This window comes from Escherichia sp. B1147 (assembly GCF_001660175.1).
Lineage (GTDB): Bacteria > Pseudomonadota > Gammaproteobacteria > Enterobacterales > Enterobacteriaceae > Escherichia > Escherichia whittamii.
The window spans coordinates 1-93,925 of the sequence record NZ_LFHY01000026.1 but is presented as its reverse complement, the minus strand read 5'-3'; the positions used below and the strand labels follow the sequence as shown (position 1 = coordinate 93,925).

At 51.9% G+C, this 93,925-nt stretch carries 88 protein-coding genes, 6 tRNA genes, 1 rRNA gene and 2 pseudogenes; 32 read left to right on the top strand and 65 right to left on the bottom strand.

Translation table 11 applies throughout. The features are described 5' to 3' along the window. The coding region (locus A9180_RS24670) for a hypothetical protein (RefSeq protein ID WP_222928546.1) at positions 1-195 on the top strand (195 nt) is incomplete at its 5' end. A 57-nt stretch (positions 196-252) separates the two neighbouring features. Here the strand turns inward: A9180_RS24670 and hemG are convergent. The 4 genes from hemG to pepQ are packed head-to-tail and all read right to left on the bottom strand — an operon-like array spanning position 253 to position 4,245. Further along, on the bottom strand, positions 253-798 hold the full coding sequence (gene hemG, locus A9180_RS21965; RefSeq protein WP_064530601.1) for a menaquinone-dependent protoporphyrinogen IX dehydrogenase: 546 nt from the start codon (positions 796-798) through the stop codon (positions 253-255). An 11-nt stretch (positions 799-809) separates the two neighbouring features. Further along, positions 810-2,261 (bottom strand): Trk system potassium transporter TrkH, encoded by a 1,452-nt coding sequence (gene trkH, locus A9180_RS21960; protein WP_000545681.1) that lies wholly within the window; start codon positions 2,259-2,261, stop codon positions 810-812. 38 nt (positions 2,262-2,299) lie between these two features. Then, on the bottom strand, positions 2,300-2,914 hold the full coding sequence (locus A9180_RS21955; protein WP_064530599.1) for an IMPACT family protein: 615 nt from the start codon (positions 2,912-2,914) through the stop codon (positions 2,300-2,302). Continuing rightward, entirely contained in the window at positions 2,914-4,245 is a 1,332-nt protein-coding gene (gene pepQ / locus A9180_RS21950; RefSeq protein WP_060612603.1) for a Xaa-Pro dipeptidase, read from the bottom strand. Before pepQ ends, A9180_RS21955 begins: the two co-directional genes overlap by 1 nt. Positions 4,246-4,434: 189 nt before the next feature. Between pepQ and fadB the strand changes: the two genes are divergently transcribed. After that, positions 4,435-6,624 carry a fatty acid oxidation complex subunit alpha FadB gene (gene fadB, locus A9180_RS21945; RefSeq protein ID WP_064530598.1) on the top strand — a complete coding sequence of 730 codons (2,190 nt, stop codon included), beginning with the start codon at positions 4,435-4,437 and terminating at the stop codon, positions 6,622-6,624. A 9-nt stretch (positions 6,625-6,633) separates the two neighbouring features. After that, the gene (gene fadA, locus A9180_RS21940) at positions 6,634-7,797 is read left to right on the top strand and encodes an acetyl-CoA C-acyltransferase FadA (protein ID WP_064530596.1); all 1,164 of its coding nucleotides are present in this window, start codon (positions 6,634-6,636) and stop codon (positions 7,795-7,797) included. A 171-nt stretch (positions 7,798-7,968) separates the two neighbouring features. On the opposite strand, the gene fre is transcribed toward fadA, so the two are convergent. Next, complete coding sequence (gene fre, locus A9180_RS21935) at positions 7,969-8,670, bottom strand: NAD(P)H-flavin reductase (RefSeq protein WP_064530594.1); 702 nt, start codon at positions 8,668-8,670, stop codon at positions 7,969-7,971. Between the two features lie 45 nt (positions 8,671-8,715). After that, the gene (gene ubiD / locus A9180_RS21930; RefSeq protein WP_064530592.1) at positions 8,716-10,209 is read right to left on the bottom strand and encodes a 4-hydroxy-3-polyprenylbenzoate decarboxylase; all 1,494 of its coding nucleotides are present in this window, start codon (positions 10,207-10,209) and stop codon (positions 8,716-8,718) included. A 166-nt stretch (positions 10,210-10,375) separates the two neighbouring features. On the opposite strand from ubiD, the gene rfaH reads away from it, so the two are divergent. Beyond that, entirely contained in the window at positions 10,376-10,864 is a 489-nt protein-coding gene (gene rfaH / locus A9180_RS21925) for a transcription/translation regulatory transformer protein RfaH (RefSeq protein ID WP_064530590.1), read from the top strand. Here rfaH and tatD read toward each other — a convergent pair. The 8 genes from tatD to rmuC all read right to left on the bottom strand — a co-directional run bounded on the left by tatD (position 10,861) and on the right by rmuC (position 17,867). After that, positions 10,861-11,643 carry a 3'-5' ssDNA/RNA exonuclease TatD gene (gene tatD / locus A9180_RS21920; RefSeq protein ID WP_064530588.1) on the bottom strand — a complete coding sequence of 261 codons (783 nt, stop codon included), beginning with the start codon at positions 11,641-11,643 and terminating at the stop codon, positions 10,861-10,863. The two genes, rfaH and tatD, sit on opposite strands and share 4 nt — an antisense overlap. Positions 11,644-11,684: 41 nt before the next feature. Continuing rightward, on the bottom strand, positions 11,685-12,461 hold the full coding sequence (gene tatC, locus A9180_RS21915; RefSeq protein ID WP_000109937.1) for a Sec-independent protein translocase subunit TatC: 777 nt from the start codon (positions 12,459-12,461) through the stop codon (positions 11,685-11,687). A 2-nt stretch (positions 12,462-12,463) separates the two neighbouring features. Then, positions 12,464-12,979: a Sec-independent protein translocase protein TatB gene (tatB, locus tag A9180_RS21910; protein ID WP_064530586.1), complete on the bottom strand. Its 516-nt coding sequence runs from the start codon at positions 12,977-12,979 to the stop codon at positions 12,464-12,466. Between the two features lie 3 nt (positions 12,980-12,982). Then, complete coding sequence (tatA, locus tag A9180_RS21905; protein WP_001295260.1) at positions 12,983-13,252, bottom strand: Sec-independent protein translocase subunit TatA; 270 nt, start codon at positions 13,250-13,252, stop codon at positions 12,983-12,985. Positions 13,253-13,330: 78 nt separating this feature from the next. Further along, positions 13,331-14,971: a ubiquinone biosynthesis regulatory protein kinase UbiB gene (ubiB, locus tag A9180_RS21900; protein WP_064530584.1), complete on the bottom strand. Its 1,641-nt coding sequence runs from the start codon at positions 14,969-14,971 to the stop codon at positions 13,331-13,333. After that, positions 14,971-15,576, bottom strand: coding sequence for a ubiquinone biosynthesis protein UbiJ (gene ubiJ / locus A9180_RS21895; RefSeq protein WP_064530582.1), 606 nt, complete (start codon positions 15,574-15,576; stop codon positions 14,971-14,973). Before ubiJ ends, ubiB begins: the two co-directional genes overlap by 1 nt. Before the next feature lie 13 nt (positions 15,577-15,589). Beyond that, positions 15,590-16,345 (bottom strand): bifunctional demethylmenaquinone methyltransferase/2-methoxy-6-polyprenyl-1,4-benzoquinol methylase UbiE, encoded by a 756-nt coding sequence (gene ubiE / locus A9180_RS21890; RefSeq protein WP_000227958.1) that lies wholly within the window; start codon positions 16,343-16,345, stop codon positions 15,590-15,592. Positions 16,346-16,439: 94 nt separating this feature from the next. After that, positions 16,440-17,867 (bottom strand): DNA recombination protein RmuC, encoded by a 1,428-nt coding sequence (gene rmuC / locus A9180_RS21885; protein WP_064530579.1) that lies wholly within the window; start codon positions 17,865-17,867, stop codon positions 16,440-16,442. A gap of 215 nt (positions 17,868-18,082) precedes the next feature. Here rmuC and A9180_RS21880 point away from each other — a divergent pair, with 215 nt between their 5' ends. Genes A9180_RS21880 through A9180_RS21855 form a run of 6 tightly spaced genes read left to right on the top strand, consistent with a single transcriptional unit; the run spans position 18,083 to position 23,522 of the window. Next, positions 18,083-18,850 (top strand): IclR family transcriptional regulator, encoded by a 768-nt coding sequence (locus tag A9180_RS21880; protein ID WP_064530577.1) that lies wholly within the window; start codon positions 18,083-18,085, stop codon positions 18,848-18,850. 23 nt (positions 18,851-18,873) lie between these two features. Then, entirely contained in the window at positions 18,874-19,878 is a 1,005-nt protein-coding gene (locus A9180_RS21875; RefSeq protein ID WP_064530575.1) for a 2-dehydro-3-deoxygalactonokinase, read from the top strand. Further along, a complete protein-coding gene (locus A9180_RS21870; protein ID WP_064530574.1) occupies positions 19,868-20,497 on the top strand; it encodes a 2-dehydro-3-deoxy-6-phosphogalactonate aldolase in 630 nt (209 codons plus the stop codon). The genes A9180_RS21875 and A9180_RS21870 overlap by 11 nt, the downstream gene beginning before the upstream one ends. A 24-nt stretch (positions 20,498-20,521) precedes the next feature. After that, a complete protein-coding gene (locus tag A9180_RS21865) occupies positions 20,522-21,496 on the top strand; it encodes a Bug family tripartite tricarboxylate transporter substrate binding protein (protein ID WP_064530572.1) in 975 nt (324 codons plus the stop codon). Positions 21,497-21,512: 16 nt separating this feature from the next. Continuing rightward, positions 21,513-22,019: a tripartite tricarboxylate transporter TctB family protein gene (locus A9180_RS21860; protein ID WP_064530570.1), complete on the top strand. Its 507-nt coding sequence runs from the start codon at positions 21,513-21,515 to the stop codon at positions 22,017-22,019. Positions 22,020-22,031: 12 nt separating this feature from the next. Next, entirely contained in the window at positions 22,032-23,522 is a 1,491-nt protein-coding gene (locus tag A9180_RS21855; RefSeq protein ID WP_064530568.1) for a tripartite tricarboxylate transporter permease, read from the top strand. Positions 23,523-23,704: 182 nt separating this feature from the next. Here A9180_RS21855 and udp read toward each other — a convergent pair whose 3' ends face one another. Then, a complete protein-coding gene (gene udp / locus A9180_RS21850) occupies positions 23,705-24,469 on the bottom strand; it encodes a uridine phosphorylase (protein WP_000045178.1) in 765 nt (254 codons plus the stop codon). A 261-nt stretch (positions 24,470-24,730) separates the two neighbouring features. On the opposite strand from udp, the gene A9180_RS21845 reads away from it, so the two are divergent. Beyond that, positions 24,731-25,546 carry a dienelactone hydrolase family protein gene (locus A9180_RS21845; RefSeq protein WP_064530606.1) on the top strand — a complete coding sequence of 272 codons (816 nt, stop codon included), beginning with the start codon at positions 24,731-24,733 and terminating at the stop codon, positions 25,544-25,546. A gap of 39 nt (positions 25,547-25,585) precedes the next feature. Here A9180_RS21845 and metE read toward each other — a convergent pair whose 3' ends face one another. After that, complete coding sequence (gene metE / locus A9180_RS21840; RefSeq protein ID WP_064530565.1) at positions 25,586-27,847, bottom strand: 5-methyltetrahydropteroyltriglutamate--homocysteine S-methyltransferase; 2,262 nt, start codon at positions 27,845-27,847, stop codon at positions 25,586-25,588. A gap of 117 nt (positions 27,848-27,964) precedes the next feature. Between metE and metR the strand changes: the two genes are divergently transcribed. Further along, the gene (metR, locus tag A9180_RS21835; RefSeq protein WP_000573618.1) at positions 27,965-28,918 is read left to right on the top strand and encodes an HTH-type transcriptional regulator MetR; all 954 of its coding nucleotides are present in this window, start codon (positions 27,965-27,967) and stop codon (positions 28,916-28,918) included. Here the strand turns inward: metR and bioP are convergent. From bioP to pldB, 3 genes are all read right to left on the bottom strand, one after another. After that, complete coding sequence (gene bioP / locus A9180_RS21830) at positions 28,806-29,705, bottom strand: biotin transporter (RefSeq protein ID WP_064530563.1); 900 nt, start codon at positions 29,703-29,705, stop codon at positions 28,806-28,808. The genes metR and bioP overlap by 113 nt on opposite strands. A 75-nt stretch (positions 29,706-29,780) precedes the next feature. Next, positions 29,781-30,581, bottom strand: coding sequence for a sugar/pyridoxal phosphate phosphatase YigL (gene yigL, locus A9180_RS21825; protein WP_064530561.1), 801 nt, complete (start codon positions 30,579-30,581; stop codon positions 29,781-29,783). 7 nt (positions 30,582-30,588) lie between these two features. Beyond that, positions 30,589-31,611 carry a lysophospholipase L2 gene (pldB, locus tag A9180_RS21820; RefSeq protein WP_064530560.1) on the bottom strand — a complete coding sequence of 341 codons (1,023 nt, stop codon included), beginning with the start codon at positions 31,609-31,611 and terminating at the stop codon, positions 30,589-30,591. Between the two features lie 110 nt (positions 31,612-31,721). On the opposite strand from pldB, the gene rhtB reads away from it, so the two are divergent. Then, a complete protein-coding gene (gene rhtB / locus A9180_RS21815; RefSeq protein WP_064530559.1) occupies positions 31,722-32,342 on the top strand; it encodes a homoserine/homoserine lactone efflux protein in 621 nt (206 codons plus the stop codon). 61 nt (positions 32,343-32,403) lie between these two features. On the opposite strand, the gene rhtC is transcribed toward rhtB, so the two are convergent. The 3 genes from rhtC to pldA all read right to left on the bottom strand — a co-directional run bounded on the left by rhtC (position 32,404) and on the right by pldA (position 35,918). After that, positions 32,404-33,024 (bottom strand): threonine export protein RhtC, encoded by a 621-nt coding sequence (rhtC, locus tag A9180_RS21810; protein ID WP_064530558.1) that lies wholly within the window; start codon positions 33,022-33,024, stop codon positions 32,404-32,406. A gap of 63 nt (positions 33,025-33,087) precedes the next feature. Next, complete coding sequence (gene recQ, locus A9180_RS21805; protein WP_064530604.1) at positions 33,088-34,917, bottom strand: ATP-dependent DNA helicase RecQ; 1,830 nt, start codon at positions 34,915-34,917, stop codon at positions 33,088-33,090. A gap of 131 nt (positions 34,918-35,048) precedes the next feature. Further along, positions 35,049-35,918 carry a phospholipase A gene (gene pldA, locus A9180_RS21800; protein WP_064530557.1) on the bottom strand — a complete coding sequence of 290 codons (870 nt, stop codon included), beginning with the start codon at positions 35,916-35,918 and terminating at the stop codon, positions 35,049-35,051. A gap of 165 nt (positions 35,919-36,083) precedes the next feature. Here pldA and yigI point away from each other — a divergent pair, with 165 nt between their 5' ends. Continuing rightward, positions 36,084-36,551 carry an acyl-CoA thioesterase YigI gene (gene yigI, locus A9180_RS21795; RefSeq protein ID WP_001277141.1) on the top strand — a complete coding sequence of 156 codons (468 nt, stop codon included), beginning with the start codon at positions 36,084-36,086 and terminating at the stop codon, positions 36,549-36,551. Positions 36,552-36,767: 216 nt separating this feature from the next. Then, positions 36,768-37,655, top strand: a complete 888-nt coding sequence (gene rarD / locus A9180_RS21790; RefSeq protein WP_064530556.1) for an EamA family transporter RarD — start codon at positions 36,768-36,770, stop codon at positions 37,653-37,655. 46 nt (positions 37,656-37,701) lie between these two features. On the opposite strand, the gene A9180_RS21785 is transcribed toward rarD, so the two are convergent. Together A9180_RS21785 and A9180_RS21780 are read right to left on the bottom strand one after the other, a co-directional pair. Beyond that, positions 37,702-38,001 (bottom strand): hypothetical protein, encoded by a 300-nt coding sequence (locus A9180_RS21785; protein WP_000427365.1) that lies wholly within the window; start codon positions 37,999-38,001, stop codon positions 37,702-37,704. A 624-nt stretch (positions 38,002-38,625) separates the two neighbouring features. Then, positions 38,626-38,775, bottom strand: a pseudogene (locus A9180_RS21780) (CorA family divalent cation transporter); the annotation flags it as partial. A gap of 182 nt (positions 38,776-38,957) precedes the next feature. Between A9180_RS21780 and A9180_RS21775 the strand changes: the two are divergent. Beyond that, positions 38,958-39,806: a YPO3983 family protein gene (locus A9180_RS21775; RefSeq protein ID WP_064530554.1), complete on the top strand. Its 849-nt coding sequence runs from the start codon at positions 38,958-38,960 to the stop codon at positions 39,804-39,806. Next, complete coding sequence (locus tag A9180_RS21770) at positions 39,803-40,300, top strand: DUF943 family protein (protein ID WP_064530553.1); 498 nt, start codon at positions 39,803-39,805, stop codon at positions 40,298-40,300. Before A9180_RS21775 ends, A9180_RS21770 begins: the two co-directional genes overlap by 4 nt. Positions 40,301-40,335: 35 nt before the next feature. On the opposite strand, the gene corA is transcribed toward A9180_RS21770, so the two are convergent. Further along, a complete protein-coding gene (gene corA / locus A9180_RS21765; RefSeq protein WP_000947146.1) occupies positions 40,336-41,286 on the bottom strand; it encodes a magnesium/cobalt transporter CorA in 951 nt (316 codons plus the stop codon). 151 nt (positions 41,287-41,437) lie between these two features. Further along, the gene (gene ysgD, locus A9180_RS24665) at positions 41,438-41,494 is read right to left on the bottom strand and encodes a YsgD/CorL family protein (protein ID WP_212723238.1); all 57 of its coding nucleotides are present in this window, start codon (positions 41,492-41,494) and stop codon (positions 41,438-41,440) included. A gap of 161 nt (positions 41,495-41,655) precedes the next feature. On the opposite strand from ysgD, the gene A9180_RS21755 reads away from it, so the two are divergent. Then, a complete protein-coding gene (locus tag A9180_RS21755) occupies positions 41,656-42,420 on the top strand; it encodes a phosphodiester glycosidase family protein (RefSeq protein ID WP_064530551.1) in 765 nt (254 codons plus the stop codon). Between the two features lie 142 nt (positions 42,421-42,562). On the opposite strand, the gene uvrD is transcribed toward A9180_RS21755, so the two are convergent. From uvrD to lptM, 6 genes are all read right to left on the bottom strand, one after another. Then, positions 42,563-44,725: a DNA helicase II gene (gene uvrD / locus A9180_RS21750; RefSeq protein WP_000383446.1), complete on the bottom strand. Its 2,163-nt coding sequence runs from the start codon at positions 44,723-44,725 to the stop codon at positions 42,563-42,565. A gap of 83 nt (positions 44,726-44,808) precedes the next feature. Continuing rightward, positions 44,809-45,525, bottom strand: a complete 717-nt coding sequence (yigB, locus tag A9180_RS21745; RefSeq protein ID WP_064530550.1) for a 5-amino-6-(5-phospho-D-ribitylamino)uracil phosphatase YigB — start codon at positions 45,523-45,525, stop codon at positions 44,809-44,811. Then, complete coding sequence (xerC, locus tag A9180_RS21740; protein ID WP_064530549.1) at positions 45,525-46,421, bottom strand: tyrosine recombinase XerC; 897 nt, start codon at positions 46,419-46,421, stop codon at positions 45,525-45,527. Before xerC ends, yigB begins: the two co-directional genes overlap by 1 nt. Further along, positions 46,418-47,125 (bottom strand): DUF484 domain-containing protein, encoded by a 708-nt coding sequence (locus A9180_RS21735; RefSeq protein ID WP_064530548.1) that lies wholly within the window; start codon positions 47,123-47,125, stop codon positions 46,418-46,420. The genes xerC and A9180_RS21735 overlap by 4 nt, the downstream gene beginning before the upstream one ends. Continuing rightward, positions 47,122-47,946: a diaminopimelate epimerase gene (dapF, locus tag A9180_RS21730; RefSeq protein WP_064530547.1), complete on the bottom strand. Its 825-nt coding sequence runs from the start codon at positions 47,944-47,946 to the stop codon at positions 47,122-47,124. The genes A9180_RS21735 and dapF overlap by 4 nt, the downstream gene beginning before the upstream one ends. Before the next feature lie 36 nt (positions 47,947-47,982). Beyond that, the gene (gene lptM / locus A9180_RS21725) at positions 47,983-48,186 is read right to left on the bottom strand and encodes an LPS translocon maturation chaperone LptM (protein ID WP_021581201.1); all 204 of its coding nucleotides are present in this window, start codon (positions 48,184-48,186) and stop codon (positions 47,983-47,985) included. Positions 48,187-48,344: 158 nt separating this feature from the next. On the opposite strand from lptM, the pseudogene A9180_RS24860 reads away from it, so the two are divergent. After that, positions 48,345-48,523, top strand: a pseudogene (locus A9180_RS24860) (DKNYY family protein); the annotation flags it as partial. Between the two features lie 125 nt (positions 48,524-48,648). Then, positions 48,649-48,969, top strand: a complete 321-nt coding sequence (gene cyaY / locus A9180_RS21720; protein ID WP_064530546.1) for an iron donor protein CyaY — start codon at positions 48,649-48,651, stop codon at positions 48,967-48,969. A 39-nt stretch (positions 48,970-49,008) separates the two neighbouring features. Here cyaY and cyaA read toward each other — a convergent pair whose 3' ends face one another. Further along, on the bottom strand, positions 49,009-51,555 hold the full coding sequence (cyaA, locus tag A9180_RS21715; protein WP_064530545.1) for a class I adenylate cyclase: 2,547 nt from the start codon (positions 51,553-51,555) through the stop codon (positions 49,009-49,011). A gap of 373 nt (positions 51,556-51,928) precedes the next feature. On the opposite strand from cyaA, the gene hemC reads away from it, so the two are divergent. The 6 genes from hemC to aslA all read left to right on the top strand — a co-directional run bounded on the left by hemC (position 51,929) and on the right by aslA (position 58,966). Continuing rightward, complete coding sequence (hemC, locus tag A9180_RS21710; RefSeq protein WP_064530544.1) at positions 51,929-52,870, top strand: hydroxymethylbilane synthase; 942 nt, start codon at positions 51,929-51,931, stop codon at positions 52,868-52,870. Next, positions 52,867-53,607 (top strand): uroporphyrinogen-III synthase, encoded by a 741-nt coding sequence (hemD, locus tag A9180_RS21705; protein ID WP_064530543.1) that lies wholly within the window; start codon positions 52,867-52,869, stop codon positions 53,605-53,607. Before hemC ends, hemD begins: the two co-directional genes overlap by 4 nt. 21 nt (positions 53,608-53,628) lie before the next feature. Next, a complete protein-coding gene (gene hemX / locus A9180_RS21700; protein ID WP_064530542.1) occupies positions 53,629-54,840 on the top strand; it encodes a uroporphyrinogen-III C-methyltransferase in 1,212 nt (403 codons plus the stop codon). A 2-nt stretch (positions 54,841-54,842) separates the two neighbouring features. Further along, positions 54,843-56,039: a protoheme IX biogenesis protein HemY gene (gene hemY / locus A9180_RS21695; protein ID WP_064530541.1), complete on the top strand. Its 1,197-nt coding sequence runs from the start codon at positions 54,843-54,845 to the stop codon at positions 56,037-56,039. 48 nt (positions 56,040-56,087) lie between these two features. Next, positions 56,088-56,678, top strand: coding sequence for a hypothetical protein (locus tag A9180_RS21690; protein WP_064530540.1), 591 nt, complete (start codon positions 56,088-56,090; stop codon positions 56,676-56,678). Between the two features lie 632 nt (positions 56,679-57,310). Continuing rightward, the gene (gene aslA / locus A9180_RS21685; protein WP_064530539.1) at positions 57,311-58,966 is read left to right on the top strand and encodes an arylsulfatase AslA; all 1,656 of its coding nucleotides are present in this window, start codon (positions 57,311-57,313) and stop codon (positions 58,964-58,966) included. A gap of 166 nt (positions 58,967-59,132) precedes the next feature. Here the strand turns inward: aslA and A9180_RS21680 are convergent, their stop codons facing one another. The 19 genes from A9180_RS21680 to trxA form a co-directional block, all read right to left on the bottom strand. Beyond that, positions 59,133-60,368, bottom strand: a complete 1,236-nt coding sequence (locus tag A9180_RS21680) for an anaerobic sulfatase maturase (protein WP_064530538.1) — start codon at positions 60,366-60,368, stop codon at positions 59,133-59,135. 146 nt (positions 60,369-60,514) lie between these two features. Next, positions 60,515-60,591, bottom strand: a tRNA-Pro gene (locus A9180_RS21675). 42 nt (positions 60,592-60,633) lie between these two features. Then, positions 60,634-60,720, bottom strand: a tRNA-Leu gene (locus A9180_RS21670). A gap of 20 nt (positions 60,721-60,740) precedes the next feature. Next, positions 60,741-60,816 (bottom strand) — tRNA-His (locus tag A9180_RS21665). A 58-nt stretch (positions 60,817-60,874) separates the two neighbouring features. Continuing rightward, positions 60,875-60,951: transfer RNA gene (locus A9180_RS21660), tRNA-Arg, on the bottom strand. Positions 60,952-61,053: 102 nt separating this feature from the next. Beyond that, positions 61,054-62,439, bottom strand: a complete 1,386-nt coding sequence (gene thrP / locus A9180_RS21655) for a bifunctional threonine/serine APC transporter ThrP (protein WP_064530537.1) — start codon at positions 62,437-62,439, stop codon at positions 61,054-61,056. 191 nt (positions 62,440-62,630) lie between these two features. Then, positions 62,631-63,371 (bottom strand): lipopolysaccharide N-acetylmannosaminouronosyltransferase, encoded by a 741-nt coding sequence (gene wecG / locus A9180_RS21650; protein WP_064530536.1) that lies wholly within the window; start codon positions 63,369-63,371, stop codon positions 62,631-62,633. Between the two features lie 2 nt (positions 63,372-63,373). Continuing rightward, positions 63,374-64,726 (bottom strand): ECA oligosaccharide polymerase, encoded by a 1,353-nt coding sequence (gene wzyE / locus A9180_RS21645; RefSeq protein WP_064530535.1) that lies wholly within the window; start codon positions 64,724-64,726, stop codon positions 63,374-63,376. Then, complete coding sequence (rffT, locus tag A9180_RS21640) at positions 64,723-65,802, bottom strand: TDP-N-acetylfucosamine:lipid II N-acetylfucosaminyltransferase (RefSeq protein WP_064530534.1); 1,080 nt, start codon at positions 65,800-65,802, stop codon at positions 64,723-64,725. The genes wzyE and rffT overlap by 4 nt, the downstream gene beginning before the upstream one ends. After that, positions 65,799-67,049, bottom strand: coding sequence for a lipid III flippase WzxE (gene wzxE / locus A9180_RS21635; protein WP_064530533.1), 1,251 nt, complete (start codon positions 67,047-67,049; stop codon positions 65,799-65,801). The genes rffT and wzxE overlap by 4 nt, the downstream gene beginning before the upstream one ends. Before the next feature lies 1 nt (position 67,050). Continuing rightward, positions 67,051-68,181: a dTDP-4-amino-4,6-dideoxygalactose transaminase gene (rffA, locus tag A9180_RS21630; protein WP_064530532.1), complete on the bottom strand. Its 1,131-nt coding sequence runs from the start codon at positions 68,179-68,181 to the stop codon at positions 67,051-67,053. A 4-nt stretch (positions 68,182-68,185) separates the two neighbouring features. Further along, positions 68,186-68,860, bottom strand: coding sequence for a dTDP-4-amino-4,6-dideoxy-D-galactose acyltransferase (gene rffC / locus A9180_RS21625; RefSeq protein ID WP_064530531.1), 675 nt, complete (start codon positions 68,858-68,860; stop codon positions 68,186-68,188). A gap of 34 nt (positions 68,861-68,894) precedes the next feature. After that, entirely contained in the window at positions 68,895-70,157 is a 1,263-nt protein-coding gene (wecC, locus tag A9180_RS21620; protein ID WP_064530530.1) for a UDP-N-acetyl-D-mannosamine dehydrogenase, read from the bottom strand. Further along, entirely contained in the window at positions 70,154-71,284 is a 1,131-nt protein-coding gene (wecB, locus tag A9180_RS21615) for a non-hydrolyzing UDP-N-acetylglucosamine 2-epimerase (protein ID WP_064530529.1), read from the bottom strand. Before wecB ends, wecC begins: the two co-directional genes overlap by 4 nt. A gap of 55 nt (positions 71,285-71,339) precedes the next feature. Continuing rightward, positions 71,340-72,386 carry an ECA polysaccharide chain length modulation protein gene (gene wzzE, locus A9180_RS21610; protein ID WP_064530528.1) on the bottom strand — a complete coding sequence of 349 codons (1,047 nt, stop codon included), beginning with the start codon at positions 72,384-72,386 and terminating at the stop codon, positions 71,340-71,342. Positions 72,387-72,398: 12 nt separating this feature from the next. Next, the gene (gene wecA, locus A9180_RS21605) at positions 72,399-73,502 is read right to left on the bottom strand and encodes a UDP-N-acetylglucosamine--undecaprenyl-phosphate N-acetylglucosaminephosphotransferase (protein ID WP_064530527.1); all 1,104 of its coding nucleotides are present in this window, start codon (positions 73,500-73,502) and stop codon (positions 72,399-72,401) included. Positions 73,503-73,740: 238 nt separating this feature from the next. Beyond that, positions 73,741-75,000 (bottom strand): transcription termination factor Rho, encoded by a 1,260-nt coding sequence (rho, locus tag A9180_RS21600; protein WP_001054527.1) that lies wholly within the window; start codon positions 74,998-75,000, stop codon positions 73,741-73,743. 87 nt (positions 75,001-75,087) lie between these two features. Next, a complete protein-coding gene (gene rhoL / locus A9180_RS21595) occupies positions 75,088-75,186 on the bottom strand; it encodes a rho operon leader peptide RhoL (RefSeq protein ID WP_032145636.1) in 99 nt (32 codons plus the stop codon). A gap of 139 nt (positions 75,187-75,325) precedes the next feature. Next, a complete protein-coding gene (trxA, locus tag A9180_RS21590; RefSeq protein ID WP_064530526.1) occupies positions 75,326-75,655 on the bottom strand; it encodes a thioredoxin TrxA in 330 nt (109 codons plus the stop codon). Positions 75,656-75,785: 130 nt separating this feature from the next. Here trxA and rhlB point away from each other — a divergent pair, with 130 nt between their 5' ends. Continuing rightward, entirely contained in the window at positions 75,786-77,051 is a 1,266-nt protein-coding gene (gene rhlB, locus A9180_RS21585; RefSeq protein ID WP_064530525.1) for an ATP-dependent RNA helicase RhlB, read from the top strand. Between the two features lie 135 nt (positions 77,052-77,186). Continuing rightward, entirely contained in the window at positions 77,187-78,671 is a 1,485-nt protein-coding gene (gppA, locus tag A9180_RS21580) for a guanosine-5'-triphosphate,3'-diphosphate diphosphatase (protein ID WP_064530524.1), read from the top strand. Between the two features lie 44 nt (positions 78,672-78,715). Here gppA and rep read toward each other — a convergent pair whose 3' ends face one another. Continuing rightward, positions 78,716-80,737, bottom strand: a complete 2,022-nt coding sequence (gene rep / locus A9180_RS21575; RefSeq protein ID WP_064530523.1) for a DNA helicase Rep — start codon at positions 80,735-80,737, stop codon at positions 78,716-78,718. 86 nt (positions 80,738-80,823) lie between these two features. Between rep and ppiC the strand changes: the two genes are divergently transcribed. Further along, complete coding sequence (gene ppiC, locus A9180_RS21570; protein WP_001140258.1) at positions 80,824-81,105, top strand: peptidylprolyl isomerase PpiC; 282 nt, start codon at positions 80,824-80,826, stop codon at positions 81,103-81,105. 45 nt (positions 81,106-81,150) lie between these two features. Here ppiC and ilvC read toward each other — a convergent pair whose 3' ends face one another. Further along, entirely contained in the window at positions 81,151-82,626 is a 1,476-nt protein-coding gene (gene ilvC, locus A9180_RS21565; RefSeq protein ID WP_064530522.1) for a ketol-acid reductoisomerase, read from the bottom strand. A gap of 149 nt (positions 82,627-82,775) precedes the next feature. On the opposite strand from ilvC, the gene ilvY reads away from it, so the two are divergent. Then, positions 82,776-83,666: an HTH-type transcriptional activator IlvY gene (gene ilvY / locus A9180_RS21560; RefSeq protein ID WP_064530521.1), complete on the top strand. Its 891-nt coding sequence runs from the start codon at positions 82,776-82,778 to the stop codon at positions 83,664-83,666. Here the strand turns inward: ilvY and ilvA are convergent. The 7 genes from ilvA to ilvL all read right to left on the bottom strand — a co-directional run bounded on the left by ilvA (position 83,663) and on the right by ilvL (position 90,218). Further along, positions 83,663-85,207: a threonine ammonia-lyase, biosynthetic gene (gene ilvA / locus A9180_RS21555; protein ID WP_074399683.1), complete on the bottom strand. Its 1,545-nt coding sequence runs from the start codon at positions 85,205-85,207 to the stop codon at positions 83,663-83,665. The genes ilvY and ilvA overlap by 4 nt on opposite strands. Positions 85,208-85,209: 2 nt before the next feature. Next, a complete protein-coding gene (ilvD, locus tag A9180_RS21550) occupies positions 85,210-87,060 on the bottom strand; it encodes a dihydroxy-acid dehydratase (protein ID WP_064530519.1) in 1,851 nt (616 codons plus the stop codon). A 64-nt stretch (positions 87,061-87,124) separates the two neighbouring features. Then, positions 87,125-88,054 carry a branched-chain-amino-acid transaminase gene (gene ilvE / locus A9180_RS21545; RefSeq protein WP_000208520.1) on the bottom strand — a complete coding sequence of 310 codons (930 nt, stop codon included), beginning with the start codon at positions 88,052-88,054 and terminating at the stop codon, positions 87,125-87,127. 19 nt (positions 88,055-88,073) lie between these two features. Then, complete coding sequence (ilvM, locus tag A9180_RS21540) at positions 88,074-88,337, bottom strand: acetolactate synthase 2 small subunit (protein WP_000983257.1); 264 nt, start codon at positions 88,335-88,337, stop codon at positions 88,074-88,076. Next, positions 88,334-89,980: an acetolactate synthase 2 catalytic subunit gene (gene ilvG, locus A9180_RS21535; protein ID WP_064530518.1), complete on the bottom strand. Its 1,647-nt coding sequence runs from the start codon at positions 89,978-89,980 to the stop codon at positions 88,334-88,336. Before ilvG ends, ilvM begins: the two co-directional genes overlap by 4 nt. A 2-nt stretch (positions 89,981-89,982) precedes the next feature. Then, positions 89,983-90,033, bottom strand: coding sequence for a peptide IlvX (gene ilvX, locus A9180_RS24475; RefSeq protein ID WP_001387183.1), 51 nt, complete (start codon positions 90,031-90,033; stop codon positions 89,983-89,985). Positions 90,034-90,119: 86 nt separating this feature from the next. Continuing rightward, the gene (ilvL, locus tag A9180_RS21530) at positions 90,120-90,218 is read right to left on the bottom strand and encodes an ilv operon leader peptide (RefSeq protein ID WP_001311244.1); all 99 of its coding nucleotides are present in this window, start codon (positions 90,216-90,218) and stop codon (positions 90,120-90,122) included. Between the two features lie 349 nt (positions 90,219-90,567). Here ilvL and A9180_RS21525 point away from each other — a divergent pair, with 349 nt between their 5' ends. Then, positions 90,568-92,088: a YifB family Mg chelatase-like AAA ATPase gene (locus tag A9180_RS21525; RefSeq protein WP_064530517.1), complete on the top strand. Its 1,521-nt coding sequence runs from the start codon at positions 90,568-90,570 to the stop codon at positions 92,086-92,088. Between the two features lie 24 nt (positions 92,089-92,112). Here A9180_RS21525 and maoP read toward each other — a convergent pair whose 3' ends face one another. After that, positions 92,113-92,451 carry a macrodomain Ori organization protein MaoP gene (gene maoP / locus A9180_RS21520; protein ID WP_000841001.1) on the bottom strand — a complete coding sequence of 113 codons (339 nt, stop codon included), beginning with the start codon at positions 92,449-92,451 and terminating at the stop codon, positions 92,113-92,115. 118 nt (positions 92,452-92,569) lie between these two features. Here maoP and hdfR point away from each other — a divergent pair, with 118 nt between their 5' ends. Then, positions 92,570-93,409 carry an HTH-type transcriptional regulator HdfR gene (hdfR, locus tag A9180_RS21515; RefSeq protein WP_064530516.1) on the top strand — a complete coding sequence of 280 codons (840 nt, stop codon included), beginning with the start codon at positions 92,570-92,572 and terminating at the stop codon, positions 93,407-93,409. Positions 93,410-93,503: 94 nt separating this feature from the next. Here hdfR and A9180_RS21510 read toward each other — a convergent pair. The 3 genes from A9180_RS21510 to rrf form a co-directional block, all read right to left on the bottom strand. Next, a tRNA-Trp gene (locus A9180_RS21510) sits at positions 93,504-93,579 on the bottom strand. Between the two features lie 8 nt (positions 93,580-93,587). Continuing rightward, a tRNA-Asp gene (locus A9180_RS21505) sits at positions 93,588-93,664 on the bottom strand. 54 nt (positions 93,665-93,718) lie between these two features. Beyond that, positions 93,719-93,834, bottom strand: a 5S ribosomal RNA gene (rrf, locus tag A9180_RS21500). Positions 93,835-93,925: the final 91 nt, after the last annotated feature.

Genomic DNA, 93,925 nt, shown 5'->3' with positions numbered 1-93,925 from the left:
GATAAATTGTTAAAGAGCAGTGCCGCTTCGCTTTTTCTCAGCGGCGCGGGGTGTGCATATTACGCTTTCCCGCTACAGAGTCAAGCATTTTTTTTGCTTTTCTCTGCCGGAATTCTCAGAAAAATCCCGCTGACCCGGCGGCTTGTTTGCCGTTGTTCCGTGTCAGTGGTGGCGCATTATAGGGAGTTATTCTGAGCTGACAAGAGGAAATTTAAAATAATTTTCCGAATGCGCGTTTTTTATTCTTTATGCTTATTTAGGCGTCGCTTTGTTGGTTAAATGAGCGATTTCTCGGGCAAAATTCGCAACCTGCTCCCAATCGGTATAAACAACCTCTTTGCGCGTATCTGTTTCTCCGCCTGACATCTTCATAATCAGCTTGATCATAAAGCGGTCGTACCAACGATAGCGTGGATAACGCAGCGCCCCGGCAATAACGGCACAGCGATCGGGACGCCATTGTGAGTTCATCAGAAACTTCCGCGCGTAGCTGTTAGTCTGCACAGTCCGCTTCTCCGGCTTGCGTGCCACCAGGTTGACGGAGTAAAAGGCACTCGGCATTGAGTTCAGCCGGGTGGCATGCTTTTTGACAAATGCCTGGAACGCAGAATGATAGTGACCGTAGCGAATAGAAGCGCCAATCACCACGCGGTCGTAGTTTTCCCATTGTGGTTCTTCGGTGCGATGCACATTGGCGACATCTGCCTGGATCCCCAGTTCTTTCAGTTCCGAAGCCAGGTACGAGGCAATCTCGCGTGTTTGTCCGTCCCTTGTTGAGAAAAGAATTAATGTTTTCACGTATTACTCCATCATTCACGCCAGAAAGTCGGGGTAAAGAGCACCAGCAAAGTAAAGACTTCCAGACGACCAAATAGCATATTGGCAATCAGGATCCATTTAGCCACCGGGTTCATGCTGGTAAAGTTATCCGCAACCACGCCAAGCCCTGGCCCCAGGTTATTCAATGTCGCAACAACCGACGCAAAGGCAGAAAAGTCATCCACGCCAGTGGCGATAATCGCCAGCATACTGACAATAAACACCAATGCATAGGCGGAGAAAAATCCCCAAACGGCTTCGAGGATACGTTCCGGCAGTGCGCGATTCCCCAGCTTAATGCTATACACGGCGTTCGGGTGCACCAGTCGTTTTAGTTCACGATTCCCCTGCTTGAATAGCAGCAGAATGCGGATCACTTTCAGGCCACCGCCCGTTGACCCGGCGCAACCGCCGATAAAAGCAGAACATAACAGCAGCACCGGCAAGAAGAGCGGCCAGCGGGCAATGCTATCGGTGGTAAACCCGGCGGTTGTCGCCATCGACACCACCTGAAAAAACGCCTGGTTAATTGTCATTAGCGCCGAACTGTAGACATTATGAAACCACAGCACGAGGGTACAAATAACCACCAGCGTAAACTGTACGCCGATAAACATGCGAAATTCCGGATCGCGCCAGTAGACCTTCAGACTACGCCCACTTAGCAGCGAAAAGTGCAGACCGTAGTTACAGCCGGAGATCAGCAGGAAGATAGCAATGATGGTGTTAATGGTCGGGCTATCGAAATATCCGACGCTGGCATCATGCGTCGAGAAGCCGCCAATGGCGATAGTCGCAAAGCTATGACCGATGGCATCAAAGGCATTCATTCCGGCAAACCACAGCGCCAGCGCACAGGCGACGGTCAGCAAGACATAAATTAGCCACAAGGTTTTCGCCGTTTCCGCAATACGCGGGCGCATTTTGTTATCTTTCAGCGGGCCGGGCATTTCTGCGCGATAGAGCTGCATCCCACCTACGCCGAGGATAGGCAGTATCGCGACCGCCAGCACGATGATCCCCATCCCACCAAACCATTGCAGCATCTGGCGATAAAAGAGGATGGCGTGAGGGAGTGAATCCAGCCCCACCAGCGTAGTTGCCCCCGTGGTAGTCAGGCCGGAGAAAGATTCAAAAAACGCATCGGTAATCGTGAGATTTGGGCTTTCCGAGAAAATAAAAGGGAGCGCACCGACGCTACCCAGCACGGTCCAGAACAGCACCACAATCAGAAACCCTTCACGGGATTTCAGTTCGCCCTTCTCTTTACGATTAGGCCACCACAGCATAGAGCCAATGGCGAGGGCGACAAAAAAGGTCTGGGTAAAAGCGCGGCCCGCCCCATCCCGGTAGATGAGTGCTACCAGCCCAGGGATAATCATGGTCCCTGAAAATAAGATGACCAGTAGTCCAACGATTCGGGTAATGGCGCGAAAATGCATCTCTGCCGCTTCCTTAGTTCTGCAAAACGAAGTGGGGATTATTCTTCAATCGCTAACAATTGCAATGAACCACGGCTAAAATCCGCCAGCTTTGCGGAAAATTCAGCCACTTTCGCCGCAGGAAGCGCCACCCGCAGCAGAACGAATGCCTGATAATCACTGTTGATAATTTTGCCGTCACACTGCCCCAGCAACGCTTCAATGCCGGTTAACTGACTATATTCACATTGCAAAGTATATTCGGTTAATGGCGTCTTGCGTTGGGTCGTAAGCTGGCGTAGCGCCTGATTCACGCCGCCGCCATACGCTTTCACTAACCCACCGGTGCCAAGCAATATACCGCCGTAGTAGCGCACCACCACGGCGGTAATTTCCCCAACGCCGCTGCCCATCAGCTGGGCCAGCATCGGTTTGCCCGCCGTTCCCGCCGGCTCTCCGTCGTCTGAGAAACCCAGTTGCTGTGAATCGTCAGGCGCACCCGCCACCCACGCCACGCAATGGTGGCGAGCATCGGGATGCTCTGTCCGCACCGATTCAACAAACGCTTTCGCCGCCTCAACGCCATCGGTATGTGCCAATAGCGTAATGAAGCGGCTTTTTTTGATCTCTTCAACAACCGTGACCGGTGCCGCGGGTATTAACCAGCTTTCCATCACGCCAGTTTCAGATCCCGGGTCATGTTTTCCACGTTGTTTTCGTGGATCACCACGTTGTCTTCGATACGAATGCCGCCGAACGGTTTCAGTGCTTCAATTTTCTGCCAGTTGAAGTGTTTACTGAACTGCCCTTCACGCCACGGCGCCAGCAGTGATTCGATGAAGTAGATACCCGGTTCGATGGTTAACACCATGCCCGGCTGGAGAATACGAGTGCAACGCAGGTACGGATATTTTGCCGGTGCCGCAAGATGCGTACCGCTATCATCCTGCATAAAACCAGCTACGTCATGCACCTGCAGGCCCAGCGGATGGCCGATACCGTGCGGCATAAACGGTCCAGTCAGATCGTTTTCGACCATCGCCTCTTCACTCATATCGGTGATGATTTGATGTTTACGCAGCAGTTTGGCGATGCGCTGATGGAACTGGATGTGGTAATCCACATAGCTGACGCCTGCTTTCATGGTGGCGATCAGCGCCAGTTGTTCATCATTAACGTCTTTCATCAGCTGTGCGTAGTCGTTATCGCTTTTTGCCGACCAGGTACGGGTCAGGTCAGCCGCATAGCCGTTATATTCTGCCCCGGCATCCAGCAGGAAGCTGCGCATCTCTTCCGGCGCCTGATGATCCAGTTTGGTGTAATGCAGCACCGCAGCGTGTTCGTTAAGCGCCACAATGTTGCTGTAAGGTACGTCGGTATCACGATGGCCGGTCGCGGTCAGATAGGCAATATTGATATCGAACTCGCTCATGCCAGAACGGAACGCTTCTTCTGCCGCGCGATGACCGTTGACTGCCATTTTCTGCGCTTCACGCATACAGGCCAGCTCGTACTCAGTTTTAAAGGAGCGGTAGTAATGCAGGTAGTCGATAACCCCTTTCGGGTTGATGTTGCTGGCCTCAATGCCCAGTTGCAGCGCACGTTCCGGTACCGGGCCGATATAACCGATATTGCCGCGCGCAGCGGGCAGCAGGCTACCAATGCCATCGGCTTTCGGCAGCGCGATCACTTCCACATCCTCAGTCCAGAAAGAGGTCGGCAAAGGTTCGACGTTGTGCCAGTAATCAACCGGCAGATAAAACCACAGTTTCGGCTTGTTCACGCCATCCACCAGCAACCAGCAGTTTGGCACCTGGGTTACCGGCACCCACGCTTTGAATTGCGGGTTCACTTTAAACGGATAAGGATGATCGTCGAGAAAAACATTGAACAACTCGCCGGAGTGAATAAGTAATGCATCCAGCTTGAAGCGCGCCAGTGCATCGCGAGTCCGTTCTTGTAAGGTAGCTATATGATTTTTATAGAGCGAGGCCAGTGATTCCATTTTTTACCCTTCTGTTTTTTTGACCTTAAGTCTCCGCATCTTAGCACATCGTTAATACAGAGCGTGATTTCTGCCGAGCGTGATCAGAACGGCATTTCTTTAATCTTTTGTTTGCATATTTTTAACACAAAATACACACTCCATCTCATCTGGTACGACCAGATCACCTTGCGGATTCAGGAGACTGACATGCTTTACAAAGGCGACACCCTGTACCTTGACTGGCTGGAAGATGGCATTGCCGAACTGGTATTTGATGCCCCAGGTTCAGTTAATAAACTCGACACTGCGACCGTCGCCAGCCTCGGCGAGGCCATCGGCGTGCTGGAACAGCAATCAGATTTAAAAGGGCTGCTGCTGCGTTCGAATAAAGCAGCCTTTATCGTCGGTGCCGATATCACCGAATTTTTGTCCCTGTTCCTCGTTCCTGAAGAACAGTTAAGCCAGTGGCTGCATTTTGCCAATAGCGTGTTTAATCGCCTGGAAGATCTGCCGGTGCCGACCATTGCCGCCGTCAACGGCTATGCGCTGGGCGGTGGCTGTGAATGCGTGCTGGCGACCGATTATCGTCTGGCAACGCCAGATCTGCGTATCGGTCTGCCGGAAACCAAACTGGGCATCATGCCGGGCTTTGGCGGTTCTGTACGTATGCCACGTATGCTCGGCGCAGACAGCGCGCTGGAAATCATTGCCGCTGGTAAAGACGTCGGCGCGGATCAGGCGCTGAAAATCGGTCTGGTGGATGGCGTAGTCAAAGCAGAAAAACTGATTGAAGGCGCGATAGCGATTTTACGCCAGGCCATTAACGGCGACCTCGACTGGAAAGCGAAACGTCAGCCGAAGCTGGAACCGCTGAAACTGAGCAAGATTGAAGCCACCATGAGCTTCACCATCGCTAAAGGGATGGTCGCACAAACGGCAGGAAAACATTATCCGGCGCCCATCACCGCAGTAAAAACCATTGAAGCTGCTGCCCGTTTTGGTCGTGAAGAAGCCTTAAACCTGGAAAACAAAAGCTTTGTCCCGCTGGCGCATACCAACGAAGCCCGCGCACTGGTCGGCATTTTCCTTAACGATCAATATGTAAAAGGCAAAGCGAAGAAACTCACCAAAGACGTTGAAACACCGAAGCAGGCCGCCGTTCTGGGCGCAGGCATTATGGGTGGCGGTATCGCTTACCAGTCCGCGTGGAAAGGCGTACCGGTTGTCATGAAAGATATCAACGACAAGTCGTTAACCCTCGGTATGACAGAGGCCGCGAAACTGCTAAACAAGCAGCTTGAGCGCGGCAAGATCGATGGTCTGAAACTGGCTGGCGTGATCTCCACGATCCAGCCAACGCTCGACTATGCCGGGTTTGACCGCGTGGATGTTGTGGTAGAAGCGGTTGTTGAAAACCCGAAAGTGAAAAAAGCCGTGCTGGCAGAAACCGAGCAGAAAGTACGTCCGGATACCGTGCTGGCCTCTAACACTTCAACCATTCCTATCAGCGAACTGGCCAATGCGCTGGAACGCCCGGAAAACTTCTGCGGGATGCACTTCTTTAACCCGGTTCACCGGATGCCGTTAGTAGAAATTATTCGCGGCGAGAAAAGCTCTGACGAAACCATCGCGAAAGTCGTCGCCTGGGCGAGCAAGATGGGTAAAACGCCAATTGTGGTTAACGACTGCCCGGGCTTCTTCGTTAACCGCGTGCTGTTCCCCTACTTCGCGGGATTCAGCCAGTTGCTTCGCGACGGCGCGGACTTCCGCAAGATCGACAAAGTGATGGAAAAACAGTTTGGCTGGCCGATGGGTCCGGCATATCTGCTGGATGTCGTGGGGATTGATACCGCGCATCACGCTCAGGCGGTAATGGCAGCAGGCTTCCCGCAGCGGATGCAGAAAGATTATCGCGATGCCATCGACGCACTGTTTGATGCCAACCGTTTTGGTCAGAAGAACGGCCTCGGTTTCTGGCGTTATAAAGAAGACAGCAAAGGCAAGCCGAAGAAAGAAGAAGATACCGCCGTTGACGACCTGCTGGCAGAAGTCAGCCAGCCGAAGCGTGATTTCAGCGAGGAAGAGATTATCGCCCGCATGATGATCCCGATGGTCAACGAAGTGGTGCGCTGTCTGGAAGAAGGCATTATCGCCACTCCGGCAGAAGCGGATATGGCGCTGGTCTACGGCCTGGGCTTCCCTCCGTTCCACGGCGGCGCGTTCCGCTGGCTGGACACCCTCGGTAGCGCAAAATACCTCGATATGGCACAGCAATATCAGCACCTCGGCCCGCTATATGAAGTGCCGGAAGGTCTGCGTAATAAAGCGCGTCATAACGAACCGTACTATTCCCCGGTTGAGCCAGCCCGTCCGGTTGGCGACCTGAAAACGGCTTAAGGAGTCACAATGGAACAGATTGTCATTGTCGATGCAATTCGCACCCCGATGGGCCGTTCGAAGGGCGGTGCTTTTCGTAACGTGCGTGCGGAAGATCTCTCCGCTCATTTAATGCGTAGCCTGCTGGCACGTAACCCGGCGCTGGAAGCAGCCGCCCTCGACGATATTTACTGGGGCTGTGTGCAGCAGACGCTGGAGCAAGGTTTTAACATCGCCCGTAACGCGGCGCTGTTGGCTGAAGTGCCGCACTCTGTCCCGGCGGTTACCGTCAATCGCTTGTGTGGTTCATCCATGCAGGCACTGCATGACGCAGCACGAATGATCATGACCGGCGATGCGCAGGCATGTCTGGTCGGCGGCGTGGAACATATGGGCCATGTACCGATGAGCCACGGTGTCGATTTTCACCCCGGACTTAGCCGCAATGTCGCCAAAGCGGCGGGCATGATGGGCTTAACGGCAGAAATGCTGGCGCGTATGCACGGTATCAGCCGTGAAATGCAGGATGCCTTTGCCGCACGGTCACACGCTCGCGCCTGGGCCGCCACGCAGTCGGGGGCATTTAAAAATGAAATCATCCCGACCGGTGGTCACGATGCCGACGGCGTCCTGAAGCAGTTTAATTACGACGAAGTGATTCGCCCGGAAACCACCGTGGAAGCCCTCGCCACGCTGCGTCCGGCGTTTGATCCAGTCAGCGGTACGGTGACTGCGGGTACGTCTTCTGCTCTCTCCGATGGCGCAGCTGCCATGCTGGTGATGAGCGAAAGCCGCGCCCGTGAATTAGGTCTTCAGCCGCGCGCCCGCGTGCGCTCGATGGCGGTCGTCGGTTGTGATCCGTCGATTATGGGTTATGGCCCGGTTCCGGCCTCGAAGCTGGCGCTGAAAAAAGCGGGGCTTTCTGCCAGCGATATCGGCGTATTCGAGATGAACGAAGCCTTTGCCGCGCAGATCCTGCCGTGTATTAAAGATCTCAGGTTAATGGAGCAGATTGACGAGAAGATCAATCTCAACGGTGGCGCGATCGCACTGGGCCATCCGCTGGGCTGTTCCGGCGCGCGTATCAGCACCACGCTGCTGAATCTGATGGAGCGCAAAGACGTCCAGTTCGGTCTGGCGACGATGTGTATCGGTCTGGGTCAGGGTATTGCAACGGTGTTTGAGCGGGTTTAAACACATGCCGGATGCGGCGTAAACGCCTTATCCGGCCCTATTTGTAGGCACGATAAGACGCGACAGCGTCGCATCGGGCATTGTTTGCCGGATGCGACATAGATGTAAATGCCACTGTATAAAGTTTTAGTTGCCGTTTTTCCCGCCTGTCAGGGGCGGGTTTTTTATGGCTTAGATAAACGCAAACGCATCGCCAAACAGGCGATCTTCCCGCGCATTACGCTCACGGCAAAACAGGTCACGGGCGATTTTCGCCATCTCAAAGCGGCCAGCAATATAGATATCATGCTCCGCCAGCGTACCGTGATCCTGCAATACCGCTGTTAATACCGTGCCAGTACGACCACGCCAGCCCGCTTCCGGTTGTTCGACCACCGGCACCACTTGCAGGCCAGGATGCTTCAGAGAAAGCGCCTCAAGCTCGGAGAGATCATAAAGATGCTGCTCTTCACGCCCGCCCCAGTAAATGGTGATATCGCGATTGGGATTACGCGCCAGCGCCGTCAGCAAAATCGAGCGCGCATAAGAGAAGCCTGTACCGCCAGCAATCAGTATCATCGGACGTTCTTCATCATCGCGCAGCCACGCTTCACCGTGAGGAATATCCACCACGATTTGATGATCTTTAAGGATGCGATCCATAACGGCTTTGGCGTAGAGATTGATTTCCGAAGCGCCAATGTGCAGCTCAATGAAACCTTGTTCATTCGGCGTCGAAGCCATTGAGAACGGGCGTTTGTCACGCTCGTCCATCACTACCATCAAATATTGACCAGCACGAAAAGAAAAGGCCGCGTCTGGCACGATTCGGACACGATATACGGTATCCGTGATAGCTTCTACCGAGGTCACTTTACAGCTTAAGGTTGTCATGCGCTTTCTCTGTCGGATCGATAAATAGGGCAATACAAACGCGCCTCAGGCGCTTTTACCGTTGTTAAAAATAGCCAGTTCATCCCAGATGGCATCAATACGTGCGACGACGTCCGGATCTTTTTTGATTGGACGTCCCCATTCACGCTGAGTTTCCCCTGGCCATTTATTCGTGGCATCCAGCCCCATTTTTGAACCCAGCCCGGAAACGGGCGAGGCAAAATCCAGATAATCAATAGGCGTATTTTCCACCAACACCGTATCCCGCGCAGGGTCCATACGGGTGGTAATTGCCCAAATCACATCGTTCCAGTCGCGTGCGTTAACATCATCATCGCAGACGATCACGAACTTAGTGTACATAAACTGGCGTAAGAATGACCAGACGCCCATCATGACGCGCTTTGCGTGTCCAGCGTACTGCTTTTTGATCGTCACGACCGCCAGGCGATAGGAGCAACCTTCCGGCGGCAGGTAGAAATCGACAATTTCCGGAAACTGTTTTTGCAGAATCGGCACGAACACTTCGTTCAACGCCACGCCCAGTACCGCAGGTTCATCTGGCGGACGTCCGGTATAGGTGGAGTGATAAATCGCATCTTCACGCTGGGTAATATGTGTCACGGTAAATACCGGGAAACTATCGACTTCGTTATAGTAACCGGTGTGGTCGCCATACGGCCCTTCCGGCGCCATCTCACCAGGTTCAATATACCCTTCCAGTACGATTTCTGCACTGGCAGGCACTTCGAGGTCATTGGAAATACATTTCACCACTTCGGTTTTCGTGCCGCGTAGCAACCCGGCAAAAGCATATTCCGACAATGTATCCGGAACTGGCGTCACTGCGCCGAGAATGGTTGCAGGATCAGCACCCAGCGCCACAGAAACCGGGAAACGTTCGCCCGGATGCGCCGCGCACCACTCCTGATAATCCAGTGCGCCGCCGCGATGCGACAGCCAGCGCATAATCAGTTTATTTTTACCAATCAACTGCTGGCGATAAATGCCCAGATTCTGCCGCTCTTTATGCGGGCCGCGCGTCACGGTCAGCCCCCAGGTAATCAGCGGAGCGGCGTCTTCCGGCCAGCAGGTCATAATGGGGATACGATTAAGATCGACGTCATCACCAGAGACGATTTTTTGTTGGCAAGGTGCACCGCGCAGCCGTTTCGTCGGCATGTTCAACACCTGCTTAAACTGCGGCAGTTTATCAAACAGGTCGCGGAAACCTTTTGGCGGCTCCGGCTCTTTCAGAAACGCCAATAATTTACCGACCTCACGCAGTGCCGAAACATCTTCCTGGCCCATGCCCATCGCCACGCGCTTTGGCGTACCAAACAGGTTGCACAGCACCGGCATCGAATAACCTTTGGGGTTTTCAAACAACAACGCAGGTCCACCGGCACGCAGAGTGCGGTCAGCAATTTCAGTGATTTCCAGATGCGGATCCACCGGGAGCGTGATACGTTTTAGCTCACCCTGCTGTTCAAGCAGCGTCAGGAAGTCGCGTAAATCGTTATATTTCATGGCGTCCATTGTAGCCTCTTAATCTTCGCCCATTATACGGCGTTCATCTTCGCGATGCTGTAAATTTGTTAAATTAGCGTGAACTCTGACGGCATAACGCAAACCGGGGAATATAATTAACTTAGCGTGAAGCTTTTGCTATCCTTGCGCCCCGATTAAACGGATAAGAGTCATTATGCAATCCTGGTATTTACTGTACTGCAAGCGCGGGCAACTTCAACGTGCCCAGGAACACCTCGAAAGACAGGCGGTGAATTGCCTGGCGCCGATGATCACCCTGGAAAAAATCGTGCGAGGCAAACGTACCGCAGTCAGTGAACCCTTGTTCCCCAACTACCTGTTTGTGGAATTTGACCCGGAAGTGATTCATACCACAACTATCAGCGCTACCCGCGGTGTCAGCCACTTTGTGCGCTTTGGCGCATCGCCGGCGATAGTCCCATCAGCGGTAATTCATCAACTGTCGGTATATAAACCGGAAGATATTGTTGATCCGGCGACACCATATCCTGGTGATAAGGTGCTTATCACCGAAGGTGCTTTCGAAGGTTTTCAGGCTATTTTCACCGAACCCGACGGCGAGGCTCGCTCTATGCTATTGCTTAATCTTATCAATAAAGAGATTAAGCACAGTGTGAAGAACACCGAGTTCCGCAAACTCTAGAACGCAATCCCAAACAGTGTTTTGACATTGGCATCCGTGGTGGCAGCCAGCCATGCGGCATCTTCTCTACGCCAGTGCGCAATACGTTGCAAAATATGGTGCAGATGGGCTGGCTCGTTGCGCCGGGATGATGGCTTCGGCGTGAGATCGCGCGGGAGCAAATACGGCGCATCAGTTTCGATCAGCAATTTCTCCGCCGGAATCAACGGCAACAGTTCCCGCAGCTCCAGTCCGCGTCGTTCATCGCAAACCCAACCGGTGATGCCGATATAAATTCCACGCGCCACGCACGCCTGCATCTCTTCGCGTGTGCCGGTAAAGCAATGAAGAACCGCACCAGGCACTTTATCCAGCCACGGCTCCAGCAATGTCATAAACCGCTCGTGGGCATCGCGACAGTGCATAAATACCGGCATGTTTAATTCTGCGGCAATGCGTAGCTGGGCAACAAAAGCGCGTTCCTGCTCTTCCGGCGTCGAAAAGTTGCGGTTAAAGTCGAGACCACATTCACCAATCGCCACCACTTCTGGCTGCGCGGCCAGCTCAATAATCGCTTCTTCAGTCGCAGCTTGCCACTGGCTGCTGTCGTGAGGATGTACGCCCGCCGTTGACCAACAGGACGAATACTGACGCGCCAGCTTTTGCGCATGCTGGCTTTCACGCAGGTTAGTGCCGGTGATGAGTAGCCCATTAACTCCCGCGTCAAAAGCGCGCGCTACAACATCATCACGGTCTTTCGCAAATTGCGAACTGGTCAAATTAACGCCGATATCAAACATCCTGTACTCCATATGACAACCGCCCTGACGGGCGGTTGAATTTATTCTTCAGTTTTTTCGCTTTCTGCTTCAGCGTCGTTTTCTTCTTCCCGGTTTCGACCTTTACCAACGTAAAAGCGTGAGAAGAAGACACCGATTTCAAACAGGCAATACATCGGGATCGCCAGCAGCGTTTGCGAAAAGACATCCGGTGGCGTCAGCAGCATCCCGACGACAAATGCGCCAACCAGCACATACGGACGTTTTTTGCGTAAGTCTTCTGGCGAGGTAATCCCCATCCAGCACAGCAGCACAATCGCTACAGGCACTTCAAAGGAGATACCAAACGCCATAAACAGCGCCATCACGAAGCTCAAATAGCTGGCAATGTCGGTGGATACCTGCACCCCTTCAGGCGCGGTATTGGCAAGGAAACCAAACGCCAGCGGGAAGACCACGAAATAAGCGAACGCCATGCCGATATAAAACAGCAGAGAGCTGGAAACCAGCAGCGGCACCACAAGGCGACGTTCGTGCTTATACAGTGCAGGAGCGATAAATGCCCACACCTGATAGAGAATCACCGGCGCTGACAGAATCAGCGACACCATAAAGGTCAGCTTGATTGGCGTAAAGAACGGCGAGGCCACGTCGGTGGCGATCATCGTTGAACCTTGCGGCAACTGCTTGATCAACGGCGCGGATACCAGGTGATAGATATCATTGGCGAAATAGACCAAACACAGGAATATCACGATCACCGCGATAATGCAGTTCAGCAGACGCTTACGCAGCTCAATCAGATGCGTGATAAGCGGTTGAGTATCTTCTACAGACATGTTTACGGTTTATCACTCGACGAAGGGGAAGGTGCAGCGGTTTTCGGTTCAGCGTCCGCAGCAGGTTTTACCACCGGCTCTGGTGTGGTTTCTGGCTTCTGTTCCGGCGAACTGGCCTGCGTTTGTGCAGCGGCAGGCGTTACGCCTTCATGCGCAGCTTCATTATCTTTCACCACCGGGTTATGGATGGTGTGCGCTTCATCGCTCACCTTTTCAGGATCGTTTGCAACGTAGGAACGCTTCATCGACTCCGCGGCCTGGCGTAGTTCATCCATCGACGCTTTTAGTTCGGGCGTAAGGTTGGTGAGACTCGCCTTTTCAACCTTTTTCAGGCTGTCCTGAAACTCCTGGAGTTTTAACTCCTGGGTCAGTTCGTTCTGCACCGTTGTCGCCAGTGAACGCAACGCGCGAATCCAGCCCGCAACCGTTTTTACCGCTACAGGCAGTCGTTGCGGCCCCAGAACGACGAGGCCGATGATGAACACCAATAGCAGTTCGCTAAAACCGATATCAAACACGGATTACACCTGCTCTTTATCGTGGCGCTTTGCGTCTTCTGTTTTAGCCTGTTCCTGATTCGTATCCGCCTGCTTATCGGCGATAGTTTTCGCAGTAAAATCAGCATCCTGACTGGTTTTATCCTGCTTTGGTTCATCATCGCTCATTGCTTTTTTAAAGCCTTTGATCGATGCACCAAGATCGGAACCGATGGAGCCGAGCTTTTTGGTGCCAAAAAGCAGTACAACGATGACGGCAATAATCAATAACTGCCAAATACTGATACCACCCATACATGTTCCTCTGTGGTAGATGATGATTAAACAAGGCCGCATTATACGTTACACGGCCCGCCTTGAGCGATGAAAAAATCAGCGTGTTTTGCGCCAACCGACAAACCAGGCGATCAGACCGCCCGCCATTAGCCAGCCGGGCATCAGCCCCCATTCAGGTCGGCTGACCAACAAGAATGTACCGCTTAATACTAACGTCGCGCCAATTCCGAGAAAATAACGCGATTGCCCCTGACGTACATGATTTGACTGAAGCTCGCGCGCAATCTTATCAACACTGTGCTGTAAATACTTGCCCTGGCGCAAACTGTCGTAAACCAGCTCAGGCAGTTCTGGCATTTTTTCGACCCAGAACGGCGCTTTTTCCTTAAATGCTCTCACCAGCGCAGGAATACCGACCTGATCTTTAATCCACGACTCGAGGAAAGGCTTCGCCGTTTTCCATAAATCGAGCTGCGGATAAAGCTGGCGTCCTACCCCTTCGATGTAGAGTAAGGTTTTCTGGAGTAACACCAGTTGCGGTTGCACTTCCATATTGAAGCGACGCGCCGTATTAAACAGATTTAACAGCACATGTCCAAACGAAATTTCTGCCAGTGGTTTTTCAAAAATAGGTTCACAGACCGTACGAATGGCAAATTCGAACTCTTCGACGTTGGTATCTGGCGGAACCCAGCCTGAATCGACGTGCAGTTCTGCCACTTTGCGATAGTCACGGTTAAAGAAAGCGATAAAGTTTTCTGCCAGATAGCGTTTATCTTCTTTGTTTAGCGAGCCGACTATTCCGCAATCAATGCCGATATATTTCGGGTTTTCTGGGTGTTCATAGCTTACGAAGATGTTACCTGGATGCATATCGGCATGGAAAAAGCTGTCGCGAAAGACCTGGGTGAAGAACACCTGCACACCGCGTTCTGCCAGCAATTTCATGTTGGTGCCGTTTTTCTCCAGCGCTGCGACATCAGAAACGGGAATGCCGTAAATGCGCTCCATCACCATCATCCCTTCACTGCAATAGTCAGGGTAAACTTCCGGGATGTAGAGCATCGGGCTATTTTCGAAATTACGCCGAAGCTGAATGGCGTTAGCGGATTCCCGTAACAGATTCAGTTCATCAATCAGCGTTTTTTCGTACTCGCGCACCACTTCAGTTGGACGTAGACGACGACCATCCGGCAGTAAGCGCGGCACCCAACGGGCCAGACGGTAGATAAGTTTCAGATCCGCTTTAATCACTGGCAAAATATCCGGGCGGATAACTTTAATCACCACCTCTTTGCCATTCGACTTCAACCGAGCAGTATGCACCTGCGCAACGGAAGCCGATGCCAGGGGCGTAATGTCAAAATCATCAAACCACGCTTCCACCGGCAGGCCCCCCATCGCAGCTTCAATCTGCTGCTTCGCCAGCTTGCCATCAAACGGAGCGACTTTGTCCTGCAAGAGTGCCAGTTGGTCAGCAATATGCGGCGGGAACAGGTCGCGACGGGTAGACAACATCTGCCCAAACTTGATCCATACCGGACCCAGCTCTTGCAGCGCCAGTCGCAGTCGCTCACCTAACGGTTTATCTTTATGCCGGTTTGGCATCCAGAAGAGCGTGTATCGCCATAGCCGCAGCGGCAAGGTGATACGCATTTTAGGGATCAGTTCATCAAGTCCGTAGCTTAAAAAAGTGCGAATGATGAAATACAGGCGCCGTACTTCACCTGGCGTCATTAAACTGCCTCCAGTTTTTCCAGCCGTTTGGTTAACGCATCAACGGCACGTTCAACAGCGGCTGTCTCTTCCGCAAACCAGGCCACTTCAAGCGGACCAGGTGCCATACGCCACTCTTCGGTAATTGCTTCTGCCACGTAACGTTGCTGGCGTTTAATACCGTGATGCAGGAACTTTGCGCCACCGCGCAGAGCTTTGCTGATGCCTTCGGCGGCGATATCACCAGTATAAGGAGCCAGCAGTTCCGCAGGATCAAACTCCGCCAGATCCGCTAACGCAACGAAATTCTGTACCACTTGAATATCGCCCTGCACTTCCAGCTCACCGCTACGAATTAACGCGGCAAGCTGCTGGCGGTCGCGAAGTTTCGGCAACACACTGGCGTAGGCGATAACGGTGCAGTCAGCATCGCTGGCCCATTCGCCCAGCACATCGACCTGGCGTTCACTAAACACCAGAATTAGCGACGTCGAAAAGCCTTTTACCTCTATGCGCAATACTTTGCCCAGCAGACGCGAGCGGGCAGTTTTCAGCGCGGGTGAACGATACAGGAAGGTGTTGAGCAGACTTTCTATTCCTGCCGTCACTAAAGGTTTAAAAGGCATAGTCGTACTCCTGTCAGAACTTATAACCACGATGCAGCGCCACAACGCCAGCCGTCAGGTTGTAATAATCGACACTTTCGAATCCTGCATCCTGCATCATGGCTTTCAGGGTATCCTGATCGGGATGCATACGGATGGATTCGGCCAGATAGCGGTAGCTGTCAGCATCGTTCGCCACCAGCGAGCCAATACGTGGCAGCACATGGAAGGAATATGCGTCATAGGCTTTGCTTAACGGTTCGATAATCGGCTTCGAGAACTCAAGCACCAGCAGACGACCGCCAGGTTTCAGCACGCGATACATCGAACGCAGGGCTTTATCTTTATCGGTGACGTTACGCAGACCAAACGAGATGGTGATGCAATCAAAAGTGTTATCCGGGAACGGCAGCGCCTCGGCGTTTGCCTGAACATACTCAACGTTGCCAATCACACCGATATTACGCAACTTCTCGCGGCCCATTTTGAGCATGGATTCATTGATATCGGCGAGGACCACTTTGCCAGTTTCACCGACCAGGCGGGAGAATTTTGCCGTCAGATCGCCGGTACCGCCAGCCAGATCCAGCACGGTCTGCCCTCGACGCACGCCGCTGCAATCGATCGTGAATCGCTTCCACAAACGATGAATACCAAATGACATCAAATCATTCATGACATCATATTTCGATGCCACGGAATGGAAAACGTGGGCGACCATATCCGCTTTTTGTTCCTTCGCGACGGTCTGAAAACCAAAGTGCGTCGTTTCTTGTGACTTATCCACCATCTCAATGCCTGCTCATCAAAAAATTGTTCCAGAAGTGTAACAGATTGGGCGTCGATGCCCTAGATATCTACCCGGCTTAACTACCCCTAATGGGCTAACGCGACTGCTGATTATATTCATCATCGCGTTGATAAGCTTCATTATTCGGCTGCCCCGGAACTGACCGCAGTCGATACTCCTCATCCTGGCTCACCGCCTGTTCAGCTAAATCCGGGTTAATCTCGCGTTTAATTTCTACCCCTAAACCGCGAAATGCTTCTGCCTGCGACAGCACATTTCCGCGACCTGAAGAGAGTTTTTTCATCGCCTGGCGATAGTTATCCTGCGCTTTGTCCAGACTTTGACCAATTGCGGACATATCATCAATAAACAGACGCATCTTGTCGTACAGCTTGCTGGCGCGATCGGCGATTTGTTGGGCGTTACGGCTTTGATGCTCATAACGCCACAGGTTGGCGATAGTACGCAACGCCACCAGCAGCGTAGTGGGGCTAACCAGCATGATATTGTTCTTTAACGCTTCGGTGATCAGCTCCGGCTGGCGATCAAGCGCCAATAAAAACGCCGGTTCGACAGGGATAAACATCAGCACGTAATCCAGCGTTCGTAGCCCCGGCAGCTGTTGATAGTCTTTACGCCCAAGCAAGCGGATGTGATTACGTACCGAAGCAATATGCTCCTGCAATGCGCTTTCGCGGGTATAGTCGTCTTCGGCGTTAAAATAGCGTTCATAGGCGACCAGCGTCATTTTGGCGTCGATCACCACATCTTTTCCTTGCGGCAGCCGTACGATGACATCCGGCTGCATCCGCGAACGGGCGTCATTTTCGATGCTGACCTGGGTTTCATATTCATACCCTTCGCGCAGTCCGGAAGCCTCCAGCACCCGCGTCAGTATCACTTCGCCCCAGTTCCCCTGGGTTTTGTTATCGCCTTTCAGCGCGCGGGTCAGGTTGATCGCTTCCTGGGCCATTTGCGCGTTGAGTTGCTGTAGATTACGAATTTCGTGGGTCAGGGTATGGCGTTCTTGTGCTTCTTTACCAAAGCTGTCCTGTACCTGTCGGCGAAAACCATCCAGTTGTTCTCGCAGCGGCGATAGCAGGTTGTTCAGACTCTGACGATTTTGCTCATCAACCCGGCGATTACTGTGCTCAAAAATACGGTTGGCGAGATTTTCAAATTGCTCGCTCAAACGCTGCTCGCTGTTGATCATCTGGCGGATTTTATCGTCAGCGTGTTGCTGTGCGGCTTCCATCCGCGTGGTTACTTCACGCAGATCTGCCTCCAGCGAGGTGTTAATACTTTGCAGACTACGCACTTCGTTATTGAGCAATTCACACTCTGCACGCCAGTGCTCGCTTTGGGTAATTTGTTGTTTTGCCGCACTTAACTCCGCGACCATCTCTTCACGTTCGGCTAATTGCTCGGCTTTTTGCTGCGCATGCTGATAACTGGCAAACAGCCAGCCGATGACCACACTGACCAGCGCAATAATGGCATAAACAATGATTGAGAAATCCACAAAGCCTCCTGACGCAACAACTTACCCGCACAAAATAGAATTGTGCTGTACAAACGTCCAGTTTGAAAGGCATTTCCTGCGAGGCGCTACGCAAAACGATCGTTTATTTCGCTTATTTCATCCCACAATATGAGATTGTGTTTATATTGTGGGAAACATCACCTTTTCCTCACTTTATTCTGTGAAACACTCAGCAATATCATCAGGAGACACCTATGGCAGAAACCTCTTCAACCACCGCTGGCGCACAAACGTTATTACGCGGACTGGCGGTTATTAATGCTGTTTATAACGGTTGCCATGACCTGAAAAGTATCGGCGAGTTCACCGGCACGACGCGGAGTACAACCCATCGTTTAGTCACTGTTTTGGTCGAGCAACGCTATCTGCGCCATGTCCCAACGCAGGGCTACCAACTGGGCGCCAAACTGATCGAACTTGGTGCCAGAGCACTGGAAAGCACTTCATTGTATGAAGTTGCGCTGCCCGTTTTGCAGCGTCTGGCCCGTTACACCCTGGACACTGTGCATCTGGGGATCGTTGAAGGCGACGAAGTGCTGTATCTGGAGAAGATCAACAGTCAGCGTGGGCTGGAGATGCGCTCACGTCCTGGGCATCGCATGCCACTGGCGATTACAGGAATCGGTAAGGCGTTAATCCTCAACAGAACAGAAGAAGAGTGGCGCACGCTATTTTTGACTTGTGGTGATGAAACAAAACTGGGCGCATTTATACAAAATATGCGCCGTTACGCCGCCAATGGTTTCGCTTTTGATCTGGAAGAGAACGAGCCCACTATCCGTTGCGTTGCAGCGCCGGTTTACAACGCACGGAATGAAATTGTGGCGGCCATTTCTGTCGCCAGTACTACCACATATATGTCGCTGGCGCGCCTGGAAGAACTGGCACCTTACGTCAAATCCTGTGCAGAAGAGATATCCGCTGAACTGGGCTGGGGTAAGCACGTCCGCAAAGATAAATAAACCATGACTAAAGGAAACGGCTAATGTCGGGAAAGACCTCATTTATTGCCCTGGACTGGGGAACGTCATCGCTTCGGGCATGGCGTTTTGGTGACTCACCAGATCCACAAGAAAAACGTGAATTCCCCTGGGGGATCATGAAATTACCCTCCCAGGCAGCAACACGTGAGGAAGCTTTCCACGATACATTTTTACGTGTCTGTGGCGACTGGCTGACGCAAGCTCCCTGCCCGGTTCTGGCTTGTGGCATGATTGGCAGTGCGCAAGGGTGGCAACCAGCAGCTTATTTACCTTGCCCGGTCACTCTCGATGGCCTGGCGAAGCAGCTGACGCCGGTTATCCACCAGCAGCAGACAATGTTGCACATTATTCCCGGCGTGATTAAAGAAGGTGAAATGCCCGAAGTGATGCGTGGCGAAGAGACACAAATCTTCGGTGCCATCGCAATGGAACCTGCCCTGCAAGACGCAATCCGCAAGGGTGTGCCGGTGCTGATTGGCTTACCAGGCACCCATGCAAAATGGGCGGTAGTTGAAAACAACACCATTACCGATTTCCGAACCTTTATGACAGGCGAGTTATTTGATGTTTTATCCCGCCATTCGATTCTCGGTACAACCATGCGTCCGGGCGACGAGCCGCACTGGGATGCCTTTGCCCATGGGCTGACAGCGGCGCTTGAGCATCATCAGACCGGATTATTATCGACGCTGTTTTCGACCCGTTCGCGCCTGCTAACTGATAATCTTACGCCGTCCTCACAGGGCGATTACCTTTCCGGGTTACTGATAGGCCATGAATTATGTGGTCTGGCATCCAGTTTGCTGCGTGATTTACCCGCCACAACACCGATCGCCTTAATCGGTAGCGCCACCCTGAACAGCCGCTATTCACGGGCGTTCAGCCATGTTTTTCCCGACAGACAGCTACACGCCATTCCTAATGCTACTGAACAGGGATTATGGCGAATCGCCCACGCTGCCGGGTTACTCTCCACCAACGCCAGGGAATGTACTCATGCCATTTAATACTCTTTTGCAAAAAACCGGGTTAGTCGCCATTTTACGCGGCGTGAAACCGGATGAGATTGTCGCCATCGGTGAAAAGCTGTATGCCGCCGGATTCCGCCTGATTGAGATCCCCATGAACTCGCCGGAGCCGTTGCAAAGTATCAGTTTACTGCGCGATGCCCTGCCTAAGGACTGCCTGGTCGGAGCCGGCACCGTGCTTTCGGTAGAGCAGGTGGTCGCGGTTAAAGAGGCTGGAGGCCAGATTATCGTGATGCCGCATTGCGATACTGCGGTGATCCGTCGCGCCCGTGCGCTGGGTATGTATTGTGCGCCTGGCGTCGCTACGCCCACCGAAGCTTTTGCTGCCATTGAACATGGCGCCAATGCTATCAAGCTGTTTCCGGCGGAACAAATTACGCCAGAAGTCACTAAAGCCTGGCGTGCAGTTATTCCGCAATCCGTTCCGATGTTACCGGTTGGTGGTATCACACCGGAAACCATGGCGCGTTATCTGAGCCACGGCGCAAACGGCTTCGGTTTGGGGTCTGCGCTATATCGCCCCGGCATGACGCCAGAACAGGTCTATGAAAATGCAGTACTGTTTATGAACGCATGGAACGATTTAAATAACAAGTAACTGATAAATAAGGATATAAAAACAATGATAAAACATCTTACCTTACCGAAAAAAATGGCTGCAATGGTACTTCTTGCAGGCGCTGCCCTCAGCACTGCGCCTGTACAGGCGGCTTCCTGGCCAACCAAACAGATCGAGTTAGTCATACCCTACGCTGCCGGTGGTGGTACGGACCTGGTGGCCCGCGCCTTTGCTGATGCCGCCAAAAACCATTTACCCGTCAGCATCGGGGTTATCAATAAACCTGGCGGTGGTGGAGCTATCGGCCTGAGTGAAATCGCCGCTGCCCGCCCTAACGGTTACAAAATCGGTTTAGGTACGGTTGAACTGACCACCCTTCCCAGCCTCGGAATGGTGCGTTTTAAAACAAGCGACTTCAAACCCATTGCCCGTCTGAATGCGGATCCGGCGGCTATCACCGTCCGTGCCGATGCGCAGTGGAATAGCTATGAAGAATTTATGACTTACGCCAAAGCGAATCCCGGAAAAGTACGCATTGGTAACTCAGGCACCGGAGCTATCTGGCATCTGGCGGCAGCTGCACTGGAAGACAAAACGGGCGCAAAGTTTTCTCATGTCCCGTATGACGGCGCAGCCCCTGCCATTACAGGCCTGTTAGGCGGGCACATTGAAGCGGTTTCCGTAAGCCCAGGAGAAGTTATCAACCATGTGAAAGGCGGCAAGCTGAAGACACTGGTGGTGATGGCGGATGAGCGAATGAAAACCATGCCTGACGTCCCGACATTAAAAGAGAAAGGCGTTGATCTCTCCATCGGCACCTGGCGCGGCCTGATTGTGTCGCAAAAAACGCCGCAGGATGTGGTGGATGTTCTGGCAAAGGCAGCAAAAGAGACGGCTGAAGAGCCTGCATTCCAGGATGCACTGCAAAAGTTGAATCTCAACTATGCATGGCTTGATGGTGCCAGCTTCCAGACCCAAATCAACGAGCAGGAAAAGTACTTTGACGAGCTGCTGACTCGCCTGGGCCTGAAAAAATAATCCCGAGGTACGGTCGATGAACACAAAACAGTCTGTTGCTCAACTCGCCGTACCGCACCGCAAGCGCCTTTCATCCACTGTGGTGGTGGCGCTGTTACTTTGTGTGGTTGCTGGCGCGGTGATGATTAATGCCGCTGATTTTCCAGCAACTGCCATTGAAACGGATCCCGGTGCAAGTGCCTTCCCTACTTTCTATGCCTGCGCCCTGATTGTACTCGCTGTCTTACTGGTGATACGCGATCTTTGGCTGGCAAAACCAGAACCTTGCGCCAACGCGCAGGAAAAACCGGCATTCAGGAAAACGGCAACGGGAATTGCGGCAACCGCGTTTTATATTGTGGCGATGAGCTACTGCGGTTATCTCATTACTACTCCTGTTTTCCTCATCGTCATTATGACGTTGATGGGCTACAGGCGATGGGTACTCACACCGGGTATTGCGCTGCTGTTAACGGCAATCCTCTGGTTGCTGTTTGTCGAAGCGTTACAGGTGCCATTGCCTGTCGGCACATTTTTCGAATAACAGGGGCCAGCAATGTTTGAAAGTGAACTTTTAACTCAGGGCTTATCGACATTACTCAATAATCCTCAGGCGCTGCTGTTTGCCACGTTTGGGGTGATGCTGGGGATTGTGATTGGCGCCCTGCCCGGTTTAACAGCGACCATGGGTGTGGCGATTTTGCTGCCTTTCACCTATGGCATGGAGCCCGTTTCTGGCTTGTTGATGATTTGCGGCGTCTTTTTTGGTGGTGTGTATGGTGGTTCTATCACCGCTATTTTGCTCAAAATTCCCGGAACGCCTGCCGCCGCTGCCACCGCCATTGACGGTTATGAGCTAACGAAACAGGGAAAAGCCGGGCTGGCGTTGAGTGCCGCCACGTTCTCTTCCTTTAGTGGCGGAACGATCAGCATCATTGTGCTGATGTTTCTCTCTCCGGTGCTTGCCAGTTGGGCGTTGAAATTTAGTGCCTCAGAGTCCTTCGCCCTGGCAACTTTTGGGTTGAGTATTATTGCCAGTATTTCCGGTGAGTCATTGATTAAAGGGCTGATTGCCGGGGTTGGCGGATTGCTGATCGCAACGATAGGTCTTGATCCTATGGGCGGCTTTCCTCGTTTTACGGGCGGATTTGTGGAGCTGATGAATGTGCCATTTATCCCAGTGATGATTGGTTTATTCGCTGCTTCAGAAGCATTCCGCTCTATGGAGCAAAATCAGCATATTCGTCAGGGCGCGAAGGTGGCTATCGGCAGTCTGTTACTGCCCTGGCAAACGCTACGCCGCATCGCATTAACCATTTTGCGATCATCGGGATTAGGGGTTTTTATCGGCATGATCCCCGGTGCAGGGGCGGATATTGCGGCTTTTGTTGCCTATAACGAAACTCGTCGTTTCAGTAAGACACCAGAAAACTTTGGTAAGGGTGAAATTAAAGCTGTGGCTTCCTGCGAGGCAGGCGCGAATGGCTGCACCGGTGGCGCATTGTTACCTATGTTAACGCTGGGGATCCCAGGCGATGCGGTAACCGCCATCATGCTGGGCGCGTTAACGTTACAAGGGATGCAGCCAGGCCCGCTGATGTTTACCGACCACGGCGATATGGTTTATACACTGTTTGTCGGCATGATCTTCTGTTACTTCATGTTGTTAGTGCTTGGACTGCTCTCTCTGAAAGTCATCGGTAACGTCGTGAAAATCCCCGGCAATATTCTCACGCCGATGATCCTCGCACTTTGTGTTGTCGGGACTTATGCGCTAAACAACAGCCTATTTGACGTGGGCATTATGTTAATTGCGGGCGTGGTGGGCTATTTCATGCAGAAAGGGGGATATCCGGCGTCGCCAGTGGTCCTGGCATTGATTATGGGGCCAATGGCGGAAAGTAATTTTCGCCGCGCGCTGTCGCTTTCAGGGGGGTCACTCGACTTTCTGTATACCCGACCGATTACCCTGGCATTGCTGACTCTGGCAGCCTTTACGTTACTGACGCCAATAATCCGCAAAATTATGCGCTTACGGCGTCAGTAATTGATATCGCTCCCCGAAGTTGGGGAGTGTGAGACTGATGACAAACGCTAAATTGCCTGATGCGCTACGCTTATCAGGCCTACCTAAGAAATGCAATATATTGAATTTGCATACTTTTGTAGGCCGGATAAGGCGTTCACGCCGCATCCGGCATGAATAAATCGCATTTTATCAACAAGTTGTCATTTCAGCAGACGACGCGCCGCTTCCACCACGATTTTCACCGCATGGCTTTCGGTTTGTTTCATCGTCTCGGCATTCGGGATTTCTTGCTGGGTGCGGTTAACGATAACGCCCGCCACCATACCCGCACGCAGGCCCTGGCTTGCGCACATGGTCAGCAGGGTTGCAGATTCCATTTCATAGTTCATCACGCCCATCGCCTGCCACTCTTCCATAGAACCTTTAAAGTGACGAACTACGCGACCAGAGTAAGTATCGTAACGTTCCTGACCTGGGTAGAAGGTATCAGAAGAAGCAGTCACACCAACGTGGGTAGTGGCGCCAATGGATTTCGCCGCTTCAACCAGCGCAGTCGTACATTCAAAATCAGCGACAGCCGGGAACTCCAGCGGAGCGAAGTGCAGGCTCGCGCCATCCAGACGAACAGATGCTGTAGTGACCAGTACATCACCAACATTAATATGCGGCTGAATAGCGCCAGTCGTACCGATACGCAGGAAGGTGCGAATGCCCAGCTGTGCCAGTTCTTCAACGGCAATAGAAGTAGACGGACCGCCGATACCGGTAGAGCAGACAATAACAGGTTTACCATCCAGCTCTGCGCGCCAGGTGGTGAATTCGCGGTGAGATGCCAGCTTAACCGGCTTATCCATCAGCGCGGCGATCTTTTCCACACGATCCGGGTCGCCAGGGACGATGGCAAGCGTAGCCCCTTGTAAATCGTTTTTAGTGAGGCCGAGATGAAAAACATCAGACTTGGACATATACAACTCCTCTGTGAATCGGTTTAGTCAGAAGAAGCAAAAAGACACTTTACCGAAGGATTTAACATTTTTTCGTGACACCCATCACCATGACGCAAATGCGTTGCATACATTTACTTGATAAAAGTGATTTAAATCACATAAATAACTCTTTACCGTGTGTTGTTGCATAAAAGATGAGCCGATTCAGGCAATGTGATTTGTTGCATGCTGACTATAGTTAACATTGCGCAAAATTTTTATAAGGGTACGGAGAATACCATGGCAACAACACAACAATCTGGATTTGCACCTGCTGCATCGCCCCTCGCCTCGACCATCGTTCAGACTCCGGAAGATGCGATTGTCGCAGGGTTCACCTCTATCCCTTCGCAAGGGGATAACATGCCTGCTTACCATGCCCGCCCAAAGCAGAGCGATGGCCCACTGCCAGTGGTCATTGTAGTGCAAGAAATTTTTGGCGTGCATGAACATATCCGCGATATTTGTCGCCGTCTGGCGCTGGAGGGGTATCTGGCTATCGCACCAGAACTCTATTTCCGCGAAGGCGATCCGAATGATTTCGCCGATATCCCGACACTGCTCAGTGGTCTGGTGGCAAAAGTACCTGACTCACAGGTGCTGGCCGATCTTGATCATGTCGCCAGTTGGGCGTCCCGCAACGGCGGCGATGTCCATCGGTTAATGATCACCGGATTTTGCTGGGGCGGACGCATCACCTGGCTGTATGCCGCGCATAATCCACAGTTAAAAGCCGCAGTGGCGTGGTACGGCAAGCTGACGGGCGATAAGTCGCTGAATTCGCCGAAACAACCTGTTGATATCACAACCGATCTTAACGCGCCGGTTCTCGGCTTATATGGCGGTCAGGATACCAGCATTCCGCAGGAGAGCGTCGAAACCATGCGCCAGGCGCTGCGGGCAGCGAACGCGAAAGCAGAGATTATCGTGTACCCGGATGCAGGACATGCGTTCAACGCCGATTATCGCCCGAGCTATCATACTGAATCGGCGAAAGATGGCTGGCAGCGAATGCTGGAATGGTTCAGGCAGTATGGTGGGAAAAAGTCACTGTAATGAGAAAAGGCCGGGTGGTGTTGCCACCCGGTTTGGATTTTATCCCCGACGCAAATTCTGCGCCGCCTGCACCATATTCGCCAGTGCCGCGCGGGTTTCTGGCCAGCCGCGCGTTTTCAGGCCGCAGTCCGGGTTTACCCACAGGCGTTCTGCCGGAATGCGTTTTGCCGCTTTCTTCAGCAGGGATTCAATCCATTCCACGCTCGGTACGTTTGGCGAGTGAATGTCATAGACGCCTGGACCGATTTCATTCGGATAATCAAACTCTTCGAACGACTCCAGCAACTCCATGTCGGAACGCGAGGTTTCGATAGTGATGACGTCTGCATCCAGCGCCGCAATCGAATCCATGATGTCGTTGAACTCGCAATAACACATGTGAGTGTGGATTTGTGTCTCATCCTTCGCCACAGCGGCGTTGATACGGAAAGCCTCCACGCCCCACTGGAGATAGGCGTCCCAGTCACTACGACGCAGCGGTAAACCTTCGCGCAGTGCCGGTTCGTCAATCTGGATGATGCCAATTCCAGCGGCTTCCAGGTCCGCCACTTCATCACGCAGCGCCAGCGCAATCTGTTTAGCGATGGTTTCACGGCTGACATCTTCACGCGGAAACGACCAGCAGAGAATCGTCACCGGGCCGGTCAGCATCCCTTTTACCGGTTTGTCGGTCAGCGATTGGGCGAACGATGCCCACTCAACGGTGATCGGCGCCGGGCGGCTAACGTCACCAATGACAATCGGCGGCTTCACGCAGCGGGAACCGTAGCTCTGTACCCAACCGTTTTGCGTAAAGACAAAACCATCCAGGTGCTCGCCAAAGTATTCCACCATGTCATTACGTTCAGCTTCGCCATGCACCAGCACATCCAGACCTAAACGTTCCTGCTCAACAATGGCCTGCTTGATATGTTCCGCAATGCCCGTGCGGTAGTTATTGGCGTCGAGATTACCCTTTTTGAAATCCAGACGCAGGGTACGAATTTCTGTGGTTTGCGGGAAGGAGCCAATAGTCGTGGTCGGCCATGCGGGCAGTTTAAAACGCGCACGCTGGGCTTCAGCACGCACTTCATAAACATTCGCACGCTGACTGTCCTGGGCGGTGATCGCCGCCAGACGCTTTTCTACTGCCGGATTATGTACACGAGTAGAGTGACGACGCGCCTGAATCGGAGCGCTCCACTCTGCCAGAGCTGCCGTGTTACCACTGTTCAACGCATCGCGCAGCAGCGCCAGTTCGTGACATTTTTGCAGGGCGAAGGCAAACCAGCTTTTTACTTCTGCATCAAGACGCGTTTCCACGCTCAGGTCGATGGGGCTGTGCAGCAACGAGCAGGAAGAAGCGACCCACAAATCACGTTTGCCGACAATGTCCTTAATTTGCGCATATTTCTCGGTGAGATCGGCACGCCAGACGTTACGACCATTGATAAGGCCAGCAGACAGCAGCCAGTCAGAAGGCAGGCGCTTGTGCAGTTCTGCTACATCATCTTTTCCATGAACGAGGTCGACATGCAGCCCCTGAACAGGCAGCGCCGTAATCGTGTCGAGGTTTGGCGTTACACCTTCAAAATAGGTGGTCAGCAGCAGTTTCGCCTGCCCCTGCAGTGCATCGTAAGCGGGTTTGTATGCGTCCAGCCACGCTTGTGGCAGTTCCAGTACCAGCGCAGGTTCGTCGATCTGTACCCACTCAATACCGCGTTTTGCCAGTTCTGCCAGAACCTGCTGATAAACCGGCAGGATGTCGTTCAGCAGGCTCAGGCGATCAAACTGCTCACCTTTCACTTTACCCAGCCACAGGTAGGTAATCGGCCCCAGCAGCACAGGCTTGACCTTGTGGCCCAGCGCCAGCGCCTCATCCACTTCCTCCAGCAACTGAGTCCAGGTCAGTTTGAACTGCTGCCCTTTAACGAACTCCGGCACCATGTAGTGATAGTTGGTGTTAAACCATTTGGTCATTTCCGCCGCCGCAGCAGGTTCGCCAGTCGGCGCACGCCCACGACCAATACGGAACAAGGTGTCGATATCCACCGAACCATCTTTGTTCTGATGACGCGGAGGAACGTTACCCAGCAGCAGGCTGGTGGTCAGAACATGATCGTACCAGGCAAAATCGCCCACTGGCAGCAGGTCGATACCCGCTTGCTTTTGTTGATCCCAGTGACGAGCACGTAATTCACGCCCTACTGCCAGCAGTTCTTCACGCGTGGAGTTCCCCGCCCAATAACTCTCTTGCGCTTTTTTCAGCTCGCGACGCAGGCCAACGCGAGGGAAACCGAGGGTGTGATTAAGAGTTGTCATTATATGCCCCTTGTGGAATTTTTAGTATTTAGACGTCCAGATGTTTACACATCCATATTTGCCAGTTACTGTATATTCCTCAAGCGCAAATTATTCATGCCGAAGTGAAGGACTTTCATGATCGAAGTAAAACACCTGAAAACGCTACAAGCGTTGCGGAACTGCGGCTCGCTCGCAGCCGCTGCGGCGACGTTGCATCAGACGCAATCCGCCCTGTCTCACCAGTTTAGCGATCTGGAACAACGCCTTGGTTTCCGGCTATTTGTGCGTAAAAGCCAGCCGCTACGCTTTACACCGCAGGGGGAAATCCTGTTGCAACTGGCAAACCAGGTACTGCCGCAAATCAGTCAGGCACTGCAAGCCTGCAATGAACCGCAGCAGACGCGCCTGCGCATTGCCATCGAGTGTCATAGCTGTATTCAGTGGCTGACGCCTGCGTTAGAAAATTTCCATAAGAACTGGCCGCAGGTTGAGATGGATTTTAAATCGGGCGTAACGTTTGACCCGCAGCCCGCATTGCAACAGGGCGAACTGGATCTGGTGATGACCTCCGATATTCTGCCGCGCAGTGGCCTGCATTATTCGCCGATGTTCGATTATGAAGTGCGTCTGGTATTAGCTCCTGACCATCCACTGGCGGCAAAAACGCGTATTACACCGGAAGATCTCGCCAGCGAGACGCTGCTGATTTATCCGGTGCAGCGCAGCCGACTCGACGTCTGGCGCCATTTTCTGCAGCCCGCAGGCGTTAGCCCGTCGCTGAAAAGCGTCGATAACACCTTATTGTTGATTCAGATGGTTGCCGCGCGGATGGGCATTGCCGCCCTGCCGCATTGGGTGGTGGAGAGTTTTGAGCGCCAGGGTCTGGTAGTAACCAAAACCCTGGGTGAAGGCTTGTGGAGCCGACTGTATGCCGCAGTGCGCGATGGCGAGCAGCGTCAGCCGATTACGGAAGCGTTTATTCGCTCGGCACGCAATCACGCCTGCGATCATCTGCCGTTTGTGAAGAGCGCGGAGCGACCCACTTACGATGCACCCACAGTGAGGCCAGGATCACCAGCGCGCCTGTAATAAACGTTGGCCAGTGCGGCTGTTGGTGCCAGATAGCCAGGTTAACCAGCAGCCCTGCCGGAACATGCATATTATTCATAATGCCCAGCGTTCCGGCGTCAACCTGAGTCGCGCCGTAGTTCCACATAAAGTAGCCAATACCGGAAGCCACCACGCCAAGAAACACCAGAATGCCCCATTGCAGCGTGGTTTGCGGCATTTTCTGCGCATTACCCAGCAATGACCATGCAATCACCGCCACCAGGAACGCGCCGAGATAGAACCACGCAAAGGCGTTGTGCTGCGGCATCAGGCGAGTTTCCATCAGGCGTTTGTAACCCACCATGCCGATGGCAAAAGTGATATTGGAGAGTTGCACCAGCAGCAGGCCAGTCCAGAAATGGTTGGTGACTTGATCGTAACGAATAATTCCGGCGCCAATCACCGCCAGCAAGGCGCTAAAGGCATAGCCCCAGCGCAGACGGCGCTTGCTCATAATGTCATAAATCAGCGTGATGTAGAGCGGTGTCAGCACGGTAAACAATAGCAGCTCGGAAACCGTCAGGTAGAGATAAGCACGGAAACTCAGCATATACATCACGCCAAGCTGCATCGCGCCCACCAGCATATACAGGCCGACCGTTTTCAGGCTATTACCACGGGTGCGCAGAAACGGCAGGAAAACGAGCGCCGCCAGCCCAACGCGCACCAGCACCGCAAAATAGCTGTCGACGTGGCCCGCAAGGTACTCGCCATAAAAACTAAAGGAGAAGGCCCACAGGATAGTGGTGATGATAAGTAGCGCCACAATGGAAAACTCTTTGATTAACGAGTATCCATTGTAGCGAAGTATCAGGTTGACAACTGACCAAATAAAGAACTGTTACGATAAATAGAGCTTACGCAGATAATGCGGCACCGCGTCTTCGGCGTTGGTACCAATCACTTCCAGTTCCGGATGCAGATCTTTCAGTCGTTGATGCGCACTGCCCATGATGCAGCCTTTACCCGCCATCGACAGCATTTCGGCGTCGTTCATTCCATCACCAAAGGCAATGCAATCTTGCAGGCTGTAGCCCAGTTTCTTCGCTACCGCTTCCAGGGCATGGCCTTTTGAAACGCCGCCAGCCATCACTTCCAGGCAGGTTAAGGTTGAGAAACTGACGTTGACGCGATCGCCCCAGCGAGCGTTAATCGCCTGCTCCAGCGGCAGCAGTTTTTCATGGGAATCACTGGTGAAGAACACTTTGCTGACGCCTTCTGGTTCCAGCAATCCCGGCTCATACAGCGCGTAATTGAACACCGCTTCTTTGAAAAAGCGCATCTCCTCCGGGCGGTGGCGATTCATAAACCATTCGTCGTCGCGATAAACGTTAGTAATGATCTCCGGGTTGTCGTTGACCACACCAAACAGGTCGCTGGCAATGTCGCGATCCAGGTTATGAGCAAAAATCAGATTGCCATCCAGATCGTGAACGCGCGCGCCGTTGGAGGTGATCATGTAAGACTTAATCTCCAGATTATCGCGAATTTGCCCCACATCGACGTGGTGGCGACCGGTCGCAAACACAAAGTTGATGCCGCGCGCGGTAAGTAGCTTCAGCGTTTCTTTGGCGTAAGGGGATAACGTATGGTCGGGAGAAAGTAACGTGCCATCTAAATCAGACGCAACAACCTGGTACATAAGAAATTTAAACCTCTGTAGAGCGGTTTCCGCTGGGTGAGTTATGCCTGTTGAAAAATTCAACGATGGCGTGGAGCGCGACTGAGCGCATTGCGTCCTTTTCAAAAAGGATCTCGTGGTACGCACCTTTAATTACCAACGGTCGGCCTCCTTCTACAGGATGGCCCGCGGTGGCGCGAAGTTCACAAAAACGGTCATGCATGCGGTTATCCACCACGCGCTCTTCTTCAGCCTGCAAAAGCAGCGTTGGCGTGGCGTCATCACCTACTCCGGCTAACACCTGTTCTCCGGCCAGAATACTTTCGCGTACCCAATGGTAGGTCGGCCCACCGACGCGAATCGTTGGGTCATCAGCATAGAAGCGTAGATTGCGCTGATATCGCTGTCTGCTGTGAGTAAGCACGTTGATGGCAAACGGCAAGGCGCGCCAGCGCCCGGTGCCTATTGCATAGCCATCGCGAAAACGTGGGTGCGCTTCGGCCCAGTTTAGGATCTGCCGCGCCATAAATGACGGCATGCGAATCACAATGCCGAACATTGGCGCGGTCAGTGCAATGGCATCGCACACGCCAGGGTGGCGTTGCAGAAACAGTGTGGAGATTGCGCCGCCCATCGAGTGGGCCAGTATATAGCGTTTACGCCACGGACCTGGCTGGACCTCTTGTTGCCAGAATGCCGCCAGATCATCAACATAATCATCAAAGCGATTAACATGCCCGAGATGCGGATCGGCTAACAGACGACCAGAACGCCCTTGCCCGCGATGGTCGATGATTAATACGTCAAATCCCAGGTGAAACAGGTCGTAGGCCAGCTCCGCATATTTTACGTAGCTCTCAATACGCCCCGGGCAGATGACAACCACCCGGTCATGGTGCTGCGCGCGAAAACGGACAAAGCGCACCGGAATGTCATCCACACCAGTAAACTCTGCTTCATCACGCTGACGCCAGAAGTCAGTCAGCGGTCCCATGGTAAAAGCAGCAAACGCTTTTTCTCTTGTTTCCCAGTCTTTTTGCTGCTGAAACATCGGGTAATCTGCCTCTTAAACCACGTAAAATCGTTTTTTTAAGCGTGCCTGCCACAACGCTGCGACAGTAGCGTATTGTGGCACAAAAATAGACACACCGGGAGTTCATCATGACTTTAGAATGGTGGTTTGCTTACTTGCTGACATCGATCATTTTAAGCCTGTCGCCAGGCTCTGGCGCAATCAACACCATGACCACTTCCCTCAACCACGGCTATCGTGGTGCAGTGGCGTCTATTGCTGGTTTACAAACTGGGCTGGCGATTCATATTGTGCTGGTTGGCGTGGGATTGGGGACGCTATTTTCCCGCTCGGTTATTGCTTTTGAAGTGTTGAAGTGGGCGGGAGCAGCTTACCTGATTTGGCTGGGAGTCCAGCAGTGGCGCGCCGCTGGTGCAATTGACCTCAAATCGCTGACTCCGACCCAATCACGGCGTCATCTGTACCAACGAGCCGTATTTGTGAATCTCACCAATCCCAAAAGTATTGTTTTTCTGGCAGCGCTATTTCCGCAATTCATCATGCCACAGCAGCCGCAAGTTATGCAGTATATCGTGCTCGGCGTCACCACCATTGTAGTCGATATTATTGTGATGATCGGTTACGCCACGCTCGCCCAACGGATCGCACTCTGGATTAAAGGGCCGAAACAAATGAAGGCATTGAATAAGATTTTCGGCTCGCTGTTTATGCTGGTAGGGGCGCTGTTGGCATCGGCGAGACATGCCTGAAAAATAATGTCGGATGCGGCGTAAACGCCTTATCCGACCTACTCTGATGATGCGTCTGGCATCAACGCGAAATAATCAAATGAATGCCAAATCCGGCAAATAACGCTCCGGCAAAACCATCAATCCACTTCGCCAGACGCTGATAACCCTGGCGCATTTTCGGCAGGGCAAACAGGCTAGCAACAACGGTAAACCACGCCAGCGTTTCGACAATAATTAGAGCGAAAATACCCCAGCGCGCGGTGGCGCCAACATTATCGCCGACAAACAGTGAGAACACCGAACCAAAGTAGATAATCGCTTTCGGATTCGCGAGATTGGTCAGTAAGCCTTTCAGGAAACTGCGCCCGCTTTTCGCCAGCTCAACCTGTGGCGCAGGTGCAGAAACGACTTCTTTTTTCAGTGCGCCACGCAGCATCTGGTAGCCCATCCAGCAGAGATACAGGCCACCACCAACCATAATGAGCGTATGCAACCAGGCCATTTTTTCGATAATCAAATGCAGGCCAAGCAGCGCGATCCCTGCCCAGACCATTACGCCACAGGTAATGCCCAGCACGCCCATCATCGCTTCTTTACGCGAACGGCTAACGGCAGTTTGAGAGACAAAAAAGAAATCGGGACCGGGGCTCATAAGCGCCACGATGTGCACCATGGCAACGGTGAGGAATAACATCAACATACAATTGACTCGCGGGGAAAACGTTTACGGAATCTTCATCCTGGCACTTTTTTATGCCGCTGACTACTCTTCGTCGTCGCCGTCAACATGCGCGCGGATAAGCGTCATAAACGGTTTACCAAAGCGTTCCAGCTTGCGCATCCCAACGCCGTTGACACTCAACATTTCGCTGGCGGTGATTGGCATTTGTTCAGCCATCTCAATCAAAGTTGCGTCGTTAAACACCACGTACGGCGGCACATTGCTTTCATCAGCAATAGATTTACGCAGTTTGCGTAATTTGGCGAACAGTTTGCGATCATAGTTGCCGCCGAAGGATTTCTGCATCGCTTTCGGTTTGAGCGCCACGATACGCGGCACGGCAAGTTGCAAAGAGGATTCGCCACGCAACACCGGGCGCGCGGCTTCTGTCAGTTGTAATGCCGAATGCTGGGCGATGTTTTGCGTCACCAGGCCAAGGTGGATCAGCTGGCGGATCACGCTCACCCAGTGCTCATGACTTTTATCACGGCCCATGCCGTAGACTTTCAGTTTGTCATGGCCATATTCGCGGATACGCTGGTTATTGGCGCCGCGAATCACTTCCACCACATAGCCCATACCAAACCGCTGGTTTACGCGCCCAATGGTGGAAAGCGCAATCTGCGCATCGGTTGAACCATCGTACTGTTTTGGTGGATCAAGGCAGATATCGCAGTTACCACATGGTTCCTGACGACCTTCGCCAAAATAGTTCAGCAACACCAGACGGCGGCAAGTTTGCGCTTCGGCAAACGCCCCCATCGCGTTAAGTTTATGGCGCTCGATATCCTGCAACTGCCCTTGCGGTTTCTCTTCCAGACAGCGACGCAGCCACGCCATATCAGCCGGATCGTAAAACAGCATCGCTTCCGCAGGCAGGCCATCACGCCCGGCGCGACCGGTTTCCTGATAATAGGATTCGATATTGCGCGGGATATCAAAGTGCACCACGAAGCGGACGTTCGGTTTGTTGATACCCATGCCGAACGCCACCGTCGCCACCACGATTTGCAGGTCATCGCGCTGAAATTTTTCCTGCACATCGGCGCGAACATCGTTTTCCAGGCCGGCATGATACGCCGCTGCGCTAATCCCCTTACTTTGCAGACGCGCGGCGGTGTCTTCTACTTTCGCCCGACTGTTGCAGTAGATAATGCCGGACTTTCCCCGCTGTTCCTGTACGTAACGCATCAACTGATCGAGCGGTTTGAACTTCTCCATCAGCATGTAACGAATATTCGGACGGTCAAAACTGCTGATTTGAATTAGCGGATCGTTCAGCCCCAGCAGGCGCACAATATCCTGGCGCGTGGTGTCGTCGGCGGTAGCGGTTAGCGCCATAAATGGCAGCATCGGGAAACGCTGGCGCAACTGACCGAGTGCAGCATATTCCGGGCGGAAATCGTGGCCCCATTGGGAAATACAATGCGCTTCATCAACGGCTAATAAGACAGGGTTCCAGTGCGCCAGATGCTCAAGGAAGTTATCTAACATCAGGCGTTCCGGCGCGATATACAGCAGCCGAATTTGCCCTGTACGGCAGCCTGTCATCACTTCAAGCTGTTGCTCGCGGTTTTGCGTCGAGTTCAGACACGCCGCCGCCACGCCGTTAGCCTGTAGTTGATCCACCTGGTCTTTCATCAATGAAATCAGCGGTGAAACAACCACGGTAAGGCCGTTTAGCAATAAGGCAGGGATTTGATAGCAAAGGGATTTTCCGCCGCCAGTGGGCATGACGACCAGGCAATCGCGACCAGAAAGTACGGTATCGATAATTTCTTCCTGGCCTGGGCGAAACTGTTGGTAGCCAAAGGTTTCTTGTAAAACCTGTTTAGCTCCGAACTCCAGATTCAACACTTCCGCCTGCGCCACATTCACCCCGATTGCCTGAAATAAAAACAGGCGCTATTTTCAGCGCCTGCGCGATAAACTGCAATGCTTTTAGTCTCTGACAGGGAAATCCTGGATGCTGGATTCCAGTTTTACCTTTCAATCAACTCGCATTAGAACAGGTCGTTTAGCATCACCCCCACGCCGACGCGGGTCTGGTTAAAGTTATAATCGATGAGCGATTCGCCGTAACCGCTGTAGACCTGAGTATAAAGACGTACATGTTTGGTGATCGGGTAACTTAAGCCTAACTCCGCGCCGCCGTAGCCCGTGTTCCAGTTGTACTGCCCTTTCGCGCTCAGTACCGCATCGCCAAGGTGATAGCCGATTTTAAGCTGGTAGTACCCCATATATTTGGTGATGTCCGGGTTATCGTCCGTATTACCCACCACATACCACGGTTTCACTTCCACCAGCCAATTGCCGTTTTCTGCCATCAGGCGGGTGTAGATACGGTTCCAGCTACGGGAGGTCGGGTCAGAACGCCCGTTTGAGTCGTGGTTGTAGCCCATTTCCACATCGCGCAGCGTCCAGCCAGCAAAGCTGTAATCTGTGGCAAAACCGAGGAACAATTGCGGTTCGTAGTTGGTTTCACGAAACGGTGATGACTCATCACTATTAGAAAGCTGCCACCAGGATTTCTGGGTGTAGGAAGCGCCCAGTACAGAGTTTGGTCCCAAAATCCCCCGCCACAGCGGAAACGCCAGGCTCAACTGGAACTTTACTTCATCCTTACGCGCGTTTTCTGCCCAGTCGTAACTGGCAATCGCTTCTTTATTCAGATCGCTGGTTTGGGTATAGATGATGTAGTTGGTGTCATAAGGATAAAGGGTGAAAGGATTGTCATGCTCCTGCAACATATTGGCGATGATGCTGCCACGTACTGCAGGCGCATCATGCACATCTTTCACCGTTGCTTCTTGCGCATTTGCCACTATCGGCAGCATACACACCGGCAACAAGCAGCCCAGTAGAGTCCGCATCGATCGTGTTCTCCGTAACGAATTATTGATTAGATGAATATTTTTTCTGCGGGCTATTTTACATACTTAACTCAATTGCCGTTAGTTATCCCTTCCTAAAGTAGAAACCAACAACAAAGAAGCATAAAATCAACATTTCATTAACCATTGAAGTGTAAGGATGATATGTCTGCCGTACTGACCGCTGAACAAGCCCTGAAATTAGTGGGTGAAATGTTTGTTTATCACATGCCGTTTAACCGGGCATTGGGGATGGAACTGGAGCGTTACGAAAAAGAATTTGCGCAGCTGGCCTTTAAAAATCAGCCGATGATGGTCGGTAACTGGGCGCAAAGCATTTTACACGGAGGGGTCATTGCGTCGGCGCTGGATGTCGCCGCGGGTCTGGTATGTGTAGGCAGCACTTTAACGCGTCACGAAACCATTAATGAAGATGAACTGCGCCAGCGGCTATCAAGGATGGGGACCATTGATCTTCGCGTCGATTATCTGCGTCCAGGCAGGGGTGAGCGTTTTACAGCCACCAGTAGCCTGTTACGTGCGGGTAATAAAGTCGCCGTCGCCCGTGTCGAACTGCACAATGAAGAACAGCTTTATATTGCCAGTGCTACCGCCACCTATATGGTAGGTTGAAAATATAAAAACAGGTAAACTGCTGAAACTGATAACAAACGCAAATTGCCTGATGCGCTACGCTTATCAGGCCTGCCAGAAAAATGCAATATATTGAATTTGCATGCTTTTGTAGGCTGGATAAGGCGTTAACGACGCATCCGACATGAACAAAGCGCACTTTGTCAGCAAACTGAGCAGGTAAACTGCTATTAACAACAAAAAATGAGTTTTCCAATGGATGCAAAACAAACGCGGCAGGGCGTATTACTCGCCCTTGCCGCTTATTTTATTTGGGGTATTGCGCCTGCGTACTTCAAGCTGATTTATTACGTACCTGCTGATGAGATCCTGACGCATCGCGTGATCTGGTCGTTTTTCTTTATGGTGGTGCTGATGAGCATCTGCCGCCAGTGGTCCTATTTAAAAACGCTGATTCAGACGCCGCAGAAAATCTTTATGCTGGCAGTCTCAGCCGTGCTGATTGGCGGTAACTGGCTACTATTTATCTGGGCAGTGAACAATCACCATATGCTGGAAGCCAGTCTTGGATACTTTATTAATCCACTGGTGAATATAGTGCTGGGGATGATTTTCCTCGGCGAGCGATTCCGCCGGATGCAATGGCTGGCTGTGATTCTGGCAATTTGTGGCGTACTGGTCCAGCTCTGGACTTTTGGTTCGCTACCTATTATCGCGCTGGGGCTGGCATTTAGTTTTGCCTTCTACGGTCTGGTGCGCAAGAAGATTGCGGTAGAAGCACAAACTGGCATGTTAATTGAAACCATGTGGCTATTGCCCGTGGCAGCGATCTACCTGTTTGCTATTGCCGACAGCCCAACCAGCCATATGGGGCAAAATCCAATATCACTGAATTTGCTGCTGATCGCCGCCGGTATTGTCACTACCGTACCGTTGTTGTGTTTTACCGCCGCTGCCACGCGCTTGCGCCTCTCTACGTTAGGCTTTTTCCAGTACATTGGCCCGACGCTGATGTTCCTGCTGGCCGTGACGTTTTATGGTGAAAAACCGGGTGCCGATAAGATGGTGACTTTCGCCTTTATTTGGGTGGCGCTGGCAATTTTTGTGATGGATGCGATTTATACGCAGCGTAGAAAAAGTTAAGCATTAAAGTGGGTAGGCCATTTAAAAAGCCTACCCGATGACTTATCTATCTTTTTTTGAAAAAAATTAAGATAAGAAAAAGAACAATATTTGTTACAGGAAATATACCCAAAACGCCCCAGTACTTACTCCATCCTAGAGACATTGTATATCTACCAAGTATTTGACAAAACCCAAAACTTAACCCTACGCCTATACTTCTTAAATTTAATGTCGTAGTTAGGCTTAAAATAAATAGAACGAAGATGGCAATAACCCACCACAATAACCACGCCTTAACAAAATCAGATTTTTTGCTGTAAGGTTCTTTACCCAAGAACAACTGCCAAAAGTTACCATTTTCCATATGGAATCCATTCACCAAAAATATTATTAACAGAAAAAATAGCATTTAATGATATTTAATTAAATCTATATCATGCTCTGAATGAAACTCACGCATCCTAAACCAGTACTGTAGCGTTATCAACATAAGAACTGATGAACATTATAGAAAGTTACTTTTCAAAAAAATGAATATATACTAAAACAATTACCTATATAAACGAAAAATATAACAATGATTAAATCATTTGTTGAAACTATATTATACCCATCACGGGATGAACGTTTATCACGCCTGAAATTTATTATTTATACCTTAATATCCTGTATAACATTAATAACGCTGAATGATATCAACCTGATGCTGAGTTTTGTGTTGGTCATCACCAACACATATATAAACATTAATATTGGGGCTAAAAGAATAAGAGACACTGGGTGTAAGGCAATCTATTTCGTATTGATTTCATTGGGTTTGACACTGTTTTCTATTATTCATGCTGTAATAGAAGGGGTGAGTTGCGATTCATTAAGCGTCCAACTCAACGTGGCATGGATATTATTCACTACAATTATGTTATCTGCGATTCCCTCGGCTAAAGTGTCGCTGTCAGCACACTAACTTACTCACAGCGACATCGTAAAGTTACAACCAGTTCTTCCGCTTAAAGTACAGATACGGTGCCAGACCCGCGAGGATCATAAAGATAATCGCGCCTGGGTAGCCGAAACTCCATTTCAGTTCTGGCATAAACTCAAAGTTCATCCCGTAGCTGGAAGCGACCAGTGTTGGCGGATGTTCCCTACCCGGTAAACGCAACTTGTGTTATCGACAATGCGCAGAACTACTCGTTAACAATGGATAAATACGACATGTAATAGAAAAATGTGAAGTGTACTTATTTTTTAAGTATTTTTTTACCCTAGCATTTGCTCTCGAATTGATATTGAGTTTAATTATAATTAAGATAAATGCAAATGAACAATACATTACTACCATCAATTAATACTCCCTGTACACTTTTCGAAACTATTGCTTTATTCGATGATTCTTCTGCTGATGATATGCAATATGGTGATATGGCAGAACAAGATTTTCTCTCACTCGGCCTAAGCGATATCTCAGAAAAAGTTGATCCTTACCGACTCATTAAATACCATTTTCCTGGACCGGGTTCTATTGATGGTGCTTTTAGAGCTCCAGGTTCCGGAACAAAAATATCACAAAGTGAATGTATTGATATTTTATTTGCAGAAATGAAAGATCTAGCAAGAATGTTTTCCTTTTTTGGACAATATAAAACGCTTATCGAAGATCTGATTGAACATTTTAGATATGGAAATGGCAGCAATTTTCATAGTCAAAAATTAAATTTCTCTTTTCATGAAAAGATAGATAAATATGATTATAATAGCCCAATACGAATAATTAGAGAATGTATCGAAAATGGCATTAATTCAACACCTATGACAGGATACCAACCTCCTCTCTTACAAAGCATTAAAACCAAGTTACTTTCATCAAGACTAAATAAATTTAATGACTTTAATGACCGTTTTAATGGCTTGGGAATCAGTGTTCATGATATATCAGCTCAAAAAATATCGCTTTTACGTTTTCAAAAATACGCTATAGGATGGAGTGCAACAATTCATTTCGTAGCACAGGACCACTTTGGTCTGGATGTAACTGATATCAAAAACAAGACTTATAGCAAGTATAGATTTTTTCGCATATGGTTCTTTTTACAACGGCATAAAGACTTTGCTTTCAAACCTTTCTTCACCAATTTTAACACAATCGAAAGAATCGAAGATTATCTATGAAAAGCAAACTCCAGAAAATAACATTATGTTCACTTCTTCTATGCTGTATTTATAATTTATGGACACTGCTCCCTGTGCAGGTTCTGTATACATACTCAGATGCTGGTAGTTCGGTCTTTCTGGTAGTTAATCATCTGCCCTTGACTGATAGGGATAAAATAGACTGGTATCTGACACATCAGAATGAAATTAAAAGTAAAAATCCCTTACCAGAAGGCGCCTGGCATACCTACTATTTAATTGATATCGGTAATGGCTTCACTAATCCTAAAAAATATACCGATGGGCCGTATGAAGATCTTTACTGTTTTCCGACGATTGACAACGACGATAATTGTATCGTGAAACACTATTTAATGGTTGTTAATGAATATCCTGATCGTAATACTCATTTCGTTATTGATGATACCAATGAGTATCAACTAACACAGGAGAATAAAATAGAGCGAGTGTTCAACCCGCATGACCTTGAGAAAAGCAATTTTTACGAATAAGCCGGATAAAGAAATATCCTTATCCGGCACTAATATTACAACCAGTTCTTCCGCTTAAAGTACAGATACGGTGCCAGACCCGCGAGGATCATAAAGATAATCGCGCCTGGGTAGCCGAAACTCCATTTCAGTTCTGGCATAAACTCAAAGTTCATCCCGTAGCTGGAAGCGACCAGTGTTGGCGGCAGGAACACGACGGATACCACCGAGAAGATTTTGATGATGCGGTTCTGCTCGATGTTGATAAAGCCCATCGCCGCCTGCATCAGGAAGTTTACCTTCTGGAACAGGGATTCGTTATGCGGCAGCAGGGATTCGATATCTCGCAGGATTTCACGCGCCTGCTCCAGTTGCCCGCCCGGTAAGCGTGCCTTACGTACCAGGAAGTTAAGCGCGCGCTGGGTATCCATCAGACACAGGCGAACTTTCCAGCCGATATCTTCCAGTTCCGCCAGCGTGGAGAGCGCCTCGTCGTACTCATCGCCCTGACGCCCTTCCATAATCACCCGGCTCAGTTGCTCCAGATCGCTGTAGATGTTTTCAATTTCATCCGCCAGCTGTTCGATTTTGGTTTCGAACAGATCCAACAGTAACTCGTAAGCGTTGCCGTCTACCATCGACTGGCTACGGGCGCGCATACGATACAAACGGAATGCAGGCAGCTCGCGCTCACGCAGAGTAAACAGACGACCATCACGGATGGTAAATGCCACAGTGGAGTTGCCAGCATGATCTTCCGCATCTTCAAAGAAGAAGAAGGAGTGAATATGCAGGCCGTCATCGTCTTCAAAGAAACGCGCCGATGCTTCGATGTCTTCCAGTTCCGGGCGAGTTGCCAGGCTCTGGCCAAGTTCAGATTGTACGCGCAGTCGCTCGTCGTCATCCGGTTCGACAAGATCAATCCATACTGCATCTACGAGGGGTTGTGACTCTTCGACTTCCAGCCGGGTCAGTCGGTTATTTTCCAGTTGAAATGCGCTCAGCATGACCGGGACTCCCAATGCTTAAAATATCGGACAGTTCGGTGGGCACACAGAAACAAATTGGGTTTCAGACCATTAAACAGCCTGACTCAGCGCGACGGGAAAAATTGAGGTCGCTGACAACCGCTAAGGCTATCAGCAAAAGGGGATAGCCTTAGGAGTTGATCCTGGATGACAGGATAATGAGCCAGTATCTACTGGGTGTGTCCAAGGCGAATGTCCTCTTAGAGTGATCGTGCGCGCATGTTACGCCAGCAAAATTTTGCCGTCAACACGCAACGGAACACCACAGAACAATAGTTGAACTTCGCGCTTTTTGGTACTCGTCAAGGTCGTTAACAGGATAAAAAAATCCCACATCCAGGACCTATAATGGCGCATCGGCTACTCATTGGTAAAGGAATGATCACCTTGAATCTCAAACGGATTTTTCTCGCCCTCACATTGTTCCCCTGGTTTGCTGTTGCTGCTGATGACTGCGCGCTCTCTGATCCGACGCTGACCGTGCAAACGTATACCGTTAACCCTCAAACAGAGCGGGTGAAAATGTACTGGCAAAAAGCCAATGGCGAAGCATGGGGAACGTTACATTCGCTGCTGGCTGATATTAATAGTCAGGATCAGGTTCAGATGGTGATGAACGGCGGCATCTACGATGAAAACTATGCGCCGCTCGGTTTGTACATCGAAAACGGTCAGCAGAAAGTGGCGTTAAATCTCGCTTCGGGTGAAGGGAACTTCTTTATCCGTCCTGGCGGCGTGTTTTATGTCGCGGAAGATAAAGTCGCTATCGTTCCGCTGCAAACATTTAAAACCAGCGAAAAAATTCAGTATGCGGTGCAGTCAGGGCCATTATTGTTGGAAAACGGCGTCATTAATCCGCGTATTCTTCCCAACGTCGCCTCGCGCAAAATTCGTAATGGAGTAGGGATTAATAAACAAGGGAACGCCGTGTTTTTACTTAGCCAGCAAGCGACAAACTTTTATGATTTCGCCTGCTATGCCAAAGCAAAACTGGACGTCGAGCAGCTGCTTTACCTTGATGGCACGATTTCGCATATGTATGTGAAAGGCGGAGCGATTCCCTGGCAACGATATCCTTTTGTCACCATGATTTCCGTCGAGCAGAAAGGTTAAAACAACCGTTTTGTGTCACTGAATATGGTGCAGATGCCGGATGCGGCGTAAACGCCTTATCCGGCCTACATGACGCTGCAATTTATTGAATCTGCATGATTTTGTAGGCCGTATAAGGTACGCAGCACCGCATCCGACAACGTTACACCGTCTCCAGTCGGGCGTAAGCCGCCACCAGCCATTTGATTCCCTGGCCCTGGAACGCCACCTGCAAGCGGCTATGTTCACCGCTGCCTTCCATATTGACGATAGTCCCTTCGCCAAACTTGGCGTGGCGCACGCGCTGGCCGAGTTTGTAACCGCTGTCGTTCTCAACCATCGGCGTACCCATACGCTGATGGCTGACCGGGCGGCTTACCGTAGCGCGCAGACGCACTTCTTCCACACACTCTTCCGGCAGCTCGCCAATAAAGCGCGACGGGCGATGGTAAACCTCTTTGCCATACAGACGGCGGGTTTCCGCGTAGGTCAGCGTCAGTTTCTGCATCGCGCGGGTTACGCCAACATAGGCCAGACGGCGTTCTTCTTCCAGACGTCCACCTTCATCCAGCGACATCTGGCTTGGGAACATACCCTCTTCCATACCGACGATAAACACCTGCGGGAATTCCAGACCTTTCGCCGAGTGTAGGGTCATCAACTGCACCGCGTCCTGCCAGGTATCCGCCTGCCCTTCGCCCGCTTCCAGCGCCGCGTGGGAGAGGAACGCCTGCAGCGGCATTAAATCTTCGTCTTCTTCGTTGTAGCTGAACTGGCGCGTTGCCGTCACCAGTTCCTCTAAGTTTTCGATACGCGTCTGGCCTTTTTCGCCCTTCTCCTGCTCGTACATAGTGCGCAGGCCGGAGTCTTTAATTACCCGGTCAGTCTGTACATGCAGCGGCATATCGGCAGTTTCTTGCGCTAAGGCGTCAATTAATTCCATAAATCGCTGCAAGGCGCTGGCAGCACGTCCGGCGAGCGCTTTTTCCTGCAACAGTTCACGGCACGCCTGCCACAGTGTTAACTGGCGATCGCGCGACGTCTGACGCACCACGTCCAGTGTCCGGTCACCAATACCGCGGGTTGGCGTATTGACCACGCGCTCAAACGCCGCGTCATCGTTGCGGTTGGCAATCAGGCGCAGATAAGAGAGCGCATCTTTAATTTCCTGACGCTCGAAGAAGCGCATACCGCCATAAATACGGTACGGCATACTCGCCTGGAGGAGCGCCTCTTCCAGCACGCGCGACTGGGCGTTGCTGCGATAGAGAATGGCGCACTCAGCGAGCGCCCCGCCGTTGTCCTGCCAGGTTTTGATGCGGTTAACCACGAAACGCGCTTCATCAAGTTCGTTGAAGGCGCAATAAAGCGAAATCGGCTCACCGTCCGCGCCATCGGTCCACAGTTTTTTACCCAGACGTCCGTTATTGTTTTCAATCAGGGCGTTCGCGGCGCTCAGAATGTTGCTGGTAGAGCGGTAGTTTTGCTCCAGACGGATAGTTTCGGCACCGGGGAAATCATTGAGGAAACGCTGAATATTCTCTACCTGCGCCCCGCGCCAGCCGTAGATTGACTGGTCGTCATCGCCAACGATCATCACTTTGCCAGTGTCACCTGCCAGCAGACGGATCCACGCGTACTGAATGTTGTTGGTATCCTGGAATTCGTCCACCAGGATGTTGGTAAAACGCTCGCGGTAGTGTTGCAGAATATGCGGCTTGTTAAGCCACAGTTCGTGGGCGCGCAGCAGCAGCTCCGCGAAGTCCACCAGACCCGCGCGGTCGCACGCTTCCTGATACGCCTGATAAACCTTCTGCCAGGTCTGCTCCACCGGGTTACCGTAACTCTGAATATGATGCGGACGCAGGCCTTCATCTTTCTGGCTGTTGATGTACCACATTGCCTGGCGCGGCGGCCACTGCTTCTCGTCGAGGTTCATCGCCTTGATCAGACGTTTAAGCAGGCGCAGTTGGTCTTCACTATCAAGAATTTGGAAATCCTGCGGCAGGTTGGCGTCCATATGGTGCGCACGCAGCAGGCGATGCGCCAGCCCGTGGAAAGTACCGACCCACATGCCGCCCTGGCTGGTGCCCATCAGTTGCCCGATACGATGACGCATCTCCGCCGCCGCTTTGTTGGTAAACGTCACCGCCATAATCGAGTATGGCGAGCAGTTTTCCACGCTCATCAGCCAGGCGATACGATGCACCAGAACGCGCGTCTTACCACTGCCCGCACCCGCCAGCACCAGGAGGTTGCTGCGTGGCGCGGCCACCGCTTCGCGCTGTTTGTCATTAAGGCTTTCGAGCAGGTAAGAAACGTCCATTGGCACCGCCGCGTAAAAATAGGTTGGGCGGAGAAGCGCAACGCCCTCCACCAAAAAGCTGGGTATATATACAGATTTGCTGATTATATCAGCGAGGTCAGAGATGCCAACCGGGAAATTTCCAGATGCGGGAGTAAACGGCTGTCCCAGGTTTGCATCAGACAGCTATTTTCCGGTCTGATCCAACAGGCCTGCATTCCGCTGCGAATTGCCCCGCCAACGTCGGTGGTGAGATCGTCCCCAACATGTAAGATCTCGCCGATCGGTACGTTGAGTTTTTCCGCCGCCAGAAAGTACATATCGCTGAACGGTTTCGAGCGTCCGTGCGGGCCAGCGCGCAGCACAAACTCAAAGTAGTCGCCCAGGCCAAAAAGTTCCGGCTGTGCGTTGCCGTTGGTGATCGCCACCAGCGGCCATTTCTTCGCCAGTTGCTTTAAGGTGTCGTGCGTTTGCTGCGGGACGTCGATCCGACTGCGCCATTTGGCAAAGTTGATCATCGCCGCGTGTGCACCTGCACTGGCTTCTTCGGCACTCAGCCCAGCGTCGAGCATCGCTTGTTCAATCGAGCGAAAACGCCAGCGCGTCACGTCGTGATAAATCTCGGGTTCCGCTTCCCGTACCGCCTGACGCAGGCGTTGCAGATCTTCATTCTGGAAGCTGCGCAGCGCCGGATGATAATTTTGCACAAAAGTCAGCGCCTCCCGCTCGGTGCGCAAAATCACCGGACGGTTATCGTAAAGGGTATCATCCAGGTCAAAGGTGAGCGCCGAGATGCGCCCCAAAGGCCGGTAAAAACGCATTATTTCCCCCGTTTGGCGCGTGGATGCGCCGCATCGTACACCGAGGCAAGGTGTTGAAAATCAAGATGAGTATAGATTTGCGTGGTGGAGAGGTTGGCATGACCTAACAGTTCCTGCACACCACGAAGATCGCCGCTCGACTCCAGCATATGGGTAGCGAACGAGTGACGTAATTTATGCGGGTGAACGTGGTTATTCAGCCCTTGTTTTATGCCCCATTCTGCAAAGCGTTTCTGTACATTACGCGCGGAGATACGCTTGCCCAGTTTAGACAGAAAAAGTGCGTCGTCTTCGCTACCAAACAGGTCGCGCAAATCAAGCCAGTGCTCAATCCATGCCACGGCATTACGACCAATCGGCAGGCGGCGCTCTTTGCTGCCTTTCCCCATTACCCACACTTCGCCGGACTCCAGGTCAAGGTGTTTGATATCGAGCCCCACCAGTTCGGAAAGACGCAGACCCGCACCGTACATCACTTCCAGCATCGCCCGGTCGCGCACGGCGAGGGGATCGTTGATATCAATATCCAATAGGCGATTCATATCATCGACGTCGATATTTTTCGGCAGATGACGCGGCGCTTTCGGTGCCGCAACACCTTTTGCCGGGTTAGCTTTGAGTTCGTTCTGGCTGACCAGCCAGTCAAAAAAGCTACGTAGCGCGGAGAGGCGTAATGCAAGGCTTGCCGCGCCCAGCCCTTTACGGCGACTGCGTACAGCAAAATTGCGCACCATCGTCACATCACATTGCTGCCAGCTTTGCAGGCCGTTTTCGCTGGCAAAATTGATGATCGCCTCAAGCTGGCGCTGGTAGTTAAGCAGGGTTATCGGACTAAGCTGCCGCTCCACGCTCAGATAGCGTAGGTAGCGTTCCACATCGGTATGTAAATCGGTCATACGCGTTCAATCCAACGTTCCAGAAGCTCCGGCAACATCAGTGCAATTTCATCAAGTAACTGCGTTCCCTGTCCTTGTTGATAGTGATTGACATCGCGGCTGGTGAACAGCACCACGCCTAAATCAGCATCGCTTCCCAGCATCGACATCGCCACCGATCCCACCGCTTTCGCTTCCGGTAACACCACCAGCAACTCCGGCCCGTTAAGCGGCCCCAGATAATGCTGCTCCTGGCCCAGACGCTGAATACGCAGTGGTTCGAAAGCCTGACGGTTTAATGCCAGATGAGTATGGTTCGACGGCGCACCTAAGCGCCAGCGATCCGGAAACAGGCGCACACTCGCGCCCGCCAACCCTAAATCACGCGCCCAGCGATGAAAACGCATCAGCATATCGTCGAGACTGCTGGCGGCAGTAAGAGTGCGCTGCAAGTAGAGCAAGCGATAAAACAGACCTTCGTTAGCGATAGCCTGTTCCATCAACAGCGACATGTTCTCTTCCAGAACATGAATATGGTTACGCGCGCGAGCCATATGCCACTCGACCAGCGAAACGGTACCACGTACCGGATGCGGCACACGTATCGCTTCAACTGCGCGCGCATTGCGGATAAAAAACTCAGGATTTTTAATCAGATAATCGACAACCGCCCGGTCATCAAGCTCCGTGAGTGTTTCCTGCAGTTCTTCCCCTGGTTGCTTCATAGATGAATAAATCCGTCGTAGACATGTACCGCCGGCCCCGTCATATATAACGGGTGACCCGGGCCTTTCCAGGCGATATCAAGACGACCGCCGGGGAGTTCCACGCGGACTTCTTCGGCCAGCAAACCTTGCAGAATCCCTACCGCCACCGCCGCACACGCGCCGCTGCCGCAGGCCTGGGTTTCTCCTGCCCCACGCTCATAAACGCGTAAACGAATATGCTCGCGCTTAACCACCTGCATGAAACCGATATTAGCGCGTTCCGGAAAACGTTCGTGACTTTCCAGAACTGGGCCCAATGTTTCTACCGCGGCGGTATCGACATCATCGACCTGAATCACGCAGTGCGGATTTCCCATCGACACCACGCCGCATAAGATTGTCTGCTCGGCGGCGCGCATAATATAGGTCTTTTCCGCTTTGTTAGCGCGAAACGGCACGGCGGAAGGTTCGAAGTTAGGTTCACCCATATTGACCCGCACCAGATCGTCATCGGTAACGGTCAGCACCATCCGACCATTGGCAGTGCTGACGCGAATATCGCGCTTATTGGTCAGCCCTTTCAGGCGTACAAAGCGGGCAAAGCAACGGGCGCCATTACCGCATTGCGCCACTTCACTACCATCAGCATTAAAGATGCGATAGTGGAAATCCAGCTCAGGATCGTAAGGCGGTTCGACCACCAACAGCTGATCAAACCCCACACCCAGGTGCCGATCCGCCAGGCGACGAATCAGATCCGGAGAAAAAAAGACATTCTGCGTTACCGCGTCGACGACCATAAAATCGTTGCCAAGGCCATGCATTTTCGAGAACTGCATTATCTACTCCATTCACGCGGGTACAGAAACTGACTTTTAGTAATTCACCTGAGATGGGCCATCGCCAGTGGCGCGGTCGTTTTTATCCGGCAACGTGGATTGTGTTTGCGTCTCTACCGGTTTGGTCGGCGGCGGCGCGTTTTTATCTGCAGGCGGGAAATAGAGCGGACCTTTCAGACCGCAGCCCGTCAGGCTGAAAAGAGTAAGTAATACAGTGAGTGCCTTAAACACGTTTTTCATTATGGATTGCCTGTAAAGTTCATCGCTTTCTGCTTTCTATCATCGCAGGAGAAGACGTAAAAGCAAGCGTTTAGCGACTCTTTATGAAGTCTGAAAAGTGAGGAATTGCTGCGAGTATAACGCTTACACGTGGGGATTTATGTTTTGCTGGTAGTTTCGTGATCGGCACCTCGCGCCAGGATGGCTTTATGCACTATCGCAATGTGGTTTGTTTGTTGTCTTTTTTAGTTCCGTCAGCGTGAGGATGCTCGCTCGGTGAACCTGATCATAATGTTTACCTGAAACAGGGAAAGGCGTGGTGTACCTGCGCCCTAATGAAGAGACAAATCTTTCGCTATACAGAGATATTATTATTCCAGTGACGGATGAATCGTGCCGGAACGCAGCCGCAGAGATGCAAACTTTGAAGCCCTGACCCCATGCCGCTATACTGCCGCCATCACTTAAAAACAGGATACAACAATGAACGACAGTGAATTTCATCGCCTGGCTGACCAACTGTGGCTAACCATTGAAGAACACCTGGACGACTGGGATGGCGACAGCGATATCGACTGCGAAATCAACGGCGGCGTGCTGACCATTACCTTTGAAAACGGCAGCAAAATCATTATCAACCGTCAGGAACCACTGCACCAGGTGTGGCTGGCGACCAAACAGAGCGGCTACCATTTTGACCTGAAAGGCGATGAGTGGATTTGCGATCGCAGCGGCGAAACCTTCTGGGATTTGCTGGAACAGGCGGCAACGCAGCAGGCGGGTGAAACAGTCAGTTTCCGCTAAGATTGCATGCCGGATAAGCCTCGCTTTCCGGCACATTCATCACGAAAAATACTGCTGTAGCAGCGGCGTATCGTTGTCCTGATTGGCAGGCGGCATATTGCCGATAGATTTGGTGCGGAAGGGTATAACCTGTTCCCGACCATCGATCTTCACAATCTGATAGAACTGCGGCAAGTTGAAGTTAATGAAACTGGAGCCGTAGGTGAAACGATCGTGCGATGACGAGTAGAAGCGGCTGACGTCACGCACCAGCTCCTCTTTGCTGCCTTCGCAGTGGTGATACACCTCAACGCGGTTACTTTCGTCGAGAATGTAGATATTAAAGCCATTCTCGTCTTGAGTTTCTTCGAAGAAGAACTGGATGATCCCTTCGCTGGCAAAGCCGTCTACCACCGCCGGTAATTTGACGTGATTGGTTTCAACCTGTACTGACAGACCGTGCAGTTTGTTATGCGAAATAGCGCCATAGAACTCGATGGCATTTTCCAGTTTCTGTACCGACACATTCAGGCGCTCGAAGAACAAGCCCCAAGTCTGGCCAGAAACGCGCAGCGCCTTGAAGCGCCCGGTTTCCTGACGGGTGCTGGAAAGACGCAGTTCAATACATTCCGAAACCAGTTGCTGCACGCGAGTACGAATTAAGCCGCGCAGATGCTGGCTATAACAGAAGACTTCCACGCTATCCGGCGGCGCGGCGTCCTGGTGCATTTTGCCGAGAATGGTTTTCAGGGCTTCAATCATCGACTGCTCGCCGTTGAAATGCAGCGTGCGCACTTCATTCCATGAGTTGCGATACAACAGATCAACACTGCCCACAAGGCATTTTTGCTCTTCTCCAAAGCTGAAGACGTCCAGCTTACGGAAATCAAAATGCACTACCTGATTACGAAACGCTGTCGTTGGGTCATATTCCAGGTTAACGATAATCGCCAGATGGCGAATCTCACAAGGGCTGTAGAGCGCCTTCGGCGTCGGTGCGGGTAGGCGCAATGGGAAATGGTGCGACACATCAGCGACCATTTCCTGCAACTTCGGCAAGTCGACAATGCCGTTGCCTTTAATGTACAAACGGGTACGCGAGGTCAGCAGGCCGTTAAACCATGCCCACGCCACCAGTTTGTTCAGGTAACGGTTATATTCCAGCGGTTGATGGCTGATGATCGACTCTATTGTCGGCGCACGGTTATACAGATACCAGCCAGAGCGATTAGCACGGCCCGGCGGCACATAAATAAAGGTCAGATTTGGCTCGGAAAGATCAGGTGAAATCTGCGGGTTCACCAGCGTCACTTTACCCGGTAATGCTTCAAACGCCGCGTACAGTTTACGCGTCAGCACGCCGATATCCTGCGGGCTGGCGGAGACGCTAAGGTTATTGCGGCGCGCAAAGCGGATCAGATTACGGTAGCTCTGCATCATCGCGTCGAGAAGTTCGTTGTGCGCCTCACGCACCTGATCAATCTTCCAGTTGGCACGGTTATCAAGCATTGCCAGACGAGTATCGTCCCATTCCCACTCTTTCACCAGCTGGCTTAACACTTCACGACGCCAGCCTACGCAGGCGCGTTCGCGGCTAAGTTTTTCGCACACTTTTAAATAGAAGCAGCGGCGTACTAAATCCAGACGAGTGAAATCTTCAATCGCCGTCAGGTATTCAGTAACACGCTCCAGCATCATGCAGTACGGATCGAGGCCAAACGACACAATCTCGCCGTCGTGCAAACGCTGTTTGATATCTTTCGCCAGCAGGCGTGGGTTCGGGTATTCCCAGGAATAAGCTTCCAGCAGCAGTGTTTTCAGCACCGCTTTGTACGGGGAGTCGATACTTTTGTAGAGTTGCCAAAGGCTGGCACCGAAGTACTCTTCAGCGGAAAGCGAGCTTAAGCCGCCGAGATCCAGCCATTCATTTGGCGTCAGCACGCCCTGCGCGTAAAGCGTCATTACGTAGTCATCGTAATGCTCTTCTTCGTCGCACGGCACCATATTCCACAGAATACGCTTACCGGCGAGACGCACGGCGGTACGATAAAATTCATCAAGTAGCAGTATATGCTGGGTGGAGCCGCAATCTTCGCCCCCCAGACTGCCACTCTCGTTGTGGCGGAAACGGTTTTCATCAATCAGGAAGAAGCTAACTTCCACACCCAGCGAGGCGGCCCAGTTTTCCAGCAGGCTGCATTTACGCTGTAGTAATTGGCGCTCTTCGCTATCGAGCCAGGATTGATGACAGACCCAGATATCCAGGTCAGAGGAACAACTTTGCCCTACGGACGAAGTACTGCCCATGGTGTATACGCCAGTAATAGGAAGCTCGCCTTTTGGCGGGTCCTGTACTGACATTCCACGGTACAGTTCAAGTTCGTTCAGGTAGTGGCGTTGGGTTTCATCAGGCGTGTAGAGGCAAATGCCTTTGGGAACGTTACCATCAAGGTAACCCGGCATTAGCGGATGGTGATAGTGCAACAATGTAGGCAGCAGACTGTAAACCTGTTGGAATGCAGGCCCCATGGCAGCAAGCGCGCGATCCACGCGCAATTGATTTATGGCATCCAGTCTCTGTTTCAGAGTCTCAATATAGAGGTACAAGACGTATCGCCTGATTTGCTACCCGTCATGTCTATGGTTCCGGCAACATCAACGGAAACACGCAGCATTCGGGATATTTCGTATGTCAAAGGTAACTGTTACCACTTTCCGCGCCTGGTTTTTTTAGTTTCACGACGAAAAAATGGTCTAAAACGTGATCAATTTAACACCTTGCTGATTGACCGTAAAGAAAGATGCGCTACATACAAGTGTAGCACCGTTTATTCTCTGTAAATTCCTTATTACGACGGCTTGAAGCGCCAGTCAGGATCCACTTTACGTTTTGCATTAACGTCAACGTTTCACCACAGCACTGACATCGCTCCAGCAAGGATGTTAGGATGGACCACGGATGATAATGACGGTAACAAGCATGTTAGACAATGTTTTAAGAATTGCCACACGCCAAAGCCCACTTGCACTCTGGCAGGCACACTATGTCAAAGACAAGTTGATGGCGAGCCATCCGGGATTAGTCGTTGAGCTAGTACCGATGGTGACGCGCGGCGATGTAATTCTTGATACGCCGCTGGCGAAAGTAGGCGGAAAAGGCTTATTTGTTAAAGAGCTGGAAGTCGCGCTCCTGGAAAACCGCGCCGATATCGCCGTACATTCGATGAAAGATGTGCCGGTTGAATTCCCGCAGGGTCTGGGACTGGTCACCATTTGCGAACGCGAAGATCCGCGTGATGCCTTTGTGTCCAATAATTATGACAGCCTGGATGCGTTACCGGCTGGCAGTATCGTCGGGACTTCCAGTTTACGTCGCCAGTGCCAACTGGCTGAACGCCGCCCGGACCTGATTATTCGCTCTCTGCGTGGAAATGTTGGGACACGCCTTAGCAAGCTGGATAACGGTGAATACGATGCCATTATTCTTGCCGTGGCCGGATTAAAACGTTTAGGGCTGGAGTCCCGCATTCGCGCTGCGCTGCCCCCTGAAATTTCTCTTCCGGCAGTCGGACAAGGTGCAGTAGGTATTGAATGCCGCCTTGATGATACGCGTACCCGCGAGCTTCTTGCCGCGCTTAATCACCATGAAACCGCGCTACGCGTCACCGCTGAACGTGCAATGAATACCCGTCTGGAAGGAGGTTGTCAGGTGCCGATTGGCAGCTATGCCGAACTTGTCGACGGAAAAATCTGGTTGCGTGCGCTGGTCGGTGCACCAGACGGTTCACAGATTATTCGTGGTGAACGCCACGGCGCGCCGCAGGATGCCGAGCAAATGGGGATTTCACTGGCAGAAGAGCTACTGAATAACGGTGCACGGGAGATTCTCGCTGAAGTCTACAACGGAGACGCGCCAGCATGAGTATCCTGGTCACCCGCCCATCTCCAGCTGGAGAAGAGTTAGTGAGCCGTCTGCGCACACTGGGGCAGGTGGCCTGGCATTTTCCGCTGATTGAGTTTTCCCCTGGTCGGCAATTACCGCAACTTGCCGACCAGCTATCAGCACTTGGTGAAGGCGATCTATTGTTTGCCCTTTCGCAACACGCCGTTGCTTTTGCCCAATCACAGCTGCATCAGCAAGATCGTAAATGGCCCCGGCTACCCATTTATTTCGCCATCGGCCGCACCACTGCGCTGGCGCTGCATACCGTGAGCGGACACCTGGTTCGTTATCCGCAGGATCGGGAAATCAGTGAAGTCTTGCTACAATTACCTGAATTACAAAATATTGCTGGCAAACGTGCGCTGATATTACGTGGCAACGGCGGTCGTGAGCTGATTGGAGAAACTCTGACGGCACGCGGTGCTGAAGTCACTTTTTGTGAATGTTATCAACGGTGTGCAATTCATTATGACGGTGCAGAAGAGGCGATGCGTTGGCAATCCCGCGAGGTGACGACCGTCGTTGTTACCAGCGGTGAAATGTTGCATCAACTCTGGTCATTGATCCCACAATGGTATCGTGAGCACTGGTTACTACGCTGTCGGCTTTTGGTCGTCAGTGAGCGTTTGGCGAAACTCGCCCGGGAACTGGGCTGGAATGACATTAAGGTCGCCGATAACGCTGACAACGATGCGCTATTACGGGCATTACAATAACTCTCATAACAGGAAGCCATAATGACGGAACAAGAAAAAACCTCCGCCGTGGTTGAAGATACCAGGGAGGCCGTGGACACCACGCCACAACCTGTCGTTGCAGAAAAGAAGAGTAAGAACAGTACCGCTCTGATTCTCAGTGCGGTGGCTATCGCCATTGCTCTGGCAGCAGGCGTCGGTTTGTATGGCTGGGGTAAGCAACAGGCCGTCAGTCAGACTGCCACCAGCGATGCCCTGGCGAGCCAACTCACGGCACTGCAAAAAGCCCAGGAAACCCAAAAAGCGGAGCTGGAAGGCATTATTAGGCAACAGGCTGCACAGCTAGAACAGGCGAATCGTCAGCAAGAAACGTTGGCAAAACAGCTGGATGAAGTCCAACAAAAGGTCGCCACCATCTCTGGTAGCGATGCCAAAACCTGGCTTCTCGCACAGGCGGACTTTCTGGTAAAACTTGCCGGACGTAAACTCTGGAGCGATCAGGACGTCACCACCGCAGCGGCGTTACTGAAAAGCGCTGATGCCAGCCTGGCAGATATGAATGACCCCAGTCTTATTGCCGTTCGTCGGGCAATTACCGATGATATCGCCAGCCTTTCTGCGGTATCGCAGGTGGATTATGACGGCATTATTCTTAAGCTGAATCAGCTTTCTAATCAGGTAGATAACCTGCGTCTGGCCGACAATGACAGCGATGGTTCGCCGATGGATTCCGACGGTGAAGAGCTTTCCAGCTCCATCAGTGAATGGCGCGTCAATCTGCAAAAAAGCTGGCAGAGTTTTATGGACAACTTCATTACGATTCGCCGTCGTGATGATACTGCCGTACCGCTGTTAGCGCCGAATCAGGATATCTATCTGCGCGAAAATATTCGTTCCCGTCTGCTGGTCGCCGCACAAGCTGTGCCGCGTCATCAGGAAGAGACTTACCGCCAGGCGCTGGAGAATGTCTCCACCTGGGTTCGTGCTTATTACGATACTGACGATGCGACGACCAAAGCATTCCTCGACGAGGTGGACCAGTTAAGTCAACAGACTATTTCGATGGATCTCCCGGAAACCCTGCAAAGCCAGGCGATGCTGGAAAAACTGATGCAGACCCGCGTGCGTAACCTGCTGGCACAACCGGCAGCGAAGGCAACGGAAGCTAAACCTGCACCTGCACCTGCACCTGCACCTGCACCTGCACCTGCACCGCAAGCTGATGCTCCGGCAGTCGCGCCGCAAGGAGAATAACCATGCTAAAAGTGTTATTGCTCTTTGTGTTGCTGATTGCGGGGATCGTAGTTGGCCCGATGATCGCCGGCCATCAAGGTTATGTGCTAATCCAGACCGATAACTACAATATCGAAACCAGCGTCACTGGCCTGGCGATCATTTTGATTCTTGCGATGGTCGTGCTGTTTGCCATTGAGTGGCTACTACGGCGAATCTTCCGCACCGGTGCGCACACCCGGGGTTGGTTTGTCGGACGTAAGCGTCGCCGCGCACGGAAGCAAACTGAACAAGCGCTGCTAAAACTGGCGGAAGGCGATTATCAGCAAGTTGAAAAGCTGCTGTCAAAAAATGCCGATCATGCTGAACAACCGGTGGTGAACTATCTTCTGGCCGCCGAAGCCGCACAGCAACGAGGTGATGAAGCACGCGCCAACCAACATCTGGAACGTGCCGCGGAGCTGGCTGGCAACGACACCATTCCGGTGGAAATCACCCGTGTACGTCTGCAACTGGCCCGTAATGAAAATCACGCAGCTCGCCACGGCGTAGATAAGTTGCTGGAAGTCACGCCACGCCATCCGGAAGTGCTGCGTCTGGCGGAACAGGCGTATATCCGCACCGGTGCGTGGAGTTCACTGCTGGATATCATCCCGTCGATGGCAAAAGCCCACGTTGGCGATGAAGAACATCGTGCAATGCTGGAACAACAGGCATGGATTGGCCTGATGAATCAGGCGCGAGCCGATGACGGCAGCGAAGGTTTACGTAACTGGTGGAAAAACCAAAGCCGGAAAACGCGTCATCAGGTGGCGTTGCAGGTGGCAATGGCGGAACATCTTATCGAGTGTGATGACCATGACACAGCCCAGCAAATTATTATCGACGGCCTGAAACGCCAGTATGACGATCGCCTGCTGCTGCCAGTTCCACGACTGAAAACCAACAATCCGGAACAGCTTGAAAAAGTGCTACGCCAGCAAATCAAAAACGTCGGCGATCGCCCACTGTTGTGGAGCACATTGGGCCAGTCACTGATGAAGCACGGCGAATGGCAGGAAGCATCCCTCGCCTTCCGCGCGGCGCTGAAACAACGCCCGGACGCCTACGATTACGCATGGCTTGCCGACGCGCTGGACAGACTGCACAAGCCGGAAGAAGCCGCATCGATGCGCCGCGACGGCTTGATGTTGACGTTGCAGAACAACCCGCCGCAGTAATTTATATCGCCTCGTTCAGAGGCGATATTTTTTTACAAGGATGTCAAAATGCGCATGCCGTCCAACTCTCTTTTCCGCTTGCCATCTCCTGAAATTAATCCTGTTCAGGCAAGGTTGTTGCTTTGCTTTTTGATATGCACTGCTCTGGCTGGCCTAAGCTGGTTGATTATTTCCTTCGTGCGTACGGGCAACACCTTCATCTTCTGGTTAACACTTTTTATTGTGTCTCTGATAGCCGCTGCGAAGCAGGAGAAAATAAAGCTCCTCGAGAAGCGGCGAATCATGGCCGATAAACGTCAGGGACTTTCCATTTGTCAGTTCGCACGCCAGTTTACCCCCCGAAGCGTAGATACATGGATCATTCGGGCTGTGTGGAATACCTTGCAAGAAAATGGCTATATCGGTTACCCACTGCCACTTAAAGCCGACGATAAACTGGACGAAGATCTGGATTTAGTAAACGATGCCGTTGAGTTAGAAGAGCTGGTTGAAGATATCGCCGCTCGCTGCGGACGCGATTTAACAGGAATAGAGAATAATCAGTTTCTTCCCATCGTCACGGTAGGCTCTCTTGTAAGAGTGCTAAATGCACAACCAATGACGCAGGAGCGACGTAATCTGTTGTTTATTCAGCCATAAAAAAACGCCTGCTCTTATTACGGAGCAGGCGTTAAAACAGGTCTGTATGACAACAAATGGGTGCTTCACTCAACGTTGTGTCCATGGTGTCTGATGAGGCATAAGCGACATCTGTCAGTGGACGATAAGCACCGTAAACGGCTCTGCGTCATTCCTAAGTTTATGAGGCACTAAGGCGAACATAAGAGATGGAATGAGCATCTACTCAATTATTATGCCATACAGCTCGGGAAATAACATCCTTTAATACTTGTTATGAGACAATTCTGCAATACAGGTTTCTTTCGTTCGCAATACTTACCTGAGCAAATATTATCCAGAACCTTACTCTCTTTAATTATAAATACTGTGAATTGTTAAAAACATTCAATAACAAATCTATATATTAATTACACTCCTAATCAAAAACAGCACCAATAATCAACGCTATACAATAAACCGGTCTTACATATCCCCCACACCGGGGGTAGGATTGAAAGCGCTCTCCTGATCTTTCGATTTATTCTCATGGCAAATAAATAATTTATTTTCATCATAATTATTTATGTACCCATTTTATCAGGGAGAGGGATCTCAATTATCAATGCTTAATTACGTCATCCATTTAATGACATGAAACCGGAGCATTTTGCATGGAAATTTCGTTTTCACCCAAACTACTGGTGATCGCCGTCGCCGCCGCTATTCCTTTGTTGGCCAGTGCTGCAGATACCCCATCAACCGCCACCGCGCGTGAAGGCTATGCCGGGTATAATCACCCCAATCAGTATTTGGTTAAACCGGCGACCACCATTGCCGATAATATGATGCCTGTGATGCAGCATCCGGCACAGGATAAAGAAACCCAGCAGAAGCTGGCGGAATTAGAGAAAAAGACCGGTAAGAAACCGAACGTGGTTGTTTTCTTACTGGATGACGTGGGCTGGATGGATGTCGGCTTTAATGGCGGTGGCGTGGCGGTAGGAAATCCAACGCCAGATATTGACGCCGTTGCCAGCCAGGGATTGATTTTAACCTCTGCGTATTCTCAACCGAGTTCTTCCCCGACCCGCGCCACCATTCTCACCGGACAATATTCTATCCACCACGGCATTCTGATGCCGCCGATGTACGGACAACCGGGCGGGCTGCAAGGGCTAACTACCCTGCCGCAATTGCTGCACGACCAGGGTTACGTCACTCAGGCCATCGGGAAATGGCATATGGGGGAAAACAAAGAGTCGCAGCCGCAGAACGTCGGCTTTGATGATTTCCGTGGCTTCAACTCAGTGTCCGATATGTATACCGAATGGCGCGATGTTCACGTCAATCCGGAAGTCGCCCTGAGTCCGGACCGTTCTGAATACATCAAGCAATTACCATTTAGCAAAGATGATGTTCATGCTGTACGCGGCGGCGAACAGGAGGCCATTGCTGACATTACGCCGAAGTATATGGAAGACCTGGATCAACGCTGGATGGAATATGGCGTTAAGTTCCTCGACAAGATGGCGAAGAGCGATAAACCTTTCTTCTTATATTACGGTACGCGCGGCTGCCACTTCGATAACTACCCGAACGCCAAATATGCGGGGAGTTCTCCGGCCCGTACCTCGTATGGCGACTGCATGGTAGAGATGAATGATGTGTTCGCTAATCTCTATAAAACGCTGGAGAAAAACGGTCAGCTGGATAACACGCTTATTGTCTTCACCTCCGATAACGGTCCGGAGGTCGAAGTGCCACCGCACGGTCGCACACCGTTCCGTGGTGCGAAAGGGTCTACCTGGGAAGGCGGCGTTCGCGTTCCGACTTTCGTGTACTGGAAAGGCATGATCCAACCGCGTAAATCTGACGGCATTGTTGATCTGGCAGATCTCTTCCCAACAGCACTGGATCTGGCGGGGCATCCTGGCGCGAAAGTCGCGAATTTAGTGCCGAAAACCACCTTTATTGATGGTGTGGACCAGACATCTTTCTTCCTGGGAACAAACGGTCAGTCTAACCGTAAGGCCGAGCACTACTTCCTCAACGGCAAACTCTCTGCTGTACGTATGGATGAGTTCAAATACCATGTGCTGATTCAGCAGCCATACGCTTATACCCAGAGCGGGTATCAGGGTGGGTTCACCGGCACGGTCATGCAAACTGCCGGATCGTCGGTATTTAACCTCTACACCGATCCACAGGAAAGCGACTCTATCGGCGTGCGCCATATTCCGATGGGAGTGCCACTACAAACGGAAATGCACGCGTATATGGAGATCCTGAAAAAATATCCACCACGTGCGCAGATTAAATCGGACTAAGCCGGCGCTATCGCTAAATCGGGCTGCTCTGCTCTTGCCGGATGCGGCGTGAACGCCTTATCCGGCCTACGAAATCGTGCAAATTCAATAAATTGCAGCATCCTGTAGGCCGGATAAGATGCGTCAGCATCGCATCCGGCAATCAACCGTAGGCGGCCGCCGATTTTTACTTATTCACCATCATCAAGTGCGCCTGCATAATGTCACTGGCCGGGCGACCGTGTGCCAGTAAATCAGCCATTGCTTTAAGATATGGCGGTAGATGGCGGAAATAATGCTGATACCCAGCGCACAAATAATTCAGCCCCGGTTTGCCGCTGACATCGAGCATAAAGCGGTGTTTCGGGCAACCTCCCCAGCACGCTTTTAACACGTTGCAACTGCGACACTGCGCCGGTAACTGCTTAAATTTATCTTCACCAAAAGCCTGCTGCTGCGGAGAATCTACCATTTCTGCGATGGTCTGCTGATGCATATTCCCCAGTCGATATTGCGGATAAACAAAGTGATCGCAGGCATAAACGTCGCCATTGTGCTCAACAATTACCGAGCGTCCACAGGTCGGCTGATGATGGCAAACCGCGCCCGGCGCACCGACAAAATTGGCAAACGCCCATTCGATATTCATCACGAAAATCTTGCCGACATCGCGTTTGATCCAGTGGTCAAAAATCGCCACCAGAAACTCACCGAACGCCTCGGGGCGTACCGACCATTCCGTCAGTTCGCCCTGAATATCGCCGGGAGCATGTAATTTCAGTCCATCACGGGCAGCTGTTTCATCAGCCAGACGCTCGACCACCGGAATAAACTGGATGAACTCAACACCTGCGTCACGCAGAAAATCATAGACTTGCAAAGGTTGTAACGCACTGGTGCGATTAACGCAGACCAGCACGTTATAGTCGACATGATGCTTTTGCAGCAGCTTCAGGGCGCGCATCACCAGCTTATGCGTTGGTCTGCCGCCTTTGGTCACGCGATATTGATTGTGGATCTCTGCCGGACCGTCCAACGATAGTCCGACAAGGAAATGATGCTCCGCGAGAAACGTGCACCATTCGTCATCCAGCAGCACTCCGTTAGTCTGGAAGCTGTTACTTACCTGCCTGCCAGCACCGTATTTCGCCTGTAACTTTACGGCACGGCGGTAAAACTCCAGCCCTAACAGCGTTGGCTCACCGCCCTGCCAGGTAAAAGCGACTTCGTTTTGCGATTCGCTGGCGGCGATATAGTGGCGGACATACGCTTCCAGCGTGTCATCGTCCATATGCGTGACTGGCTTTTCACGGTAAAGGGATTGTTTTTCGAGATAAAAACAGTAGTCACAGTTCAGATTACAATCGGAACCGCTCGGTTTCGCCATCACGTGAAACGCACGCGTTGGAACCTGTTGCAGCATGGTCGCTCCTTGCCTGAAGTCGTCCTTCAATGAGTTAAGGGCGAAATCATACCGTGTGGCAATGAGTTACTACGGGCGTTTATTGCGAAGGGAGAGTGATGGAATGCACAGAAAACAAAAAACCCCGCCGAAGCGGGGTTCAAAATTGGTCGGCGAGAGAGGATTCGAACCTCCGACCCACTGGTCCCAAACCAGTTGCGCTACCAAGCTGCGCTACTCGCCGAAATACTGCTTTTTGAATTTTTAGTTCAATTCTTTAAAGTCGTGGTGCGAGGGGGGGGACTTGAACCCCCACGTCCGTAAGAACACTAACACCTGAAGCTAGCGCGTCTACCAATTCCGCCACCTTCGCATTGTCACAACTTCTAATAATGGGGTGGCTAATGGGATTCGAACCCACGACAACTGGAATCACAATCCAGGGCTCTACCAACTGAGCTATAGCCACCACTACAAATCTTGTTACGCGGTATTACTACCACCGCAGCTCAAGCGCCGGGACTAAATGGCGCGCCCGACAGGATTCGAACCTGAGACCTCTGCCTCCGGAGGGCAGCGCTCTATCCAGCTGAGCTACGGGCGCTTAGCGCCGTTGCGGGGGTGGATAATACGGACTTCCCCCCCCTCTGTCTAGTCCCTTTTTAAATAAAATGCGCGTTTGATTACGCTTTGTGCGTTTTGCCGATTATTCATCCAGCTTGTGCGCTTTACCGTGGCGATTAAGGCCAAAAACTTTATAAATCGCCGTCACCGCCAGCATGAAGATGATGCCGACAAACAGCGACATACGGGTATCTTCATTAAAGTACATCCCGATCAAAACGCAAATCAGGAATGCCATTGTTACGTAGTTGGCCCACGGAAACAGGATTGAGCGGAACGGATGGCTGGCAATCGCCGCTTTGTGTGCACGACGAAAACGCAGCTGGCTTATCAAAATCACAAACCACGGCACCATGCCCGGAAGCACGCTGGCGCTGTAGACGTAGACAAACACACGCTGTGGGTTAGGGATGATGTAGTTCAGACACGAACCAATTAACAGGATCGCAATGGATACCGCCACTCCTGCAACTGGCACGCCGTGACGGGAAACTTTCGCCATCGCCGCCGGTAACTGACGATTTTTCGCCAGCGCGTAGAGCATACGTCCGCAACTGTACATGCCGCTGTTACAGCCAGAAAGCGCTGCCGTCAGCACCACAAAGTTGATGATTCCCGCCGCCGCAGTAATACCGATTTTAGCGAAGGTCAACACGAACGGGCTGCCGTTGCTGCCAATTTCATTCCACGGGAAGATAGTGACGATAACGAAAATCGCGCCCACGTAGAAAATCAGGATCCGCCACAGCACTTTGCCTACCGCACTGCGCAGCGTGACCTGTGGATTTTTTGCTTCACCGGCGGTGATGCCGATCAGTTCCACACCCTGGTAGGACGCCACCACAATACACAATGCCGTCAGGAACCCTTTCCAGCCACCAGCAAAGAAGCCCCCATGCTCCGTGAGATTGCTAAAACCAATCGACTGCCCGCCATTGCCAAAGCCAAAGAAAATCACGCCCAGGCCAATGACAATCATCACGATAATCGTGGTGACTTTGATCATCGCGAACCAGAACTCGATTTCACCGTACAACCGTACCGCTGCCAGATTCGCCAGCGCCACCAGCGCCACCGCTATCAATGCCGGTATCCACTGCGCCATCTCCGGGAACCAGAACTGGACATAAACACCAATGGCGGTAATTTCTGAGATCCCCACCGCCATCCACATAAACCAGTAAGACCAGGCGGTGAGATAGCCAAAGAACGGGCTCATATAACGATGCGCGTACACGGCAAACGAACCGGTAACCGGCTCGAGGAACAACATTTCGCCCATTGAACGCATGATGAAAAAGACGAACAGCCCGGCGATGATATAGGCCAACAATACAGATGGCCCGGCCCATTTCAGGGTGCTGGCGGCCCCCATAAACAGGCCGACGCCAATGGTACCCCCCAGGGCGATGAGTTCGATATGTCGAGCTTCCAGCCCACGCTGTAGCTCTGGTTTGTTATCTGCCATAAATCCTCGTGTTGTGTTTGCATGTTTTTCCGGTGTTACCGGTTATCGTTATGGGTACATCGAGTGTTGCGAATGTTTTCGTAATTCAGGAGAAATGGCAAATGAAGCATTAAAAATTTGAATGCTTTGTGTAATAAAACAACAGAGTGGCGACAGAGTAACCACTCCGTCGCTTTACAGAGCAAGGGAAATCAGAGATTGCCGGTGTAATGCCAGCGTAAATAACGCAGCAAACGAAGCTGGCGCTTAATGCGGCTCGGCTGCGAAAGCAGTCTGTAGAGCCACTCCAGTCCCAGTTTTTGCCAGATTTTTGGCGCGCGTTTTACGTGACCGGTAAAGACATCGTACGTTCCACCAACGCCCATATACAGCGCATGAGGGTGCACCAGGCGGCAGTCGCGCATGAAGATCTCCTGCTTTGGTGACCCCATTGCGACGGTGACGATTTGCGCACCACTGGCGTGAATATGCTCAAACAGCGCCTGACGCTGCTCAGGCTTGAAATAACCGTCCTGGCTGCCAACGATATTCACCTTCCACTGGTCGCGCAGTTTAGCTTCGGTCTGCGCCAGCACTTCAGGTTTAGCGCCCACAAGAAACACCGGCGTCCCTTCCTTGCCAGCGCGCGCCATTACTTCTTCCCAGAGATCGGCACCTGCAACGCGGGAAACTTGCGCCTGCGGGTACTTTTTACGCACTGACCGCACGACACTAATACCATCGGCATATTTAAATTCGGCAGCGTTAATTAACTCCCTGACCTCGGCGTTATCTTCAATGGTCAGCATTTTTTCGGCATTAATGGCAACCAGCGTTCCCTGCTTAAGCTGTCCATCAGCGAACAGATAATCGAGGGCATGCTGCATATCACGCCAACCGATCAACTGTAAGCCCCGCAGCGTATAGGTCGGTGCCGTGGTGTTGTTATTCATTGTTATCCTTCAACCTGCGTCCGGAGCGATGATTTTATTCGTTTATGAATGAGTCCGGCGCTATCAAAAAGCCAGTACAGCAGTTTTGCAATCATCAGGCTTGCGCCGAAGACCACGATAAAAAAGACGACACGTGAGACAAACGAATCCAGCCCTTCGCGCGCCAGCACAATCATATTGAAGATTGCCCCGAAGCAGAAACTGTGGAGAATCGCAGCCTTATAGCGATTGGTTTCGCGGTTGCCCAGTTCATACAGCCAGTCGAACCATTTGATGATCAGACCAACCACAATCGCCCCGAGCGGGATGAACAACGCGCCGCCCATAACAACCAGTGAGCCTATAAGCGTAGGCGAGATCGCCAGCCCGGAGTGGTTATTCAGCACTTCCCAGGTAAAGTAGTTGGCGGAGTTTAGCACCATACTCGGGCGACCCGGCCACAGCCAGGAAGGGATAAAGACATAGAAATCGCGAACAATCGGTGCCAGCCCCTGGAAGTCGATGTTGTCGTAGTTCTGCAACAACAGCGCCAGATTCTCCCACGGCGAGAAGGTATCGCGGGTGAGATAGAGAAACGTATAGAACGCCTCATCGCCGCTCACGTTCATTCCATAGCGTTTTAGCGCCAGCCAGAACATACCCACAATCCCCAATACACCCGCCGCCGCCAGCATCCACAGCGAAATCCAGCCACGAATAATGCCGATAAACAGGAAGATGGCGAACGCGATAATGATATTGGCGCGAGTGCCGCCGACAATCATGTAAGTCAGCAAGCCAAAGGCAACCGTGCTGACGAGGAAAAACAGCCACGCTTTGCTGTCCTGGCGCAGAAAGTAGACCACCAGCATTGCCGGGATGAAAAAGTAAAAGAAGCGTTTTAATGCCACACCGGAGACTTCACTAGAGAAGATCTGGCTGTAGGAGTTAAGCCGGAACAGCAAAAAACCGTTGTGCATGAAGAAGATGCCGACGCTCACCAGCGCGATGCCCATCAGGATCACCCACGTGAGATTAGCTTCCACGCGGTTCATGGTAAACACGGGACGGCGCGGTGCATCAGCAACGCGTTTGCGTAAGCGTGTTTTGTAAGTGACGTAGTAAACCGCGTAGAAGCAAGCAGCAGAAAGCAGCGCCTGAAGGAGAATTTCCGGCGGCGCAACGCCGACATTAAAGCGAAATACCAGCACGCTGGTCAGCGGAAAGCCAAAGAAAAAGGTGAGCAAAAACAGCAATGAAAAGAAGACATTGAAGTTAAAGCGCACGCGGCGAAACTCAAACCAGGTCAGCGTGGCGATAAACAGCGTGCAGAGCAGCCAGACAACAAAAAGGCCGCTGAATTGCAGCAGGCTCATGCGACCTCCCCGGTGGCAATCGCCAGCGCCCGCTGCCAGCCTTGCAGATAATTCGGGCTAAAGAAGGCAATGTTGTTTTTATCCACCGACGCCAACTGACGCTGCGCTTCACGCACAATATTCTCGTTGAGATCGTCAGTGGTAAACAGCACCGGCAAATGTTGCTCTGTCATATCCTGCCAGAACGGATTTTCCCGGTTAAGCACACAGGGAATGCCAGCCTGAATCAGCAAGCACAGCGTACCAATGCCCTGCTGGCGAGCAAAAATAAAGTAGCCGAGATCGCACTGGCGAAGTAGCGCCAGATAGGCGTCAAATTCCAGTTTTTCGCTTAGAACTTGCAGATTTTCTTCGCTGAATAGCTCCAGCCCCGCCTGACGAACTTCGTCAATGTACGCTTCGTTATTAGGCGGATAGCCCATCGGTACAACCACTTTTACCGTATCGCCAAACTGCTGATGAACAGCGCGCAAGGCGGCGATATGTTCATTGCTGCGATCGCCGGAGTTCCCTACCAGAATAGTCATTTTCCCTTCACGTTGCCGATCGTTCGCCATTGTATTGAGAGAAGGGTCCATACGGGTTGGGAAATAAATCAGTTCGCCCCGCACCTTAGGATGCGTTTTGGCAAAAAAGCTCAAGTCTCCCCGAGTGGCAAACACACAGCCCACTCGCTTTTGTGCCAGTCGGCGCAGAGGATAAAAGAGTTTATATTTCAATCCACTGGAAACTTCATAGAGGTCTGCCCCCCAGATATGCCAGCAAAACTGGCTGGGCTTGATTCCGCCATTAAGCAGCGCCAGCCACAGCTTGGGATTGAATTGACCGTGGAAGAAAAACCGCTGCTGGCGGTTAGCTTTCGCTTTAGCGATAACGGCTTCTGCCAGTGACCTTTTCCCCGCAAAAAAGCGGATAGTGAGTGCCGGACAACTATCACTTAAGCCGTCGTCCTTGCCAGCAACCATAAACTCGCGCGCGTGCTCGCTCGTCGCGGCCAGCGTGTCATTGAAAAACCGCAGAACGGTTTGGTTATGGTGAGGGATATCCGATCCCAGTACGTGAATCAGTACAGTCATGCCCGCCTACGCCAGAGTAAAAACACGCCACAACAAAGAGAAAAATAGACGATATAGGTTGCCATATAGGCCTGCGCCGCGCCCAGGGCGCCATGCGCGGGGATCAACCAGTGGGCAAATACCATCAATAAAGTGAACTGACTGACTTCCGCCAGAATATAAAACCGCAGCGACGCTTTGGCGATCACCAGATAACCAAAGACATAAGCGCCCACTTTTAACACATCGCCGACCAACTGCCAGGCAAAGAGATCGCGCATGGCGGTAAATTTATTCGACAGCAGTAGCCAGATGGCAAAATCACGCAGTAGCCAGACGGTAAAACTCGCCGCCGCCACGGCCGGTAAAACGAATTTCAGCGATTTAACCACTTCCCTGGTAATATCGCGCTTTTCCGTTAGCCGCGACAACGTGGGCAATAAATACACGCTAAAGGAGGCTGTAATAAATTGCAGGTAGGCGTCGGAAATACTGCTCACCCCTTGCCAGATACCCACTTCATCCCAGCTATACTGCGCTGCCAATAGTTTACGCATCATGATGTACGCAACGGGCAAGGTCACCGACGTAATCAGCGCCATGAGCGTGAACTTACTCAACTGCCCCGCCAGACCGTTATCCCAACAGGGTTTCAGATAGCTTAACGGAATAGCGCCACGCTTAATTAACATGACGGCGGCAGGAATCACTACCAGCGCGGGAATCAGCGCCAGACCAAGCAACGCGCCTTCATAACCGCCAAAACGGTAACTGACATAATAAGCGATAACGCCAATCAGGCTGCCGACAATCAGCGATAACGCATTACCCGCGGCATCGCGAAAGCCTTTCATCAACGCCAGTAACAGGTTGCCCCAGGCGATGCCCATTTGCACCAGCGCCACTAAACGCACCAGCCCCTGATAGTCGGTATTACCGAACAATCCCAGGCTGATTGGCGCAGCCGCCAGCACAAAGACCAGTGCCATCAGCGTGGAGAAGCCAAGCACCATCGCTGATGAAGTGCCGACCACGCGGCGCAGGTGCTGCGGATTATCATGGTACTGGGCAACGTATTTGGTTACACCGTTAAAGATGCCCGCCCCGGCAAGCACGCCGAGCACGGTAATCAACTGGCGGAAATTTGCCGCCAACCCTAGTCCTGCCGGACCAAATGACACTGCCAGTAATTTACCAACCAGTAACCCAGCGCCAATCTTGACCAGTGTACTGGCCGCCGTCCACAAGGACGCTTTTGCCAGCGACATATCAGGAGAAGTAGTTCAACAAGGTCGCAATTACCGTGCGCTGATTGACGGGCGACAGATTGTAGAACAGCGGCAGGCGCAGCAAGCGCTCGCTCTCTTTGGTGGTGTAGCGATCTTCGCCGTGAAACTCACCAAAGCGTTCACCCGCAGGGCTTGCGTGTAGCGGAATGTAATGGAACACCGCCATAATTTCCGCTTCTTTCAGGAAGTTAATCAGCGCACTCCGGTCATCATTATCCCGCAGCTTAATGTAGAACATATGCGCGTTCTGCACGCAGCCATCGGGAATCGACGGCAGCTCGATACGCCCGGCTTTCGCCAGAGGTGCTAACGCATCGTAGTAGTTTTGCCACAGCGCCAGACGTTGCTGGTTGATACGTTCAGCGGCTTCCAGTTGCGCCCACAGATACGCTGCTTGCAGATCGGACATTAGATAGCTGGAACCGATATCGCGCCAGGTATATTTATCGACCTGACCACGGAAGAACTGGCTGCGGTTAGTGCCTTTTTCACGGATGATCTCCGCACGTTCAATCAACGCTTTATCGTTAATCAGCGTCGCGCCACCTTCACCGCCCGCCGTGTAGTTTTTAGTTTCATGGAAGCTAAAGCAGCCAATATGACCAATGGTTCCCAGCGCACGCCCTTTGTAAGTGGACATCACGCCCTGAGCGGCATCTTCCACAACAAACAGGTTATGCTTTTTCGCCAGTGCCATAATGGTGTCCATTTCACAGGCCACGCCCGCGTAATGCACCGGCACGATAACGCGCGTTTTATCGGTGATCGCCGCTTCAATCCGCGTTTCGTCGATATTCATGGTGTCCGGGCGGACATCAACAAAAACGATTTTAGCCCCACGCAGCACAAATGCGTTGGCGGTGGAAACAAAGGTGTAGCTCGGCATGATAACTTCATCGCCCGGCTGGATATCCAGCAGCAGCGCCGCCATTTCCAGAGAAGCGGTGCAGGACGGCGTCAGCAGCACTTTGGCGCTGCCAAAACGTTGCTCCAGCCACTGCTGGCAGCGACGGGTAAAACCGCCATCGCCACACAGTTTGCCGCTACCCATTGCCGACTGCATATAGTCGAGTTCGGTTCCTACCACCGGCGGTGCGTTAAATGGAATCATGTGATCACCTGTATAACCAGTACGCGGTGCTTTCTACATTCGCACCACTTTGTATGTATCGTCTAAGCGCGGCGGTGTTGCCCATCTGGGTCGCCACCCGCAATGTTTTTTTACCGCGAGCATACGCCCAGTTTAGCGCTGCTTGCATCAGGTGTGCACCTGCTCCGCGTCCTGCCAGTAAACCAATGCGCGCGTCAGTGACATTCAACTCTCGCAGAGACACATAGCCGCGAATCTCGCCAGAGGCCGCGCGTAAAACCAGGCATTGATGATCAAAGGTGCCGCGCACGGCATTTTCAATCCACTGTGCGTAAAAGCGACCACTGGCGTCGGGCGCATACCACGGCATACGAAACCGGCTTTGTGCGAATGCTTCACGGGCTAACTGGCGTAGTACTGGAATATCTGATTCTTGAGCCACTTCCGCATGGCTTTCACTGACGTTGATCACGGGCAGCGCCAAATCCACTTCCCCTTCTACCAGTGAGAATCCCAGCTGTTGCAGGGCATCCAGTTCATCGGTATTGGATGCGGCAATTTTGGCCTGTACCCGTGACCACGGCGCCAAAACGTCTGACGTCAGGAGCGGTGCGTCAGGACTAATGCGAACGATAGCGCTGTTAACGCCAAAGAAGGCGTTTTCCCAGATTAGTGGTTCAATACTGGCGCGGACGGGCATTCGCTATCTCCCTCAAAACAGTCATTCACTGTAATCAGCGCCAGACCCCTTTGGTATCCACGACATACTGCTGCTGAACATCATCGCCGCTAATGGCTTTAAACTGGCTGTGATCGACCAGCATCACCAGTACATCTGCCGTCGTCAGTGCTTCGTCAAGCTGCGCCAGCGTGCAAAGCCCGGTCAGTTTTTTCGGCAACTGGTGAATGTTAGGCTCAACAACCAGCGTTTCGCCGCTGTGCCACTGGGCGATCAGTTCAGCGATTTCCATCGCCGGGCTTTCGCGCAGATCATCAATATTCGGTTTAAACGCCAGACCAAAGCAGGCAATTTTCAGCTCGCTGGCGCGTTTATCAGTGGCAGCCAGACAATCAGCGACCGCCGCTTTCACCTGATCGATAACCCAGAAAGGCTTGTTGTCGTTCACTTCCCTGGCGGTGCGGATAAGCCGCGCCTGCTGCGGGTTCTGCGCCACAATAAACCACGGATCAACAGCGATACAGTGACCGCCCACGCCAGGCCCAGGCTGAAGAATATTGACGCGTGGATGGCGATTCGCCAGACGAATCAGTTCCCAGACGTTAATTCCTTGATCGGCGCAAATCAGCGACAGTTCGTTAGCAAAAGCAATATTCACGTCGCGGAAGCTGTTTTCTGTGAGCTTACACATTTCCGCCGTCCGCGAGTTAGTAACAACACACTCACCTTCGAGGAAAATTTTGTACAGTTCGCTGGCGCGCGCCGAGCAAACTGGCGTCATGCCGCCAATGACGCGATCGTTTTTAATCAGTTCGACCATCACCTGGCCCGGCAACACACGTTCCGGGCAATAAGCAATGTTGACGTCCGCCTGCTCGCCCACCTGCTGCGGGAAAGTCAGGTCCGGACGCATCTCTGCTAACCATTCTGCCATCTTCTCGGTTGAGCCCACCGGCGAGGTGGACTCAAGGATCACCAACGCGCCTTTTTTCAGCACAGGCGCAATGGAGCGGGCAGCCGATTCAACGTAGGTCATATCCGGCTCATGATCGCCTTTAAATGGCGTTGGGACAGCAATCAGCCAGGCATCAGCCTCAACCGGCGTCGTGCTCGCTCGTAAAAAACCACCTTCTACGGCAGTTTTTACCACGCTCGCCAAATCAGGTTCGACGATATGGATTTCGCCACGATTGATGGTTTCAACCGCTTGTTGGTTGATATCGACACCAATCACCTGTTTTTGCCGTGAGGCAAACGCAGCTGCCGTTGGCAGCCCGATATAACCTAGTCCGATAACAGAAATGGTCGCAAAACTCATAGTGATATCCGATTATTTTTTAACGCTTCCAAAATGCGAGAGCATGCCTGACCATCACCATACGGATTATGGGCTCGGCTCATTGTTTGATATTCATCTTCGTCTTCTAAAAGACGCGTCACTTCCTCAACGATCCGTTGTTTATCCGTCCCCACCAGACGTACCGTACCCGCGGTCACCGCTTCTGGGCGTTCGGTGGTATCGCGCATCACCAGTACCGGTTTACCCAGAGAAGGAGCTTCTTCCTGAATGCCGCCAGAGTCAGTCAAAATCAACCAGGCGTGGTTCATCAACCAGACAAACGGTAAATACTCCTGGGGATCGATCAGAATGACATTTTTCACATGCCCCAGAATGCGATTGACCGGTTCTCTGACATTCGGGTTAAGGTGTACCGGATAAACAATCTGGATGTCCTGATGAGTGGTAGCGATTTCAGCCAGCGCATGGCAGATTTCTTCAAAGCCACGACCGAAGCTCTCACGCCTGTGACCGGTCACCAGAATCATCTTTTTATCGGGATCGATAAACGGGTAATTTGCCGCCAGTTCTGAACGCAGCGTATCGCTGCTCATGACCTGGTCGCGCACCCACAGCAGTGCATCAATTACTGTATTACCGGTAATAAAGATTCGGCTGTCAGCGACGTTTTCACGCAGCAAATTTTGCCGGGAAGTTTCAGTTGGTGAAAAATGGTACATCGCCAGATGCCCGGTCAATGTACGGTTAGCCTCTTCCGGCCACGGCGAATAGAGATCGCCTGTGCGCAGTCCGGCCTCAACGTGACCAACAGGAATACGCTGATAAAACGCTGCCAGGCTGGTTGCCAGTGTGGTGGTAGTATCACCGTGAACCAGCACAACGTCTGGTTTGAACTCGGCAAGAATAGGTTTTAGTCCTTCCAGAATACGACAGGTTATCTCTGTCAGGCCCTGTCCTGGCTGCATTATGTTGAGATCGTAGTCAGGTACAATGGAAAAGAGTTTCAGCACCTGATCGAGCATCTCCCGATGCTGCGCAGTGACGCAAACTTTAGCCTCAAAAAAAGGATCTTTTGCCAACGCATGCACCAACGGCGCCATCTTGATGGCTTCCGGGCGCGTACCAAATACAGTCAGTACTTTCACATCGATTCTCTTCGAATAAGCGGCGAGCGCCTTTGCGCTCACCACAGCTGTGTTGCTATTTCGAGCAACGGCGGGTTAATGCGACACCAGCCCCGATCAGCCCCCCGACAATGCCCCACATGATCATCAGGAAGGCACGACGTGGGCTATCGCGTTTTACCGGTTCTTCCGGTGTACGCAAATAGCGATAGGTCTGAAAACGCGGATCCAGGGTTGGACCAACATTAAGGGTGTTTAACATGGCCCGATTCTGATCATAGTCGAGATCAAAGGCTGGGCCGACAGCCTGTAAATTTTCCAGTCGCGCCTGGAGCATCGGGCGCCCCAACAAGAACATTTCTGAATCAGGTAATTCCTCGGCTGGTACATCTGTCGCACTGCGAGAAATATTGTGTTGCTCGGCGATTTTCAGTGCCTGTTCAATACTGTTCATTCGGCGGTCGTAGATGGACTTAGCCACTTCTTCCTGACGCTTCACCTGAGCTTTCATCTGAATAGTGCGCGCTGCCCATGCGCCTTTCAGCTCATCATTCAGATGGCTGGCTGCACGCTGGCTGGCAAAAGCAACATATTGACGAAGCAGGTTATTAGCATCGGGGGCGGTTTCGGCAACCAGCTTAACGCTGTCATTGACCGCGCGGGCGAAATCACCAGGAATAAACAGGATGTTGTTGATCATTTCATCCAGCAGAGCCGCATCAGCCTTACTATTTCCGACCATCCGCTGTTTGTAATAGTCAGTCTGCAACCAGAAATCGCGGCGGGTATCCCACGATGCCAGTTGCATAACAAACTCTTTATAGGCTTCATCCATGACCGATGGTTGGTCGGCAGGGGCCATATTTGAACGAACATCCAGGTTACGCAGAAACTGCTGCTGCGAGTAGTACCCGCCCAGCATATTCACGGTTGGACGATCGGTAATCGCCGTCGCGCTCCACTCCTGACGCGCAAAAAAAGTATACGCCAACGCGATTAAGGCAAACGCCAGCCCCATGCCAATAATCCACAGCTTCCCAGCCCACAAGGTACGAAACAACCCACGAATATCCAGTTCATTTTCAGCGTCTTCGGCTGGTTTCCCAGGCATTGGTTGCGTCATTACATCCTCATTTTATTTGGTTAAATTAGGGCTGCCATCACGGTTTCTGCGCAGTCGACGTTTCACGCGTTTGATGAAGCGAGCAACCTTCCAGGCACGCTTAATGCAATAGCCATAGAGGAAGAATGCTAGCAAAAAGAGCACCAGCATGACCCATTCCGGGACAAAATGAGAATATTCTGCCAGTACGCCAATGGAAGCGAGTAGCGCTGCAGCAAGGGTAATCAACACAAACGCCTGACGAGAAGTAAATCCGGCGCGCATGATCAAATGATGAATGTGCTGGCGGTCAGGTGAGAATGGACTCATGCCTTTACGCAAACGACGATACATAATCGCCACCATGTCCATCAGCGGGATAGCAATGATCCATAAGGCGGTAACCGGGCTGATTGGATGTGTGGCTCCCTGGGTAGTTTCCAACAGGATCCAGATAACCGTAAAGCCAATCAGCGTGCTACCCGCATCGCCCATAAAGACTTTGTAGCGACGCCCCAGAATACCAAGGTTGAGCATGATATAAGGCAGGATGGCAGCGATCATGGCAAAGCACCAGATAGCGAGGCTGGTTTGCCCGTCGAACCACAAAATCATACCGATTGCCGCAAACGAGACACAGGATAACCCGCCCAGCAAGCCATCAATACCATCGACCATGTTGAAGGCATTAATCGCCGCCCAAACAGCAAACAGCGTCAGGAAGTAACCAAACGGTCCGAGCACCATCTCCCAGGAGCCAAAGATATATCCAAGGCTACTAAGATAAAGCTTACCGAACACCATCATAACAATGCCAACAGCTGCCTGTATGGTGGCACGGATTTTTACGCTGATATCAAAACGGTCATCCAGTGCGCCAATGAACACCAGTACACCAGCACAAGCCAGGTAGAGCGCTGCATGTGGAATATAGTAATCGACAATTCCGAACGTGAAGCAAATCCCTGCGTAAACCGAAATACCCCCAACGAGCGGTATCAATCCCTGGTGACGTTTGCGGAAATTAGGTTTATCCACTAAACCGACTTTTTTTGCCACCTTACGGGCAAAAAACAGAAACAGTGTCGTGAATAAAAAAATACTGATGAGATCAGTACTCACTGTCAGTAAATTCACAATGCATGCTCTCAGAGAAAATTATTAGCTGAAGTATACCCACGAAGACCTTTATTCAGAAGGGAAACTACTTTCTGAACTTACCAGACTTGTGTAAAAATCAACCAATCGGTATGTAAATCGCATAAAACACCCGCAAAAACCAGGAATTTTCACACCACCACAGGTATACCGCTAAGATTACAGATATAAAAGCAAAACGCCACGTAAACACGTGGCGTTTTGTTGTAACGCTAACTTATGAGCGTTTCATCATCTCGAAGAAATCATCATTGGTCTTGGTCATCGCAAGCTTATTAATGAGGAATTCCATTGCGTCGATTTCGCCCATCGGGTGAATGATTTTGCGCAGGATCCACATTTTCTGCAGCTCTTCCTGAGTGGTAAGCAACTCTTCTTTACGAGTACCGGAACGGTTGTAGTCGATTGCCGGGAAGACGCGTTTTTCAGCGATCTTACGAGAGAGGTGCAGTTCCATGTTACCTGTACCTTTAAACTCTTCGTAGATAACTTCGTCCATTTTGGAGCCAGTATCGATAAGCGCGGTTGCGATGATGGTCAGGCTGCCGCCCTCTTCCACGTTACGTGCTGCACCGAAGAAGCGTTTCGGACGATGCAGGGCGTTGGCATCCACACCACCGGTCAACACTTTACCGGAGGCCGGGACGACGGTGTTGTAGGCACGAGCCAGACGAGTGATGGAGTCGAGCAGAATAATAACGTCTTTCTTATGCTCAACCAGACGTTTTGCCTTCTCGATAACCATTTCCGCAACCTGAACGTGGCGAGATGCTGGTTCGTCGAAGGTAGAAGCAACAACTTCACCTTTAACCAGACGCTGCATCTCGGTCACTTCTTCCGGACGTTCGTCAATCAGCAGTACCATCAGTACGCAGTCTGGATGGTTGTAAGCGATGCTCTGAGCAATGTTCTGCAGCAGCATGGTTTTACCCGCTTTTGGCGGCGCCACAATCAGACCACGTTGCCCACGACCGATAGGCGATGCCAGATCCAGTACGCGTGCAGTTAAATCTTCGGTAGAACCGTTACCACGTTCCATACGCAGACGAGAGTTTGCGTGCAGCGGCGTTAAGTTCTCAAAGAGGATTTTGTTACGGGCGTTTTCAGGTTTGTCGAAGTTAACTTCATTAACCTTCAGCAGCGCAAAATAGCGTTCACCTTCTTTCGGCGGGCGAATCTTACCAGAGATGGTATCACCAGTGCGGAGGTTGAAACGGCGGATTTGGCTAGGAGAAACGTAGATGTCATCAGGGCCGGCGAGGTAGGAGCTGTCTGCGGAACGGAGGAAACCAAATCCATCCTGCAATATCTCCAGTACGCCATCACCAAAGATATCTTCGCCACTCTTTGCGTGCTGCTTCAGGATGGCAAAAATAATGTCCTGCTTACGCATACGAGCCAGGTTTTCCAGCCCCATATTTTCGCCGAGAGTGATCAGCTCAGAAACCGGCGTATTCTTTAATTCGGTAAGATTCATAGTGGTGTGAGTTCTTAAACTTGGGGTAAATCTCGAACTTAATGTTGTGAATGGTATGGCAGGATCATCCATGCCTGTTTACGGTCATCAACTCATGTCTTTTCGCTGTCTGGTCACAGGAGAGTACGCAGAACTGAAACGACAAGATGGATTGAGTGACGAGCCAGAAATCTGTTCACTTCGCATTTAAGAAAAACAGGAAGCGTTGGATATTACAAGATTCAAACTTAATAAGGTATGTTTAATACGAAGTCAACATTAAGTTAGCATGACTCACGCCGGGCGTCCAGTTTTTAGCGACGGGGCACCCGAACATGAAATTCCCTTACGCCAGGTTAGCGTCGAGGAACTCTTTCAACTGACCTTTAGACAGAGCGCCCACTTTGGTTGCCGCCAATTCGCCGTTTTTGAACAGCAGCAGAGTCGGGATACCACGGATGCCGTATTTCGGCGCAGTGCCAGGGTTTTGATCGATGTTCAGTTTTGCAACCGTCAGTTTGCCCTGATATTCGTCAGCGATTTCATCCAGAATCGGGGCGATCATTTTGCACGGACCGCACCACTCTGCCCAGAAATCAACGAGGATCGCCCCGTCCGCTTTGAGTACATCCGTGTCAAAACTGTCGTCAGTCAGGTGAATAATTTTATCGCTCATATATAACTCCACAGGAATAAGCCTGGCGTGTTGGTTTCGTTGTTGGTGTAACATTAACCAACTAAAGGTTGACTTTATTTCACCGGATACGCTTTCGTAAAGCAATAGTAAGCTGATATTCTACCACACTATGAGCAAAACACATTTAACAGAACAGAAGTTTTCCGACTTCGCCCTGCATCCGAAAGTTGTAGAAGCCCTTGAAAAAAAAGGGTTTCATAACTGCACGCCCATTCAGGCACTGGCCCTTCCGCTAACGCTGGTAGGTCGTGACGTAGCCGGGCAGGCGCAAACCGGTACCGGAAAAACGATGGCGTTTCTTACGTCAACGTTTCATTATCTTCTCTCTCATCCCGCGATTGCCGATCGCAAGGTGAATCAACCGCGTGCCTTAATTATGGCACCGACGCGTGAACTTGCCGTGCAGATCCACGCCGACGCGGAGCCACTGGCGCAAGCTACTGGCCTGAAATTGGGTCTGGCTTACGGTGGCGACGGCTACGACAAACAGCTGAAAGTGCTGGAAAGCGGCGTTGACATTTTGATTGGCACTACGGGTCGTTTGATCGACTACGCCAAACAGAACCACATCAACCTCGGCGCCATTCAGGTAGTGGTGCTGGACGAAGCCGATCGAATGTACGATCTGGGCTTTATCAAAGATATCCGCTGGCTGTTCCGCCGTATGCCGCCTGCAAACCAGCGTCTCAACATGCTGTTCTCCGCCACGCTTTCGTACCGGGTACGTGAACTGGCGTTCGAGCAGATGAACAATGCCGAATATATTGAAGTGGAACCGGAACAGAAAACGGGCCACCGCATTAAAGAAGAACTTTTCTACCCTTCTAACGAAGAAAAGATGCGTTTATTGCAAACGCTGATCGAAGAAGAGTGGCCAGACAGAGCGATTATTTTCGCCAACACCAAACATCGTTGTGAAGACATCTGGGGTCACCTGGCGGCAGATGGTCATCGTGTTGGCCTGTTAACGGGTGATGTAGCGCAGAAAAAACGTCTGCGTATTCTTGATGAATTTACCCGTGGTGATTTGGATATTCTGGTTGCCACTGACGTTGCCGCGCGTGGCCTGCATATCCCGGCCGTAACGCACGTTTTTAACTACGATTTACCGGATGACTGTGAAGATTACGTTCACCGTATTGGTCGTACCGGTCGCGCTGGCGCAAGTGGTCATTCCATCAGCCTGGCATGTGAAGAATATGCATTGAATTTGCCTGCCATTGAAACCTATATTGGTCACTCTATCCCGGTAAGCAAATACAATCCGGACGCATTGATGACCGATCTGCCAAAACCGCTGCGCCTCACACGCCCGCGTACAGGCAATGGTCCGCGTCGTACTGGCGCTCCGCGTAATCGTCGTCGTTCAGGTTAAATAAAAAATGGCATACTCAAAATCATTCAAACTGTATCAAGATGGCAAGAGAATGAATCCCGATGCGCATACTGTAGTAAGTGATTTGGGTGAAAGAACGCTGCCAACGCAAAGACAGATTGAAGGATGAAGAGTATGGGTTCCACCTCGTCACTTTATGCCGCTATTGATCTCGGTTCGAATAGTTTTCATATGCTGGTTGTGCGCGAGGTGGCTGGCAGTATCCAGACGCTGACGCGAATTAAACGTAAAGTACGTCTGGCTGCTGGCCTGAACAACGAAAATGCCCTGTCTAACGAAGCAATGGAACGCGGCTGGCAATGCCTGCGCCTGTTTGCTGAACGTTTGCAAGATATCCCTCCCTCGCAAATTCGCGTTGTCGCCACGGCGACGTTACGTCTTGCCGTCAATGCTGGTGATTTCATCGCTAAAGCGCAGGAAATCCTTGGTTGTCCGGTACAGGTCATTAGCGGTGAAGAGGAAGCACGCCTGATTTATCAGGGTGTTGCTCACACCACTGGCGGTGCCGATCAGCGCCTGGTGGTGGATATCGGCGGCGCCAGTACTGAACTGGTAACCGGCACCGGCGCACAAACGACTTCCTTGTTCAGCCTGTCGATGGGCTGCGTTACCTGGCTTGAACGCTATTTTGCCGATCGTAATCTGGGGCAAGAAAACTTTGTCGCTGCCGAACAAGCCGCGCGCGAAGTGCTACGTCCAGTTGCCGATGAATTGCGCTATCACGGCTGGAAAGTGTGCGTTGGTGCTTCCGGTACCGTGCAGGCTTTGCAGGAAATCATGATGGCGCAGGGAATGGATGAACGCATTACCCTGGCGAAATTGCAGCAACTGAAACAGCGCGCTATTCACTGTGGCAGGCTGGAAGAGCTGGAAATCGAAGGGCTGACGCTGGAACGCGCGTTAGTATTCCCGAGTGGTCTGGCGATCCTGATAGCAATTTTTACCGAGCTGAATATCCAGTGTATGACGCTGGCTGGCGGCGCACTGCGTGAAGGCCTGGTTTACGGCATGTTGCATCTGGCGGTCGAGCAGGATATTCGCAGCCGTACGCTACGTAATATTCAGCGCCGCTTTATGATTGATACCGATCAAGCGCAGCGTGTGGCGAAACTCGCCGCTAACTTATTCGATCAGGTCGAAAAAACCTGGCATCTTGAAGCGATTAGCCGCGATTTACTGATCAGCGCCTGTCAGCTTCATGAAATTGGCCTGAGCGTTGATTTCAAACAAGCGCCGCAACATGCCGCTTATCTGGTGCGAAATCTGGATCTTCCCGGTTTTACTCCCGCGCAGAAAAAGCTGCTGGCGACGTTATTACTCAACCAGACGAATCCGGTCGATCTCTCATCGCTGCATCAGCAAAATGCCGTACCGCCGCGCGTCGCAGAACAACTCTGCCGTTTACTGCGCCTGGCCATCATTTTTGCCAGCCGTCGTCGTGATGATTTAGTACCAGATATTAAATTACAGGCTGATCATGAGCAGTTGATCTTAACACTGCCACAAGGTTGGCTGACCCAGCATCCGCTGGGGACAGAGGTTATCGAACAGGAAAGCCAGTGGCAGAGCTATGTCCACTGGCCGCTGGAAGTGCTTTAACATGTAATGTGCCGGATGCGATGCGGCATCTTATCCGGCCTTGATTATTTCCCTCGTTTTGCCGCCATCATCGCTTTCAGATTTGCCAGATGGTTTTGTCCTTTCTGCATCCGTTCTTCGGCGCTAACCACTTTACGCTCTTGCTCCCAAATCAGATCATCCTGCGGCAGCTCCAGTAAGAAGCGGCTCGGCTCCGGACGCACCAGTTCTCCGTACTGACGGCGCTCTTTACACAGCGTAAAGGTCAATTCTTTCTGAGCGCGGGTGATGCCAACATAGGCCAGTCGCCGCTCCTCATCGATATTGTCTTCATCGATGCTGCTCTGGTGCGGCAAAAATCCTTCTTCCATACCGACCATATAGACATAAGGAAACTCCAGCCCTTTAGATGCGTGCAGAGTCATCAGTTGCACCTGATCCAGTTCTTCCTCGCTTTCACCCCGTTCCATCATGTCGCGCAGAGTAAAGCGCGTCACCACCTGGGTGAGCGTCATCGGCTCATCCAGTTCGCTACCTTCCAGCATCTCCGTCATCCAGCTAAATAACTGGTTTACGTTCTTCATGCGCATTTCGGCGGCTTTCGGGCTGGGCGATGTTTCATACAACCAGGATTCATAATCCATCCCGTGGATCAGATCACGCACCGCAGCAATCGGTTCCCGCTCCGCCAGGCGCTGGATTTCCGCCAGCCAGTGAGTAAAGCGGGTCAACGCCTCATAACCACGTCCACTAAGTGTCTGACTCAACCCCATATCAAAGCTGGCGGTAAACATGCTTTTATTGCGCGTCATCGCCCACTCGCCCAGCTTTTTCAGCGTCGCCGGGCCAATCTCTCGTTTCGGCGTATTAACAATACGCAAGAACGCGCTGTCATCGTCCGGGTTGGTTAACACGCGCAGATAAGCCAGCAAGTCTTTGATTTCTGGTCGCGAGAAAAACGACGTACCGCCGGAAATTTTGTACGGGATGCGGTTTTGCATCAGGAATTTTTCAAATACCCGCGACTGATGGTTGCCGCGATAAAGAATGGCGTAATCTTTGTATTGCGTTTTATTGACGAAGTGATGCGCGATCAGCTCGCCGGTGACGCGCTCGGCTTCATGTTCTTCGTTATTCGCGCTTAAAACTTTTAGCTCCGCGCCATAGCCCAGTTCGGAGAACAGACGCTTTTCAAATACGTGCGGGTTATTGGCGATCAGAATGTTCGCCGCTTTCAGAATACGCCCAGAAGAACGGTAGTTCTGCTCGAGTTTAATCACCTTCAACGCCGGGAAATCCTGACTCAACAGCACCAGGTTTTGCGGACGTGCGCCGCGCCAGGAGTAGATCGACTGGTCGTCATCGCCCACCACGGTAAAGCGCGCACGACTGCCCACCAGCAGTTTCACCAGTTCATACTGGCTGGTGTTAGTGTCCTGATATTCGTCCACCAGCAAGTAGCGGATTTTGTTCTGCCAGCGTTCGCGTACTTCTTCATTGCGTTGCAGAAGTAGCGTCGGCAATAAAATCAGATCGTCGAAGTCGAGAACGTTGCACGCTTTCAGGTGCGCATCATACAGTCCATAACAATGGGCAAAAATACGATCCCGCTCGCCCTTTGCATCAGCCGCCGCCTGCGCCGGAGTTTTGAGATCGTTCTTCCAGTTAGAGATGGTTGAAATCAGCTGTTGCAAGAGAACTTTATCATCTTCAATCAGCCCCTCGGTCAGCTCTTTGAGCAACGCCATCTGATCGGTATCGTCAAACAGCGAAAAGTTCGCTTTCATTCCCAGCGCCGCATATTCGCGCTTGATGATATCCAGCCCTAATGTATGGAAAGTGGAGATCATCAGCCCACGCGCCTCTTTGCGCCCCAGCGTCTGCCCCACACGCTCTTTCATCTCGCGCGCCGCTTTATTGGTAAAGGTCACCGCCGCGATATGCCGCGCCTGATAACCGCAGCCGCGGATCAGATGGGCGATTTTATTGGTAATAACACGAGTTTTACCGGATCCCGCGCCCGCCAGCACCAGGCAGGGGCCGGTAACGAATTCGACAGCTTGTTGTTGGCCGGGGTTTAGACGCATAGAAAAATCGCTCAATGAAAGTCGGGAGGGGAAAATAACAGCGTGGTAGTATAGCCAGCCTCATCCTTACCACTCAAGGCACGATCATGGCAAAAACAGCAGCAGCACTGCATATCCTTGTAAAAGAAGAGAAACTGGCTCTGGAACTTCTCGAGCAGATTAAGAACGGCGCCGATTTCGGCAAGCTGGCGAAGAAGCACTCCATTTGCCCGTCAGGCAAACGCGGCGGTGATTTAGGTGAGTTCCGCCAGGGTCAGATGGTTCCGGCGTTCGATAAAGTCGTTTTCTCTTGTCCGGTACTGGAACCAACCGGCCCGCTGCACACCCAGTTCGGTTACCACATCATTAAGGTGTTGTACCGTAATTAACAGCAAGGCCTTCTCCGGAAGAAGGCCTTGAACTCTGAATCGCTATTAACTCGCAACCGCAATGCGTTTCATATCCGTCATATAGCCACGCAGTTTCTTACCTACCTGCTCAATCGCATGGCTACGAATCGCTTCATTTACATCACGCAGTTGCGCGTTATCTACCGCGCCTTCCGGAATAACTTTACCAAGGTCACCCGGCTGCAACTCTGCCATAAACGGTTTCAACAGAGGCACACAAGCGTAAGAGAACAGGTAGTTACCGTACTCGGCGGTATCGGAGATAACCACGTTCATTTCATACAGACGCTTACGGGCAATGGTGTTGGCAATCAGCGGCAGTTCGTGCAGTGATTCATAGTAGGCGGATTCTTCAATGATGCCGGAATCAACCATCGTTTCGAACGCCAGCTCAACGCCCGCTTTCACCATCGCGATCATCAGTACGCCTTTATCGAAGTACTCCTGCTCGCCGATTTTACCTTCAAACTGCGGCGCAGTTTCGAACGCGGTTTTACCCGTCTCTTCACGCCAGGTCAGCAGTTTCTTATCGTCGTTGGCCCAGTCTGCCATCATGCCGGAAGAGAATTCGCCGGAGATGATGTCGTCCATATGTTTCTGGAAAAGCGGTGCCATGATCTCTTTCAGCTGTTCAGAGAGCGCGTAAGCACGCAGTTTCGCCGGGTTAGAGAGACGGTCCATCATCAGGGTGATGCCGCCCTGTTTCAGCGCTTCGGTGATGGTTTCCCAGCCGAACTGAATCAGTTTTTCGGCATATGCCGGGTCGGTGCCTTCTTCCACCAGCTTGTCGAAGCACAGCAGAGAACCGGCCTGCAACATACCGCACAGAATGGTTTGCTCGCCCATCAGGTCAGATTTCACTTCCGCAACGAAAGAAGATTCCAGCACGCCCGCACGGTGACCACCAGTTGCCGCAGCCCAGGCTTTGGCAATCGCCATGCCTTCGCCTTTCGGATCGTTTTCCGGGTGAACGGCAATCAGCGTCGGTACGCCGAATCCACGTTTGTACTCTTCACGCACTTCGGTGCCAGGGCATTTCGGCGCAACCATCACCACGGTGATGTCTTTGCGGATCTGCTCGCCCACTTCTACGATGTTGAAACCGTGAGAGTAGCCCAGCGCCGCGCCGTCTTTCATCAGTGGCTGTACGGTGCGCACTACATCAGAATGCTGCTTGTCTGGCGTCAAGTTAACCACCAGATCCGCCTGCGGGATCAGCTCTTCGTAAGTGCCAACTTTAAAACCGTTTTCGGTCGCTTTACGCCAGGACGCGCGCTTCTCAGCGATCGCTTCTTTACGCAGGGCGTAAGAGATGTCCAGACCAGAATCACGCATGTTCAGGCCCTGGTTCAGCCCCTGTGCGCCACAACCGACGATGACCACTTTTTTACCCTGAAGGTAGCTCGCGCCGTCAGCGAATTCGTCGCGGCCCATAAAGCGACATTTGCCCAGCTGTGCCAGCTGCTGGCGCAGGTTCAGTGTATTGAAGTAGTTAGCCATGGTGATTCCTCGTGATGTTGTGCTTCTTATTGTTCGGTTCGCGTTTGCGAGATTGAATTCACTATATGACAGGAAATTTATTGCGGAAATTGATATATTCACAACGTCACATTGCAATTTCTGCAACGTCAAAATCGAGGGCAGCGCCTGTGGATTTACGCGATCTGAAAACCTTCCTACATCTGGCGGAAAGCCGCCATTTCGGGCGTAGCGCGCGGGCAATGCACGTCAGCCCCTCCACGCTCTCCCGGCAGATTCAACGCCTCGAAGAAGACCTCGGTCAGCCGCTGTTTGTACGCGATAACCGCACGGTAACGCTCACCGAAGCGGGCGAGGAGCTACGCGTTTTCGCCCAGCAAACACTGTTGCAGTATCAGCAACTGCGACACACCATCGATCAGCAAGGTCCGTCGCTCTCTGGCGAATTACATATCTTCTGCTCGGTGACCGCTGCCTACAGCCATCTGCCGCCGATTCTCGACCGATTCCGCGCGGAACATCCATCGGTGGAGATCAAACTCACTACCGGTGATGCGGCGGATGCGATGGAAAAGGTTGTCACTGGCGAAGCAGATTTGGCGATTGCCGGGAAACCGGAAACCCTACCGGGTGCGGTGGCGTTTTCGATGCTGGAGAATCTGGCAGTGGTGTTGATTGCGCCCGCGCTGCCCTGCCCGGTGCGTAATCAGGTTTCGGTAGAGCAACCGGACTGGTCTACGATTCCCTTCATCATGGCCGATCAGGGGCCGGTGCGCCGCCGCATTGAACTGTGGTTCCGACGCAACAAAATCAGCAACCCGATGATTTACGCCACGGTCGGCGGGCATGAAGCAATGGTGTCGATGGTAGCGCTCGGCTGCGGCGTGGCGCTATTGCCGGAAGTAGTGCTGGAAAACAGCCCCGAGCCTGTACGCAATCGTGTAATGATTTTAGAGCGTAGCGATGAGAAAACGCCGTTTGAGCTGGGCGTGTGTGCACAAAAAAAGCGGCTGCATGAGCCGCTGATTGAGGCGTTCTGGAAGATTTTGCCGAACCATTAACCCGCCAAAAAGAACCTGAACGCCGGGTTATTGGTTTCGTCGTGGCAATCGTAGCCCAGCTCATTCAACCGGGTTTCGAAATCCGGTTCATGATCGCCAAGCTCGAACGCTGCCAGCACGCGCCCGTAGTCGGTGCCATGACTGCGATAGTGAAACAGCGAGATGTTCCAGTGTGTGCCTAATGTGTTGAGAAAGCGCAGCAGCGCGCCCGGCGATTCCGGGAATTCGAAGCTGTAGAGGCGTTCCTGCAACGGATGCGATGGACGCCCGCCGACCATATAGCGCACGTGCAGCTTCGCCATTTCATCGTCGGAGAGATCGACCACGCTGTAGCCGCCATCGTTGAGCATCTGCAAAATTTCTTTGCGCTCTTCAAGGCCGCGACTTAAGCGTACACCGACAAAGATGCAGGCGTTTTTGGCATCGGCAAAGCGATAGTTGAACTCGGTGACCGAGCGCCCGCCAAGCAGCTGGCAGAACTTCAGGAAGCTGCCCTTTTCTTCCGGGATGGTCACCGCCAGCAGCGCTTCACGTTGTTCACCCAGTTCGCAGCGTTCCGAGACGTAGCGCAGGCCGTGGAAATTGACGTTGGCACCGGAAAGAATATGCGCCAACCGCTCACCGCGAATGTTGTGCTGGGCGATATATTTTTTCATCCCTGCCAGCGCCAGCGCGCCAGAGGGTTCCGCCACCGCGCGCACATCTTCGAACAGGTCTTTCATCGCCGCACAGATAGCATCGCTATCGACGGTGATGATGTCGTCGAGATACTCCTGGCACAAACGGAAGGTTTCATCGCCGATACGTTTTACCGCAACGCCTTCAGCGAACAGTCCCACACGCGGCAAATCAACCGGATGACCGGCATCCAGCGCCGCTTTCAGGCAGGCTGAATCTTCCGCTTCCACGGCTATCACTTTGATTTGCGGCATCAGTTGTTTGATCAACACCGCCACACCCGCCGCCAGACCGCCGCCGCCGACCGGCACAAATACGCGGTCGAGATGGGCATCCTGCTGGAGCAGTTCCAGCGCCAGCGTACCTTGCCCGGCAATCACCATCGGATGATCGAACGGCGGCACCCAGGTGAAGCCCTGTTGCTGTGACAGTTCGATAGCTTTGGCTTTCGCTTCGTCAAAGTTCGCACCGTGGAGCAGTACTTCGCCGCCAAAGCCGCGCACCGCGTCGACTTTGATATCGGCGGTGGCGGTTGGCATGACGATCAGTGCCTTCACGCCTAACTGTGTGGAAGAAAACGCCACGCCCTGCGCGTGGTTACCCGCAGATGCGGTGATCACGCCGTGCGCTTTCTGTTCTTCCGTCAGGCCCGCCATCATGGCGTATGCGCCGCGCAGCTTAAAGCTGTGCACTGGCTGGCGGTCTTCGCGCTTCACCAGAATCACGTTATCAAGACGCGACGACAGCTTTTCCATTTTCTGTAGCGGCGTGACCTGCGCCGCTTCGTAGACCGGTGCGCGTAGCACCGCTCTTAAATATTCGGCGCCTTCCGGGGCGCCGGAGAGGGGTTGCGAATCAGCCATCATTAACCCCCCAGCTTCGATTTATCGCGCACTGCACCTTTGTCGGCGCTGGTTGCCAGGCTGGCGTAGGCACGCAAGGCAAAGGAAACCTGCCGTTCACGGTTTTTCGGTGTCCAGGCCTGGTCGCCACGGGCTTCCTGCGCTTCACGACGCGCGGCAATTTCCTGGTCACTCAGTTGCAGCTGAATGCCGCGATTCGGAATGTCGATTTCGATCAGGTCGCCATCTTCAATGATCGCAATATTGCCGCCGCTCGCCGCTTCCGGTGAAACGTGGCCGATGGAAAGGCCAGAGGTGCCGCCGGAGAAGCGCCCATCGGTTACCAGCGCACAGGCTTTACCGAGGCCCATTGATTTCAGGAAGGTGGTCGGATAGAGCATTTCCTGCATGCCAGGGCCACCTTTCGGACCTTCGTAACGGATCACCACGACATCACCCGCGACGACTTTACCGCCGAGGATCGCTTCAACCGCGTCGTCCTGGCTTTCGTATACTTTCGCCGGGCCGGTGAATTTGAGGATGCTGTCATCGACGCCTGCGGTTTTCACGATGCAGCCGTTTTCCGCAAAGTTACCGTAGAGTACCGCCAGGCCGCCGTCTTTGCTGTACGCGTGCTCCAGCGAGCGGATACAGCCATTAGCGCGGTCGTCATCGAGAGAATCCCAACGGCAATCCTGCGAGAATGCCTGGGTCGTACGGATACCCGCCGGGCCAGCGCGGAACATATTTTTCACCGCATCATCCTGGGTCAGCATAACGTCGTATTGTTCCAGCGTTTGCGGCAACGTCAGGCCAAGTACGTTTTTCACATCACGGTTCAGTAACCCAGCCCGATCCAGCTCGCCGAGAATGCCGATAACACCGCCTGCGCGGTGAACATCTTCCATATGGTACTTCTGGGTGCTCGGCGCAACTTTACACAGCTGCGGTACCTTGCGAGAGAGCTTATCGATATCACTCATGGTGAAGTCGATTTCCGCTTCCTGCGCCGCCGCCAGCAGGTGGAGAACAGTGTTGGTAGAGCCACCCATCGCGATGTCCAGCGTCATGGCGTTTTCAAACGCCGCCTTGCTGGCAATGCTGCGCGGCAGCGCGCTTTCGTCATCCTGCTCGTAGTAACGTTTGGTCAGTTCGACGATGCGCTTCCCGGCGTTGAGGAACAGTTGCTTGCGGTCGGCGTGGGTCGCCAGCAGCGAGCCGTTGCCCGGCTGCGACAGGCCCAGCGCTTCGGTCAGGCAGTTCATCGAGTTAGCGGTGAACATCCCGGAACAAGAACCGCAGGTTGGGCAGGCTGAACGTTCCACCTGCTCGCTTTGGGCGTCAGAAACTTTCGGGTCCGCGCCCTGGATCATCGCATCGACCAAATCGAGTTTGATTATCTGATCGGACAGTTTGGTTTTTCCGGCTTCCATCGGGCCACCGGAAACGAAGATAACCGGGATGTTCAGGCGCAGCGAGGCCATCAGCATCCCCGGGGTGATTTTGTCGCAGTTGGAGATACAGACCATGGCGTCGGCGCAGTGAGCGTTCACCATATACTCGACGGAATCAGCGATCAGCTCGCGAGATGGCAGTGAATAAAGCATGCCCCCGTGGCCCATGGCGATCCCATCATCCACCGCAATGGTGTTGAACTCTTTGGCAACGCCGCCAGAAGCTTCTATTTGTTCAGCGACCAGTTTACCGAGATCGCGCAGATGGACGTGACCCGGCACAAATTGAGTGAACGAGTTCACAACAGCGATAATCGGCTTGCCGAAATCGGCGTCGGTCATTCCAGTGGCGCGCCACAGCGCACGAGCACCCGCCATATTACGACCATGAGTGGTGGTGGCGGAACGGTACTTAGGCATACTTTATTTACTCCCAGTGTCTGTCTCGTAAATGGGACGGTGCGTGCCGTCCCATTTTTTGTATTTATTGATTAACTTGATCTAACCAGCCCCATTTATCTTCGGTTTCGCCGGTGAAGAGGCCGAAGAAGGCTTGCTGGATGCGTTTGGTGACCGGGCCGCAGCGGCCTTCGCCCACCTGAATACCGTCTACGCTGCGTACTGGTGTGATTTCAGCCGCCGTACCGGACATAAACACTTCATCCGCCAGGTACAGAGATTCGCGCGACAGCACCTGCTCGCGCACTTCAATTCCCAGCTCTTTCGCCAGTTTGATAATGGCATCACGGGTAATACCCGGCAGCGCGGATGAGGTGAACGGTGGGGTGAACAGCACACCGTCTTTCACTTCAAACAGGTTTTCGCCTGCGCCTTCAGAGATGTAACCGTTCACATCCAGCGCGATACCTTCCTGATAACCGTGGCGGCGAGCTTCGCTACCCACCAGCAGGGAAGAGAGGTAGTTACCACCCGCTTTTGCTGCGGTTGGGATGGTGTTTGGTGCTGCGCGGTTCCAGGAGGAAACCATCGCGTCGATCCCCTGCTCCAGCGCTTCTGCGCCCAGATAGGCTCCCCACGGGAAAGCGGCGATAATCACGTCGGTGGAGTATCCCGCTGGCGGGTTAACGCCCATACCAACATCACCAACGAAGATCAGCGGACGGATATAGGCGCTGGTGAGATTGTTTTTGCGGATCACGTCACGGCAAGCTTCCATCAGCTCATCAATGCTCTGCGAAACCGGGAAGCGATAGATTTTGGCGGAGTCATGCAGACGCTGCATATGCTCACGATGGCGGAATACAACCGGTCCTTTGTGCGAGTCGTAGCAACGGATGCCTTCAAAAACCGAAGTGCCATAGTGCAGCGCGTGCGACATCACATGCACCTTCGCGTCTTCCCAGCGAACCATCTCCCCATTGAACCAAATGTAATCAGCTTTCTTCGTGGTCATTTTTATATTCCTTTTGCGCTCAGGCGCGGATTTGTTGTGATGTGGTTGTGCTCTGGCAGATGGCAACGTGTGCGACGTCCACCAGTTTATTTAACTGACTAAACAGTAAGTCGACCGAACGTGGGCTGGCAACGGTCAATTCGATATTTATATTTTGTGCATCGCTGGCGGTGGCCATATTCATTGAGCAGACGTGGAAACCACGATGACGCACCACGCGTAAAACACGTTCTAAGGTTTCCGGATTGAAGCGAGCCGATACATTGACCTGATGTTGCATCATGATAATTTCTCCAACATTTCTGAATTACTGGCGCCAGGCGGCACCAGCGGCCAGACGTTCTCAAGTTCGTCGATTGAGACATGAAGCAGGTATGGCCCATCACTGTTCAGCATGGTGTCGAGTGCCGCTTCAACCTGGTCTTTACGGGTGATGTGTTGGCCAGGGATGCCGAAGGCGCTGGCTAACATGAGGAAATCGGGGTTATCGGTAAGAGTGGTTTCGCTATATCGTTCCTGGAAAAACAGTTGCTGCCATTGTCGAACCATCCCTAACCGCTGGTTATCGAGTAAGACGATTTTCAACGGTAACTGCTTACGTTTTACGGTGCCGAGCTCTTGTACATTCATCATGAAAGAGCCGTCACCGGAGATACAAACGACGGTATCGTTCGGTCGCGCGACTTGCGCGCCCACCGCCGCTGGTAAACCGAAACCCATAGTGCCTAAACCGCTGGAGGTGATGAAATTTTCCGGGCGAGTGTGGGCGATATGCTGCGCAGCCCACATCTGGTGCTGCCCCACATCTGTGGTCACAACGCAATCCGCAGGTTTACGATCCGACAGTTGTTTTAACAACAACGGCGCGTAGATAGCGTCACCGGGATGGTCGTAACGCCAGGCATGTTCATCACGCAGCTGTGTGCAATATTGCTGCCAGCCATTGATATTTAACGACTGCCGTAATGCTGGTAACAGAGCATTTAAATCACCCTGTAATGCCACATGCGCCTGGCGCAGCTTGTTCATTTCTGCCGGGTCGATATCCATATGGATAACACTGGCGTGCGGCGCGAAGGTGTTCAGTTTGCCGGTCACCCGGTCATCAAAACGTGCGCCTACGGCGATCAGCAAATCACACTCCTGCACCGCAAAGTTCGCCGCTTTGGTGCCGTGCATTCCCAGCATCCCAAGATAGTACGGATAATCCGTGTCAACTGCGCCCAGTCCTTTCAGCGTGCAAGTTGCAGGCATTTTTGTGGCAGCGAGAAATTCATGCAGCGCAGGAACCGCACGCGCCATACCGACACCGCCACCGACATACAGCATCGGTTTTTGCGCTTTTGCCAGCATCTGGCGCGCTTGCTCGACTTCTGCATGTGGGAAAGTCACTTCGTTTTCAACGGTGGTGAACCACGGTTCCAGGTCACCGCAGGCTAACTGGATATCTTTTGGGATATCGACCAGGACCGGACCAGGACGACCTGAGCTGGCGACGTCAAACGCTTCGGCCATGATGCGCGGCAACTCTTCCAGCGACTGTACCAGGAAGCTGTGTTTGGTACAGGCTAACGATAATCCCAGGACATCAACCTCCTGAAATGAGTCGGTGCCGATGAACGGTGCGGATACTTGACCAGTGATGGCAACGACAGGGATAGAATCTAACAGCGCGTCCGCCAGCCCGGTGATCAGATTGGTTGCGCCCGGACCAGACGTGGCGATGCACACACCAGTTTTGCCAGTAGCACGAGCATAACCGATAGCCGCCATTGCCGCGCCTTGCTCGTGTCGGCACAGCAAGTGTTCCACGCCGCCGTCATACAATGCATCGTAAACCGGCATAATTGCGCCACCCGGATAACCGAAAACGGTATTCACACCCTGTGCTCGCAACGCATGTACCACCCACTGTGCGCCATTCATAGTTAGTTCCCCGTCCTGAATCTTGAGAAACAGAATTTTGTGCTGTTATTCATTGTCTGCTCCTCAGTTATGTTTTTAAGGTCAAAAAAAACCCCCGGACCTTTCGGTGCGGGGGTCTTAGTTCGTTAAGGCTTGATCTCTAAGCCTTTCCTCGTCCAAGTGCAGCCCCGCACGGTGGGATAATAATCACCACCACGCTAATCACGACCAGGCTAATCACTCGTAGAAGGGCTGTCATTTTGTCTTTTCTTGCATCTTGTTCGAAGGAATGCCTAAAGAGTTACCATAGATTTTGCAAATAGCACAAGATATTTTTTAACCACACATTGTTGCTTTCCCAATCATTTCGATAAAAACCATTGTTTTTCATATAAAAAAAGGTGAGTGAAAAAAATTCAATTTCCGTATGTTTCTTGCCCTCGCCCAGAGGCTAATTTTTTACTTCTCATTTTTGCGAGAGTTATTCCATCACTCATACAACTCAGATCACGTTACATAAATAAACGGGAATCAGCCGCTAATTAACGCAATCTGGCAGACTACAGCAGCGATCTCTTATGCACATAATGGTGGCTCAAGGAGGGCTTATGTCACTGTCAATTGTTCATACTCGTGCAGCTCTGGGAGTAAACGCTCCCCCGATCACTGTTGAGGTTCATATCAGTAAAGGTCTACCAGGATTAACGATGGTGGGCTTACCAGAAACAACGGTAAAAGAAGCACGCGATCGCGTGCGCAGCGCCATTATTAATAGCGGATATGAATATCCGGCAAAAAAAATCACCATTAATCTTGCACCAGCCGACCTGCCGAAAGAAGGAGGGCGATATGATTTACCTATCGCTATTGCTTTACTGGCAGCCTCTGAACAGCTTACAGCCAATAAGTTGCATGAATATGAATTAGTCGGAGAACTGGCGCTTACAGGCGCTCTGCGCGGCGTTCCCGGCGCAATCTCCAGTGCAACTGAAGCCATTAAGTCGGGCAGAAAGATTATCGTCGCGAAAGATAACGAAGCCGAAGTAGGGTTAATTAATGGTGAAGGGTGCTTGATAGCCGATCACTTACAAGCTGTCTGTGCGTTTCTCGAAGGTAAGCATGATCTCGAACGTCCAGCACCTACTGATGCAGAGTTCAGGGTATTACAACATGATCTCAGTGATGTTGTGGGCCAGGAGCAAGGAAAGCGAGGGCTGGAAATTACCGCCGCAGGGGGCCACAACCTTTTACTGATTGGGCCTCCAGGAACAGGTAAAACAATGCTCGCCAGTCGCATTAATGGCTTGCTGCCGGATTTAAGCAATGAAGAAGCTCTGGAAAGCGCTGCAATATTAAGCCTGGTGAATGCCGAATCAGTGCAAAAGCAGTGGCGACAGCGCCCGTTCCGCTCACCGCATCACAGTGCGTCGTTAACTGCGATGGTCGGCGGTGGTGCAATTCCCGGGCCTGGTGAAATTTCTCTGGCGCATAACGGCGTGCTTTTTCTTGATGAACTACCTGAATTTGAACGGCGTACATTAGATGCCTTGCGGGAACCAATTGAGTCCGGGCAGATCCATCTTTCACGCACGCGGGCCAAAATAACCTACCCGGCCCGTTTCCAACTTGTCGCAGCGATGAATCCCAGTCCTACCGGACATTATCAGGGGAATCATAACCGCTGCACACCAGAACAAACACTGCGTTATCTCAACCGACTCTCTGGTCCCTTTCTTGACCGCTTTGACCTCTCACTGGAGATCCCACTACCGCCCCCAGGCATTTTGAGTAAAGCGGTAGTGCTGGGGGAAAGCAGCGCCACTGTTAAACAACGCGTAATGGCCGCCAGAGAGCGCCAATTTAAGCGGCAGAATAAACTGAATGCCTGGCTGGGTAGTCCGGAAATACGTCAATTCTGCAAGCTTGAGAGCGAAGACGCACAGTGGCTGGAAGAAACGCTGCTTCATCTGGGATTATCGATTCGTGCCTGGCAGCGATTACTGAAGGTATCGAGAACTATCGCTGATATTGATCAGTCTGACGTCATCACACGCCAGCATTTACAGGAGGCAGTTAGCTATCGAGCTATCGATCGCTTGCTTATTCATTTACAAAAACTACTGACATAAAAAAAGGGCATTTCGCCCTTTTTATTAATCGTCGGAATCTGTGTAGTCTTCAGCACCTTCGACCTGCGGTTTACCGCCAGAAAGGGTGTGAAAACGTTTTGGACGCTTGATACGCGTCATATACTTGGACCACACGCGTTCTGCTTCTGTCACTGGCTCACGTTCGCCACGGCATACTGCTACGAAGAGTTTCTCTTCTTCGGTAACCGGCTCGCGTTTGCCGAGATCCAGCTCATTGAAGGCATAACCATGACGTTCAAGCAGTTGTGCCTCTTTGATGGTGAAATCACCATGACGAGAGAATCCGCGTGGATAATGTTTATTGTCGAAATATCGATTAGTCGTCGTAAAGCTTTCCGCCATCCTGCACGCTCCTAATTCTTTGACCGAGCTAGTTATGGCGCGGAGTATTAGTTACGCTTGACAGAGTGTAAAACAAAACATTTAAATCATAACGACAAATAATTTTGCGGAGAGCACTGTGGATACGGAATTGTTAAAAACTTTCCTGGAAGTTAGCCGAACGCGTCACTTTGGTCGAGCGGCTGAATCGCTCTATCTGACCCAATCAGCTGTGAGCTTTCGAATCAGACAACTGGAAAATCAACTGGGTGTAAATCTTTTCACCCGCCACAGAAACAATATCCGTTTAACCGCTGCCGGAGAAAAGCTTCTGCCTTATGCAGAAACGCTCATGAGCACCTGGCAGGCCGCCCGTAAGGAAGTGGCGCATACCTCACGGCATAATGAGTTTTCTATCGGTGCCAGCGCCTCGTTGTGGGAATGTATGCTTAATCAGTGGCTGGGACGCTTGTATCAACATCAGGATGCCCACACTGGCCTGCAATTTGAAGCGCGGATTGCCCAACGACAGTCTCTGGTAAAACAACTACATGAACGTCAGCTTGATCTGCTTATTACCACTGAAGCGCCCAAAATGGACGAGTTTAGTAGCCAGTTGTTGGGACATTTCACTTTAGCGCTCTATACCAGCGCCCCTTCTAAGTTAAAGGGGGATCTTAACTATCTGCGTCTGGAATGGGGACCGGATTTTCAACAGCATGAGACAGGTTTGATCGGTGCTGATGAAGTCCCAATTCTGACAACCAGTTCTGCTGAACTGGCACAACAACAGATTGAAATGCTTAATGGCTGCACCTGGCTGCCGGTAAGTTGGGCGCGTAAAAAAGGCGGATTGCATACTGTTGTCGATAGCACGACTCTTTCACGACCGCTCTATGCCATATGGCTGCAAAATAGCGACAAACATGCGCTGATTCGAGATCTATTGAAAATTAACGTACTGGATGAAGTGTATTAGTCTGAATGGCTGGCAAGGACGCCGGTGGAAGGATTTACTTAGGATGGGTTATTTCAGATAAAAAAAATCCTTAGCTTTCGCTAAGGATGATTTCTGGCAGGGGCGGAGAGACTCGAACTCCCAACACCCGGTTTTGGAGACCGGTGCTCTACCAATTGAACTACGCCCCTAATTAGGGTGGCGGAACGGACGGGACTCGAACCCGCGACCCCCTGCGTGACAGGCAGGTATTCTAACCGACTGAACTACCGCTCCACCGAATTCTTTTACAACCACCGGTTTTATGACCGGTTTACTGCTTAATTTGATGCCTGGCAGTTCCCTACTCTCGCATGGGGAGACCCCACACTACCATCGGCGCTACGGCGTTTCACTTCTGAGTTCGGCATGGGGTCAGGTGGGACCACCGCGCTACTGCCGCCAGGCAAATTCTGTTTTATCAACACGTCTTTCTCCGACCTGTCGATTTAATCTGTATCAAGCTGATATTGTCGTCTCTTCGCCAAAACATCTTCG

Bases quoted from the DNA above. Each gene is read 5' to 3' on its own strand.
- wecC (WP_064530530.1), bottom strand. From the start codon at position 70,157: ATGAGTTTTGCGACCATTTCTGTTATCGGACTAGGTTATATCGGGCTG.
- ubiJ (WP_064530582.1), bottom strand. From the start codon at position 15,576: ATGCCTTTTAAACCTTTAGTGACGGCAGGAATAGAAAGTCTGCTCAAC.
- ilvE (WP_000208520.1), bottom strand. From the start codon at position 88,054: ATGACCACGAAGAAAGCTGATTACATTTGGTTCAATGGGGAGATGGTT.
- maoP (WP_000841001.1), bottom strand. From the start codon at position 92,451: ATGGCGGAAAGCTTTACGACGACTAATCGATATTTCGACAATAAACAT.
- pepQ (WP_060612603.1), bottom strand. From the start codon at position 4,245: ATGGAATCACTGGCCTCGCTCTATAAAAATCATATAGCTACCTTACAA.
- tatC (WP_000109937.1), bottom strand. From the start codon at position 12,461: ATGTCTGTAGAAGATACTCAACCGCTTATCACGCATCTGATTGAGCTG.
- A9180_RS21875 (WP_064530575.1), top strand. From the start codon at position 18,874: ATGTCGGGAAAGACCTCATTTATTGCCCTGGACTGGGGAACGTCATCG.
- rep (WP_064530523.1), bottom strand. From the start codon at position 80,737: ATGCGTCTAAACCCCGGCCAACAACAAGCTGTCGAATTCGTTACCGGC.
- A9180_RS21845 (WP_064530606.1), top strand. From the start codon at position 24,731: ATGGCAACAACACAACAATCTGGATTTGCACCTGCTGCATCGCCCCTC.
- rarD (WP_064530556.1), top strand. From the start codon at position 36,768: ATGGATGCAAAACAAACGCGGCAGGGCGTATTACTCGCCCTTGCCGCT.
- ilvM (WP_000983257.1), bottom strand. From the start codon at position 88,337: ATGATGCAACATCAGGTCAATGTATCGGCTCGCTTCAATCCGGAAACC.
- wzzE (WP_064530528.1), bottom strand. From the start codon at position 72,386: ATGACGCAACCAATGCCTGGGAAACCAGCCGAAGACGCTGAAAATGAA.
- A9180_RS21690 (WP_064530540.1), top strand. From the start codon at position 56,088: ATGCGCATGCCGTCCAACTCTCTTTTCCGCTTGCCATCTCCTGAAATT.
- A9180_RS21735 (WP_064530548.1), bottom strand. From the start codon at position 47,125: ATGAAGCAACCAGGGGAAGAACTGCAGGAAACACTCACGGAGCTTGAT.
- yigI (WP_001277141.1), top strand. From the start codon at position 36,084: ATGTCTGCCGTACTGACCGCTGAACAAGCCCTGAAATTAGTGGGTGAA.
- metE (WP_064530565.1), bottom strand. From the start codon at position 27,847: ATGACAACTCTTAATCACACCCTCGGTTTCCCTCGCGTTGGCCTGCGT.
- rhoL (WP_032145636.1), bottom strand. From the start codon at position 75,186: ATGCGAAGTGAACAGATTTCTGGCTCGTCACTCAATCCATCTTGTCGT.
- ubiE (WP_000227958.1), bottom strand. From the start codon at position 16,345: ATGGTGGATAAGTCACAAGAAACGACGCACTTTGGTTTTCAGACCGTC.
- A9180_RS21880 (WP_064530577.1), top strand. From the start codon at position 18,083: ATGGCAGAAACCTCTTCAACCACCGCTGGCGCACAAACGTTATTACGC.
- cyaY (WP_064530546.1), top strand. From the start codon at position 48,649: ATGAACGACAGTGAATTTCATCGCCTGGCTGACCAACTGTGGCTAACC.
- dapF (WP_064530547.1), bottom strand. From the start codon at position 47,946: ATGCAGTTCTCGAAAATGCATGGCCTTGGCAACGATTTTATGGTCGTC.
- rhlB (WP_064530525.1), top strand. From the start codon at position 75,786: ATGAGCAAAACACATTTAACAGAACAGAAGTTTTCCGACTTCGCCCTG.
- A9180_RS21775 (WP_064530554.1), top strand. From the start codon at position 38,958: ATGAACAATACATTACTACCATCAATTAATACTCCCTGTACACTTTTC.
- thrP (WP_064530537.1), bottom strand. From the start codon at position 62,439: ATGGCAGATAACAAACCAGAGCTACAGCGTGGGCTGGAAGCTCGACAT.
- A9180_RS21955 (WP_064530599.1), bottom strand. From the start codon at position 2,914: ATGGAAAGCTGGTTAATACCCGCGGCACCGGTCACGGTTGTTGAAGAG.
- corA (WP_000947146.1), bottom strand. From the start codon at position 41,286: ATGCTGAGCGCATTTCAACTGGAAAATAACCGACTGACCCGGCTGGAA.
- ppiC (WP_001140258.1), top strand. From the start codon at position 80,824: ATGGCAAAAACAGCAGCAGCACTGCATATCCTTGTAAAAGAAGAGAAA.
- xerC (WP_064530549.1), bottom strand. From the start codon at position 46,421: ATGACCGATTTACATACCGATGTGGAACGCTACCTACGCTATCTGAGC.
- wzyE (WP_064530535.1), bottom strand. From the start codon at position 64,726: ATGAGCCTGCTGCAATTCAGCGGCCTTTTTGTTGTCTGGCTGCTCTGC.
- yigB (WP_064530550.1), bottom strand. From the start codon at position 45,525: ATGCGTTTTTACCGGCCTTTGGGGCGCATCTCGGCGCTCACCTTTGAC.
- fre (WP_064530594.1), bottom strand. From the start codon at position 8,670: ATGACAACCTTAAGCTGTAAAGTGACCTCGGTAGAAGCTATCACGGAT.
- fadA (WP_064530596.1), top strand. From the start codon at position 6,634: ATGGAACAGATTGTCATTGTCGATGCAATTCGCACCCCGATGGGCCGT.
- gppA (WP_064530524.1), top strand. From the start codon at position 77,187: ATGGGTTCCACCTCGTCACTTTATGCCGCTATTGATCTCGGTTCGAAT.
- lptM (WP_021581201.1), bottom strand. From the start codon at position 48,186: ATGAAAAACGTGTTTAAGGCACTCACTGTATTACTTACTCTTTTCAGC.
- ubiD (WP_064530592.1), bottom strand. From the start codon at position 10,209: ATGGACGCCATGAAATATAACGATTTACGCGACTTCCTGACGCTGCTT.
- hemY (WP_064530541.1), top strand. From the start codon at position 54,843: ATGCTAAAAGTGTTATTGCTCTTTGTGTTGCTGATTGCGGGGATCGTA.
- wzxE (WP_064530533.1), bottom strand. From the start codon at position 67,049: ATGTCGCTGGCAAAAGCGTCCTTGTGGACGGCGGCCAGTACACTGGTC.
- A9180_RS21770 (WP_064530553.1), top strand. From the start codon at position 39,803: ATGAAAAGCAAACTCCAGAAAATAACATTATGTTCACTTCTTCTATGC.
- tatA (WP_001295260.1), bottom strand. From the start codon at position 13,252: ATGGGTGGTATCAGTATTTGGCAGTTATTGATTATTGCCGTCATCGTT.
- A9180_RS21785 (WP_000427365.1), bottom strand. From the start codon at position 38,001: ATGGAAAATGGTAACTTTTGGCAGTTGTTCTTGGGTAAAGAACCTTAC.
- pldB (WP_064530560.1), bottom strand. From the start codon at position 31,611: ATGTTTCAGCAGCAAAAAGACTGGGAAACAAGAGAAAAAGCGTTTGCT.
- rhtB (WP_064530559.1), top strand. From the start codon at position 31,722: ATGACTTTAGAATGGTGGTTTGCTTACTTGCTGACATCGATCATTTTA.
- udp (WP_000045178.1), bottom strand. From the start codon at position 24,469: ATGTCCAAGTCTGATGTTTTTCATCTCGGCCTCACTAAAAACGATTTA.
- pldA (WP_064530557.1), bottom strand. From the start codon at position 35,918: ATGCGGACTCTACTGGGCTGCTTGTTGCCGGTGTGTATGCTGCCGATA.
- hemC (WP_064530544.1), top strand. From the start codon at position 51,929: ATGTTAGACAATGTTTTAAGAATTGCCACACGCCAAAGCCCACTTGCA.
- A9180_RS21680 (WP_064530538.1), bottom strand. From the start codon at position 60,368: ATGCTGCAACAGGTTCCAACGCGTGCGTTTCACGTGATGGCGAAACCG.
- ilvA (WP_074399683.1), bottom strand. From the start codon at position 85,207: ATGGCTGATTCGCAACCCCTCTCCGGCGCCCCGGAAGGCGCCGAATAT.
- A9180_RS21525 (WP_064530517.1), top strand. From the start codon at position 90,568: ATGTCACTGTCAATTGTTCATACTCGTGCAGCTCTGGGAGTAAACGCT.
- rffT (WP_064530534.1), bottom strand. From the start codon at position 65,802: ATGACTGTACTGATTCACGTACTGGGATCGGATATCCCTCACCATAAC.
- ubiB (WP_064530584.1), bottom strand. From the start codon at position 14,971: ATGACGCCAGGTGAAGTACGGCGCCTGTATTTCATCATTCGCACTTTT.
- ilvG (WP_064530518.1), bottom strand. From the start codon at position 89,980: ATGAATGGCGCACAGTGGGTGGTACATGCGTTGCGAGCACAGGGTGTG.
- rffC (WP_064530531.1), bottom strand. From the start codon at position 68,860: ATGCCCGTCCGCGCCAGTATTGAACCACTAATCTGGGAAAACGCCTTC.
- tatD (WP_064530588.1), bottom strand. From the start codon at position 11,643: ATGTTTGATATCGGCGTTAATTTGACCAGTTCGCAATTTGCGAAAGAC.
- ilvD (WP_064530519.1), bottom strand. From the start codon at position 87,060: ATGCCTAAGTACCGTTCCGCCACCACCACTCATGGTCGTAATATGGCG.
- A9180_RS21860 (WP_064530570.1), top strand. From the start codon at position 21,513: ATGAACACAAAACAGTCTGTTGCTCAACTCGCCGTACCGCACCGCAAG.
- uvrD (WP_000383446.1), bottom strand. From the start codon at position 44,725: ATGGACGTTTCTTACCTGCTCGAAAGCCTTAATGACAAACAGCGCGAA.
- rhtC (WP_064530558.1), bottom strand. From the start codon at position 33,024: ATGTTGATGTTATTCCTCACCGTTGCCATGGTGCACATCGTGGCGCTT.
- yigL (WP_064530561.1), bottom strand. From the start codon at position 30,581: ATGTACCAGGTTGTTGCGTCTGATTTAGATGGCACGTTACTTTCTCCC.
- aslA (WP_064530539.1), top strand. From the start codon at position 57,311: ATGGAAATTTCGTTTTCACCCAAACTACTGGTGATCGCCGTCGCCGCC.
- ilvC (WP_064530522.1), bottom strand. From the start codon at position 82,626: ATGGCTAACTACTTCAATACACTGAACCTGCGCCAGCAGCTGGCACAG.
- fadB (WP_064530598.1), top strand. From the start codon at position 4,435: ATGCTTTACAAAGGCGACACCCTGTACCTTGACTGGCTGGAAGATGGC.
- trkH (WP_000545681.1), bottom strand. From the start codon at position 2,261: ATGCATTTTCGCGCCATTACCCGAATCGTTGGACTACTGGTCATCTTA.
- hemX (WP_064530542.1), top strand. From the start codon at position 53,629: ATGACGGAACAAGAAAAAACCTCCGCCGTGGTTGAAGATACCAGGGAG.
- wecG (WP_064530536.1), bottom strand. From the start codon at position 63,371: ATGAATAACAACACCACGGCACCGACCTATACGCTGCGGGGCTTACAG.
- metR (WP_000573618.1), top strand. From the start codon at position 27,965: ATGATCGAAGTAAAACACCTGAAAACGCTACAAGCGTTGCGGAACTGC.
- rho (WP_001054527.1), bottom strand. From the start codon at position 75,000: ATGAATCTTACCGAATTAAAGAATACGCCGGTTTCTGAGCTGATCACT.
- A9180_RS21755 (WP_064530551.1), top strand. From the start codon at position 41,656: ATGGCGCATCGGCTACTCATTGGTAAAGGAATGATCACCTTGAATCTC.
- A9180_RS21865 (WP_064530572.1), top strand. From the start codon at position 20,522: ATGATAAAACATCTTACCTTACCGAAAAAAATGGCTGCAATGGTACTT.
- hemD (WP_064530543.1), top strand. From the start codon at position 52,867: ATGAGTATCCTGGTCACCCGCCCATCTCCAGCTGGAGAAGAGTTAGTG.
- ilvL (WP_001311244.1), bottom strand. From the start codon at position 90,218: ATGACAGCCCTTCTACGAGTGATTAGCCTGGTCGTGATTAGCGTGGTG.
- trxA (WP_064530526.1), bottom strand. From the start codon at position 75,655: ATGAGCGATAAAATTATTCACCTGACTGACGACAGTTTTGACACGGAT.
- A9180_RS21855 (WP_064530568.1), top strand. From the start codon at position 22,032: ATGTTTGAAAGTGAACTTTTAACTCAGGGCTTATCGACATTACTCAAT.
- rfaH (WP_064530590.1), top strand. From the start codon at position 10,376: ATGCAATCCTGGTATTTACTGTACTGCAAGCGCGGGCAACTTCAACGT.
- A9180_RS21870 (WP_064530574.1), top strand. From the start codon at position 19,868: ATGCCATTTAATACTCTTTTGCAAAAAACCGGGTTAGTCGCCATTTTA.
- rffA (WP_064530532.1), bottom strand. From the start codon at position 68,181: ATGATTCCATTTAACGCACCGCCGGTGGTAGGAACCGAACTCGACTAT.